This is a genomic window from Micromonospora sediminimaris, assembly GCF_016863575.1.
Classification (GTDB): Bacteria; Actinomycetota; Actinomycetes; order Mycobacteriales; family Micromonosporaceae; genus Micromonospora; species Micromonospora sediminimaris.
The window spans coordinates 1-113,807 of the sequence record NZ_BOPD01000015.1; the positions used below are offsets into that span (position 1 = coordinate 1).

Below are 113,807 nucleotides of genomic sequence, written 5' to 3' on the forward strand. Positions count from 1 at the left end.
AGCTTGGCTCCGGGCTGGAGCGCGCCGGACCGTATCGACGCGATCACGTCGGCGATGATCTGCTCGTACACAGGTTGTCTGGGCATGGCAACGGCCTCTCGTCAGCGCGTCGAGCATGCCACGCCGACCCTGCATCCTGTGCGTGCAGTGTTGACTGTGTATACAGTGTGCGCTAAGTTTGGGTCGCCAGAGGTTCTCTCGTCAGCAGCGGAGTGCTTCGTGGTGGGCGGGGTGGTCCCGTGCTGCCCCGCCCTGACCTTAAGGAGGAACAGATGCGTGAGCGTCGCGCGGTCAATGAGGTGCCGGTGGGGCGGCGGGTCGCGCAGTGGCGGGTACGGCGCAACATGACGCAGCAGCAGTTCGCCGACCGGCTCGGCAAGTCCAAGAGCTGGGTCGACAAGATCGAGCGTGGGGCACGTCGGCTGGAACGGGTGTCGAACCTCCGGGAAATCGCCGACGCCCTTCGGATCGACGTGCAGGTCCTCCTTGCCGAACGACCCGTGAGGCCGGGACAGGCTGACGCCGGTGTGGAGCGGATCCGGGCCGCGCTGGCCCGGTATCACGTGCCGGCCCCGCCCCGACCGCCCGACGTCGCGCAGTTACGGGCCGGTCTCGAACACGCGAAGCAGAGCTACCGGCATGCGCATTATCCGGCGCTGCTCACCGTGCTGCCCGGTCTGCTCGACGCCGTGCGGGCCGCCCGCATCGGCCGGCTCACCGACATGCTACTGGTGCCGGTCTATGGCCTGATCGCGTTGACCATGGTCAAGGTGGACCAGGGCGAGTTGGCGTGGTTGACCGCCGACCGGGCAATGGCCGTCGCCCTGGCCTCGGAGGATCCGCAGCTGACCGCCGTCGCCACCGTACCGCTGTGTCAGGCCCTGCGCTGCTGCGGCCGAAACGGAGCCGCCGTGCGGGCCGCCGTCGTCGCCGCCCACCGCCTCGGACCCCGACCCGGCACCCAGCCTCCGGCCAGCGTGGAGTCGCTGCGCGGGACGCTCCTGATTCAGGCCGCCCTGGCCGCCGCCGACCGGGCCGACGAACACAGCGCCCGAGGGCTGGTCGACCAAGCCGTCGAACTGGCCGACCAGGGGAGCTTCGGCGGTGAAGGATTCGGCGCCGCGGCAGTGCAGACGGCCCGTGTGCTCGTCGAGGCCGCGAGGGGAGACCTTCCAACGGCGACGGTACGCCACGAACGACTGCTGGCCAGCCCAGGCTGGCGGTGGCTGCCGCAAGAGCACCGGGCCGCGTACCTGCTCGACGTCGCGCGCGCGTACGCGGGGATCGGTGAGATGTCCCGGGCCGGGCGGGCGCTGCTGGAGGCCGAACGCGCCGCTCGCGGCGAGGTGCGTGACCGGCCGGCGGCGCGGAACCTGGTGGCGTTCGTGGCCCGGTCCACCGCCGCCCCGGCCGACCTGACCCGTCTCGCCGCCAGCCTGCACGCGACCTGAGCCGGCATGCTCGCCCGAATCCTCGCTCTCGCCATGCAGCGCCTACGCAATCTTGGAAAGTTTCCGTTCTTCGCTAACGGAAACTTTCCAAGATTGCGTCGGTCGGCTGGCGGGCGCAGCTGTGAGAGTCGGGGTCTGCGCCTGGTGCGGCACATGCGTGGCCGTGGCGGCGCGACCTCCACCGCGCAGATGCCCACCGACGCCCTGATGGCGCTGTTGCGCGGCGAGCAGTAAGGACGGGAGAAGTAACCCTTCCTTCCTTACCCGCGCAGGGAGCGGTAGAGGTCGAGGGTGTGGGCGGCGATGGCGTCCCAGGAGAAGTGTTCGACGGCGCGTCGCCGCCCGGCCCGGCCGAGCGTGGCGGCGCGTTCGGGCGCGGCCAGCAACTCGTTCAGGCGGGCCGCCAGGTCGGCCTCGAAGCGCGCCGGGTCGACGGGCGCGCCGTCGAGGCCCGCCTGCTCGATCGGGACCAGCAGGCCGGTCTCGCCGTCGGCGACCACCTCGGGGATGCCGCCGGTGGCGGTGGCCACCACCGCCGTCTCGCAGGCCATCGCCTCCAGGTTGACGATGCCCATCGGCTCGTACACCGACGGGCAGACGAAGATGGTGGCGTGGGTGAGCACCTGGATCACCTCGGACTTGGGCAGCATCTCGGCCACCCAGACCACCCCGGAGCGGCTCGCCCGTAGTTCGGCGACCAGGCCCTTCACCTCGGCGGCGATCTCCGGGGTGTCCGGTGCCCCGGCCAGCAGCACCAACTGGGTGTCCGCCGGCAGCTCGCGGGCGGCGCGCAGCAGGTGCGGCAGACCCTTCTGCCGGGTGATCCGCCCGACGTAGACCACGCTGGGCAGGGCCGGGTCGATGCCGAGGCGCGTCAGCACGTCCGTGCCCGGATCCGGGGCGTACTGCGCGGTGTCGATGCCGTTGTAGATCACGTGCACCCGGTCCGGATCCACCGACGGATACGCGGCCAGCACGTCCCGGCGCATCCCCGCGCTTACCGCCACGATCGCGTCGGCCGCCTCGTACGCCGTGCGCTCACACCACGAGGAGAGCGCGTAGCCACCGCCGAGCTGCTCGGCCTTCCACGGTCGCAGCGGCTCCAGGCTGTGCGCGGTCGCCACGTGCGGCACCCCGTACAGCAGCTTCGCGGTGTGCCCGGCCAGGTTCGCGTACCAGGTGTGGCTGTGCACCACGTCGGTGCCGGCACACCCGGCGGCCATCTCCAGATCCACGCCCATCGTGCGCAGCGCGGCGTTCGCGCCGGTCAGGGCCGCCGGCTCGGCGTACGCCCGAACTCCTGGCTCGGTACGCGGCGCGCCGAAGCAGTGCACCCGCACGTCGGTGATCCGGCGCAGCTCCCGGGCCAGATACTCGACGTGCACCCCGGCACCGCCGTAGACCTCCGGCGGGTACTCCCGGGTCAGCAGGTCCACTCGCAGCCGTGCGGAGTCCGTCATGCCCGGCACCCTAGTGCAGAATCCGGCGTCGCACCCGGCCGCGGAACTGTCCCGTACGAGTGGTGAACCGGCACCGGTATGGATAGCGTCTGTTCATGGCTGCCAAGGTGCTCGCGATCGTCCTGGCCGGCGGAGAGGGCAAGCGCCTGATGCCGCTGACCACGGACCGGGCCAAGCCGGCCGTCCCGTTCGGCGGGATGTACCGCATGGTCGACTTCGTCCTCTCCAACCTGGCCAACGCCGGCTATCTGAAGATCGTCGTGTTGACCCAGTACAAATCCCACTCCCTCGACCGACACATCACCAAGACGTGGCGGATGTCGACGCTGCTCGGCAACTACGTCACGCCGGTGCCCGCGCAGCAGCGCCGTGGCCCCTGGTGGTTCGCCGGCTCGGCCGACGCGATCTACCAGAGCTTCAACCTGATCTACGACGAGCAGCCCGACTACGTGATCGTCTTCGGCGCCGACCACATCTACCGGATGGACCCCCGGCAGATGGTGGAGGACCACATCGCCTCCGGCGCCGGGGTGACCGTCGCCGGCATCCGGCAGCCGCTGTCGACGGCCGACCAGTTCGGCGTCATCGAGGTCGGCGAGGACGGTCGACGGATCCGGGCCTTCCGGGAGAAGCCCACCGACGCCGTCGGCCTGCCCGACGCGCCCGACGAGATCTACGCCTCGATGGGCAACTACGTCTTCACCACCCGGGCGCTCATCGACGCGGTCGAACGCGACGCCGACGACAAGACCAGCAAGCACGACATGGGCGGCAGCATCATCCCGATGCTCGTCGAGCGCGGCGAGGCGAACGTCTACGACTTCCGCGACAACGAGGTGCCCGGCAGCACCGACCGGGACCGCGGCTACTGGCGCGACGTCGGAACCCTCGACTCGTTCTACGACGCCCACATGGATCTGATCAACGTCCACCCGGTGTTCAACCTCTACAACTTCGACTGGCCGATCTACACCGAGCAGCCGCCGTATCCGCCGGCCAAGTTCGTGCACCAGTGGGGGGAGCGGGTCGGCCGGGCGGTCGCCTCGATGGTCTCGCCCGGCGCGGTGATCTCCGGCTCCCTGGTGGAGAACTCGATCGTCTCGCCCAAGGTGAAGGTCCACTCCTGGGCCCACGTGGACGGCTCGGTGCTCATGGAGGGTGTCGAGATCGGCCGGCACGCGGTGGTCCGCCGGGCCATCCTCGACAAGAACGTCCAGGTGCCCGAGGGCGCCGAGATCGGCGTGGACCTGGAACGGGACCGGCAGCGCTACACGGTCTCCGACAACGGCATCGTGGTCATCGGCAAAGGACAGAAGGTAGAACCGTGAGCGCTCATCCCCGTGCCGGCCAGCCCGCCGAGCCCGCCGACCTGGTCGACGTACCACGGCTGGTGACCGCCTACTACGCCGAGCATCCCGACCCGGCCGACCCGGCGCAGCAGGTCTCCTTCGGCACCTCGGGGCACCGCGGGTCGAGCCTGCGCAACGCCTTCAACTCCGACCACATCCTCGCCGTCACCCAGGCGCTCTGCGACTACCGCCGCGAGCAGGGCGTCGACGGCCCGCTCTTCCTCGGCCGGGACACCCACGCGCTGTCCACCCCGGCGGCCGTCGACGCCCTGGAGGTGCTCGCGGCCAACGACGTCACAGTGTTGCTGGACAGCCGCGACGGCTACACCCCCACCCCGGCCGTGTCGCACGCCATCCTGACCCACAACCGAGGCCGCACCGCCGGCCTCGCCGACGGCATCGTGATCACCCCGTCGCACAACCCACCGGACGACGGCGGATTCAAGTACAACCCGACCCACGGCGGCCCGGCCGACTCCGACGTCACGAAGTGGATCCAGGACCGCGCGAACGCGATCCTCGCCGCCGGGCTCAAGGAGGTGCGCCGCATCCCGTACGCGCGGGCCCGCGCCGCCGACACCACCGACACGTACGACTTCCTCGCCGCGTACGTCGACGACCTGCCGGCGGTGCTCGACCTGGACGCGATCCGCGCCGCCGGGGTCCGCATCGGCGCCGACCCGCTCGGCGGCGCCAGCGTCGACTACTGGGGCGAGATCGCCGACCGGCACCGGCTCGACCTGACAGTGGTCAACCCGACCGTCGACCCGACCTGGCGGTTCATGACCCTCGACGGCGACGGCAAGATCCGGATGGACTGCTCGTCGCCGAACGCGATGGCCTCGCTGATCGCCAGGCGCGCCGACTACCAGGTGGCCACCGGAAACGACGCTGACGCCGACCGGCACGGCATCGTCACCCCCGACGCCGGGCTGATGAACCCCAACCACTACCTCGCCGTCGCCATCGCTCACCTGTTCCGTACCCGTGGGAACTGGGGCCCGGACGCGGCGGTCGGCAAGACCCTGGTCTCCTCATCCATGATCGACCGCGTCGCCGCCGACCTCGGCCGCCCGCTGCTGGAGGTGCCGGTCGGTTTCAAGTGGTTCGTGCCCGGACTGCTCGACGGCGCGGTAGGTTTCGGCGGCGAGGAGAGCGCCGGCGCGTCCTTCCTGCGCCGCGACGGCGGCACCTGGACCACCGACAAGGACGGCATCCTGCTCTGCCTGCTCGCCGCCGAGATCATCGGCAGCACCGGGCGGACCCCGAGCGAGCACTGGGCCGAGTTGGCCGACCGGTTCGGCGCACCCGCGTACGCCCGCATCGACGCACCCGCCACCCGGGAGCAGAAGGCCGTGCTCGGCAAGCTCTCCCCGGAGCAGGTACGCGCCACCGAACTGGCCGGCGAACCGATCACCGCCACGCTTACCACCGCCCCCGGCAACGGGGCCCCGATCGGCGGCCTGAAGGTGACCACCGAGTCGGGCTGGTTCGCCGCCCGCCCGTCCGGCACCGAGGACGTCTACAAGATCTACGCCGAGTCCTTCCAGGGCCCCGACCACCTGGCCCGTCTCCAACAGGAGGCCCAGGCCCTGGTCACCGACGTCCTCGGCAGCGCCTGAAGCCGTCGCGGAAACGCGGACGAGCGACCGGCCCTCGCCGTCCGGTCGGCCACCGCTCCCGCCGGGTCGGGCGGTGCCCAAGCCGCGGTGCCGGGTGTGGTGACCGTGGGTGACCACACCCGGCTGCCCTGTCACGAGCCGTTGGGGCCGATCGACGTGGGGCGGAAGGTGTACTCCCGACCGCAGTAGTCCGGCACGGTGCTGGGCCGGTCGAGCGACGTCCGGCAGACCTGGATCACCACGCGGTCGATGCCCACCGCCCAGGCGTCGGAGTCGAGAACGAAGTCGAACCGCAGCACTCCGTTGTCCACCCGCTGCGCTGCTCGGTCGATCGGACGTTCGCCCGCGTACGCGACGTAGCTGGCGATTGTGTAACGACGGTCGTCGCGGCAGAAGATCGGCTCGTTGGCGCTGGGCCGGTCAACGACGACTCCGGTCAGCCGCACGGCCTTGGTTGGCGCGGTGGAACGCCACTCCAGGACGCCTTCGGTGTAGCCATAGGTGCAGTTGTCTCCGGAGGGGACGGAGAAACGCTGGGAGATCGGGACGGCGGCTGCGCTGCCGGCCATGACGGTGGTGGCGAGAAGCGCGGCGGCGAGGACGGTCGCCGCCCGCAGCAGTGCGCGGATCATGTGCCTCCTTCCAGACTGATCCGGCGCGGTGGTGGGTCGGGCGGGAAGGTCGCGACAGGGGGGCCCGATTGGGACGGCCACCGACACCGGTTGCGGATTAAGTGAAGTCTATCGATGTAAGGGTGGAAAGTCAGCCGCCGCGGCGCCGGATCAACGCGGCGGTGGCATCTCGCGGCGGCCCAGCTGACGACGCAGGTTCTCGGGGAGCAGTTCGCGAAGCTGCTCGGGCAGCAGCGGCAGGTCGAGCAGGCTCAGCTTGAGCTGGCTGCGTTCCTGGTAGCGGGCCGGGTCGAGGCGGACCACCAGGCCCGCGTCGGCGCGGTAGCCGATGTCCACCGCACCGGAGGTCGAACCGTCCCGGATGACCTGGCCGTCCACCTCGATCGCGACCGGCGCGGACCCGGGCCGCAGTTCCAGCCGGACCCGTTCGTCGGGGGAGAGCACCACCGATCGCGAGATGCCGGACATCGGCGCGCTGGGGGTGACCACCACGGCACGCGTCGCGGGAGAGATCAGCGGCCCGCCAGCGGCGTAACTGTAGGCGGTCGACCCGCTGGGGGTGCTCACGACCAGCGCGTCACAGCGGTAGTAGCCGTACTGCTGCCCGTTCACCGCCAGGGTCGCGCTGACGAAACCCTGCCCGGGGTGGCGGATCAGCGCGATGTCGTTGAACGCGACCACGTCGTCGCCGCACACGTCGCAGGCCAGGCAGCTGTGCGACTCGACGGTGTACTCACCGGCCAGCAGCCGGTCCAGCGCCGCCGGCAGCTCCGGCGGCTCCACCTCCACCAGAAACCCCAACTTGCCCAGGTGTACGCCGAGCACCGGCTTGGGATCGGGTACGGCCGCCCGCAGCGCCCCCAGCATCGTGCCGTCCCCGCCGATGCTGACCAGCACGTCCGCCCCGGCGGGGAGGTGGTCCTCCGGTACCGGGCGGACGGACTCGGGCACCCGCTGCCGGTCCTGCTCGCGTACCGTCAGGGCCACCTCGTGCCGCGCGGCCCAGGCGGCGATGGTGTCCACCACCGGGGACACGTCCCGGGTGGGGTGCAGCACCAGCCCGAGCCGGATGCGGTCCATACCCACAGCTCACCACAGTCGGAGCGCCTTTCATGCCGGTACGCGGCAAGGCGCGCCGGCGGTGTCCCGACCGCCGGCGCGCCCTAGACCGCCGCTACCGGCGCGGTCGGCCCGTCAGATGGTTCAGCGACCGGGCGACCAACTCGTCGCGGGCCGCCGGCGCCAACCCCTCCAGCCCGAAGCCCAGGTAGACGGTGTCCCGGGTGACCACCGTCGAACCCTCCTCGAACGCCTGCTGGCTGCGCGACCAGTCGTTGGCCGTCGGGGCGGACCCCTCCGGCGGACCGGCCACCGTCCAGCCACCGAGGTCCGTCTCGAACGACGTCTCGGCGACGGTGGCCCCGTCCACCACGACCCGGGTGTCGTCGATGAACAGACCGAGACCCTGGGTGGCCCAGTCGCTGGCGTAGCTGATGGAGACCTCCACCTGCCCGCCCGCGTACCCGGACAGGTCGGCCACGAACTCCTTCCAGCCGTTGGAGGTGCCGGTCGCCGCGTGCCACTGGCCGGTGCTGCCGGTCGGCGAACAGTCCGCGCCCTGGTAGTGGGCGAGGAACGGGTGCAGTTGAGCCACCCAGCCGGAGGCGCAGCTGTCGCCGGTCTCCTGGGTGGTCAGGCCCCCGGCGTCCGGCAGCGTGGTCCAGTCGTCGGTGCCGACCGCACGCGCCTCGACGAACATGAAGTCCCAGTTCGTCTCGATGTCGAACGAGGTGTAGAAGCGCAGCTCAGCGCTGCTCGCCCCGGTCAGGTCCACCGTCCGGGTCAGCCGCTTGTACGACTCGTCGGACTGCCCGCTGAACAGGTACCACTCGCCGGTACGCGGATCGAACGGCGCCCCGCCCGGGCGCCCCCAACCCACCGGGGCGGAGCTGGTGAACTGCGGGAACTGTGCCGGCGGCAGGAAACTCGACGTGGTCAGGAACGAGGCGGTGTGATCCTGGTTGCCGGCCGAGCCATCGGCGTTGAGCGTTCCAGTGAAGCCGGCGAACGCCCCGTCGTCACCCCGGACCGGGTACGGCTGCCCGTCGGGTGAGGTGCCGCCGTCACTGACATAGTTGTACGCCCCCAGCCAGTACTGCTGGAAGTCGTTGAGCAGCGGCAGGCAGCTCGGATCGGCGGCGTCGGTGCACTCCGGCGGGGCGTCCGGCAGGTAGCCGTACGAACCGTTGGCCGCCTGGGCGTAGAGCGCGTACTTGCCGCTGATCAGCAGCTTGCCGCCCTCGTTGAGGTAGTCCCGGACGGACAGCTCGGTGTCCACCGCCGCCTTCGCCACCGTGCCCGGCACCTGACCCGGCTCGCGCAGGATGATGTCGTCGCCGGTCTCCCAGACCACCGCGTCGTAGTGCGACAGCACACCCAGGTGGTGCGGGGCGGCACGCCCCATCGCGTCGAAGTCGTACACGTCGCTGCTGCGCCCGGCGGCCTTCAGCGACGCGGCGACCTCGTCGGCGTACTTCGCGGTGGTGGTGTCCTGGGCGGGACTGACACCTGTGACGTCCTCCACGGCCAGCACCAGCACGTCCCCACCGATGTCGTCGTGCACCCGGTAGGTGAAGCGCTCGCTGCTGACCTTGCCCCGGCCCGGTCTGGTAGCGGTGAACCAGACCCGCACCCGGTCGCCGGGTCGGGCACCGGTGACCTTGCCGCGCAGTTCGGCGAAGTAGTCGTTGTGGGTGTCGCCGTAGCGTTCACCGCCGCGCCACTCACGGACCCGGGTGGACTTCGTCCGGCCCCCGTTGATCGACCAGTTCAGCTTGACGTTCTTCAACGAGCGCCGGGTGATCGCGGCGACCTGCTGGGTCCGGCCGTACGACACGTCGAAGGCGTCCACCAAGAAGTCCGGGGTGCTGCGGCCGACCACCGAGACCGGATCGTCCGGCTGGTGGGCCGACTTCGCCACCGACAGCGCGAACGGAATGTTCTTGGCCACCTCGGCGGCGATCAACTTCTCGTCGTCGGGGAAGATGAAGCCGCTGACGCAGTCCTCCGGCAGCCACTGGTCGTCCGGGTCCGACTCGGCCGCCGCCTGGCAGGTGGACATCTCCGGGGTGAAGCCCAGCGTGCCGTAGCGCACCGTCGCGTGGCTGTCCGTGTCGCCGTTTGTGGTGTAAAGCTCGGCGGAGATGTCCGGGTCGTAGCCGGGCACCGCGGGATTGGCGTCGTCGCCGACAAGCGTCTCGTAGATCACGTCGTCCGGGGTAGGCGTGGCGACCTGCCAGCCGACGCCGTACAGCAGCAACTGCGCGGCGGAGTGGTAGTTGACGAAGAACTCGAACCTGAGCCGCTTGAACAACGCGTCCAGCGCCTTCGTCTCCGGCTCCGAGTTCGGACCCGGCCCCCGGTAGGTGTCACTGGCCGGGTCCGGCGACGACCCCTCGTTGTCGTAGCCCCACTTGTAGCTGAAGTTACGGTTCAGGTCGACGCCGTCGGCCCCGGTAATCTCGCCGTCGCCGTTGTTGTCGCGCAGGTTCTTGCGCCACAGCCGGTTACCGGGGGTGAAGGTGTGGTCGTAGCCGTCCGGGTTGAGCACCGGGATGAACCACAGCTCGGTGGTGTCCACCAACCGGGTGATCTCCCGATCCGAGCCGTACCCGGTCAGCACGTGGTGCATCAGCCGACGGGTCATCTCCGGCGTGATCCACTCCCGGGCGTGCTGGGTACCGCCGTACAGCACCGCCGGCCGCTTGCCGTCCTTGATCTTCTTCGCGTCCCTGGTCACCTTGATCGCGAGGATCGGCTTACCCTGGGCCGACCGACCGATGCTCTGCACCTTGGTCAGCTTCGGATAACGGGCCGCCGTCGCGGTGATCTCGTCGCGGATGCCGCCCGGCTCGCTGTACGACCGGAAGGCCCGCCAGCCCGCCGCGGCCTGCTCCCGCAGCACCTGCGAGGCATCCTTGCCGCGGACCTTCTTGACCTCCAGATCGACGCCCTTGCGGGCCAGCCGGTCGGCCTGCCCCCGGCTGAGCACCGTCTCGATCTCCGTCTTGCCGGCTTGGTCGGGCGTCGCACCGTGCCCGATGTCGACACCTGCCTCCCGCAACGTGTGCAGCTGCGCGGGATCGACAGTGCCGACGTACACCTCCAGGCCGTCTCGGCCGTCGCGACCGCCCGGATCGGACGGTGGTCGTGCACTCGCCGGTGCGGTAAGCACCAGCGCACCGACCAGAGTGAACACGCCGGCGATCGCCAGCCGTGTGCGCCTCATCCTGCCCCCTAATGGTGAAAGGGTTGTCGGCGCGAGCCTTCCGGCGGAACCGCAAATATGTCAATACGCTGATCAGCTATCTGCCTTGTCTGCCGCCAGCGTGCCCGCCCTCAGCCCGCGCCGACGAACTGAGCGATCACGTCGGCTATCCGGATGCCGGCCCGCCCGTCCCAGAGTGGCGGTGTGGGCCAGCCGGCCGCGGGGCGTTGCACCTCCAGCAGTGCCTTGACCGCCTCCGCCAGATCTTCCCGATTCACCAGACGATTCGTGCCGTGCGTGATAGTCACGGGACGTTCGGTCTCGGCGCGTAGGGTCAGGCACGGCACGCCCAGGACTGTCGTCTCCTCCTGCACGCCGCCGGAATCGGTGATCACGACTTGAGCACCGCGCACCAGGCTCAGGAACTCCACGTAGCCCTGCGGCTCGATAACGCGGATCTGTGGGTGACGAAAAAGACCTGCGGTGGCCAGACGCTCGCGGCCACGAGGATGTAGCGGCAGCACGATGGGGAGTTGGTCGGCCACCGTGTGCAGGGCCTTGGAGAGTTCCGCAGCATCACCGGGATCGTCGACGTTCGCTGGCCGGTGCAAGGTCGCGACTCCGTACCGCTGGGGGAGGGCTAATTGCCGACGAATGAGCGGGACGTCGAACAGGTGCAGGTTGGCGAGCAGCGTGTCGATCATCGGGTTCCCGACGAAGTGGACCTTGCTCGGGTCCAGTCCTTCGTTGCCGAGGTGGACCAGCGCGTCCGGACTCGTGGCGAACAACAGCTGCGACAGCCGGTCTGTGACCAACCGATTGATCTCCTCCGGCATTGACCGGTTGAAGCTCCGCAGGCCCGCCTCCACGTGAGCCACCGGAATGTCGAGCTTCGTGGCAACCAGGGTGGCGGCCAGGGTGCTATTCACGTCACCGTAAACAACGATCAGGCTCGGACGCGACACCATCAAGAGCCGCTCGAGCCGCACCATGATCTCGCCAGTCTGGCTGGCGTGGCTGCCCGAGCCGACCGCGAGATTCTCGTCGGGCTCCGGCAGGCCGAGTTGGCGGAAGAAGACGTTTGACATGCGCTCGTCATAGTGCTGTCCGGTGTGTATTAGGCGCTGCCGAACGCTGCGGTCGTCGAGCGCCCGCACGACCGGCGCCGCCTTGGGGAAGTTGGGCCGGGCACCCGTGACGTGCACGACCTGAAACGGGATGTTGGTGCTCATTTAGGCCCCCGGGGACGGGATCGAGGTTAACGGCGAGGTCGACTGGGCGCGGGCGGCGTCCAGGAGGCGCTTCTGCAGCATTGAGGTTTCCGCCTCCCATACAAACTCCGACCGGCCGGTCCGGTAGCAGTGCTCTGCCATCGCCCGAACGCCGGGCAGGTCCGACGCGAGTTCGCGCAGTAGCCCGCTGAGCGCTGTGGTTTCGGCCGGAACCGACCAGCCGACCGCGAACCGCCGGATCAGTGCCTGGTTCTCCGCCAGATCTCCGGCGATGACGGGGCGGCCGGCGACCACGCCCTCGAAGAGTTTGTTGGATAGCGAGTCGTTGGCAAGGTCTACCGCCTCGTAGAGCGCGGTGGCGACGTGGGCGCGCTGGATCCGTGCGGCTACCTCGGTGGACGGGCATGGCCCGAGTAGCGACACGTAGGCTTCGGCGTCCGCGGCGCGGATCCGGTCCAGCAGACTCGCCCGATACTGCTGGCTCGCCGGGCCCGTGACCTCCAGCCGAATCGGAGCCCCGGCGGTCCGGGCGGTGACGGTGGCATCGATGAGGGCCTCGATACCACGTCCGGGGTAGAGGGTGCCGACGCAGGCGACAATCAGGTCTGGTCCCGGTGGCGGGGGTACGAAATCCGGCGCGAACGCGGCTAGCGGTACATTGCGAACGACGAGCACATCGTCGAGGCCAAGCCTGCGGAACTGTGCCGCGTGACTCTCGCAAACCGCCACCACAGTCACGGGGGCGCGTCGCGCTACGAGCCTGAGCAGGGCGGGTTCCATCCGCGAGAACCAGGTGGCGAGCGAGCCCCGGGTGCGGATACCGCCCGGACGTTCCCTTCCGTTCAGGATCACCTGACTGCCCCAACGTCGACGGTGCGCCAGGCCAATCCAAAACAACGCGATGTGCCCTACGAATACAGTCCTGGCCCGGGTGGCGAGGACCCGCTTGCGCAGGTGCCACAGGGCGGGGAGGTAGACGGTGATCAGGTTGCGGATCGAGGCGGTAAGCCTGCGTCTCTGGTCGATGCGGCCCACCGGAAGCTGCTCCACCTCGATGCCGTCGATCCGAGATAGCCCGGCATCGTCGGCCGCGCCGTTGCGGCCAACCTTGGCGAGCGTGATCGCCCGGGTGGGGCCGGGCAGGTGGGGCGCGGCCGTCACCGCGATCTTCCGCGTCCTAGTGGAATGCCGGAAAGGTGAGAGGTCGCACAAGATGAGACTTGTGTCGGTTGTCATGCGAACGCCCATTCTTCTGGGTCCGCCGCGCTGCTGTGCGCAACGGCCGTACCGGTAGGGACGGGGTCGGAGAGCCGTCGCGTAGCCAGCCGGATCGGCGACGGGAACCCTTGGCTCAACGAACCAGAGGTTCTCCGCGTTGCGAGTACCCTTGCGCAGGGCGGTCCGCCAGCCAGCAGAGGTACCGAGGCATCGACGTCACCGGCTGTCTGCTAGGGCGGGAGGCGCCTGCTCTGACTTGTGCGACGATTCCTGCCCGCGTGCGCTCGTGACGACGTGGTACGAAAGTAGCCAGGATGCGCCGTAGGCACTGGCTGCGGAGAGGCCGAATGCCCACACCGCCGCCAGTGCCGAGCCTCCGGACCGAGCGGTGATCATGACCGCCGCTGCAACCAGAAGCAGCCGGCCCACGTCCCAAGCGAGCTGAAGACCCTGCCTTCCGAAGACGATCAGGGTCTGGGACAGCGATGAACCGACGAGCTGCGCCGCTGTGAAGACGGCCAGCGCCTGTACGTACGTGCCGCTCGTGCTCCACTCGGCCCCGAACACCCGCGTAAAGGCAGGTGGTACGGCGAAGGCGATGAGCAGTGCCCCGGGAGCGGCGACCATCCCCAGTTGCCGGCTGACCTGCAGAAAAAGCGCCGCTGCCTGTCCGCCGCCTGTCCGCGCTGCCCGTGACAGCTCGGCAAGGTACACCTGCGCGACGGCTAGACCAAGCAGCCCGACAGGAATGGCGAGCACCCGCTGGGTGAAGCCAAACCATCCGGCTACCGCACTCCCGTAGTAGTAGGCGATTAGCAGGACGGGAAGTTGCAGCCCCAGCACATTGAGCAGCCCCGACGGAGCGAGTAGCAGGGGAAATCTTCGGTGCTTGAGGGCCGTCCGCCACAGGCTGCGGTGGCGTGTCTCTGGCTTCCCGTCACCGCTCCGGCGGCGCATGCCGGGGAGGAGGCTGAGCGCGCCCACGGTCTGGCCGACGCCCAGCCCCAGGGCCAGGCCTCCGACCCGCAGCCCCATCAGCCCGGCACCGATCTGTGTCAGCAAGGTTGCGCCGGCCTGGAAAAAGTTGCGCCGGCCAATTGCGGGATATCGCTGATACCGGATGGCCAACTGGTTTAGCACCTGGACGGCGGCAATCGCCGCTGCCGTCCACGGTGTCAGCCACAACCACGACGACAGTGCCGGCTGGTTGAACAGCGCCGCGATTTCGCCTCTGGCCACCATGAGCACGGCTGTGCCGGCCAGCGCCGTACCGAGGGCCGCCAGCAGACCCACCGCCACTAGGTCGTGGGCCTCTTGGTCCCGCTCCGGTAGTGGCACCGCGAGTTCGAAGCGGCCAGAGGCCACCGCACCTAGGGTCGTGGCGAGCGTGCCGAGTACGGCGAAGGCCCCGAAGTCGGCCGGGCTGTACATTCGGGCGAGTACCGGTGCGGCGAGCAGCAGGAGCAACTGTCCTCCGGCGCTTCCCGAGGCGATGCTCAATACTCCCCGGTGGCTGCTGCCCAGCCGCTGGCGGTAGCACCAGCGGAAAGCGGCCCGGTGCCGCCGAGGAGCATTGCCCAATGTCATGTCATCGGGGGTGTTCCTGTCTGACAGCATCCGCACGCCGGTCAGACCCGTCCGGAGACCTGCTGCCCGGCTGCTGCGTGACCCGGCCGATAGATGTCGGGTGCCGGTACCTCGAAGGGCCGCGACGTCGCGGCCGTCCGATCTGCACGGGTGGCTGAATGCCGCCGCCGGCCGCCCATCCGTCCGCCCCAAAACCACAGTCCGAGGTAGCTGACCAAGCCGACGTTCAGTGGCGTCTCGATTCCGCCAGCGATCCAGGTGCCGAGAACGACGGTGATCCCTGCAATTCCCACCAATTGAAGAGAATTGTACCGCCGTCTGCGCAGGGAGCGCTGGGTGAGGATTTGGAGCGAGATGCCGAACAGGGCGGCCAGGACAATCAGTCCAACCGTGTCGAAGTTGTAGTGGATTGAGCCCCAGAGCGATGGTGGAGACGTGCCGCGGGTGGACCAGTAAACGGTATAGAAGATCTCGGAGCTGAGTGTGCTTCCGCGGTGGCCGGGCAGGACACTGAGTAGTCCCTCAAGCCACTCGCCGCCATTGCGAACCGGCAGCATGGACGTGTAGTTAAAGGCGGCGATGCCGGACGCCTGGTTGTCGTGCACGAAGCGGTCGATGAGATCGGCTGTCACGGCTCGTAGCGGACTTTCGCTCTGCCCGTCACGCCGAGCCAGGACATAGGTCGCCAGCATCACGAGGGGCAGCCCCAGCACGATCGGGAGGACGGCCGCCCGTGGCAGGCTTCGCCGGTTGTGCAGGTAGGCGTAGACAATCGCGGTGGTCAGGAACACGACCAAGGCGCCACGTTGCCCGGTGCCTAGCAGCGCGGCAGCGGACAGCACAATGAGGGCCGCCGAGCCCGCCCGTGCGACGAGGCCGCCTCGGCTGAACGACCACACGGCTACCACGAGGGTCAGTGCTGGCAGGATGGCGTTTTTAAACTGATTGACGAATCCTGGGAACAGGTATTTTTCGCCGGCATACGAATCAAGGCGCAGGTTGGCTATATCCGCCGGTGTCCCGTCGAGTTGGCCCTGCAGGCCAAGAAAGAAGGCGCTGTATCCGACGGCGGTGAAGTAGGCGACCGTCACGACGACCGATACTGCGATAACTAACAGGATTGAACCAGTAGGCGCTACCAACGTGACCGAATAGTCGGAGTTCACGGCCCTGGTCCCGCTCTGGCGTGCGAAGTGCTGCATGGCCAGACTGGTCACCATGCTGGCGATGATGTATAGAGCTACAGCGGCGGCCATTAGCTGTGCGTAGAACAGTTCTGTCTCGGACTCGATGTCGACAAGCCGCACGGTGCCGTAGAGCATCAGCAGTTGGCAGACCACGAAGAGGCCGTCTGGTGTGAGTAGGCCGTACCGGCGCATCGCGACCGCGTAGTGAACCACGGCGAGTCCGAGGACCGGAAGGAAAAGGGTGATCATCTGCGTCAGCTCCGCGAGAGAGGGGCAGTCGCCATACCGGGTGGCCCGTTCGATGACAGTCGTCGTGTGGTGGCTTCTCGGCTAACGGAGACGAAGCCGTTACGGGTCCACCGCACCCGTGCCTCTGCCAGACGGTAGATCATCTCCGGCCAGGAGGGCGGGCGGTACCCGGTGACCTGCGCCAGGGCGTCGGCATTCATGGAGCGGTCGCAGACGAATGCGTCGTGCTGGACGACGTCACCGGTCCAGCCGTACGTGTCCGCAATCAGCTTGAGCAGCTCGTACTTCGATATGGGCGTCGCCGCCACGTGGTAGAGGCCGGTGAGGTCCTCTCTCGGCAGCACCACCGACCGCAGCAGCCGGGCAAACTCCACGGTGGTGATGCCACTGTAGATCGCCTTGGTGTAGCCGGACACAACGCCACGCTGGGAGAGGAACCAGTCGACCAGGGAACGGTGACCGCTCAGCTCGTGGCCGATGATCGACGTGCGCAGCGTCAGGGCCGGTGCGCGGTCGACCTCGCCGAGCAGCTTCGACCGGCCGTACAGGTCCGGCGGGTCGGGGATGTCGGTCTCCACGTAGCCGCCCCGGTCGCCGGAGAAGACGCAGTCGGTGCTGACGTGCACCAGACGTACGCCGCGTTGTACGCACTCCTCGGCCAGCTGGTGCGGGAACAGGGCGTTGACGGTGACGGTGTGTACGGCGTTCTGTACCTCGGGCCGCTGCTTGATCACGCCCACGCAGTTGACCACCACGTCGGGGGCGACCTGGTCGAGCAGGCGGCCCATCCGCCCGTGGGCGAGCACGTCGATCCCCGTGCTGACTCGTGCTGCGACCGTCGGCGGCAAGCCGGCGCTGCTCCGCGCGGTGCCGTGCACTTCGACGCCGGGGGCGTCGTGCAGTTCCCGCATCAGGGTGTGCCCGAGCATTCCGGTGGCGCCCAGGACGAGTATCCGTCGGTTCATCGTCGCACCCGCTTTCGGTCGGGCCTGCTGCCGCCCTTCGCGGCCGCCGCGGCCAGCAGCTCGGCGAGGAGCTGGGCGTTGGCCGCCTCGCTCATGAGAAGCCGGTAGTGGTCGAGACCGGCCTGCCCCATCGCCCTTAGCTGCGCGCGAGGCGTGGCGTGGGCCAGCCGGATGGTCTGGGCCAGCCTCTGCGGATCGCCCGGAGCAGTGGTGAATCCGGCACCGGCGTCGGCCACCGCCCGGGCGGCCTCGCCGGGTGCGCAGGACAGGATCGGTTGGCCGCAGGCGAGAATGGTCTGCACCTTGCTCGGCATGGTGATCCGGAACAGCGGCTCGTCGGCGAGGCAGACGAGCTGGATGTCGGCAGCGGCCATCACGGCGGCCATGCGCTCCGGTGGGACCGGGTCGACGAAATGGACCGTACGGAGGCCGAGTTGGGCAGTCGTCGTACGCAGAGCCGATTTGCTAACCCCGTCGCCGACCAGCACCAGGTGAACGTCGGTCAGGTCGCGGAGCCGGCCCATGGCCGCGACCGCGACGCCGAGGTCCTGCGCCGGTCCGTGGTTCCCGCCGTACAGCACCACGAAGTCGTCGGGCGACAGGCCCAGACTGTTGCGCAGGTGCGGGTCGGGCTCGGTCGGCTGCATGAGCTTCTCGTCGGCCCAGTTGTAGACGACGGACACCTTCTCCGTGGGCACACCTCGTGCGACGAGCGTTTCCCGTAGCCCGGGGGACGGGACGGTGACGTGTTCGGCCTGACGGTAGGCGACATCTGTGAACCGGCTCAGCGTCGTCTCCGCTACCCGGCGAGCCAGACCGCGGGTGAGGAAACCAGTGGCGAAGACCGAGTCTGGCCAGAGGTCCATCACCATCAGCACGTACGGGATTCCCCACCGCAGCCGGGCGGCCAGGGCTGCGGTCGCCGCAGTGGCCGGCGACGAGTAGACGAGCGCTACGTCGGCGGTACGCAGGAGTGACGCGCCCAACAGCGTTGAGGACGTCGCCCAGCTCAGGTAGTTCGTGGCACGGCCCGCAGCGGACCGGTCGTGGCTGGGGTGCAACGGAGTCCGCAACACCCGGAGGCCGTCCACGTGGTCTACGACTGGCCGCCGGTGTGAGTAACCCGGGTGGACGATGCCGGTCGGATAGTTGGGCACCCCGGTCAGTACGTCCACCTCGAAGCCCTGCCGGCGTAGGCAGCGGGTGAGACCCAGCGGAATGGGCACCGGTTCTGGCGGGAAGAACTGGCTGATCAACGCGACCCGGGTGACCGTCGGGTCGACCGCCTCGGTCCCGCTCACGTGTCCCGGAACTCGGTCGGCTGGCCGACCTCGTCCAACTGCGCACGGACCTCCGGCAGAGTCAGCAGCAGCGACATGATCTCGGGGACGTCGAGCCGCCGGGCGTTGTGCGAGTGGTAGTCCGCGATGTGCTCCTGGCGGGTGTCGCCCTCGTCGAAGTACAGGGCGTAGTTGAGGTCGCGGCTGTCGATCGGTACCCGCAGGAAGTCGCCGAAGTCTTCGGCCCGAGCCAGGTCTTCCCGGCTGGCCAGCGTCTCGTACAACTTCTCGCCGTGCCGGGTGCCGAGCACCTCGAACTTCGCCGGAACGCCGAACAGGTTGCACAGCGCGGTAGCGAGGTCGGCGATGGTGCAGGCGCCCGCCTTGCGGATGAAGATGTCGCCGGGCTCGCCGTGTCGGAACGCGTGCTCGACCAGCTCGACGGACTGCCCCAGCGACATCAGGAACCGGGTCATGCTCGGCTCGGTCACCGTCGGAGCCAGGCCGTTGCGGATCTGCTCGATGAACAGCGGGATGACCGAGCCCCGCGAATACATGACGTTGCCGTAGCGGACGCAGCAGACCCGCGTCCGTGCCGACGGGTTGTTCCGCGCGTGCGCCTGGGCGACCTTCTCCATCAGCGCCTTGGTCATGCCCATCGCGTTGATGGGGTAGACGGCCTTGTCCGTGCTGAGCAGCACCAGTGTCTCGATGCCGTTGCGCTCGCAGGCGTCGACGACGTTGGCGCTGCCCAGCACGTTGGTCCGGACCGCCTCCAACGGAAAGAACTCGCAGGACGGCACCTGCTTCAGGGCTGCCGCGTGGAAGACGAACTCAACACCTCGCGCCGCCTTGTGGACGCTGTCGAAATCCCGGACGTCCCCGACGTAGTAGCGCACCCGGTCGTCGCGCAGCCGGTGTCGCATGGCGTCCTGCTTGGACTCGTCGCGGCTGAGTACGCGGACCTCTGCGGCACCGGCTTGGAGCAGCCGGGAGACCATCGTCTGCCCGAAGGAGCCGGTGCCGCCGGTGATCAAGAAATGGCGGTCCGAAAGCGAGGAATCCACATTTCCTCCTGTCTTTCCCTGCGGCCCCTGGGGGAGCTGGTGATTCGCATCGAATCGGACCATACAGCTCCACAACTCTGGGTGAGTCGCGATTGAGGAATCGATCTAAGATTCAACAAAATGACGATTGCTCGCACTTCATTAACGTTACCTCCGGACCGTTTGATTCGTTAAACCACGGTCCGTTGCCGGCCCATGTTCGGAGCCGGCCGTGCGAAGGGTGGGGCGATGACGCGGGTCATGACCGTGGTGGGAACGCGACCAGAAATCATTCGGCTGTCCCGGATCACGGAGCGATTTGACCGAACGGTCGACCATGTGCTCGTTCACACCGGCCAGAACTGGGACCGGTCGCTGTCCGACGTCTTCTTCGCGGAGATGAGGATTCGGGAGCCCGACCGCTTTCTTCGGGTGGACACGTCTTCGCTCGGGCGGGTGCTCGGTGGCGTCCTCGTCGGCGTCGAGGAAGCGATCCGCGAGCTGCGGCCGGACGCGCTACTCGTGCTCGGCGACACCAACAGCGCCATCGCTGCGGTGATGGCACGGCGGATGCGGGTGCCCGTCTACCACATGGAGGCGGGAAACCGGTGCTTCGACCTCAACGTGCCGGAGGAGACCAACCGCCGTCTGGTCGATCACGTCGCCGATTTCAACCTGGTCTACAGCGAGCACGCTCGCCGCAATCTGCTCGCCGAGGGACTGCATCCTCGACGGATCCTGCACACCGGCTCGCCGATGCGGGAGGTGCTCGACCACTACCGGCCCGAGATCGAGGCGTCACCGATTCTGCACCAGTTGGAGCTGGAGCCCGGGGGGTATTTCGTGGTCAGTGCCCACCGGGAGGAGAACGTGGACGATCCCGCCCGACTGCGGCGGCTGCTCGACTGCCTGCGGGCCGTCCGTGCCGAGTGGGGCCTGACCGTGCTGGTTTCCACCCATCCACGTACCCGCAAACGGCTGGAGTCGTTGACCGACGATGGGACAGACCTTGACGGCATCGCCTTCCACGAGCCCTTCGGCTTCTTCGACTACGTACGCCTGCAGACCCAGGCCCGGTGCGTCCTCTCCGACAGCGGCACGATCAGCGAGGAGGCCGCGATCCTCGGCTTCCCTGCGGTGACCTTGCGCGACTCCATGGAGCGCCCGGAGGCGCTCGACGCCGGAGGCATCATCATGACGGGCCTGGACCGTGACGGCATCGTCGAGGCAGTCCGGGTGGCGATCGACCAGGTGGCGGTGGCCGGCGTCTCCTGTCCGGCTGACTACCAGGTCACCGATACGTCCCGACTGGTGGTGAACTTCATCCTGTCGACCGTGCGACGGCACCACGACTGGGCGGGCATCCGTCGGTGAGCGATGACAAGGGCTGGTGACCGGGATCGGTCACCAGCCCTCGTCGGTGCGGTGGCTGCTACCGGGGCAGCGGGAGGCCACCCAGGACGGTGTCGCTGACGCGACCGGCCGGTTGGCCGCTGAGGCGGGCGAGTTCGGCGATGACCTTCGCCGGGTCGTCGAACGGGTCCAGGCCGCTGACCTCCAGCGGATCGAGCGGAGGCACCGCGACGTGCGACACCAGCGGGTGCAGCGGGCGGGCGTCGGTCTCGCCGGTGCCGAGCAGGTCCTCGTGCAGCTTCTCGCCCGGACGCAGGCCGGTGTAAACGATCGGTACGTCGCTGCCGGCCTGCTCGGCCATCTGTCGGGCGAGGTCGGCGATGCGTACCGGCTCGCCCATGTCGAGCACGAGTGCCTCGCCGTCACGGCCGATCTCGGTGGCCTGGAGCACCAGGTGCACCGCCTCCTGCATGGTCATCAGGTACCGGGTCACCTCGGGGTGGGTGACGGTGAGCGGGTTGCCCGCCTCGATCTGTCGCTGGAAGGCGGTGACCACCGAGCCTCGGCTGCTCAGCACGTTTCCGAAGCGGACACTGAGGAAGGTGCCGGGGAAGCGTGAGGCGGCGTGCGCGGTCAGCCGTTCGGTGATCCGCTTGGAGTAGCCCAGGACGCTTATCGGGTCGGCGGCCTTGTCGGTGGAGATGTTGACGAACTTCGCCACGTCCTGGCAGGCGTCGAGCACCGACAGGGTGCCCCACACGTTTGTCTTGACCGCCTCGCCGGGGTGCCGTTCGAGCAGGGTGAGGTGCTTGAGCGCGGCGGCGTGGAAGATGATCTCAGGGCGGCGGTCCCGGATGATCCGCCGGATCGCCTCGTCGTCGCGCAGGTCGGCCAGGATCAGTTCGGGTCCGTCGAGCATCGCGCGGCCGTTGAGCGACATCTGAAGGGCGTGCAGCGCGGACTCGTCGCGGTCGAGCATCATCAGCTCGCCCGGGTCGGCCTTCATCACCTGGCGGCACAGTTCGGAGCCGATCGACCCACCGGCGCCGGTGACCAGGATCCGCCGGCCGGTGAGGCCGTTGGTCCGTACCGCCATCTCGGCGACCACCTGCCGGCGGCCGAGCAGGTCGCTGATCCGCACGTCGCGTACGTCGGTCACGGTGATCCGGTGGTCGACCAGGTCGCGTACCGGCGGGAGCACCTTGAACGCCGCGCCGGTGTTCAGGGTTGCCTCCCGGATCTGCCGGATGAGCGCGGCGTCGGCGTTCGCGACCGAGAAGATCACGGTGGTGGCGCCGCTGCGGCGTACCGCCTCGGCGACGTCACCGCGCCCGCCGAGCACCCGGATGCCGTCGACGCAGAGGTTGCGCTTGTCCGGGTCGTCGTCGAGGGCACCGACGGGCCGGTAGCGGCTGCGTGGGTCGGTGAGCAGCGCGCGGAGCAGGCCCTGGCCGGCGTCGCCCATCCCGAACAGCAGTACCGGGGCCGACGAGCGAACATCCGGGCGCAGGGCCAGGTCGCGCTGGTGCCGGTAGACGAAGCGGACGGCGAGCATGAACAGCAGGGCGAGCGCGCCGCCGACCAGCGGCGTGCTCGCCGGCACCGGCCGTTCCGGTGCCGGCAGTACGCCGAGCAGCACGATCGCGACCGTGGTGAGGGCGGTTCCGGCCAGCCCGCGAACCTCCTGGAGACTGCCGAGCGGGTGGCGTCCCGAGCGCACCCGGCGCGCCCCGGCCACCGCCACGTGCAGCCCGGCGGCGATCAATCCACAGCCGGCGGCGCGGGTCAGCTGGGTGGTGGTCAGGGCGAACTCGTAGCGGGTCCAGGCGGCAGCGACGAACCCACCCACCCAGGCCGTGGCGTCGGTGGCGAGGAACGCCAGGGTGCGCCACCGGATCCTGCTCCGGCGCGCCGTCGGGTCCGGGTGCCGGCTGGTCTGTGTGTCCCGCATCTGCGGCTCCTGTGCTGTCGACCACTTCCGCCCGGGGCGAGCGGAAGGAGCAATACGCTCCTGTCCTTGTTACATGCCGTATGAGTGCTTTGTTGGCTTTTCGGCGATTGATGGCGAATCGCTTCGGGCAGGCTGACCAGCCGGCTCATCGGTCCTGGTGACCGGAGCGGTCAGCGGGCCGGCACGCCCTTGACCACGACGCCGGCGGGCACGTCACGCACCACACAGGCGCCCGCGCCGACGGTGCTGTCCCGGCCGACCCGCAACCCCTGCAGCACGGCGGCGGTGGTGCCGACGAGTACGCCCTCCGCCAGCCGGCACTCCCCGGAGACCGCCGCCAGCGGATTCACCGACACGTGGTCGGCGAGTTCGCAGTCGTGCCCGACGGTGCAGTTCTGGTTGAGATGCACGTGCCGCCCGAGAGTCACGTTTGTGGTGACCCGTGCCCCGGCAAAGGCGACCAGACCCGGGCCGTGCCGCAGGTCCGGGTCGAGCGTGGCGTCGGGATGTACGAGACTGGCCGCCGGCACCCCGTACCTGTCGATCCGTTCGGCGACCGCACGCCGGATCCGTGGGTCACCGACGCCGATGACGTGATGGGTGTCGGCGGGTGCTTCGGCGAACCAGGCCATGCCCCCGAGGTACGGCACGTCGAGCTGCTGCATCTGCTTGAGGTTCACCTCGTTCGGACCGTCGTCCACGAAGCCCAGCACCTGCCAACGGGGCAGGAGGGCAGCGGCATTCACGGCGCGGGCGATGGTCAGGATCTCCCGACCGTGTCCGCCGCAGCCGACGATGACCAGGGGTACCGTCACGCCGCCGGGACTCCGGTCCGTGCCACCAGAAACTCGTCGATCGCCGAGAGCACGGCGGTCACCTGCGGTTCGGTGAGAGCGCTGCCGCTGGGCAGGGTCAACCCCTCGGCGTAAAGCCGCTCGGCGGCTCCGGTGAGCCGGCTCTCCGTGTCGGCGTACGCCGGTTGCAGGTGCATCGGTTTCCACACCGGACGGGTCTCGATGTGCCGGGCGGCCAGGTGGGCGGCCAGGTCCGCCGCGGTCCAGCCGGAACGGCGCGGGTCCACCCGGATGCTGGTCAGCCAGCAGTTCGATCCGGTGTCCTCGGCGCCGACCAGGTCGGCCCCCGGTACCGGCGCGAAGAGTTTGGCGTACCGGTCGCGTAGTCGCCGCCGACGGTCGATCATGCCGTCCAGCCGAATCAGCTGGGCTCGGCCCAACGCCGCGAGCAGGTTGCTCAACCGGTAGTTGTAACCGGTCTCCAGGTGCTCATAGTGCGGCACCGGCTCGCGTGCCTGGGTGGACAGGTGTCGCGCCCGGTCGAGCAACGTCAGGTCGTCGCCGACGAGCATGCCGCCGCCGGAGGTGGTCATGATCTTGTTTCCGTTGAAGGAGAGGGCACCAACCCGGCCGAAGGAACCGGCCGGCCGGCCGAGATGCGTGGCGCCGAGCGCCTCCGCGGCATCCTCGATCACCGGAACGCCTGCGGCGGCGCAGATCGGCAGCAGCGCGGTGTAGTCGGCGCAGCTGCCGAACATGTCGACCGGGATCACCGCGCCGATCCGCTCCCCACGCGAGCGCAGGTCATGTAGCAGTTCAGCGACGAGCGCGACGTCGATGTTGCCGGTGCGCGGATCGCAGTCGACGAAGACCGGTCGGGCCCTGGTGTAGCGGACCGCGTTGGCGGTGGCGACGAAGGTCAGCGTGGGTACCAGCACCACATCGCCCGGGCCGACGCCAAGCCCCAGCAGCGCTAGGTGCAGCGCGGCGGTGCCGGAACTGACCGCCACCGCGCTCCGGGTGCCCACCCGGGCGGCGACCTCCCGCTCGAAGGCGTCGAGATCCGGACCGACCGGCGCCACCCAGCCGGAGCGCAGCGCCGCGATCAGGTACGACTCCTCCAGCGGTCCGATGTCCGGCGAGGACAGGAGAATGGTGTCGGTCATCGTCGGCTCCCGAGGAACTCGGGCATGGTGGCGTTGCCGTCGGCCGAGATGCCGTCCCGGCGCAGCACCGTGCCGACGGTGGCGGCCAGGATCGACAGGTCGAGGCGGAGGCTGCGGCTGGTCACGTACTCCACGTCGAGCGAGAACTTGGCGTCCCAGTCGAGGCTGTTGCGCCCGCGTACCTGGGCGAGCCCGGTGATGCCCGGGCGGACCTCGTGCCGTCGCGCCTGGGTGGGGGAGTACCTGCTGAGGTACTCCGGCAGCAGCGGTCGGGGACCGACGATGCTCATGTCACCGCGTAGCACGCACCAGAGCGTCGGCAGTTCGTCCAGGCTGGTGGCCCGCAGCCAGCGGCCGAGCGGGGTGAGCCGGTCGGCGTCGGTCAGCAGCCCCCGGGCCGAATCAGGTGCCCGCATGGTGCGAAATTTGATCAACTCGAACGGTCGATCGTCCCGCCCGATGCGGCACTGCCGGAACAGCACCGGTCGGCCCAGCCGCACCGCGACGGCCGCCGCGACTGCCGCCATCAGCGGCGCGGTCAGCAGCAGCAACGCGGTCGCGACGACCACGTCGAACAGCCGTTTGACCGGGTCGTCCGGCCGCGCGGGCCGGGGCGGGCGTGTCGGCGCGGTCACCGAGGATACGGGCACCGTTCTGACCTCCGTACGTCAACCGGTCATAGCAGACAAACGGGTTGTATCAGACTGACCGCTCGTGACATCGGAAAATAGCGACAGTCGACACGGATCCCGACACGTCAACCCGCGAGGACACGCAAAGGACACGCGTCCCGGCGCGCCGCGTCAGCTCGGGTGTGTCGCGTAGCCGCTGGTCAGAGGTCTGCGTCGCCCGCGTCGAGCCGCCGTTGCAACATGATCCGCAGTGGTAGCGACTCGCCGTCCCGGGCACCCTCGCCGACGATCAGCGGGGCCGGGTCGGGCTGCGGATCCGCGCCGAGGAGCCGGGCGCGCAGCGAGCGCGGCACGGTCAGCAGGTGAAAACGGCCGTCCACGTCGACAGCCCGGCTGTGCGCCCGGTCGATGTACCAGCCGTGCAGGCCGGTCCGATAGCGGGCCCGGCCGTCATAGGAACGGGCGACAAGTCGGGTGGTGGCAAGGCCGCGCCGCCGCGCCTCGGCGACGAACGCGCCGACCAGCGCTGCCGCCTCCGCCTGCTCGGCCTCCCGGCGCCGCTGCGCGGCCGCCGCGTGCGCCAACACCGCCTGCTGTCGCGCTTCTCGCCAGTCCGGGCCGCCGTCGCTCACCACGACCCGACGGTACGCCACCCGCTACCCGCCTTTCGGCGCTCCTCTTCCCCCACCCGCTACCCCTGGCACCGTCAGCAACTTCAGGGATGCTGCGGTCTCGCGACGGGTTGAGGCAGCAATACCCGCGAAGTTGTCCGATGTGTTGAACCCGATCGGTGTGTGGGTTGACGCCCTTTGCTCTGCTTCAACCCACGCACCAGCGGTGCCTCGGAACCGTTGCGTCCGTTGAAGCAGAGCAAAGGGCGCGAGGTGGTGTATGCCTCGGCTGGTGCCAACGGCCGTGTCCGGCGGGACCGGGTATGCGTCCCGTCGGCCACGGCCGTTGACGAAGGAGGCTCTCTAGAGCAGACCGGCGCGGCGCAGCGCGTCGGCCATCGCGCCGTCGGCGGGTGCCGCCGCACCGCGTCCCTGGCGCACCTGCCTGCCCTGCGCGCCGCGGCCCTGCCCATCGCGGCCCTGGCCACCCCGACCGCCCTGGCCACCCCGACCGCCCTGGCTACCCCGACCGCCCTGGCTACCACGGTCGTGCCCGGCCGCGCCGTCCCGGCCGCCACCACGTCCGGCGCCGGGCTCGGACTCGTCGTCCAGGCGGAGGGTCAGCGAGATGCGCTTGCGCGGCACGTCGACGTCCAGCACCTTGACCTTCACCACGTCGCCGGACTTGACCACGTCGCGGGGATCCTTCACGAAGGTGCGGGACATCGCCGACACGTGCACCAGGCCGTCCTGGTGCACGCCGACGTCCACGAACGCGCCGAACGCGGCGACGTTGGTGACCACGCCTTCCAGCACCATCCCGGGCGTCAGGTCGCTGATCTTTTCGACGCCCTCGACGAAGGTGGCGGTCTTGAACTCCGGCCGTGGGTCGCGGCCCGGCTTCTCCAACTCGGCGAGGATGTCGGTGACGGTGGGCAGGCCGAACGTGTCGTCGACGAAGTCGGTGGCGCGCAGCCCCCGCAGGATGGCGCTCTTGCCGATGATCGAGCGCAGGTCCTGACCGGTCGAGGCGAGGATCCGGCGCACCACCGGGTACGCCTCGGGGTGCACGCTTGAGGAGTCCAGCGGGTCGTCGCCGCCGGGGATGCGCAGGAAGCCGGCGCACTGCTCGAACGCCTTCGGGCCGAGCCGGGCGACCTTCTTCAGCTCGGCCCGGGTGCGGAACGGGCCGTTGGCGTCCCGGTGCAGCACGATGTTCTCGGCCAGCCCGGCGCCGATGCCGGAGACCCGGGTCAGCAGCGGCGCGGAGGCGGTGTTCACGTCCACGCCGACGCCGTTGACGCAGTCCTCCACCACGGCGTCCAGCGACCGGGACAGCTTCACCTCGGACAGGTCGTGCTGGTACTGCCCGACGCCGATGGAGCGCGGGTCGATCTTCACCAGCTCGGCGAGCGGGTCCTGCAGCCGGCGGGCGATGGAGACCGCGCCACGCAACGACACGTCCAGGCCGGGCAGCTCCTGCGCGGCGTACGCGGAGGCCGAGTAGACCGACGCGCCGGCCTCGGAGACCACCACCTTTGTCAGCTTCAACTCCGGGTGCCGCTTGATCAGGTCACCGGCCAGCTTGTCGGTTTCCCGGCTGGCGGTGCCGTTGCCGATGGCGATCAGCTCGACCCCGTGCGCGGCGGCCAGCGTGGCGAGGGTGTGTAGGGAGGCGTCCCACTGCCGGCGCGGCTCGTGCGGGTAGATGGTGTCGGTGGCGACCACCTTGCCGGTGGCGTCCACCACCGCCACCTTCACCCCGGTCCGCAGGCCCGGGTCCAGCCCCATGGTGGGCCGGGCGCCGGCCGGCGCGGCCAGCAGCAGGTCGCGCAGGTTGGTGGCGAAGACCCGGACGGCCTCCTCCTCGGCCGCCTGCCAGAGCCGCATCCGCAGGTCCGCGCCGAGGTGGATGAGGATGCGGGTACGCCAGGCCCAGCGCACCGTGTCGGCCAGCCAGCGGTCGGCGGGCCGCCCCTGGTCGCTGACCCCGAACCGGCCGGCGATCGCGGCCTCGTAGCGGGTCGGCCCGGTCACCGCCGCGTCGACGTCGCCCTCGGCCTCCGGGTCCATGGTCAGGTCGAGCACGCCCTCCTTCTCGCCCCGGAACATGGCCAGGATGCGGTGCGAGGGCAGCTTCGGGTACGGCTCGGCGAAGTCGAAGTAGTCGGCGAACTTCGCCCCGGCGCTCTCCTGTCCCTCGCGTACCCGGGACACCAGCCGGCCCCGCGACCACATCTGCTCGCGCAGCGTGCCGATCAGGTCGGCGTCCTCGGCGAACCGCTCGATCAGGATGGCCCGCGCCCCGTCCAGCGCGGCGGCGGCGTCGGCAACCCCCTTGTCGGCGTCGACGTACGCCGCCGCCACCGAGCGGGGATCCTGGGTCGGGTCGCCGAGCAGCGTGTCCGCGAGGGGCTCCAGCCCGGCCTCGCGGGCGATCTGCGCCCGGGTCCGCCGCTTTGGCTTGTACGGCAGGTAGATGTCCTCCAGGCGGGACTTCGAGTCGGCCGCCATGATCTGTGCTTCCAGGGCCTCGTCGAGCTTGCCCTGGGAACGGATGGACTCCAGCACCGCCGCGCGCCGCTCGTCCAGCTCGCGCAGGTACCGCAGGCGCTCTTCCAGGGTACGCAGCTGGGTGTCGTCGAGCAGGCCGGTGGCCTCTTTCCGGTAACGCGCGATGAACGGCACGGTGGCACCACCGTCGAGCAGCTCCACGGCCGCGCGTACCTGGCGCTCGGCGACGCCGAGTTCCTCGGCGATCCGCTGATGAACAGAGAGGGTCACGTTGTCGCTCCGCCTTCGGGTGTGGGTTCCGTGGTGCATTCTGCCGGGCTACCGTGGCGATCATGGAACCACCTGCGGACCCCCGGGCGCGCCGCCTCTTCGGCGGCAGCGCGCGGACCCTCGGCGACCTGGCCACCAGCCCGTTCCGGGCCGACCGGGACCGCATCGTCGGCTCGCCGTTCTTCACCCGGCTCGGCGGCGTCACCCAGGTGGTCAGCCCGGGCGGGTCCGGGCTGCTGGTGCACAACCGGCTCACCCACAGCCTGAAGGTCGCCCAGGTGGCCCGGGCGATCGCCGAGCGGCTCACCGCCGACGACCACCAGCGTGACCTGGTGGAGAAGCTCGGCGGCTGCGACCCGGACGTGGTGGAGGCCGCCGCGCTCGCCCACGACCTCGGGCACCCGCCCTTCGGGCACCTGGGGGAGCGGGTGCTGGACCGGCTGGCCCGGCACCGGCTCGGCCTGACCGACGGGTTCGAGGGCAACGCCCAGTCGTACCGGATCGTCACCTCGACCGAGATCCGGGGCGCGGCGACCACCGGCCTGGACCTGACCGCCGCGGTGCGGGCGGCGATGTTGAAGTACCCGTGGACCCGGCTGGACCACCCCGACCCGCACCCCCGGACGATGGATCCGCCGCCGCGCGGCGCGACCCCGCCGCCCGACGACCCGGACAGCGGCTCGCTGAAGTTCGGGGCGTACCGCACGGAACTGGACGACCTGCGGCAGGCCCGGGCACCGTTCGCCGGCCGGATCGCCGACTGGCAGCAGACCGTCGAGGCGTCGGTGATGGACACCGCCGACGACATCGCGTACGCCATCCACGACGTGGAGGACTTCTACCGGGTCGGGGTGCTTCAGCAGGGTGCGGTGGCCGCCGAGCTGATGGCCTGGCAGCGCGAGGGCGGCCATCTGCGGGCGATCACCGACTCGGCGCTGGCCACCTCGGCCCGCCGGCCCGGCTCGTCGATCGAGCGGCTGCGCCGTCAACTGCACCACAAGGACGCCTGGATCGCCGACGACGAGGCGTTCGCCGCCGCCGTCGAACACGTCCGGGAGGAACTGGTCGAGGGGCTGCTCGCGCTGCCGTTCGACGGGTCGATCGAGGCGGAGCAGTACGTGGCTCGCTTCTCCGCCCGGTGGACCACCCGTTTCGTGGACGCGATCACCGTCGTCGAGCAGCCTGCCGTACGCTCCGGGCACGTGCTGCTGGCTCCGGCCCAGTGGCACGAGGTGCAGGTGCTCAAGTTCGTGCACCACCGATTCGTGCTGGCCCGTCCCGACCTGGCGTTGCACCAGCGGGGTCAGGCCCGGCTGCTCGACACCCTGGTCGACGCGCTGCGGGAGTGGCTGCTGGATCCGGAGGAGGAGTCCCGGCTGCCCCGGCGGCTGCACGACCTGGTGGAGCTGGCCGAGGCGGAGCTGCACCCGCGTACCCCGGACCGCATCGGCAAGGCACGTGGCCGGGCCATCGTGGATTTCGTCGCCCAGCTCACCGACGGTCAGGCGGTGGCGATGCTGGACGCGCTCTCCGGCCGCTCCGGCGCCCTCTGGACCGACGCCTTCGTCCTCTGAGGCGGGTCGGGCCCGTCAGGGCGGCGGCGGCTCAGGCGATGGCCTGCCACCAGCCGTCGACCGGGGGTGGGTCGTCGACCACCACCCGCTCGCCGGGGCGGGGCACGGCCAGCCGTACGTCGCGGGCCTTCGCCTCGGCCCAGAGCCGGTCCACCGGCTCGGACCAGTCGTGCAGGGCCAGGTTGAAGGTGGCCCAGTGCACCGGAATGAACAGCCCACCGCGCAGGTCCAGGTGGGCGGCGACCGCCTCCTCGGGGAACATGTGGATTCCCGGCCAGGCCCGGTCGTACGCGCCGATCTGCATAAGCGTCACGTCGAACGGCCCGTGCGCGGTGCCGATCTCGGCGTACCCGCCGAAGTAGCCGGAGTCTCCGGTGTAGTAGACGCGGCGCTGCTGGCCGGCCACCACCCAGGAACTCCACAGCGTGCCGTTGCGGCGCAGGCCCCGGCCGGAGAAGTGCTGGGCGGCGGTGCAGGTGATCTCCAACTCGGCCACCCGGTGGGTCTGCGACCAGTCCAGCTCGATGATCCGCTCCGCCGGGACGCCCCAGCGGTCGAGGTGGGCGCCGACCCCGAGCGGCACCAGGAACGGCGCCGACTGCCGGGCGGTCAGTTCCCGCACCGTGCCCATGTCGAGATGGTCGTAGTGGTCGTGCGAGATCAGGATCGCGTCGATTCGGGGCAGTTCGTCGAGGCGTACCGGGGGTTCGTGCAGTCGGCGCGGGCCGACCGCCGTCGACGGGGAGCACCTGTCGCTCCACACCGGGTCCAGCAGCACCCGCTTGCCCTCGATCTCGATCAGGGTGGAGGCGTGGCCGTACCAGACGATGTTCAGCTCGCGTTCCGGGTCGATCCCGGTCTCGGCGGCCGGTCGCAGCAGCGGCACGGGTGCGCCCGGCCGACGCTTCTGCTTGCCGAAGAGCAGTTCCCGGAACAGGTTTCGGTCGGAGACGGGCACCATCGTGCGGGTGTCCGTCCGGTTGTGGAAAACGCCGTCGCGGAACTGCGGTGACCGGGCCGCCCGTTCGGCGCGGGCGCCGGCCAGCCGGCCGCCGATCGCGGCCGGCACGTTCCGCGCGGCCCAGGCCGCTCCGGCGAGCCCGGCCAACGCGGCCAGGCCCGCCACCGACCCGGTGATCCGCCGACCGGTCGTACGTCCGCTCGGCTTGTTCGGCGCCCGCATGGTCCCCCCTCGGTTGATCCCGAGGTCCACGTTAGCCGTCACCGGCCGGGTTCAGCCGCCGTTGCTGGGGCGGTAGGTGCGCTCGCGGTGGGTGGTGCCGGTACCGTTGAAACCGGCGCTCAGGTCCATGACCCGCCGGCCCCACCGGGCCCGTGCCTGCACGGCGGGGTGGGTGGCGCCGAAGTCGTCCGCGCCGGGCTGCCCGTCGGCGAAGAGGGCGTACGTCACAAGTGGCGCACCGGCAGTGTCGAAGATCACTCCCGCTTCGTGTCGGGCGTCGACGAACCAGCCGGCCTTGGTGGCGACGCGGGCCCGTTCGGCGGAGGACATCTCACGGCGTACCCCGTCGGTGAAGGCCACCGGCGAGCGCAGCAGCCGCAGCACGCGATCGGTCGAGGCGGGGGAGAGCAGGGTGCCGGCGACAAGTGCCCGCAGCAGGTCGTGCGTCTCCCGTGGGGTGCTGGTGCCCAGGAAGAAGCGGTTCGGGTTGGCCACCGGCTGCACCTGGGTGTTCGGGAAGCCCTTGGCGACCAGGATTTGGTTGACCTCGGCGGCCGGGCAGACCAGCCCGCAGAGCCGTACCGCGGTGTCGTCGGAGACGGTCAGCAGGTTCGCCAGGACGTGGCCGACGGTGACCAGGCTGGGGTAGGCGCCGTCCAGGCTGAAGATGCCGTCCCCGCCGGTCACCACGATCGCCTCGGTCACCTCCACCTGGTGGTCGAGGGTGAGCAGACCCCGGTCGACCTTGTCCAGCACCGCGACCGCCACGGCGATCTTGTTGACGCTGTACGCCTCGATCCGCAGGTCCGCCGACTCGTCCACCGCGACCAACGGCCCGTCCGGGCCGGCCAGACTGACGTACGCCTGCCAGTTGCCGCCGGCCCGGGTGCTCTCCCGCTGGAAGACGGCGGCGATGCGGGCGGCGAGCCGTTCCCGGTCGCGCGGCCCGCCCGCCGTGCCCGCCTCCTCGGCGGGGTCAGCGGCGGCGGGCACTCCGGTGCCGAGCACGGTGCCGGCCGTCGCCACGGTGCCCAGGCCGAGCGCGGTCCTGCGGTCCATCCGGATGGTCACTCGTCTCTCCCATCGGTCCCCTGGTGTGTCCACGACACACCCTAGGCCGAAGGATCGACGTAGGTGATCCCGTCGATGGGCTCACGGGGCGAGAACGACCTTCACGCAGCCGTCCTGCTTCTTCTGGAACATCTCGTACGCCTGCGGCGCCTGCTCCAGCGGCAGCCGGTGGGTACGCAGGTCGGCCACGCCGAGCGGGTCGTCGTCGGTGAGCAGCGGGATGATCTCGTCGGTCCAGCGCCGCACGTGGCACTGACCCATCCGCACCTGGATGCCCCGGTCGAACATCTCCATCAGCGGCAACGGGTCGACCTCGCCGCCGTACACCCCGGAGATGGAGACGGTGCCCCCGCGCCGGACGCCCTTGAGCGCGGCCTTGAGCGCGACCAGCCGGTCCACCGCCACCTTGTCGATCATCGGCTGGGCGAGCTTGTCCGGCAGCAGCCCGGCGGCGGCCTGAGCCATCTTGCCCAGCGGCGCGCCGTGCGACTCCATCCCGACCGCGTCGATCACGGCGTCCGGCCCACGTCCGTCCACCAGATCGATCAACGTGCCGGGCACGTCGTCGAGTTGGGAGATGTCCAGCACCTCCACGCCGTGCCGGCGGGCCATCTCCAGCCGCTCGGGCACCACGTCGAGGCCGATCACCCGGTCCGCGCCGAGGTGGCGGCCGATGCGGGCGCAGAATTGGCCCACCGGCCCCAGGCCGAAGACCGCGAGCGTGCCGCCGCGCGGGGTGTCGGCGTACTTCACCGCCTGCCAGGCGGTCGGCAGGATGTCGGAGAGGTAGAGCCAGCGCTCGTCCGGACCATCGTCCGGCACCTTGATCGGGCCGAACTCGGCGAACGGGACGCGAAGGAACTGGGCCTGCCCGCCGGGCACCGCACCGTAGAGGGAGGTGTAGCCGAACAGCGCGGCGCCCTTGCCCTCGGCGGTGACCTGGGTGGTCTCGCACTGGGCGTAGAGCTGCCGCTGGCACATCCAGCAGGATCCGCAGGAGATGTTGAACGGCACCACCACCCGGTCGCCGGGCTTGAGCCGGGTCACCCCGGGTCCGACCTCCTCGACGATGCCCATCGGTTCGTGGCCGAGGATGTCACCCGGCTTGAGGTACGGGCCCAGGACTTCGTACAGGTGCAGGTCGGAGCCGCAGATGGCGGTGGAGGTGATCCGCACGATCGCGTCGGTAGGGTCCTCGATCCTCGGGTCGGGCACCTCCGCGACCCGTACGTCCCGCTTGCCCTGCCAGGTCAGTGCCCGCATGTCGCCCCCTCGTCGCCGCCGTCCTCGTAGCTCACCTGCTACCCGCGACAACGCCCTTCAACCGACCTACCCCCACCCGCGGGGGTTGATCATGAGGTTGGCGGCAGTTTGAAGATCAACGACTGCCGCCAACCTCATGGTCAACGGGGGAAGTCCGGTCGGGGCGGTCAGGTGCCGGGGGTGTCGGCGTGGCGGGTGGTGGCGGCCAGGTAGTCGCGGTTGAGGCGGCCGATGGTGGTCAGCGGGATGCCCTTCGGGCAGACCACCGTGCACTCGCCGGCGTTGGTGCAGCCGCCGAAGCCGGCCTCGTCGTGCGCGTCGACCATGCCGATCACCCGGGTGTAACGCTCGGGCTGGCCCTGGGGGAGCAGCGAGAGCTGGGTGACCTTGGCGGCGGTGAACAGCATGCCGGAGCCGTTCGGGCAGGCCGCCACGCAGGCGCCGCAGCCGATGCAGGCGGCGGACTCGAAGGCGGAGTCGGCGTCGGCCTTGGCCACCGGTACGGAGTGCGCCTCCGGCGCGCTGCCGGTGGGCGCGGTGACGTACCCGCCAGCAGCGATGATTTTGTCGAAGGCGTTGCGGTTGACCACCAGGTCCTTGATGACCGGGAAGGCCCGGGCCCGCCACGGCTCGATGTCGATGGTGTCGCCGTCGGAGAACTGCCGCATGTGCAGCTGGCAGGCGGTGGTGCCACGCTGCGGCCCGTGCGCGTCGCCGTTGATCATGAGGCCGCACATGCCGCAGATGCCCTCGCGGCAGTCGTGGTCGAAGGCGACCGGCTCCTCACCGGCGAGGATGAGCCGCTCGTTGAGCACGTCGAGCATCTCCAGGAACGACATGTCCGGTGAGACGTCGTCGACCTGGTACTTCACCATCCGACCCTTGTCCTGGGGGCCGGACTGGCGCCAGATGCGCAGGGTCAGGTTCACTTGTAGCTCCGCTGCGTGGGGTGGACGTATTCGAAGTTCAGGTCTTCCTTGTGCAACACCGACGGCTCACCCGTGGCGGTGAACTCCCAGGCCGCCACGTACGCGAACCGGTCGTCGTCGCGCTGGGCCTCGCCCTCGGGGGTCTGGTGCTCGGCGCGGAAGTGGCCGCCGCAGGACTCCTCCCGGTGCAGGGCGTCGATGCACATCAGCTCCGCCAGCTCGAAGAAGTCGGCCACCCGGCCGGCCTTCTCCAGCGACTGGTTCAAGCCTTCGCCGTTGCCCGGCACCCGGACCCGCTGCCAGAACTGCTCCCGCAGCGCGCGGATCTCGTCGATGGCCTTGCGCAGCCTGGCCTCGGAGCGCTCCATGCCGCAGTGCTCCCACATGATCTGGCCCAGCTCGCGGTGGAACGAGTCCACCGTCCGGTCACCGTCGATCGCGAGCAGCCGCTGGATGCGGTCCTCCACGTCCCGACGGGCCTCGACCGCCGCCGGGTGGGTCGCGTCGACCTTCTCGAACGGGCCGGCGGCGAGGTAGTTGGCGACCGTGTTGGGCAGCACGAAGTACCCGTCGGCCAGGCCCTGCATCAGCGCCGAGGCGCCGAGCCGGTTCGCGCCGTGGTCGGAGAAGTTCGCCTCACCGATGACGAACAGGCCGGGGATCGTCGACTGGAGGTCGTAGTCGACCCAGAGGCCGCCCATCGTGTAGTGCACGGCGGGGTAGATCCGCATCGGCACCTCGTACGGGTCCTCGCCGGTGATCCGCTCGTACATCTCGAAGAGGTTGCCGTACTTGGCCTCGATGGCCTTGCGGCCGAGCCGGTCGATGGCGTCGGCGAAGTCGAGGTAGACCCCGAGCTTCGTCGGACCCACGCCCCGGCCCTCGTCGCAGACGTTCTTCGCGGCGCGGGAGGCGATGTCGCGGGGCACCAGGTTGCCGAAGGAGGGGTAGATGCGCTCCAGGTAGTAGTCCCGCTCGTCCTCGGGAATCTCGCGGGGATCGCGGTCGTCGCCCTTGGCCTTCGGCACCCAGACCCGGCCGTCGTTGCGCAGCGACTCGCTCATCAGGGTCAGCTTCGACTGGTGGTCGCCGGAGACCGGGATGCAGGTCGGGTGGATCTGGGTGTAGCAGGGATTGGCGAAGTACGCGCCCTTGCGGTGCGCCCGCCAGGTGGCGGTGACGTTGCAGCCCTTGGCGTTTGTGGAGAGGTAGAAGACGTTGCCGTAGCCGCCGGAGGCGAGCACCACCGCGTCGGCGAACTCCGTGGTGATCTCGCCGGTGACCATGTCCCGGACCACGATGCCCCGGGCCTTGCCGTCGACGACGATCAGCTCCAGCATCTCGTGCCGGGCGTACATCTCCACGTTGCCCAGACCGATCTGCCGCTCCAACGCCTGGTACGCGCCGAGCAGCAGCTGCTGGCCCGTCTGGCCCCGGGCGTAGAAGGTGCGCTGCACCTGCGCGCCGCCGAACGAACGGGTGTCGAGCAGACCGCCGTACTCGCGGGCGAAGGGCACGCCCTGGGCGACGCACTGGTCGATGATGTTTACCGAGACCTCGGCCAGCCGGTGCACGTTCGACTCGCGGGAGCGGAAGTCACCGCCCTTGACCGTGTCGTAGAAGAGCCGGTGCACCGAGTCGCCGTCGTTGCGGTAGTTCTTGGCGGCGTTGATGCCGCCCTGTGCGGCGATCGAGTGCGCCCGGCGGGGGCTGTCCTGGTAGCAGTACGACTTGACCCGGTAGCCCTGCTCGGCGAGCGTGGCCGCGGCGGAGCCACCGGCCAGGCCGGTGCCGACCACGATCACGGTCATCTTGCGGCGGTTGGCCGGGTTGACCAGCTTCGCCTCGAAACGGCGACGTTCCCAGCGGGTCTCGATCGGCCCGTCGGGGGCCCTGGTGTCGGCGATCGGGTCGCCCTCGGTGAACAGATCCATGGTCAGGACACCAATCCGGTGAGTACGGCGAACGGGACCACGAGGTAGCCGGCGCAGAGCGCGACGGCGAAGACCAGCGCCACCGCCCGGGCCCGCTGCTCGCCGCGCGGGGTCTGCTGGCCCAGGCTGCGCAGTGCGCTGAACACGCCGTGCCGCAGGTGGAAGCCGAGCGCGACGATCGCCAGCGTGTAGAAGGCCGTGACGTACCAGCGTTCCGGGGCGAAGTCGGCGACCACGTTCGCGTACGGCCGGGACGGGTCGCCGACCGGGTTCAGCGTGCCGGTGGTCAGGTCGAGGATGTGGTAGACCACGAAGAGCAGGATGATCACGCCGCCCCAGCGCATGGTCCGGGCCGCGTAGCTGCCCCGGACCTTCTTACGGTGGGCGTAGCGCACCGGGCGGGCGGCGCGGGCGCGCAACGCCAGGACCGTGGCGGCCCAGATGTGCAGCAGCACCGCCGCCAGCAGGCCGACCCGTTGGATCCACAGGAACCCGGCGCTGGGCAGTAGCGGGACGCCGAGTTCACGCAGCCAGTGCGCGTAGTGGTCGAACGAGGACGCGCCCGAGAAGATCTTCAGGTTGCCCAGCATGTGGGCGATGAGGAACAGCACCAGCAGGATGCCCGTCACCGCCATGACGGCCTTGAGGCCGACATTGGAGCGGATGGGCGACCGGGTTCTCGTCGTGACTACCACTCGACCGACGCTAGGAGGACTTCGATCAGTCGTCCAATGCATCGACACCGCAGTCTTGATAGCCATAAGCTATGTAGATGCAGCTCCATCAGCTGAAGTACTTCGTCGCGGTGGCCGAAGTGCGACATTTCACCCAGGCAGCCGACCTCGTGGGCATCACCCAGCCCTCATTGAGTAAGCAAATTCACGCGCTGGAGGACACCCTCGGCGCACCCCTGTTCGAGCGGGTAAGGGGCAACATAACCCTGACCGCGGCGGGGGAGGTGCTGCTGCCGTTGGCCAAGCGGATCCTGGCCGACGTCGAGACCGCCACCCGGGAGGTGCAGGAACTGGTCGGCCTGCGGCGTGGCCGGGTACGCCTCGGCGCCACTCCCAGCCTCGCCACCTCCCTCGCCCCGCCGGTGCTCCGCCGGTTCCGCGACGCCCACCCGACCGTCGACCTGCGGATGGAGGAGGGCGGCTCGCAGGACCTCGTCCGTGACCTGCTCCGGGGCGACCTCGACCTCGCGCTGATCATCATGCCCGCCCAGGGCACCGATCCCGGCCTGCGGGCCGACCCGATCCTCACCGAGAGCCTGGTGGTCGCCTCGGTCGACCCGGTGCCCACCGCCACGCCCGGCGCCGACCTGCGCATCACCGACCTGCGCGACCAGCCGATGGTGATGTTCCGCGAGGGTTACGACCTGCGCGACGCCACCCTCCAGGCGTGCCGGGACGCCGGCTTCGAACCGACCCTTTCGGTGGACGGCGGGGAGATGGACGCGGTGCTCAGCTTCGTCGAGGCCGGGCTGGGCATCGCCGTGGTCCCCGGCATGGTGGTCGCCCGCCGGGCCGGCGTCCGCGTCACCCGGCTCGCTCCTCCGGGCGTACGCCGGACCATCGCGGTGGCTCGCCGCCGCGACGCGGTGCCCACCCACGCCGGCCGCGAACTACGCCGCATCCTGCTCGACTACGTCCACACCGCCACCGCCACCGCCCAGCTCCCGCCCGGCGTCGAACCCCTACCCTGACCCCCGCTCGCCCCGCCCTCTGCTCGCCCTGCTCGCCCTGCCCTGCTCGCCCCGCCCTCTGCTCGGCGATCTTGCACTTTCCGTCGCGACACGGCATGCCAAAGGGGGTGTATCGGCGACCAGAACTGCAAGATCGCGGGGGCGGTGTCGTCTAAGCGATCAACGCCCTTCGGCGTCGTCCATGGCGCGGTAGATGCGTTGCTCGGAGACGGGATAGGGGGTGCCGAGGGCCTGGGCGAAGATGCTCACCCGCAGCTCCTCGATCATCCAGCGGATCTGGCGCACCGCCTGCGACGAGCGTCGCGCCGGGGGCAGGGCGGCCAGTAGCTCGTCGTACTCGCGTTGCACCACCGCGACGCGGTCCTGCTGTTGTTTGTCCCGCGCGGGGTTGCCGGGCAGCCGGTCCAGCCGCCGCTCGATCGCGGTCAGGTAGCGCAGCAGGTCGGGCAGTCGGGCGTACCCGGCCTCGGTGATGAAGCCGGCGTGCACCAGGCCGGTGAGCTGGTTGCGGACGTCGGCCAGGGCGGCCACCACGGCCAGGTTCCGCGTCGCGCCGAGGCGCTGCTGCACGGCGTACGCGGTGGAGAGCACCGCCCGGACCCGGTCCATCACCGCCACCACCGTGTCCACCAGCTCGGCCCGGACCTTCTCGCGCAGCGCGGCGAAACCCGCCTCGTCCCAGGCCGGTCCGCCCGCGTCGACGATCAGCTTGTCGATCGCCGCGCCGGCCGCGTCCTCGATCAACGCCTGCACCCCGCCGTGCGGGTTGCGGGACAACGCCAGCTTCGCCTCGTTGGGCAACCGGCCCTGGAGGAACTTCGCCGGGGACGGCACGGTCAGCCGCAGCAGCCGACGGGTGCCGGCCCAGTGGGCGACCTCCTGCTCGGCGGGGGAGTCGAACACCTTCACGCCGACCGTGGCGCCCTCGTCCACAAGCGCCGGGTAGGCGGTCACCGCGTACCCGGCCCGTACCTGCTCGATGGTGCGCGGCAGCGTGCCGATCTCCCAGCCGGTCAGCCCCGATCGGGCCACCTCCGGCGCGGCGGCGGCCACCACCTGGCGTACCTCCGCCTTGAGCTGGCGTTGCAGGGCCGGCAGGTCCTTGCCCTCGGCTACCGGTTTGTCGTCGTCGCCGAGCACCCGGAAGGTGACCCGCAGGTGCGGCGGCAGCCTGCCCAGATCCCAGGCGTCCCGGGGCACGGTCACCCCGGTCATCCGCCGCAGCTGTCGGGTCAGCGCGTCCAGCAGCGGTTCCTCGCCGGGGGTGATCGCGGCCAGCGCGGCGCGGGCGTAGTCGGGGACCGGCACGAAGTTGCGCCGTACCGGCTTCGGCAGCGACCGGATCAGCGCTACGACCAGTTCCTCACGCAGCCCCGGCACCTGCCAGTCGAAGCTTTCGGCGGGCACCTGGTTGAGCAACGGCAGCGGAATGTCCACAGTCACGCCGTCGGTCGCCGTACCCGGGTCGAACGTGTACGTCAGCGGCAACGCCACCCCGTCGGCCCGCCACTCGTCGGGGTAGTCGGCCTCGTCCAGCCCGCCCCGGCCCGCGTTGACAAGCAGCTCCCGGGTGAAGGTGAGCAGCTCGGGCCGCTCCCGGCGGGTCTTCTTCCACCAGCTGTCGAAGTGCCGCCCGGAGACCACGTCGGCCGGGATGCGCTCGTCGTAGAACTGGAAGATCGTCTCGTCGTCGACCAGGATGTCGCGTCGCCGGGCGCGATTCTCCAACTCCTCGATCTCGGTCAGCAGCCGCTGGTTGTCCCGCCAGAACTGGTGGTGGGTGGACCAGTCGCCCTCGACAAGCGCGTGCCGGATGAACAGCTCCCGGCTCAACGTCGGGTCGATCCGACCAAAGTTCACCTTGCGGGAGGTGACCAGCGGGACGCCGAAGAGGGTGACCTTCTCGTACGCCATCACCGCCGCCTGCTTCTTCTCCCAGTGCGGCTCGCTGTAGCTGCGCTTGACCAGGTGCTGGGCGAGCGGCTCGACCCACTCCGGCTCGATCCGCCCGTTCACCCGCCCCCACAGCCGGGAGGTCTCCACCAGCTCGGCGGCCATCACCCAGCGAGGTGGCTTGCGGAACAACGCCGAGCCCGGGAACAGGGCGAACTTCGCCCCGCGCGCGCCCAGGTACTCGTGCTTCTGGGCGTCCTTGAGACCGACGTGCGACAGCAGGCCCGGCAGCAGCGACTGGTGCACCTTCGGTGTGTCGATCTCCTCCGGCAGGTCCGCGCCGACCTGGCGTCGCCCACCGCCGTCGGGCACGCCGTCCGCGCCGCCCCGCCGGCCCCGTCCCCGGTTCCTTTCGTCAGGGGTACGCAGCACCTGGCGCAACTGGCTGACGATGTCCTGCCACTCCCGTACCCGCAGGTAGTTGAGGTACTCGGCCCGACACATCCGCCGGAACGCGCTTGAGGAGAGCGCCCGCTGCTGCTCCCGCAGGTACCGCCAGAGGTTGAGATACGCGACGAAGTCGGACTCGGCGTCGGCGAACCGGGCGTGTGCCTGGTCGGCCTGGGCCTGCTTCTCCGCGGGCCGCTCGCGCGGATCCTGGATCGACAGCGCTGCGGCGATCACCATCACCTCGGTGGCACAGCCGTTGCGTTCGCCCTCCAGCACCATCCGGGCCAGCCGGGGGTCGACCGGCAACTGCGCCAGCCGCCGGCCGAGGGACGTGAGCCGTCGGCTCGGCTCGGTCTCGGTCGGGTCGATCGCGCCCAGCTCGTGCAGCAGGTTCACGCCGTCGGTGATGTTGCGGCGGTCCGGCGGGTCGATGAACGGGAACGCGGCGATGTCGCCCAGACCGATGGCGGTCATCTGGAGGATGACCGAGGCCAGGTTGGTCCGCAGGATCTCCGGGTCGGTGAACTCGGGCCGGGAGTCGAAGTCCTGCTCGTCGTAGAGCCGGATGCAGATGCCGTCCGAGGTGCGCCCGCAGCGACCCTTGCGCTGGTTGGCGCTGGCCTGGGAGATCGGCTCGATCGGCAGCCGCTGCACCTTCAGCCGCTGCGAGTAGCGGGAGATCCGGGCGGTGCCGGGATCCACCACGTACTTGATGCCCGGCACGGTGAGCGAGGTCTCCGCCACGTTCGTGGCCAGCACCACCCGGCGGCCGGAGTGCGGGGCGAAGACCCGGTGCTGCTCGGCGACGCTGAGTCGGGCGTACAGCGGCAGGATCTCGGTGCCGAGCAGCGACCGCTTGTTCTGCACCAGCTTGCCCAGCGCCTCGGCGGTGTCCCGGATCTCCCGCTCACCGCTGAGGAAGACCAGGATGTCGCCCGGCCCCTCGGCGGCCAGCTCCTCGACCGCGTCACCGATGGCCTGGATCTGGTCGCGGACGTTCTCCTCGTCCGCGTCCTCCTCGTCGCCGTCGGCGACCTCGACAAGCGGCCGGTAGCGCACCTCCACCGGGTAGGTCCGGCCGGAGACCTCCACCACCGGCGCCGGCTCGCCGTCGGGATGCTCGGCGGTCGTTGGTCCGGCGAAGTGCCGCGCGAACCTGTCGGTCTCGATGGTCGCCGAGGTGATGATCACCTTGAGGTCGGGACGGCGCGGCAGGAGCTGCCGGAGGTACCCGAGAATGAAGTCGATGTTGAGGCTGCGCTCGTGCGCCTCGTCGATGATCAACGTGTCGTACTGGCGCAGCATCCGGTCGGTCTGCAACTCGGCCAGCAGGATGCCGTCGGTCATCAGCTTGACCAGGCTGTTCTCGCCCACCTGATCGGTGAAGCGCACCTTGTAGCCGACCACGTCACCGAGTTCGGTCCCCAACTCCTCGGCGATCCGGTCGGCCACCGTACGCGCCGCCAGCCGCCGGGGCTGGGTGTGCCCGATCAGGCCGCTGATGCCACGCCCCAGCTCCAGGCAGATCTTCGGCAACTGGGTGGTCTTACCCGAGCCGGTCTCGCCCGCCACGATCACCACCTGGTGGTCGCGGATCGCCGCGGCGATGTCATCCTTGCGCTCGCTGACCGGCAGACTTGCCGGGTAGACGATCTTCGGCACCGCGGCTTTCCGCCGCTCCAGCCGGCCCTCCGCCGCAGCCGTCTCGGCGACGATCTCCGCCAGCACCGACTCGCGTCGCTGCGGGTCGCGTAGCTTCCGCAGCCCGTCGAGTCGACGGCGCAGCTGACGCTGGTCGCGGAACATCAGCGGGGAAAGGCGACGCTGCAACTCCCGAACGGGATCGGTCGCGGCGGGTGAGGCTGGATTCTGCATGTCGTGGCCAAGGATAGGCAGCCGGTTGCCGGTCCGCCTCCTGGTTACCCGCGCACTGCTCCGGCCGGGCTGCGCTGGCCGGGTGAGGGCTGGTCGCGATGTGGCGTCCGGGCCTGGTCGGGCGCGCGTTGGTGTGCGGCCCAAGGTTGGTCGCCGCGCCCCCTTTGCTCTGCTTCACCCGGCGCAACGGTTGCGGCCCCGAGTTGATGCGTGGGTTGAAGCACAGCAAAGAAGGCGGTGTGGTGGCGCCAGCCCGGGGGCGGTCTATCGTTGGGCGCCGAGCTGGGAGCGGAACGCGGGGACGTCGATGAAGATGCGGGACACCGACCGGGCACTGGTGCAGGCTGCCAGCGCAGTGGCAAAGCTGCGTTGCCGCAGCGCAGCCCACACTCTCGCAACGGCGGCTCGTACCGCTGACGGCCGGGTGATCTCTGCCGTGAACGTGGCGCGCGCGGCCGGCGGGGCCTGCCCCGAGGTGGTGGCTCTCGCGACCGCGGTTACCCAGGGCGTGAGTGAGCTGGAGACGATTGTCACCGTCGGCGAACGGGGCCGGACCCTGGTGACTCCCTGCGATTCGTGCCGCCGGCTGCTGGCCGACCAATTTCCGGGCCTGCGGATGATCATCGGACCGGTCGATGATCCGCGGGTCGTGCCGGTGACCGGGCGGGCAGCCGCCATCGAAGCCGGGGATCCGACTGACGAGCCGGAGGTCTGCGACCGCTAGCGCGATCCGGGACCGAGTGGCCCTCGGCGGTATCAGAGGCCCACTCGATCCCGATTGTTGACTCGCGGGTGCCTCCGGCATGCGTGACCAGTGAGTTCCGGTCAGCTCCCGGTAGAGGCACCCACCAATTCGTCGGCGCCGGAACGGTGCAGGATGTCCAGGATCAGTGTGCGGCAGCGGTCGATTTCATTGGACGCCTCGTCGAGGCGTGCCACCTCCTGCCGCAGCGTCGCTACGAGGTTCTCGCATGGGATGACGCGGGGGCTGGCATCAACGACGCAAGGCAGCAGCAGTTCAACGGTCCGCAGGGGCAGACCTACATTGAGCAAGGACCGGATCCGGCGCACCTTCTCGACATCCTCCACTGCATAGTGGCGGTACCCGTTCGCAGCGCGTGCGGACCGGAGCAAGCCTTGCTGTTCGTAGTACCGAAGCAGTCGGGCACTGACGCCGGTCCGTTCCGACAACTCGCCGATAAGCAACGCACTCCCCTCTCCCAGTGCCACTTGACCTTCACACTACTGTCAAGGCTTACGTTCGACTGATGAGAAGCTACGGCACGGGCCGTACGGCCGTCATCACGCATGGTGTCCAAAGTGTGGCTGATCATTGGGGCGAGGTGGCAGCTCGCCTGCCCGGTCGAACGCTCGTCCCGGATCGCCGGGGTCGTGGGAAGAGCGCGCCGATCGGCGACGACTACGACCTCGCCACCGAGGTGGCGGATCTCAACCAGGTGCTCGACGAGGCCGGTCCGGAACCGGTGTTGATCGGGCACAGCTACGGCGGCGCGATCGCCCTGTTGACCGCTGCCGAGCGCGACGACCTCGCCGGTCTGGTGCTGTACGAGCCGACGATACCGGTCGACGGACCGGTCACCGGTGAGGCGCTGGATGTGATCGGCGCTGCGCTCAAGGCGGGCGACCGCGACACCGCGTTCGCCACGGTGCTCACCCGGGTCGTCGGTGACGCTCCCGAGGACGCGGAGAGCTTCCGGACCGGTGACCCGACCGGCTGGGCGGCGATGTTGGAGTTGATTGACAGCACCTACGCCGAACTCGCCGCGCTGGACCGGCTGGCCTACGACCCGTCGATGCTGAAGAAGATCAAGGTGCCGACGCTGGTGATCCTCGGCGAACGGAGCGACCGCGAGGAGTTGGTGTTTGGCCGCGCCGCTCGGGCGCTGGTCGACGGCCTCGACGACGCGACCCTGGTGGTGCTGCCCGATCAGGGGCACATCGCGCACGTACTCGACCCCGAGGCTCTGGTCGAGGCGATCATGCCTGCGCTGAAGGAATTCTGAGCCGTGCGCCGACTGCTCGTGCTCGACGAGCCGGAGCAGCGCCTCGACACCGGGATCAAGCGTGCTCGCCACGCACCTGCGGTGGTACGTGAAGGCTGGCGGTCGCTGAACGCCTGAGGTTGGTGGTCAGGCGGCGGCGGACCAGATGGCGCGGAAGGCGGCTGCCTCGCCGGCGAGCCAGCTTTCGATCTCGTTGGGCCTGGCGTTGTCGGGCATCCGGTGGGTGATGCCTCGGCGCACGTCGACCAGGACCGGCTCGGCGTGCGGGAGCACGGCGTCCATGTGGCGGGCGGTCAGGTGCAGTGCCGCCAGGGTCGCCTCCTCGCTGGGCGGGGCCTCGTCGAAGTGCAGGCGCACCGCCTCGGCGCGGCCGTCGGCGTACCGGATGCCGAAGTGGGGGTTGATCTTGATCGGAAGGTCGCCGAGCATGGCCAGCGCGTCGCGGGTCTGGGCCAGGTCGACCCCGGCGGGCTCACCGAGCGAGTGCAGCCAGGCCGTCGCGCCGGGCACGAGCGACTGGTAGAGCGGGCGCCAGCGGGGCTTGACCACGTCGACCACCTGCGCCAGGTGGGTGCCGCCAGTGTGGAAGGCGATGTCGGCCTTGAGTGCCTTGACGAACTGGCCGTGCGGGTTGAACCCGGAACGGCTCGCCCGCTGCCGGCGTAGGCCGCCGACGAAGCTGGCCTTGGTCGGACCGGTGCGGTCGACGTACCGGGTGAAACCGAGGAGGGTTGCGTACGGCGTGAGGGGGGCGGAGATGGGCGCGGTCACGAGCATCCTCCCAGGTCAGGAACTCGATTAGTACATACATTCTAATCGACGACCCTGACATCGCCCAGGGCACGAAAGGGGCCGCCCGGGCATCCCGGACGGCCCCCGTAGGAAAAAATTCAGAGCTGGCCGACGTCGGTGATCCGCACGACGGCGGCACCCGCCTCGTCGGAGGCGGCCAGGTCGACCTCGGCGCTGATGCCCCAGTCGTGGTCGCCCTCCGGGTCGTCCAGGATCTGCCGCACCGTCCAGCGCTCCCGACCCTGTTCGATCATGAGCAGCGCCGGGCCGCGGGCGTCCGGGCCGGTTCCGATGCCGTCGTACGACTCGAAGTAGGGCTCCAGCGCGTCGGCCCAGGCGTCGGCGGGCCAGCCGGAGTCGGCGTCCAACTCGCCGAGCGCGTCCCAGTGCCGCAGCGCGGCCAGCTCGACCCGCCGGAACAGGGCGTTGCGCACCAGCACCCGGAACGCCCGCGGGTTGCGGGTCACCGCCGCCGGGCGGTCGTCCAGCGCGGCGGCCACCTCGGGCAGGTCGGTCGGGTTGCGCAGCCGTTCCCACTCGTCGATGAGGCTGGAGTCGACCTGGCGGACCAGCTCTCCCAGCCACTCGATCAGGTCGACAAGTTCCTCGGTCTTGGCCTCCTCGGGCACGGTCTGCCGCAGCGTCTTGTACGCGTCGGCGAGGTAGCGCAGGACCAGCCCCTCCGAGCGGGACAACCCGTAGAACTGCACGTACTCGGTGAAGGTCATCGCCCGCTCGTACATGTCCCGCACGACGGATTTGGGGGAGAGCTGGTGGTCGGCCACCCAGGGGTGCCCCCGCCGGTACATCTCGTAGGCGTTCTCCAGCAGCTCGGCGAGCGGCTTGGGCCAGGTCACCTCGTCGAGCAGTTCGAGCCGGGCCTCGTACTCGATGCCCTCGGCCTTCATCGCGGCGACCGCCTCGCCGCGAGCCTTGAACTGCTGCGCGGAGAGCACCTGGCGCGGGTCGTCGAGGATCGACTCGATCACCGACAGCACATCCAGGGCGTACGACGGGGACTCGCTGTCCAGCAACTCGATGGTGGCCAGCGCGAGCGGGGACAACGGCTGGTTGAGTGCGAAGTCGAGTTGCAGGTCGACGGTGAGCCGGACCCGGCGCCCGGTCTCGTCCGGCTCGGGCAGCTCCTCGACCACGCCGCCGGCCCGCAACGCCCGGTAGATGGCGATGGCCCGGCGGATGTGCCGGCGCTGCGCCGCCGCGTCCTCGTGGTTGTCGGTGAGCAGGTGCCGCATGGCCGTGAACGCCTCGCCGGGGCGGCCGATGACGTTGAGCAGCATCGAGTGGCTGACCTGGAAGCTGGAGGTGAGCGGCTCCGGTTCGGCTTCCACCAGGCGGTCGAAGGTGGGCTTGCCCCAGCCGATGGAGCCCTCCGGCGGCTTCTTGCGTACCACCTTGCGTCGCTTCTTCGGGTCGTCGCCGGCCTTGGCGAGAGCCTTCTCGTTCTCGATGACGTGTTCGGGCGCCTGCACCACGACCCGGCCGATGGTGTCGAAACCGGCTCGTCCGGCCCGGCCGGCGATCTGATGGAACTCGCGGGCCTTCAGCAGCCGGGTGCGTACCCCGTCGTACTTGGACAGGCCGGTGAACAGCACCGTGCGGATCGGCACGTTGATCCCGACGCCGAGGGTGTCCGTACCGCAGATGACCTTGAGCAGTCCGGCCTGGGCGAGGGTCTCCACCAGCCGGCGGTACTTGGGCAGCATCCCGGCGTGGTGCACGCCGATGCCGTGCCGGACGAGCCGGGACAGGGTCTTGCCGAACCCGGAGGTGAACCGGAACCCGCCGATCGCCGCCGCGATCATGTCCTTCTCGGCGCGGGTGCAGACGTTGACGCTCATCAGCGCCTGGGCGCGTTCCAGGGCGGCGGCCTGGGTGAAGTGCACCACGTACACCGGGGCCTGCTTGGTCTCCAGCAGCTCTTCGAGGGTCTCGTGCAGCGGTGTCATCGCGTACGAGAAGAGCAGCGGGACCGGCCGCTCGGCCGAGCGGACGACGGCGGTCGCCCGGCCGGTACGTCGGGTCAGGTCGTCAACGAACCGGGTGGTGTCGCCAAGCGTGGCCGACATCAGCACGAACTGGGCCTGCGGCAGCTCGATCAGCGGCACCTGCCAGGCCCAGCCCCGGTCCGGTTCGGCGTAGAAGTGGAACTCGTCCATGACCACCTGGCCGACGTCGGCCCGGCTGCCCTCGCGCAGCGCCAGGTTGGCCAGGATCTCCGCGGTGCAGCAGATGATCGGGGCGTCGGCGTTGACGCTGGCGTCGCCGGTGAGCATTCCGACGTTCTCGGCGCCGAACACCTCGCACAACGCGAAGAACTTCTCCGACACCAGCGCCTTGATCGGCGCGGTGTAGAAGGTTGTCCGGTCGTCGGCCAGGGCGGCGAAGTGCGCGGCGATGGCGACCAGGCTCTTGCCCGAGCCGGTCGGCGTATTCATGATCACGTTGGCGCCGGAGACGATCTCGATGACCGCCTCCTCCTGGTGGGGGTAGAGGTCCAGGCCGCGCTCGGACGCCCAACTGGCGAACGCGTCGTAGAGGGTGTCGGGGTCGGCGGTCTTCGGCAGCGCGGCGGTGAGTGTCATGGCCGGTCCATGGTGCCTGGATGAATTGCTTGTGCGCCAACCGGGGCAGCCGGCGCTCGCCCGCCGTCGGGCCTACCCGTGGCGGCGGTAGATCAGGTCGGCGACCGGGCGGCCGGCGCGCAGCGCCCGCCGCTCGAACCGGGTCACTGGCCGGTAGGCGGGCCGGGGAGCGTACCCGTCGTAGGCGTTGACCAGACCCGGGTCGGCGTCCAGCGTCGCCCGCATCGCCTCGGCGTACTCAGCCCAGTCGGTGGCGCAGTGCAGCGTGCCGCCGACCGCCAACCGGGAACGCAACCGCGCCACATGGGTCGGCTGGATCAACCGCCGCTTGTGGTGGCGGGACTTCGGCCACGGGTCCGGAAAGAAGACGTGCACCGCGTCCAGCGAACTGGGCGGCAGCAGATCGAGCAACTCCATCGCGTCGCCCTCGACGATCCGGACATTGCCCAGCTCACGAAGGTGAATCAGGTCCAGCAGGTTCGCGATTCCCGGGGTGTGCACCTCGACCGCCAGATAATCTCGATCCGGGTCGGCGGCGGCCATCTCGGCGGTCGCATCGCCCATGCCGGAACCGATCTCGACCACCAGTGGGGCCCGGCGGCCGAACAGGTCGACAGGGTCGAACGGGTCGGCGTCGGCGACGCGCAGCCCGTACCGCGGCCAGAGCTGGTCCAACGCCGTCACCTGCCGGCCGCTCATCCGGCCGCGCCGCGGGTGGTAGGTACGGATCGCCCGCGCCAGGTGCGGCGCGGCGACGGCGGGAGTCGGGTCGGTGGAGGTCACCACCAACCGAGCCTACGCGAGCACCACGCAAGACCGGATGTGATGTACGCCCGGTGGTGAGACCATCATCGGTGGAAGGCAGGACCGGGTGTCCGGCAGTGCCCGGCGACCGCACCGGCGCACCGGGAGGGGGCATCGTGTCAGCAGCCAGGCAGGCGCTGTCCGCTGCTTCGCCGCGTACCGTCGCAGCCTTCGTTCCGCTGCTCGCGCTCACCCTGGCCACTCCGCTGCTGGCGGCGCCGCCGGCCGTGGCCTCACCCGCGCGGGCCGCCGTCGCGCCGGTCGTCGCCGGGCAACCCGGCGGTGGTCAACCCGGTGCGCCTGCGGGCGCGCCGCAGCCGGGCCCGACCGTGTTCGTGGAGGTCTCGCCGAGCATGGTGGAACCGGGCCATCTGGTCGGGCTCCGGGCCAGCTGCCACGACAACTCGGTGGGTGCCATCGTCGTCTCGGACGCGTTCGGCCGGGTCGCCGTGCAGCCGCAGCGCGGGCTGCTGACCGGCACGGCGATGGTCAAGGAGCGGGTCCTCCCCGGCAACTACCGGGTCAAGCTGGAGTGCCGGGGTGGCGAGACCGCGTCCACCATGATCCAGGTCGTACGCCACATGAAGCCCAGCCGGGGCCCGGCGACCGGCTTCGGCGGTAGCGCCGGTGCCGTCACCTCCAACCTGCTGCTTCCCGGCGGGCTGGCGTTGACCGTCACCGGCATGGTCCTCTGGGTCACCGCGACCCGCCGTCGCGGTAGCCGACGGTGAGCCGCCATGACCACCGCCCGCACACCCCGCCCCACCAACTTGACAGGTACCCCGGCACGCACCGGCTCCGGACCCCTGTCCCGTGACAGCGACGGTGCGGCGGGCCCGGGTTCCACGCCGCGCCCGCACGGCTGGGCGGCGGTGCCGGGTGTCGGTTCGCGCCGCGCTCGCGCCGCGGCACCGTTCACCGATCGACGCCGTGCCCCACGGGGCGCGGCCGGGCCTCGCCGGGTAGCGCGCTCCGGGCGCAGCCCGTGGTCACTGCCGCTCGCGGTGCTGCTCGTGCTGGCCGGCGTGTTCGCCACCGGGGCCGGGCTCGGGCACACCGTCGGCGGACCGCTCGACTGGACCACCACCGGCGATGAACGCGGCTCCGGCGGAGCATCGGCGGTACCCGCCGGGCGTACCGCCGCGCGGCCGGTGAGCCTGTCCATCCCGTCGATCGACGTCTCGGCACCGGTGCAGCCGGTCGGCGACGCACCGGACGGCTCGATCGCCGTGCCGCCGCTGAGCCGGCACGAGGAAACCGGGTGGTACGACCGTGGGCCGGTGCCGGGCGACCCGGGGCCGGCGGTCATCGTCGGGCACGTGGACACCAGGAGCGGCCCGTCGGTCTTCTACGACCTGGGCAAGCTGAAGGCGGGTGACACCGTCGAGGTGGCCCGGGAGGACGATTCGGTGGCCGTGTTCACCGTCAACTCGGTGGAGCACTTTCCGAAGGACCGGTTGCCGGCCGACCGGGTCTACGGCCACGAGGGCCCGCCCGGTCTGCGGCTGATCACCTGCGGCGGCGAGTGGCTCGGCGGGGGCACCGGCTACGCCGACAACGTCATCGCCTTCGCCACCCTCACCACCACCCGTCCCTCCTGACGTACCCGCCGCCACTGCTCCGGTCCGGCGACGAGAAACGTCGTCAGGGGACCTGCTGGACGACCTCGAACTCCAGGAGGGTGGCGCCGGAGGCGACGGGTGGCCGCCGCTCGGCGCCGGGCGGGGTGGCGTGGGCGGCTCGGGCGGGGCCGGCGGCCCAGTCCTGGTACGCCTGCTCGGTCTCCCACCGGGTGTAGACGAAGTAGCGGTTCTCGCCGGACACCGGGCGCAGCAGTTCGAAACCGAGGAAACCGGGGGAGTTCTCCACCGCGCGGGCCCGGGCGGCGAACCGCTTCTCCAACTCCTCGCCGCCACCGGGCGGAACGTCGATCGCGTTGATCTTCACAACTGCCATGGCCTCACCCTAGCCGGAGCCGCCAGCCGCGGGCGCGGTGCGGGCGCGGTGCGCGGGTTGCGGGAAGTGGGGCTTTCCGGGCAGCGGGAGAGGTCGACTTGCGGCATCTCGTGCCGCTGGTCGGCATCGGGGGTGGGCGGGGGCAGCCGCGCCGGTCCGGGTCGGCGTCCGATCAGAAGGACTCGACGGTGGGAGTGAGGTCGGCGTCGACGACGATGGGGGCGTGGTCGGAGGGGCCCTTGCCCTTGCGGGCCTCCCGGTCCACGTACGCCGACCGGACGGCGCGGGCCAGCGGGGCCGAGGCGTACACCAGGTCGATGCGCATGCCCTTGTTCTGGTGGAACATGCCGGCCCGGTAGTCCCAGTAGGTGAACGGGTGCGGGCCCTTCATCGGGGTGGGCACCACATCTGAGAGACCGAGATCGCGCAGCGCCGCCAGGGCGGCCCGTTCGGGCGGGGTGACGTGGGTGGAGTTGACGAACAGCGCCGGATCCCAGACGTCGTCGTCGGTGGGGGCCACGTTGAAGTCGCCGCAGACGGCCAGCGGCGCGCGGTTCGCCAGTTCGGTGTCCAGCGCGTCCCGCAGCGCCGCCAGCCAGGCCAGCTTGTACGCGTAGTGCGGGTCGTCGGGCGTGCGGCCGTTCGGCACGTACACCGACCAGACCCGCAGCCCGCCGCAGGTGGCCGAGATCGCCCGGGCCTCCGGCTCGGGAAAGCCGGGCTCGCCGGGGAACCCGACTGTGACGTCGGCCAGACCGACCCGGGACAGGACGGCGACCCCGTTCCACCGGCCGTCGCTGTGGCTGGCCACCGTGTACCCCAACTCACCCACCTCGGTCGCCGGGAAGGCGCCGTCGGGGCACTTGGTCTCCTGGAGACAGACCACGTCCGGCGCGGTGCCGGCCAGCCAGTCGAGCAGCCGGGGCAGCCGGGCCTTCACCGAGTTCACGTTCCACGTCGCCAGGCGCATGATGCCAGCCTGCCCCATCTCCGCTGGGCCCGCTCGGCCACCGCCGGCCGACACGCGCCGAGGTCGTCGGCGTGCCGCCCGCGTCAGCCCGAAGACCCCCGGTCAACTCCCCGGGGTGTCGTTGTTCGGGCGGGTCTGCTCGGCGAGGAAACGCTCCAACTCGGCACCGAGTTCCTCGGCCGTGGGCAGGGGGCCGTTCTCCGTGGCGAGCAGGTTCTTCTCACCCCGCCCCCGGGCGTACGCGTCGTACTGCTCCTCAAGCGCCTGGACCAGGCTGGTGGCCTCGTCGCTCTGCGCGACCTGCCGGTCGATCTCCACCCGCACCACCTCGGCGGCCGAGCGCAGCCCGTCCCGGGGCAGCAGCAGCCCGGTGCTGCGGGACACCGACGCCAGCAGCACCTCGGCGGCGGCCGGGTACTCGGCCTGCGCCACGTAGTGCGGCACGTGCGCGGCGAAGCCCAGCGCGTCGCGGCCCGCCTCGCCGAGGCGGAACTCCAGCAGGTGACCGACGCTGCCGGGGACCTGCACCCGTTGCAGCCACGGTTCGTAACCGGAGATCAGGTCACGCCGGGTGGCGTGCGCGGTCACCCCGGTCGGCCGGGTGTGCGGCACCGCCATCGGGATCGCGTTGAGCCCCACGGTCAGCCGTACGTCCAGTCGGGCGGCGAGCCCGGCGACGGCGGCGGTGAACCGTTCCCACTGAAGGTCCGGCTCCGGGCCGGTGAGCAGCAGGAACGGGGTCTCGTCGTCGTCGTGGAGCAGGTGCAGCTCCAACTCCGGGTCGTCGTAGCTCTCCCAGTGGTCCTCGACGAAGGTCATCACCGGTCGGCGGGAGCGGTAGTCGAAAAGTTGATCCAGGTCGAACCGGGCGATCGGGCGGGACTCCAGCGATGTGAGCAGCTGTTCGCGGGCGAGCCGGCTCGCGTTACCTGCGTCGACGAAACCGGTGAGCGCCTGGATCAGGACCGGCTGACCGAGGTCGGGCAGATCGTCGGTGAGTTCGTAGAGCTCGTGTGGGTCGAGCACCGGTGCGGCCTCCCTGCATGTGCGTAACGGGGCCACCGGACTCGCGGTGCCCCGATCGCCAGAACGTACCTGCCATCCTCGTGCATTCCTGTCGGGCCGGTCCGCCCGGCCCGGCGTCGCCGTGCGATCGGCCGACGGTACGCCGTTGCCCCGGCGGGGTACACATGGATGGTCGCCACCGAAAGGAGAGGTGATGAGCGATCCCGTGCCCGCCGAGGGCCAACCCGTCACCCCGGCTCCGCCGCCGCCCGGCAGCCGGGTCGTCGAGGCGCCGCCGGCCACGCTGTGGGACCGGATGCGCCAGGATCCGCAGTACGCTCCGGAGCACCTCGCGCTCGAGGCGGTGCGCCGGCTCGGTCCGGAGGCCGCGCAGTGGGTGCAGCGGATCCGGGCCGCGCAGCCCGGCATCGGCGCCGAGGCCCTGGCGGAGCAGGCGGTACGCCGGTTCGTCAACCAGGCCCGGCTCTCCGGGGCCGTCTCGGGCGCGGCCGGACTGCCCGGTGCGGTGATCGACGTCGGCGTGCTGGCCTGGACCCAGGCCCGCATGGTCCTGCACGTGGCCGCCGCGTACGGTGCCGACCCGACGCATTCCGACCGCGCCACCGACCTGCTGGTGCTGCAGAAGGTGCACAAGGTCGCCGCGAGCGCCCGCGTGGCGCTGGGCGTGGCGGCTGGACGGGAACGGGCGGGCGCGCTGTTCGGCGGTGGCGGGCAGGCGCCGCTCGGCCGGGTGATGCTGCACCTCGGGGTCCGCCTCGCCCAGATGGCCGGGGTACGCGCGGCGAAACGGCTCTTCGCCAAGGTGGTCCCCGGAGCGGCGATCATCCTTGGCACCTGGGCGAACTCGTCGGCCACCAAGAAGCTGGCCGAGCGTTCCCGTGCGCTCTACCGTCAACACGGCGAGGCCCGGATCCCGCTGCCCCGTCATTCCGAGGAGAATGGCGATCAATCGGCGTAGCCGGAGGAACGCCAGGTCACCTCAGCGAGGCGGGACTGACCGGCGGCGTTGGGGTGGAAGTAGTCAAGCGCGTTCACCAGGTCCAGGTCGAAGCGGATCCGGTGTGCGGCGCCGCCGTCATAGCGGCATCGGGAGCCGTAAGCCCGGCAGGCCGCCTTCAGCTGACCGTTGTATGCACTGATCCGTTCCCGGAACGCCGCGCGGCGGCTCCGATCCGCCGGTGCGGTCGACGTCGCCTCGGCCAGCAGCGCCGGACATATGCCCCGCCGCCAGGCACGTACCGCCCGGGGTTCATCGTGGCCGACCTCCCAGAGCCGGTACAGGTTCGGAATGCTGACGACCAGGACACGGGCCTTCGGCCGCCCCTCGCGCAGCACCCGCAGCCCTCGGTCGATCTCGGCCCGGAAGTCGGCCACCGGAGTCATCGCGTCGATCGTGCCGCGACAGGCGTCGTTGGCGCCGACCAGCACGGTGACGTAGTCGGCGCGATCGCGTACCGCCGCCTCGGCCTGGCCGGCCAGCGCGGCGGCCCGGGCTCCCGCCCGGGCGCGGTTGTGGGCCTTGCCGCGCAGGTTGGGGTTCCGGTCGAGCAGCCGGCGGTAGTGGCTGTCGACCCGCAGTCCGTCCCCCGTCGACCAGGAGTTGCGCTCGCACGAGGTGAGGACCAGGCAGGACCCGAAGCCGGTGGTGATCGAGTCACCGAGGGCGGCGACGACCCGGGGGGAGCCGGGCTGGGTCGTGCCGCCCGACGGTCGCGGCGCCGCGTCCCCACCCGCCTCGCAGGCCAACGCGACGAGCGCGAGCAGGCAGACGGCGGCGGTGGTCCAGCGTCCAGGCATGACTTCCCCAGCCTCACAGCGCAGAGCGACAGCACGGTGACTCTACGCGCGTAGGCCGGGTTGATCGCGCGCTGCTGTCGGGGATGCGGCAGTGCCCTGTCGTGTCCCAGGCTCGCGTGGTATGGGGTTGACGGTCGTCTACCTGTGCCAGGGTGCCCGCTGGCCGTGCAGCCACCAGTGCAGCGCCCGGGTGATCCGGGGCAGCACCAGGTAGGTCATCAGCGGGGTCAGGGTGAGCGTCATGAGCAGCACCCGCGCCGCGGTCGGCAGCCCCGGCAGGAACTCGCCGGTCAGCAGCGTGGCGGTCAGGCTGAGCGGGAAGAACGCCAGCCAGATCGTCACCGCCTGCTTCCAACGCGGCGGCGACGGCGGCACCGTCGGTTCCGCGTCCAGCGGCTCGACGGCGGCCGCGTGCGGCGGGTCGAACCAGCCCTCGATGCCGGTCCGCCGCTCGACGTGGGTGTGCTCGACGATGCCCTGCGCCGACGTCAGCCACCAGTGTCGCTGCGGCGATTCCTCCCAACGTCGCAGGGTGTCCGGGTCGGCGAACCGGTAGAGCATGTGCCAGTCGCCCGATCCCGGGGCGCGGCGTACCCAACCCGCGCCCAGGAAGCCCGGGAACGCCTCGGCCAGCGCCGTGCCCGCCCGCATCCACGCCACCATCTCGTCGGTACGGGCGGGGTCGGCGCGTCGGGCGACGGCGACGGTCACCGGCTCGGCATGGCTAACGGTCATGGGTCCATGTTCCCCGCCGGTGCCTGGATCGGCCGGGTCACGCGGGGCCGGTGTAACGCAACGCACGGCCGGAAAGTGGGTGCGGGCGACGGTTAGCGCTGGCGGCGCGGGGTAGGTGGAGGTGATGACGAGATCACAGCCTCGGCGTGCCCGTGGCACGGTCGGTCACGCGTACAGCGCACTGAATCTGCGACTGGCGCTGGCCAGCTTCGGGCTCGTCACCATGACCGTTTTCGCGGTGTTGGCGTTCCGTGCCGACGTGGCCTGGTTGGGGATCGTCTGCGCCGTCTTCGCGGTGGTTGCCGTGGTTGACCTGATCATCATTCAACGTCGTCGCGCCGCCCGCCGCCGGGAGGAGCCCGGCGCGCGGCACTCGCTCTTCGAGTGACGGGAGAAGCACTGATGACCATCGCCACCACCAATCCGGTCAACGGCCAGGTGCTCAAGACGTACGAGGCGATGTCCGACGAGCAGATCGACGGCGCGATCGAACGGACCGACCTGGCGTACCGGCAGTTGCGCGACACCACGATCGAGCAGCGCGGGCGGTGGCTGACCGCGGCGGCCGACCTGCTGGAGGCGGAGCGGAACGAGATCGCCCGCCTGATGACCACCGAGATGGGCAAGACGTTCGCCGCCGCCAAGGCCGAGGTCACCAAGTGCGCCACCGCCTGCCGCTTCTACGCCGACCGGGCGGCCGAGTTCCTCGCCGACGAGCCGGCCGACGCCGAGGCGGTCTCGGCGACCCGGGCATTCGTCCGTTACCAGCCGATCGGCCCGGTGCTGGCGGTGATGCCATGGAATTTCCCTCTCTGGCAGGTCATGCGTTTCGCCGCGCCGGCCCTGATGGCCGGCAACACCGGCCTGCTCAAGCACGCCTCCAACGTGCCGCAGACCGCGCTGCTGCTGGAGGACCTGTTCCGGCGGGCCGGCTTCCCGGAGGGCGCGTTCACCACCCTGCTGGTCGGCTCCGACGCGGTGGACCGGATTCTGAGCGATCCCCGGGTCCGCGCCGCCACGCTGACCGGCAGTGAGGTCGCCGGCCGGTCGATCGCGCAGATCGCCGGCCGGGAGCTAAAGAAGACGGTGCTGGAGCTGGGTGGCAGCGACCCGTTCGTGGTGATGCCCTCCGCCGACGTGGAGCTGGCCGCGCAGGTTGCCACCACCGCCCGCTGCCAGAACAACGGCCAGTCCTGCATCGCGGCCAAGCGTTTCATCGTGCACACCGACGTCTACGACGCCTTTGCCGAGGCGTTCGCGCACCGCATGTCGGCGCTGCGGGTGGGCGACCCGATGAACGGCGACACCGACGTCGGCCCGCTGGCCTCCGAGCGGGGGCGCGACGAGGTCGACGCGCAGGTACGGGACGCGGTCGACAAAGGAGCCACGGTGCTCTGCGGCGGGGAGAAGCCGAGCGGGGAGGGCTGGTTCTACCCGCCGACGGTGGTGACGGATCTGAACCCGGGTATGCGGATGTGGGCGGAGGAGGTGTTCGGGCCGGTCGCCGGGTTGTACCGGGCCTCGTCGTACGACGAGGCGATCGAGTTGGCCAACGGCACCAGCTTCGGGCTCGGCTCGAACGCCTGGACCCGCGACCCGCAGGAGCAGCAGCGGTTCGCCACCGACCTGGAGGCCGGGGCCGTCTTCATCAACGGGATGACGACGTCCTACCCGGAGCTGCCCTTCGGCGGGGTGAAGAACTCCGGCTACGGCCGGGAACTCTCCGCCCAGGGCATGCACGAGTTCTGCAACGTCAAGACGGTCTGGGTGGGGGAGGGCACCGCCACTGCCGGCGCCGGCAGCCACTCCGAGTAGCTGCTGCTTACTCCTGCCCCCGGGTGGGTAGTGAAGCGCGGCATGACGGCGATCGCGTTTCACGCTTCCCACGAGCAGATCCACCCGCGCGAGCTGCTGGCGGCGGTGATCCACGCCGAGCAGGTCGGCTTCGACGCCGCCATGTGCTCCGACCACTTCGCCCCCTGGAGTGAACGCCAGGGCCACTCCGGATTCGCCTGGTCCTGGCTCGGGTCGGCGTTGCAGGCCACCGGCCTGTCATTCGGAGTGGTCAACGCGCCCGGGCAGCGCTACCACCCGGCGATCATCGCGCAGGCGATCGGCACGCTCGCCGCCATGTACCCGGGTCGGTTCTGGGCGGCTCTGGGCTCCGGGGAGGCCGCCAACGAGCACATCACCGGCGACGCGTGGCCGCGCAAGGACGTACGCAACGCGCGGCTGCGCGAGTGCGTGGACGTCATCCGCGCCCTGCTGGCCGGCGAGGAGGTCAGTCACGACGGCCTGGTCCGGGTCGACCGGGCGAAGCTGTGGAGCCGCCCGGAGCAGCCACCGGCGCTGGTCGGGGCCGCCGTCAGTGTCGCCACCGCCCGCTGGTGTGCCGAGTGGGCGGACGGCCTCATCACGGTAAACGCGCCGACCGACCACCTGCGCCGCATGATCGACGCCTACCGGGAGGCCGGAGGTCGTGGACCGGTGCACCTTCAGGTGCACCTGAGCTGGGCGCCCGCCCAGGCCGAGGCCGAGGCGATCGCCTACGACCAGTGGCGCAGCAACGTGTTCGCGCCGCCGGTCTGCTGGGACCTGACCACGCCGGAACACTTCGACGTGGTCTCGGCCGAGGTGCCGATGAGTCGACTCGCCGAGGTGGTCAACATCTCCGCCGACCTGGGCCGGCACGTGGGCTGGCTGGAGGAGTACGTGGCGCTCGGCTTCGACCAGATCGCCCTCCACCACGTAGGCCAGGATCAACGCCCCTTCCTCGACACCTTCGCCGACCAGGTCCTCCCCAAACTCCGCCCCTGACCGGCCCAGCCACAGCCCGCCACCATGCCCGACGATCAAGAAGTTCTGGTCCGGATCCGTCACGGATCCGGACCAGAACTTCTTGATCACTTCATCGGGGTGGGGGCCGGGTGGGGTGCCGGTCGCCGACGGCACCCCACCCGGGGATCAGGACACGGCGCAGGGCGCGCCGTTGACCGTGACCAGGTTGGGCGCCGGGTTCGCGCCCCCGCCGGTGGTGGCGTTGAAGCCGAACATCACCGACGCACCCGGGTTGATCCGCGAGTTGTACGACTCGCTCTTCGCGGTCACCGTGGCACCGGACTGCGTCACCTTGGCCATCCACGCCTCGCGCACCTTGGCGTCACCGGTGAAGGCGAACCGGGCGGTCCAGCCGTTCACCGCGGCGGTGCCGGTGTTGCGGATGTTCACCTGGGCGGTGAAGCCGGTGCCGCCCTGCCACGAGCCGTAGTTGGTGTACGACACCGTGCAGGTGGGCGCCGGCACCGCAGCGGAATCGCCCTGGTCCGCCAGGAACGAGGAGATCCAGGCCAGCGCCGAGTTCCAGTTGATCGCCACCTCGTTCGTGGAGTACGAGGCGATGTCGTCGACGAAGCAGAACATCGGTGCGCAGCCTTCGAGCAGCTGCTCCACGAACGGGTCCTGGAGCGCGGCGTTCGGACCACCGGCGATCGAACCGGCCGGCGGCTTCGGCATGCTCGGGTCGAGCTGGAAGCCGAAGATCCGGCTGTGCTGGTTCTCCGCCGCGTGCTCGCCCCACCCGGTCACGTACGAGATGTTCAGCGCGTTGCGGCCGAGGATGTAGTCCATCGTCTGCACCGCACCGTCGCGGTACTTCGCCGCCCCGGTCAGGTCGAACGCGGTGGCCAGCACGACCGCGTTGTTGATGATGGCGCCGTTACCGCCCCAGAAGTAGCTGTTCGGGTCACCGGGCATGGGCAGCCCGTACGCCTGCCGGCCGATCTCGGCGAGGTAACCGTCAGCGGCGTCGATGACCGACTCGCGGATTCGGGTCTGCTCGGCGGCCGGCAGCCCGTTCGGCACGGTGGCCAGGTCGAGGCGACCCAGCGCGGCCACGCTCTGCCAGCCGAAGCCCCGGGGGTCGAAGACGTCGCCGGTGTGGTGCGGCGAGGCGGTCAGATCGGTCAGGTAGGCGCTCTCGCCGGTGGTCAGGTACAGCTCGGCGGCCGCCCAGTAGAACTCGTCGGTGACGTTTGTGTCGTCGTACGGGCCACCGCCGTTGCCGGTGGCGGGGGCGTACCGGGCCGGGTTGGCCTTGGCCGCCGCGTAGGCGGTCTTCGCCGCACTGCCGCAGCGCTGCGCGAACTCCTTGTCGTACGGGGCGAACAGTCGGGCGCACTGGGCGGCCGTGGCGGCCAGGTTCAGGGTGGCGGCGGTGGACGGCGGGTGCAGCTCGCGCGGCTCCGGGTCGTCCTCGGGCTGCATCGGCAGGCCGGTCCAGTTCCGGTCGTGGATCTTGTGGTGGGCCATTCCGGCCAGTGGCTTGCCGGCCGGCACCTGCATCCGCAGCAGGAACTCCAGCTCCCAGCGGGCCTCGTCGAGGATGTCCGGCACCCCGTTGTCCCGCTCGGGCAGCCGCAGCGTCCCGTCGCCGAGGTCGGCGCCGAAGCCGGCCGTGGCGGCGTTCTTGGTCCGCTCGAAGGCGCTCAGCAGCTGGTAGGTGGCGATACCGCCGTTGACCACGTACTTGCCGTGGTCGCCCGCGTCATACCAGCCGCCGCGTACGTCGAGCCGGTAGTCGCAGGAGTCGGCGACGCAGGGTACGTCGGTGTCGCCCTGGTTCGGCGCGACGTCGAGGTGGCCGGCGGGGCGGGCGTACTCCTCGCCGACCAGGTCACCGTCGATCTCGATACCGCTGCGCTGGATGTAGAAGAACTGCAGGGCGTCCGACCGCAACTGGTCGTAGAGCGTGCCGGAGATGTCGAACGGGTGGCTGACCTCGCCGTCCACCGCCAGCGTCAGCCCCTGTCCCGGGGTGCGGTACGACGAGAAGTCCAGCGAGTGCACGTTCTGTGCCGACGCCTCGTCGACGCCGCGGGGAGTGGTGGTGCCGCTGGTCAGCACGGCGCCGGAGGCGGAACGCAGTTCCCAGGGCAGCGCCTCGGTGGCCTCGGTGACCACCGTGGCGTTCTTCGGCCCGCCGGGCAGGTAACCGACCTGGTTCACCCGCACCCGGGGACCGGTGTCCGGCACGTACGGCTCGGGCGGGTTGCCGCCGCGCAGCGAGACATTGTCCAGGCAGACGGTCTGCGCCTCGGCGCTGCCGCCGACCTGGAAGATCAGCTGGGCGCGATCGTCGTCGTTCGGAGCGACGAAGGTGCGCTCGACGCGCTGCTGGGTCGGCGTCGCGGCGGCGGTGACCGAGTAGTAGCCGGTGTAGGGCTCGCTGCCGAGTTGCAGCACGGCGGCGACCGAGCCACCAGGCGTGGCGGTGACGTCGAAGCCGAGGGTGTACTCGGCGCCGGCGATCAACGGAAGCGCGTCGTGGCCGATGCCGGCGTCCCAGGGGTTGGCCAGGCCACCGGCCACGGTGGCGCAGAGCTGGCCATCGACTACGCCGAGGGTGTTGGTGCCGTATGAGAACCAGGGCGACGAGCCGTCGCTGAAGTCACCGTTGCGGATCTGTTCGGGTGCGTCGGCAGGTGGATCTGCGAACGCGGTGCCGGCGCTAACGCCGACCAGCGCCACGGCGGTCGCCGCGGCGAGCACCGCGAGACGACGTCGGGATGGCGTCACGGGGGAGTCCTTCCGACGAGCGGGACGGAATGGGTGAGGTGGGGGCGAAAAGCTGGGAGCGCTCCCAGGTATCGGGCATGTTTCCAGGACGCGCAGGACATGTCAATCGATCGCATCCGATGAGAATTCATGTTCACCCTCAGTGAGATTCGCCGCGCCACGCCGGGCGGTCCTGATCTCCTAGAGACAACCGAGCCCTACTCCTGGCAGGCTGCGTGCCATGACCCTGAAGCTGCGTTCCGCCGGGACGAGCGACCGTGGGCTGATCCGCAGCGGAAACCAGGACGCGTTGCACTCCGGCACCTGGCTGGTCGCCGTCGCCGACGGCATGGGCGGCATGGCGGCCGGTGATCTGGCCAGCGCCATCGCCATCGGAGCGGTCGCGCCGCTCGATGTGGAGACGCCGGAGGACGTGCTGGTCGCCGCGTTGCAGAACGGCATCCAGCTGGCCACCGAACGGATCCGTCAGGCGGTCGCTGAGGATCCCCAGCGGCAGGGCATGGGCACCACGCTGACCGCGCTGCTGTTCGCGCGTACCGGCAGCTGCCTGGCGCTGGCCCACGTGGGTGACTCCCGGGCCTACCTGTTCCGCGACGGCGTACTCAAGCAGATCACCCGGGACGACACCTTCGTGCAGATGCTCGTCGACCAGGGGCTGATCACGCCGGACCAGGCCGGTAGCCATCCCCGCCGGGCGGTGGTGACCCAGGCGTTGCAGGGCGACGAGGTCTCCCCGACGTACGCGACAATGGTGCCCCGAGCCGGTGACCGCTGGCTGCTGTGCAGCGACGGACTGTCAAACGTCGTACGCGCCGACACCCTGGCCGAGGTGCTGGCCGGCCAGCCGGAGCGGGACGCCTGCGCGCGCCACCTCATCGACCTGGCGTTGCAGGCCGGTGGCCCGGACAACATCACCGTCGTCATCGCCGACGTGCTCGACGAGCCGTGAGCGCTCAGGAACGCCGCCCGGCCCGTCGGGTCGGCGTGGCCGTGGTCGGATCCTCCGGCCAGGGGTGGCGCGGATAGCGCCCGCGCAGTTCGGCGCGGACCTGGCGGTAGCCGGAGCGCCAGAACGAGGCGAGGTCGGCGGTGACCGCCACCGGTCGGCCGGCAGGGGAGAGCAGGTGCAGCAGCACCGGCACCCGACCGTCACCGACTCTGGGCGCCTCGGGCCAACCGAACGTCTCCTGAAGCCGGACCGCGAGAACCGGCGCGGCCGGATCGGCGTAGTCGACCCGGATCCGCGAACCGCTCGGCACCGTGATCCGCTCCGGTGCCAACTCGTCCAGCCGTCCGGCCAGCGGCCAGGGCAGCAGCCGGCGTAGCGCACCTGTCACGTCGACCCGAGCCAGATCGGCCCGGCGTCGGGCACCGGCAAGCTCCGGCCCGAGCCAGTGCGGTGCGCCGGCCAGCAACGCCTCGTCGGAGACGTCGGGCCAGTCGTCGCCGAGCGCGTACCGGCAGAACGCCAGCCGCTGACGCAGGGCGCTGGCCGCCGGCGTCCAGGTCAGCACGTCGAGCCCGGTCTCGCGCAGTCCGGTCAGCAGCGCGCCGGCCACCGCATCCCGGTCGGGTCGGGCCAGCGGACGGTCGACCAGCTCGATGGCACCCAGTCGAAGCACTTCCCTGGCCACCACGTCTCCACCCGACCAGCCGATCTCCCGCTCGGTCCGCAGCAGCGAGCCGGCCGCCTCACGGGCGGTCATCTCATCGAGGACGGCGGCGAGCCGGATCCGGGCGGCCGGTGCGCCGGGAGCGCGGTCGGCCACCGCGACGGCCAGCCAGTCGACGCCCACCAGCCCCGACCCGGGCGCCAACTCCGCCGCGGTGCCGCCACTCATCAGGTACGCCGAACCACCCGGCCGCCGCACCCGGGCCAACCGTTCCGGGTACGCCAACCCGACCAGCAGCCCGGCGGCAAGGTCGTCGGGCAACCACCTCGACTGGTCTGGTCGCTGTTGCCGCCCGGACGCGCCCGGTGGCAGGGCGGCGCGCAGCCGGCGTACCTCGGCACGCCAGCGCGCGGTGGCGGCCGGGTCGGTGCCGGCGCGCAACCGACGCCAGACGGCACCGAGATCATCGCCGGAACCGGCCACGGTCGATTCGGCGAGCAGCGCCACCACCTGCGCGGCACGATCGGCGCCGACCCGGTCGGCCCCGTCGAGCAGCGCCCGAGCCAGCCGGGGATGCGCTCCGACGGCGACCACGGCCCGGCCCCGCTCGGTGATCCGTCCGTTCGCATCGATCGCACCGAGGGCGGTGAGCGTCTCGGACGCCACCGTCATCGCCGCCGATGGAGGCGGGTCGGGCAGCGCCAGTCCGGTCCCGCCGGGAGCGCCCCAGGCGGCGAGTTCGAGGGCGAATCCGGTCAGATCGGCGGTGGCGATCTCCGGCTCCGGCTGCGCCGGCAACCGCTCGTGCACCCCCGCCGACCAGCAGCGGTACACCTGGCCGGGTGCCTCCCGCCCGGCCCGGCCGGCCCGCTGGGTCGCCGCCGCCCGGGACACCGGCACGGTGACCAGCGCACCCAGCCCTCGGGCCAGGTCCAGTCGGGCCACCCGGGACAGACCCGCGTCCACCACCGTGCGTACGCCCGGCACGGTCAAACTGCTCTCCGCCACCGCCGTGGCCAGCACCACCCGCCGCCGGTCTCCCGGCCGCAGCGCGGCGTCCTGCTCGGCGCCGCTCTGGCGGCCGTGCAGGCGGAGCACATCGACGCTGTCCTGCACCTCGACCAACCGACCGGCGACGGCGGCGATCTCGCCCACGCCGGGCAGGAAGACCAGCAGGTCGCCCTCCTGCTCGACGAGAGCCCGGCGTACGGTGGCCGCGACGTGGTCGAGCAGAGCCCGGTCCACCGCGCCCGCACCGGGTGGCGCCAGAGGCCGGGGCGGTGGTGCCCAGATGCGGGTCACCGGATGCAGCGCCGACGAGGCCCGAACCACCGGTGCCGGCACGGTGCCGCCGAGCAGGGCAGCGAAGCGGTCCGCCTCCGGGGTCGCCGACATGGCCAGCAGCCACAGCTCCGGCCGCAGGGTCGCCCGGGCCTCGACGCTGAAGGCGAGCGCCAGGTCCGCGTCGAGCTGGCGTTCGTGGATCTCGTCGAGCAGCACCGCATCGACGCCGGCCAACTCCGGGTCGTGATGCATCCGGCGGACCAGCAGGCCGGTGGTGACCACCTCGATCCGGGTACGCGGTCCGGCCCGTCGTTCACCCCGCACCGCATAACCGACCCGACCACCGACCGGCTCCCCGAGCAGCGCCGCCATTCGGCGGGCCGCAGCACGGGCGGCCACCCGGCGAGGCTGGGCGACGATCACCCGCCCGCCCACCGCGTCGGCCACGGCGAGCGGGGCGAGGCTGGTCTTACCGGTACCCGGCGGGGCGACCAGGACCGCGCTGCCGGCCGAGCCCAGCGCCGCCACCAGCGCCGGCAGCACCGCCCGCACCGGCAGGTCGATAGACACGTCGGAGAGCACGGCCCAGTCTCGCACCGCCCCCGCGCCCGCATGCGGGCCATCGGGACCGCATCCGTGTGGGTGCGCCGGACCGCGCCCGCCTGGTGCTGTCCGCGTCGGTGCCTTGACTTGTCGAGGGCATCTGCGTCGGTGCCCGTCGTCATGGGCATGCCCGTCACAACGCGTAGCCGCTTCCCTCAGCCCCGCACAGGGTCTTCCGCCCCTTTGCTCTGCTTCAACCCACGCAACGGTTACCTTCCGTGCGCGGTCAGCCTTTTGTGCGATTAGCCGGCGCGGACGTTATGGCAGCTCGGTCGGGGGGTGCGTGGGTTGAAGCAGAGCAAAGGGCGGAGGGTGAGAGGTGGGTGGGTGAGTGGCGCGGTTGCGGAGGGTCATCTGCGAGAACGCCGCGTCTAGATGACAGATTGTGACGGTTGGCTTCTCTGGCCGCCGCTTCGCTCAAGGGGTGGGGTGTGTGCGAGCCCGGCGGGCGGTGGCGGGGTCAGCGAGTGTGGACGCCGGCGACGAAGGCGGTCCACGCCGACGGTGGGAAGGTCAGCACGGGGCCACGACGATCCTTGCTGTCCCGAACCGCGACCCCACCGTCGATGGTGGCCACCTCGACGCAGTTGCCGTTGCCCACACTGCGCGTGCTGGTGCGCCACTCCGCCCGGGACAGGTCGAGCGCGGTCATCGCGATCCCTTCGTCGATACCGAGGGTGACCGCGGTGCAGCGGTCACGTAAAGTAACGAGAAGCTTCCTTCAGGCGGATCAGGGACGCCGCTGGATCGAGTGCCAGACTGCACAGCCTCTCGTGCACAAGGCTATACGAGCGCACCTGCGCACCCTCCTCCAGTGCCAGGCCCGTGGAGAGATTTTCCAGGTAGACAACGGCCGCGTCGGCCGCGTCGGCGAACGTGAGGATCACGTACGGCGAGTTCATGGCCGGATGTCCACCGGCCTCGAACGGAAGTACCTGGACCGTTACGTTAGGTAGTTGGGCGAGGGTTTCCAGGTGGCTCATCTGGCCCGCCATGACGGTGCGATCGCTGACAGGGCGTAGCAGTACTGCCTCGTTCAGCACCACCGACAACTCCACCGGCGCGTCGCCGCGCAGCACGTCCTGCCGGCGCAACCGAGCGGCCACCTTGCGGTCCAGATCGTCCTCGCCGGCGGTCAGCCGGTACACCTCGCGGGCGTACGCCTCGGTCTGCAACAGGCCGGGCACCGCCTCGGCCTCGTAGGTGCGCAGGGTGGCGGCCTCAGCCTCCAGTCCCACGTAGAACTCGAACCATTCCGGGAGGACGTCGCTGTAGTGCTGCCACCAGCCGCGTTGCTGTGCGCCCCGGGCGATCTCGATGAGCGCCTCGGCGTCGTTGCCGGTGACCTGGTACAGCGCGAGCGCGGCCCGGACGTCGCGTGGCTTGATGCCGATCTGGGCGTTCTCGATGCGGGACAGGTTGCTCTTGGACATGTCCAACTGTCGGGCGGCGACATCCAGGGTCATCCCGGCGCGCTCACGTAGCTGGCGTAGTTCCCGGGCGATGCGGCGGCGTCGAACGGTGGGGCTCGCGGTCACCCTCCGAGTCTGTCACGGGAAAAGGCGCAGGTCGCTTCACCACGGAGTGCAACTGGCCAAAACGGGAGTTGCGTTGCAGTTGCGCTCGGTGCATCCTTTTCCGGTTAGCGATCACTGTGGACGGCCGGCTCGGGAGGACGTGTGCTCACCGCCGACGAGTTCTTTCTGATCGCGCACAACGACACCCGGGGCAAGGCGAAGCTGCACCCGGCGGCGACCGGCCTCGGGCTGGCAGGGGGTCTCCTCGGCGAGCTGATCCTCTATGGACACATCACGGTCGTCGCCGGTCAGGTCAGCGTGATCGACCGCCGGCCGCCAGCCGACGCGTTGGCGCACACCGTGCTGGACCAGTTGATCGGCGAGGCTCAGCACCAGTCGGTGCGTACCTGGCTCAGTTTTCTCGCGCAGACGTCGGTGACCTCGGTGGGCGAGCGGCTGTCCCGGGCCGGCGTCCTGCGCCGGCAGGAGAGCCGGCGGCTGTTGCGGACCACCGTCACCTACCAGCCGATCGACCTCAACGTGGTGGCCTGGCCCGCGACCCGGCTGCGTGCGCTGCTGGAGCGTGCCGAGCCGCCAAGCGTGCCCGACGCGACGCTGCTCGGATTGGTCGCCGCCGCAGGGCTGACCCGGGAGGTGCTGTGGAGCGCCGGTCCGCGGGCCCACCACCGACTCAACCTGATCATCCCGGCACTGCCCGACCCGCTGAAGGAACTCGTGGCGCACACCGAAGCCGCCGTCGGTGCGGCGGTGCTGCGCGGCGCTCCCTGACCCGGAACACCCCTTCCCCTCAGACCGGAGCAGTTCATGTCCTCGACAGCGACAACCGAACGACCTAGCAACGTCTCCGAGGCGCTGGCCCGTGGCCGGCTCGGCGTCCCCTCAGTGATTTTCTTCGTTCTCTCCGCGGCGGCACCGCTGACCGTGGTCGCCGGCGTGGTCACCACCGGCTACGGCGTCATCGGCGTGCTCGGCATTCCGCTGGCCTTCCTGGCGGTGGCCGTGGTGCTCGCCGTGTTCTCCGTCGGCTACGTGGCGATGGCCCGTCGGATGGCCAACGCCGGGGCCTTCTACGCGTACGTGGCACGTGGGCTGGGACGCCCGGCCGGGGTGGGTACGGCCTGGGTGGCGCTGATCGCCTACAACGCCCTCCAGGTCGGGCTCTACGGGACCATCGGCGCGGCGGCGGCACCGGTGCTGGACCGGCTGTTCGGGATCACCCCGCAGTGGTGGATCGTGGCGCTGGTGGCGTGGGCGCTGGTGGCGATGCTCGGCCTGCTCCGAGTGGACATCAACGGCATGGTGCTGGCGGCGCTGCTCTGCGCCGAGATCGCCATCATCGTGGTGTTCGATCTCGGCCAGCTGGGCAACCCGGCCGGCGGCGACGTGAGCTTCGCCGCGTTCTCGCCGGAGAACTTCTTCGTGCCGGGGCTCGGCGCGGTGCTCGTACTGGCGATCCTCGGTTTCGTCGGCTTCGAGGCAGCTGTGGTCTTCAGCGAGGAGAGCAAGGACCCGAAGCGTACGGTGCCGATGGCCACCTACCTGTCCGTGGCGATCATCGCGGTGGTCTACGCGCTCTCCTCGTGGAGCATGACGGTGGCGGTCGGACCGGACCGGATCGTCGAGGAGGCGGGCACCCAGAGCGTCGAGCTGATCTTCAACCTGGCCGGTGCGCACCTGGGTGACACCGTCCTGACCATCGGGCAGGCACTCTTCCTGACCTCGGTACTGGCCGCCATGATCTCGTTCCACAACACCACCGCGCGCTACACCTTCGCGCTGGGCCGGGAGCGGGTGCTGCCCGCGGTGTTCGGCCGTACCTCACCGACCACCGGCGCACCCCGCGCCGCCTCGCTCGCGCAGAGCGCGCTCGGTCTGCTGGTGATCATCCTGTACGCGGTCAACGGCTGGGATCCGGTCCTGCAACTGTTCTTCTGGCTGGGCACCAGCGGCGGGTTCGGCGTGCTGCTGCTGATCGCTACCACCGCGGTCGCGATCATTGCGTACTTCGCCCGCGGCGAGGCGCAGGAGACGCTGTGGCGGCGGTTGGTCGCGCCGGGCATCGCCGTGATCGCGCTGATCGCGATCATCGTGCTGGCGGTGCAGAACTTCGCCAACCTGCTCGGGGTCGAGCCGGATTCGCCGCTGCGCTGGGCGATCCCGCTGGCCTACCCGGTGGCGGCGCTGCTGGGCGGACTGTGGGGCCTGTCGCTACGGCGGCGGCGTCCCGACACGTACGCCCGGATCGGCCTGGGCGCGGAGAGCGCGGCGGCCGTGGTGACCCCCGCGCCGGTGGCCGAGCCGACGCCCACGGCGGAGGTGCGGCGGTGACCCCGCCGGAGATCGGCCGGCTCGGCGAGGACGACGCCCGGTGGGTCGCCGCGCGGATCGCCGAGGCCTTCATGGTGCTGGACCAGCCTCGCTGGCTGGTGCCGGACGAGGCCAAGCGGGAGTCGGTGCTGGCCGGGAACTTCGAGATCATCGTCGACCACGCCACTCGGCACGGACTGGTGTTCGGCACCGAGGACCGGGCCGGGGTGGCGGTCTGGCTGCCGTCCGTCGGTGAACCGCTGCCGCCGCCGGAGGACTACGACACCCGGCTGGCCTCGGCGTGCGGGGAGTGGACCCCTAACTTCGTGCACCTGGACGAGCTGTTCGCCGCCAACCATCCGCACGACGATCATCACCACCTGGCACTGCTGGCCGTGCGTCCGGACCGCCAGGGCCAGGGCGTCGGCAGCGCGCTGTTGCGCCACCACCACGCCTGGCTGGACGCCAACGGCATGCCGGCATACCTGGAGGCGAGCAGCGAGACCAGCCGCGACCTGTACGCGCGGCACGGCTACCGGGTCGCCGAGCCGTTCCGGCTGCCCGACGGCACGCCGTTCTGGCCGATGTGGCGGGAGCCCGTCGCCGGCTGAGGTGCAAAGACGATGGTGGCCGGGTCCATCGGACCCGGCCACCATCGCCACCCCCTCCTAGTACGTGCCGTCGAGCTGACCCCGCAGCTTCGTCAGGGCTCGGGCCAGCAGCCGCGACACGTGCATCTGCGACACGCCGATCTGGTCCGCGATCTGCGACTGCGTCAGGTTGCCGTAGAACCGCAGCGTCAGGATCTTCTGCTCGCGCTCGTCCAGCGTGGCCAGCGCCGGGCCCAGTGCCACCCGCAGCTCGGCCAGCTCGAACTCGCTGTCCTCACCGCCGAGCATGTCGCCCAGCTCGGTCGCGCGGTCGCCGTCACCGGTCGGGGTGGACAGCGACACCGCGTTGTACGCGCGGGCGCCCTCCAGGCCCTCCAGCACCTCTTCCTCGGTGAGCTTGAGGTGAGCGGCGATGTCGGCCACGGTCGGGGAGCGGCCCAGGGACTGCAGCAGGGTGCTGTTGGCGTCGGAGATGGCCAGCCGCAGCTCCTGCAAGCGGCGAGGCACGCGGATGTCCCACGTCCGGTCGCGGAAGTGCCGCTTCAGCTCGCCGATGATGGTGGGGATCGCGTACCCGGCGAAGTCGACCCCACGGGACGGGTCGAACTTGTCGATGGCCTTGATGAGGCCGACGGCGGCGGTCTGCGCCAGGTCGTCGGTGGGCTCGCCGCGACCGCTGTAGCGGTGGGCGAGGTGGTTGGCGAGCGGCAGCCAGGCCTCGATCGCCCGGTCACGCAGCGCGGCCCGGGAGGGATGCCCGGCCGGCAGCGCCGCCATGGCGTTCAGCAGCTCGGCGGCGCTGTCGGTGAGCGCCCGCGGGTCGAGCTTCGGGGCCGGGGTTGCCGGGGTGGTCGGGGTTGCCGGGGTGGTCGCCGATTCAGTGATCGTTGACGCGGTCATGGTGGTCCTCCCTGCACCTCGTCCGCGGATATAGACGTGACGCTTTGGTTAGTTCTGTTAGTACGTTCGGGAGTCACCTTAGCCCGATCGTCTCCTGGAAATCTAGCCGAAAGGACGATGTACTTAAGTAATTTCTAGGCATGAAAGCCGCGAAAGGGTCAAGGTCAACCTGTCGGGCGCGGTCAGATCGTCGCGGAGACCCTGCATGAACGGCCGATCGGGCCAGTGGTAGATGACCGTCCGTACATCACCGCCCGTCCGGATGGGGCCGCCGGGGCGTCGAACGGACGACGGTCGCCGCAGCTGGCAAGCGGAGTGTCACCAATCCGTCGTTGTCCCGTGAACGGGACCGGGCTTAGCGTCGCGGGGTACATCCCTGATCCGGAGGTGCCGTGCTCGATCCTGCCGTTCCCCACCTCGTCGTGAACAGCCGGACGCTGTACTTCAGCTGGTTGCCGGCAGACCCGGACGCGGTGGCGGCGCTGGTCCCCGAGGGGCTGCGGCCCCACCCGGACCGCGAGGTCTTCATGAACCAGTACGTGGTGGACGACGAGAGCCAGACCTCCGGCTTCGGTCCCTACTCCCTGACCTACCTCGGCGTCACGCTCGTCGGGATGGACGCCCCGGATGGGGTGACCCCGGGCGGCTGGTGGACCCACTACGTCACCTCCAGCGAGCGGGTACGCGGGTACGCCCTGGCCCGGGGTGCCCCGGCCGTACCCGGCCGCACCAGCATCACCGAGCGGGGCGGCACGATCGTCACCGGGACGGACATCGAGGGCGTGCCGGTGATCCGGGCCCAGGTACGCGTCGGCGACACCGGCCACGCCATGCACAACGGACACCACCGCTACCTGACCGAGTTGCACGGTCAACTGGTCAGCAGCATCTATCCGGTGGTCGCCGAACCGTCCACCGCCTTCGAGATCGAGTCGGTCGAGTTCCTCGATCCGGACCACCCGGTGTACGCGTTGCGCCCGGAGAACCCGCTCACCATCGCCTGGGGCTACTACTCGCCGCGCTCCTCGTTCGCGTACCCCGGTGGGCTGACGGTGCTCGGCGAGCTGGAGCCGAGCTACCAGGTGCCGGACCGGCGGGCCCGCAGCGGTCTGCCGTCGGGGTCGTAGACCAGACGGTACGCGGGCAGCGCCCAGGCCCGGGTCCACCAGGGCAGGTGTCGGGCACGGTGCGGTCGCAGCCGGCCGGGTGGACGAGGGCCCACCTGGCCGCCGTCGTACCAGCGTTGCAACGCCTCGGCGGCGGCGGTGATCGCGGTGACCGCGTCGTCCGGGTCGATCAGGTCCGCGTCGTCGCCGCCGGCCGGATCGCGGTCCAGATGCTCGCGGAGCAGGCGTAGCCGGAGGTCCCGGGCGAAATGCCGGGCTCCGTCACCCTGACCGGCCGGATCGTGCGGGTGGCGTGCGTCCGCGGTGTCGTCCAGCACCGCGCAGGAGAGTTCGCTGTCGTGGGTCCAGGACCGCCGGTTGAAGTTGTCGCTGCCGACGCAGGCCCACACGTCGTCGACCACGCACACCTTGGCGTGCACGTAGACCGGGGTGCCGGCGTGGTTCTCCACATCGAAGACGTGCACCCGCCCCGCCGCGGTCTGCTCGCAGAGGGCCAACGCCTGCTCGCGACCGACCGTGTTCGGCGGCAGGGCCAGCCGCCCGTCCACGTCGGGATGGCGTGGCACCACGGCGACCAGATGCAACTCCGGATTGTCGCGCAGCGCTCCGGCGAAGAGTTCGGCGACCTCGGTGGACCAGAGGTACTGGTCCTCCAGGTAGATCAGCCGACGGGCGCGGCGTACCGCCTTGGTGTAGCCCCGGGCCACCGTGCGTTCGCCGTCCGGGGCGAACGCGTACCGGGGTCGGACCGCGGGGTAGGTGCGCAACACCTGGACGTGGTGCGGCCCGCAGGCCGGCGGGTCGGCCGGCTGCTCCGGCAGCGGCCCGGCGGTGAGGTCCGCGCCGCGGAGCCGGTCGCGCAGATAGGCCAGGGGGTTCTCCGAGTCCAGCGGCATCGGGTCGGTCCAGCGTTCGCGGAACGTGGTGTCCAGCGCGCCCACCACCGGCCCGCGCAGCGCGAGCTGCACGTCGTGCCAGGGCGGATGGTCACCGTAGGCGGCGGCCATCCGTACCGCCTGCGGGTCACCGTGGTGCGCGACGTCGTCGCGGCGGCTGTGGCACAGGTCGATGCCGCCGACAAAGGCGATGTCCTGCTCGGGGGCGGCCGGACGGCGCAGCACCACAAGCTTCTGATGGTGTGATCCACCTCGCCGGACCCGCTGGTCGAGCAGCACCTCGCCGCCGGCGGCCGAAATCGCCTCGCTGAGGTTGCGGTTCTCCTGGTGGCTGTAGGACAGCACGTCGAGGTGCGACCGCCAGATCAGACCCTTGACCACCACACCGCGCTGAGCGGCGCGGGCGAACAGCTGGGCGATGGTCGGCCCGTCCGGACGGAGGCGCTCGTCCGGGTCGCCCCGCCAGTCGGCGAAGAAGAGGTGGTCGCCGGCGCCCAGCCCCTCGACCTCGGTGACAAGCCGGTCGAAGTACGCGGCACCGTGAATCAGCGGCTCGGCGAGGTTTCCACTGGTCCAGACGGGTAACTCAGAGACCGGGTTGGCGCGTTCCGGTGCGGTGAGGAACCAGTCCTGTAGCGGCACGCTCCCGCCCTCAGAGAGGTCGTTCACGTCCTCACCATACGAAGCCGTGGTCGGGCTCGCACGCTGGTGGGCTGCTGGCGGTAGGCGACCGACCCGCACCCCGAGCAGCGAGGAGCCGAAGCATGTCCGGCGAGCCGACGAACTCCGCGACCGAGCACCGCGAGCAGGCGGTGGAGAGTGAGCGGGGGGCGCTGTTGACCGTACTGGTGATGGTCCTGCTCGGTGTGGCCGGTATCTTCGCCGTCTCCTGAGCCGGGCGGGCGGCCCCGGTGACCGGAGCCGCCCTACGTCCAGCGGTCGATCAGGGACGCTCGCCCTGCCCCTCGGTGTGCGGCAGCCGCTCCGCCGGGACCACTCCGAGCCGCCCGGCCTGGAAGTCCTCGAACGCCTGGATCAGCTCATCGCGGGTGTTCATCACGAACGGCCCGTAGTGCGCCACCGGCTCCCGGATGGGCTGTCCGCCCATGATGTAGAGGTCCAGGGTCTGGTTGCGGCTGTCCTGGCGGGCGTTCGCCTTGAACCGCAACGCGTCGCCCGGCCCGTGCACGGCCAGCTGTCCGGTGCGTACGCCGCGGCCGTTGGCGCCCACCGTGCCGCGCCCGCCGAGCACGTACACCAGCGCGTTGAAGTCCGGCCGCCAGGGCAGGTCCACCTGTGCCCCGGGCTCGACCGTCACGTGGGTGACGGTGATCGGGGTGTACGTGGAGCCGGGCCCCCGGTGGCCGGCGATCTCACCGGCGATCACCCGGATCAGCGCCCCGCCGTCCGGGGTGGTGAGCAGCGCGGCCTGGTTGCCCCGGATGTCCTGGTACTTCGGTGGGCTCATCTTGGCCGCACTGGGCAGGTTGACCCACAGCTGGGTGCCGTGGAACAGCCCGCCGCTGACCACCAGGTGCTCAGGTGGGGCCTCGATGTGCAGCAGGCCGCTGCCGGCGGTCATCCACTGGGTGTCGCCGTTGGTGATCGTGCCACCGCCGCCGTGGCTGTCCTGGTGGTCGAAGATCCCGTCGATGATGTAGGTGACGGTCTCGAAGCCCCGGTGCGGATGCCAGGAGGTGCCCTTCGGCTCGCCCGGTGCGTAGTCCACCTCGCCCATCTGGTCGAGCATGATGAACGGGTCCAGCTCGCTCATCGGCACCCCGGCGAACGCCTTGCGCACCGGGAACCCCTCGCCCTCGAAGCCACTGGGCGCGGTGGTGAGCCGGCGGACCGGCCGGAACTCGGTGGATTCGTCGAGCCGGGGCAGCCGGGGCAGGACGAGAACGTTGTCGACGGTGATGGCGGGCATCGGGGCTCCTTCAGTTGTCGCCGGGGGCGGTGGCGAGGGTGGCGTCACTGTCGTCGGCGCCTCGCAGCCGCCGGCCGAGCCGGCTGAAAATCCTGGTCAGGGCGGCGACCTCGGCGTCGTCGAGGTCGTCCATCAGATGGGTACGCACGGACTTCAGGTGGTGCGGTGCGGCCTCCCGCAGCGCCAGCAGCCCGGCGGCGGTAAGCACCGCCTCGCTGCCCCGCCCGTCCTGCGGGCAGGGCTGTCGGGCGACCAGGCCCCGCCGTTGCATGGAGGAAACCTGATAGGTCAGCCGGCTGGGTGAGAAGACCAGGCGATCGGCCAGCTCACCCATCCGCAGTCGTTGCCCGGGCACCTCGGAGAGCAGCACCAGCACGTGGTAGTCGGCGAAGCTGAGCCCGCTGGTGGCGCGCAGGTCGTCCTCCAGCCGGGTGAACAACCGCTGGCTGGCCTCGATGTAGGTCCGCCAGGCGGCCAGGCGATCGCGGTCCAGACTCTCGGTCACGCCGCTACGTTAGCACTTAGTCAAAATTTGAACAAGAGTTGGATGCCATGGTGGTTAGGGGCGCGGTCGGCGGTGCTCGCCGGTGGTGGTGAAGCTTTGAAGAAGTGTGGCCGACGGATCGCCGAGAGATGTCCGGTGCGCACTCGGCACGGGTGGTGTGAGACTCTGCGGCCGTGGAACTGATCGCTCCCGGCCTGCTGCTGCGTCCCTGGCGGGACGCGGACGCACCCGCCGTTCTGGATGCCTGGCGTGATCCGGCGATCGCGCAGTGGAACCCGCAGGGCGACCAGCTCGACCTCGACGCCGCGCTGCGCTGGCTACGGTGGCGGGCCGACTGGTCCGGCGGTGGCCACGTGTCGTTGGCGGCGGCCGACCCGGTCGACCCGGAGATTCTGCTCGGATCGGTGTCGCTGCACCGCATTCATGCCGGCGACGCCTCGATCGGTTACTGGACCGTCGCCGCTGCTCGCGGTCGCGGGGTCGCCACGGCGGCGGTCGTGCGGCTCAGCGGGTGGGCCTTCGCCGACCTCGGGCTGGAGCGCATCGAGCTGTGTCACGCGGTGGCCAATGTCGCGTCCTGCCGGGTCGCCGAACGGGCCGGTTTTCTGGCCGAGGGCACGCTGCGGCAGTCGCACCGCTACGGCGACGGCCGCCGCTACGACGAGCACCTGCACGCCCGCCTGTCCACCGACTGACCGGGCGGCCCCACCCACGGCGGGGCCGCCCGGGCGGCGGTTTCGGACGGGGTCAGCCCGCCGGCTGCGCCGCGCGTCCACCCAGGTTCAGCCGGCCGAGCAGCTGACGGGCCTGGTCGGCCACATCGGCCTCCACGGTGACCGCGTACTGGTTGGCCCGCAGGGAACTGGCGGAGGTGAAGTCACGCTGCCCGCCCGTCATCGCATGTGCCACGGCACCGAAGACGGCACCCCAGATCGCACCGATGACGAGGCCGGCGAGGATCACCGCCACCCAGTTCCCGACGGTGAAGATGCCGAACAGCAGGCCGATGAACAGACCGAACCAGGCCCCCGTACCGGCTCCGACCAGTGCCGCGCGGGCGGTGGTCAGCCGGCCCAGCACGGTCTCCACCAGGGCCAGGTCGGTGCCGACGATGGCGGTTCGTTCCACCGGGAACCGGTTGTCGGCGAGATGGTCCACCACCCGCTGGGCGGCCGGATAGTCCGGAAAGGCGCCGATCGTCACGGTCGGCGGCCCGGTTGGTGGTCCGTGGCCGTCGCCACTGGGTGCGGCGGGACGACCGCCGGGGCCCGACGGGAGGGTGCCGCCGCCGGTCACACCCGGCTGCCAGGCCGAGGGGTTCGACTGTGTGGTCATGGGTCTCCTCCTTCGTCAACGGGTCGCCTTCCCGTGTCGGCGGGGCGGTAACGCCCGGGTGGCCTCCGGCTCGTTGGCCTGCGCCGACGCGGGCAGCATCGGGACATGCTCCGGAAAAGGGCGGGCCCCCGGCCACCACCGGTAGGGCGGTGGCCGGGGGCCCCGGGACGGGTCAGGGGATCAGGCGCAGGCGGTGCCGTTCAGGCTGTAACCGCTCGGCGTGGACAGGCTGCTGCCGGTGTAGGTGCCCTGGAAACCGACGCTGAGCGTGCCGCCGCTGGGCAGGCTGCCGTTCCAGGCGGCGTTGCGGACCGTGATCTGGTTGCCGGACTGGCTCCAGTCACCGTTCCAGCCGTTGCTCAGCCGCACTCCGGAGGCGACGTTGAAGGTGAGGTTCCAGCCGTTCAGCGCCGCGCCGCGGTTGGTCACCCGGATCTCGGCGGTGAAGCCACCGGTCCACGTGTTCGGGGTGAACGTCACCGAGCAGCCACCGCCGGGCGGGTTGGTGGTCGGCGGCGCGGTGGTCGGCGGGGCCGTGGTGGGCGGGGCGGTGGTCGGCGGCGCGGTGGTCGGCGGGGCGGTGGTCGGCACCGGGCCGGCCGCGATAGCCAGGTCGTACGCCCGCTGCGGCACGAACTGACCCGCCGCCGCGATGCAGCCGTCCGCCTCGCCGGGCAGCTTCACCCAGAGGAACGCGTCGATGGCGGAGTCGCCGGTGTTGGTGGTGCTCGGAGTGCCGATCGCCCGCCCCGGCGGGTCGCACCACTCGGAGCCGGCCGGGCCGTTGCCGTTGCGACTGGTGTCGATGACCGCCTTCAGCCGGGAGTTGCCGGTGGCCGCGATGATCTGCTTGGCGTACGAGACCTCGTCGGCGGTACGGCGGTAGTTCGACACGTTCACCGAGATGCCGTCGGCGCTGTTGGCGATGTCGGCGGCGTTCAGCCGGGCAGCGGCCTCACCGGCGGCGAGCCAGCCGCCGTGGCCGATGTCGTAGTAGACCTTCGCCGCCGACGAACCCCGCTTGAGCGCCTTGCCGGCGTACGCCATCGAGGCCCGCACCTCGGCCTGCTGGCTCTCGTTCATGCAGCTGGTCATGATCGGGAGCACGTCGGGCTCCAGGATGATGGTGGCCGGACGCCCACCGAGACCCGCGGCGACCTGGTCCACCCACTGCCGGTAGGCGGAGTGGCTCGGGGCGCCGCCCGCGCTGTGGTTGCTGCAGTCACGGTTGGGGATGTTGTAGACCACCAGGATCGGGATCTTGCCGGCGGCGGCTGCGGCACCTACGAAGGAGTCCACCTCGCCGCGTACCGTCGAGGTGTTGGTGGTGGTGTACCAGCGGGGTTGCGGGACGCTGGCGATCCGGTCCCGGATCACGGCGGCCTTCGAGTCGTTCGGGTTGGCCGCCACCCAGCGGGCGGCGCTGGTCTGCGGGTCGACGTAGAAGGCGGATTCGGCGGCCGCGGCGGGCGCGGGGCGCAGCGCGCCCACGCCGACGCTGCCGGCCACGGTCAGTGCCGTCGCCACGACGCCGACCAGAGCGAACGTGCTTCGGGTTCTCATGGTCTGCTCCTCGTACCCATCGAAGAAAGTGCGTGGAAGCGCTCCCACATGTCCGTCAAGGTACGGGCCGATTGCAGGCTTGTGAAGAGTTTCCGGAACAATTCGGCGGACCACCGACCCGTGGCGTCGGGCCGCAGCGGCCGGCCGCCCTACGATCATGGGATGGACGGTGAGCGATCGGGCGTGGTGGTGATCGGTGCCGGGATCGCCGGCGTGGCCTGCGCCCGGGAACTGCGCGACGCGGGCGTGCCGGTCCAGATCCGGGAGCGGGGACGGGTGGCCGGCGGCCGGATGGCCAGCCGGCGTTTCGACGGCCGCCCCGCCGACCTCGGTGCGGCCTACTTCACCGTGAGTGATCCCGAGTTCGCCGAGGTGGTGCAGGGCTGGCAGGCGGCCGGGCTGGCCCGGGAGTGGACCGACACCTTCGTCGCGTACGACGGCGACGGCCGCCGTGAGGTGCCCGGGCCGATGCGCTGGGCGGCACCGCGCGGGCTGCGCTCGCTTGTGGAACACCTCGCTCGGGACCTGCCCGTGACGGTCAACCGGCTGGTGCTCGGTGTCGGGCCGGGACCGACAGTGGACGGTGAAGGGTGTGCGGCGGTGGTGCTGGCGATGCCGGGGCCACAGGCCGCGTGGCTGCTCGACCCGGGGCTCGCGGCGGCCACCGAGGCCGTGGCACGGCAGCGTTGGTCGCCGGCCCTGGCAGCGATGCTGCGGTTTCCGACGCGGCGGTGGAGCGACTTCCGGGGCGCGTTCGTCAACGACCATCCACTGCTCAACCTGGTCTGCGACGACGGCGACCGGCGCGGCGACGGCGGGGCGGTCCTGGTCGCGCACACCACCGAGGAGTTCGCGGCCGGGCACCTGGCCCAGCCGACCGCAGCCGCGCCGGAGATCGAGGCGGCCGTACGCGACCTGCTCGCCCTGCCCGACCGGGCGGAACACGTGCACGTGCACCGGTGGACGTACGCCAAGCCGACCGGCGGTGGTGGCCCGGACACCGGTTTCCACCTCGACGACGACGGCATCGGGCTGGCCGGGGACGCGTTCGGCGCACCCCGGGTGCAGACCGCCTGGCGCTCCGGCCGCGACCTCGGCCGGACCCTGGCCCGCCGGCTGGCCTGACCGGCCGGCGGCCGACGCGCCGGCCGATGGGCGCTCAGGCGGCGACAGGTGCGGAGGGTGCCGCTGAGGTCTCCGTCCGGGTGCGCCCACCGGATGCGTCAAGCAGCCGCATGACAGGTGTCGCCGCGACCCCATGCACCACCACGGAGACGATCACCACCAGGGCGACGGTGGCCCAGACGAGTTCCGCCTGCGGGAAGTCCGCCTTCGTGGTGGCGTAGGCCAGGTAGTAGAACGAGCCGATGCCCCGGATGCCGAAGGCGGCGATCACCCAGTGCTCCGCCGGCCGCCCCGGTGCGCCGCGCAGCGCCAGCCAACCGGCCAGCGGCCGGACCACGAACACCAGGGCCAGACCGACAAATGCGGCGGGCCAGGTCAGCGCGGCCAGCAGCCCGCTGATCACCGCGCCGCCCAGCAGCAGCAACATCAGCACCGTGAGCAGCCGTTCCACCTGCTCGGCGAAGTCGTGCAGCACCGCGTGGTACTTGTGGTTGCGCTCCGCCGCCCGGATCGCGCGGGCGGCCACGAAGACCGCCAGGAAGCCGTAGCCGCCGGCCACCTCGACCAGCCCGTACGCCAGGAAGGTGGCGGCCAGCGCCAGGAATCCCTCCGCGTGCCGGGCCAACCGCAGCTCGCTGGGCGCCCGGAAGAAGAGCTTGCCGAGCAGCCAACCGATCAGTAGTCCGCCGGCCAGCCCGGCGCCGACCTTGTAGAGCAGGTCCACGGTGAGCCAGCGGGCCAGCCAGTCACCGGGCGCGAGGCCGGCGCCCGCGATCGCGACCGCCGCGTAGACGAACGGGAACGCCAGGCCGTCGTTCAGCCCTGCCTCCGAGGTGAGCGCGAAACGAACCTCGTCCTCCGAGTCCGACTCGTCGGTGGGCTCGCCGACCTGGACGTCGGAGGCGAGGACCGGGTCGGTCGGCGCGAGCGACGCGGCGAGCAGCAGCGCGCTGGCCGGCACCAGGCCCGCCCACCACCACCCGAGCAGGGCGACGGCGGCGATGCACAACGGCATGGCCACGGCCAGCAGCCGCCACGTCGACGACCAGCGTCTCCAACTCAACGGTCGATCGATCTTCAGGCCGGCGCCCATCAAGGCGACGATCACGCAGATCTCGGTCAGGTGGGTGGCCAGATCCCGATGGGTCAGGGGGTCCGGCACGGGCAGGTTGGTGGGCAGCGAGTAGACAAGCATCCCGAGACCTAGGAAGGCCAGCGGCATCGACAGCGGTCGCCGCTCCACCAGCCGAGGCAGGATGCCGGCGAGCAGGGCCGCCACACCGAGCACCGCGAACGCAACGTCTACCGTCTCCACCGGACCGCCTCTCACCACGTCCGCAGCAGGCGGACAGGTGGCGCACTACGTGCCCCGGCGGAGGTTGCGGTAATCCGGGAGAATTTCCGGTACCGGTGCCAGCCGTACCCCGGATCGTCGGCCGGCTGCTCAGGCGGATGGGAGCAGGATCTCGAACCAGACCGTCGAGCCACGCACGGTGGGGTCGGTGCCCCAGGCGTCGCTCAACTCCTCGATCAGGCCCAACCCGCGTCCCCGGCTGCTCAGCGTCTCCGTGCGGGCCCGGGTCACCGTGCCCCGGGAGCCCGAGTCGGCCACCGACACGAGCAGGCGCTCCGGGCTGAGATCGACCTCCACCCGGGCCGCCGTGCCCGCGTGCAGCAACGCGTTGGTGGTCAGCTCGCTGGTGCACAGCACCGCCGCGCCGATCACCGACTCCGCGACCTCCCACTCGGTGAGCTGGGCGGTCATCCAGTGCCGTACCCGGCTCGGCGCGGTCGGCTCGGCGGGTACCTCCATCCGCGCCGACCGGCTCGGCCGCACCGCGTACTCGACGGCGAGCACCGCCACGTCGTCCTCGGTCGCGCCGGGCACGGCCGCGGAGGCCACCGCGCACAACGATCTCGGGTCGCCGCTTGGCGCCCCGGCCACCGACTCCGCCAGTCGCTCCAGGCCGTCCGACAACCCGTGCCGGCGTCGTTCCACCACGCCGTCGCTGAACAGCAGCAGCGTGTCGCCGGGCGAGAACGCGACGGTACGCGTCGCCGCCCGGTAGCCGATCCCCAACGGGGCACCGGAGGGCACGTCGACGTACTCGGCCGTCGGCTCACCCGTCGGCCCACAGCGACGCACCAGCGGCGCCGGATGACCGGCGCTGGCCAGGGTCAGTTCCTCCCGGCCGACGTCGATGACGCCGAACGCCACGGTGACGAACAACTCGTACGTGCCGGCCTCGGTGCCGAGGCTGCCTACCAGCCGATCGAGCCCGGCGAGCACCTGATCCGGGCGGGGGTCGTTGAGCGCCAGCGCGCGGAGTGCGGCGCGTACCTGGCCCATCCGGGCGGCGGCCTGCACGTCGTGGCCGGCCACGTCGCCGAGGACCACACCCAGGTCGCCGGTGGGCAGCACGAACGCGTCGTAGAAGTCCCCGCCCGCGGCGTTGCCGTCGACTCCCGGGTCGTACCGCGCGGCGATCCGCAGGCGGGGCAGGACCGGCAGGTTCTCCGGCAGCATGCTGCGTTGCAGCAGTTGGGCGGTGCCGTGCTGGGTCTCGAAGCGGCGTGCCCGCTCGGTGGCCTGCCCGATCAGCTCGGCCGAGGCTGCCAGCAGTGCCCGCTCCGCCGCCGACCACGGATGCGCCGAGCGGTAGCCGACCGTCAGCGCTCCCCGCACCACGGACGCCCGCAGCGGTACCGCCGCCAGGGCCCGGATCTTCTGGTCGTGCCGGTCCGCCGCGATCTCGTACAGCGGCTGGCCGTCGTCGATGAAGCTGGCCTGACCCGTGCGGGCACTGACCACCGCCGGCGCCGACCAGCCGGCCGGGCCGCGCCGCCACAGCGGGGGAAGGCGTTCGTCCGCCTCGTCGACCAACTCGCCACGGACCCGCCGGACCATCCGCCACCCGGCGCCGCCGCCCCCGTCGTCCACCGCGAAGGAGACCCGGTCGGCGTCGAACGAGGTGATCGCGTAGCGCAACGCGACCCGGGCCACGTCGTCCAGGGTGAGCGTGCCGGCGAGCGCCGCGGCGAAATCGCTGAGGCCCTGCAACTGGCGGGTGGCCGGGCTGGTCTCGGCCACCACGGACAGCACGCCGACGACCCGGCCGTGGCTGTCCCGCACCGGCGAACAGGCGCGGGTGTAGACGGGCTGGTCGAGGGCGACTGCGGCGTGCAGCGGGAGCGGGATCTCCCGGTCCAGGACGGCTACTCCGGTGCGGTAGGTCTGCTCGACGACGTCACCGACACCGGGGCGCTGCCAGACCTCGGCGAAGACCTCGGTGGGGGGACGGCCCATGGCGTCCGGGTGCCGGTCGCCGATCAGATCGGCGTACGCGTCGTTGTACAGCAGCAGCAACTCCGCGCCGAGGTGCAGGGCCATCGGCGCCGGAGAGGCGAGCACCACCTCGACGGTCGCCCGGACGGCGGGATCCCACGACTCGTACGGGCCGAGCGCCGTGGCACCCCATCGGGGGTGGCCGACGACGGTCGCCGTGCCCGGCACCGCCGTGCCCGGCAGCGGGCCTGATGGCGTGGGTACTCGCCCGACCGTTCCTGGCATGAACGCAGCCTAGTCCGCCCGCTCGACCCGCGTTCCCGATCATCGGTCGGGCGCGCCGGCCTGGGACATCAGAGCAGGTCAGAGCCGTTCCGGTGCGGTCTGTCCAGAAAAAGGGGGCGACCGTAGCGGCGTGCTGGCCGGGGGAAGGGGTAAGCGCGCCGGGCAATCCATGCGACAGGAGGGACATCATGCCGGAAACCCTCGCGGCCAGGCAGGTCGACATCGGTGACGCCGTGGCCGACATGTGGAGGTCGGTGCTGCTGTTCGTGCCCCGGGCCATCGCGTTCATCGCGATTCTCGTGGTCGGATGGCTCATCGCCAGAGCCGTGCTCAAGATCGTGGACGCGGCCCTGGAACGGGTGGGGTTCGACCGGGCGGTCGAACGGGGCGGTATCAAGCGTGCGCTGGAGCGGACGCGGTACGACGCCAGTGACATCCTGGCGAGGCTCGCGTACTACGCGGTGCTGCTGTTCACCCTTCAGTTCGCCTTCGGCGTCTGGGGGCCGAACGCGATCAGCGACCTGATCGCGGGCGTGGTGGCGTGGCTGCCCCGGGCGTTCGTCGCGATCGTCATCGTGGTGGTGGCCGCCGCGATCGCCAACGCGGTCCGGGACATCGTCACCGGGGCGCTCGGCGGGCTGTCGTACGGCCGCTTCCTGGCGGACGTGACGGCGATCTTCATCATCGCCCTGGGTGTCATCGCGGCGCTCAACCAGGTGGGCATCGCCACCACCGTCACCCAGCCCGTGCTGATCGCGGTGCTCGCCACGGTGGCCGGCATCCTGATCATCGGCGTCGGTGGTGGTCTGGTGCGACCGATGCAGAACCGCTGGGAAGGCTGGCTCACCCGAGCGGCCGAGGAGTCACGGGCGATCCGGGAGCAGCGGCAGGGTGCCGAGGCCGGTCGTGGTGACATGCAGCGGCAGATGGCCGACCGGACTGGCGCCGGCCAGCCGGCGGCCCGGGGATCGGAGTCCTCGATGGCCGGGGGACGGGGTACCTACCAGTCCGGCAACGCCGGCGACGAGACCCAGCAGTTCCGTCCGTGACGGTGGCTCGGTCGCACTGCCGGTCGCGCTGAGCCGGGTGTCCGCCGCACGGCGGGCGCCCGGCTCACCTCACAGCGGTGGCGGCTGCGGGGCCGGCGTGTCCAGCGCGGCCGTCAGCGCACAGACCGCGAGCAGGCGCAGCATCACCCAGTCCGCCTCCGCCCAGTCGACCGGGGCATCGGCCGGATGCCAGCCGTACTCCTCGGCGGCGACCCGCACACCGTCGGCGTAACCGGCGAGGGCCGCTGCGGTCAACGGTCGTCGGTCCCCGCGCAGGCTGTCACGCACCGCGGCGGCGTGCTGGTCGACGGCGGCGAGCAGCCCGGGCAGGGCTGAGGCGGCGGCGAGCCCGTCCAGCCCCACGGCGTTGGCGAGCGTGACCAGGCTGGACCGGGCCCAGTCGACGGCGGTGGGGGAGACGACCCGGTTCGACGGCACGCGCATGGGGAACGAATGTAGCCAACCCGCAGCGCCGCGACCTCGGCCGCTCGGACGGTCCCGGTGTCCACGGCGGTGGCCGGCAGGTGCCCGAGGGGATCGAGTCGGGCGCGGCGGACGGTGGGGAAGCGGACCCCGCGGCACGACCGGCACCAGGAGGTACGGATGGACACCACCGACGGTCCCGACGAGCAACACCGGCGTCCGGCCGGAGTGAGCGACGACACGGTGGCTGCCCTCGGCAAGCTCAGCGAGGCGCTGGAGTGCGTGGAACGCGCCCGGGGGCATCTCTACTCGCTGCACCAGCTCGTCGGGCACGCCGATCTGATGCTCGACGACGCGGTACGGATGTTCCGCGATGCCGGGCACCCCGGCATCGCCGACCGGATCGCCGACGAACTGGTGGGCCGCAACGTCATCGCCGGTAGGTGGACGTTCCAGATCGTCGAGGACTTCGACGACGGCTACCACGCGGTGTTCCGCGACCTGGACCGGTCGGCCCGCGACCAACTGGTCGGTGGCCGACGGCACCTCTACGAGGCGGAGATGAAGGAGCGCCGCCGCACGCCCGGGCGTCCGGGCCACGAGGCGCGCCCGGCCGGCGAACCATGAACCTCGGCCCGGCCGAGGCGCCCCCGCCCGGCCGGTGACGTCGGGGAGCCCTACTCGGAGGAAGGCGCGTCCGCCGGACGGCGCCGCGCGGCATCGTCGGCGATGATCACGGTCGCCACCATCAGCGCGACGCAGAGGCTGAACAGCCACGAGCTGTCGTCGACCAGCCTGGCGGAGACGGGTGCCTGCACTGCGGCGAGGAGAAAGCCGAGCCATGCCAGGCGGCGCTGACGCGTGGAGAGGAAGCCGGAGCCCTGATGCATTCCGAAAGTCTTGCGCGCGACGCGGCCATTGCCGTCAGCCGAACGGCCGATTCTGCCTGAGCTGTCCGAATTCTCCGGCCGTTCGGCCGAGGCGTCTCCGCTGCCGGTCGCGACGCTCCGGGTACGTCGCGGATCGTCGCCGCGGATCCGGAACGTACCCGGATTCGGTGTCAGAGGGTGTCCGGGCCGGTACGCCCGGTGGTGGAGGGGCGGTAGGCGCGGTCCGGGTCGGTGGGCTCACGGCCCGTGCCGGGCGCCTCGCCGCCCCGGTCGGCCGCCTCGGGGCCGTGCCCGAAGGCGGCTTCCTCCCCGGCGTCGTTGCCGGTCACGTCGTCGGCCTGCCCGTCGAGCGTGGACCGGGCGACGGCCCGGTCCAGTTCCTCCAGCGGCAGTCGTTCCTCGTCGCGCCATGCCCTGTCGTCGGTCATGCCATCGCGGTACCCCCGCCCCGTCGTCGCAAACGGCGCGTCCGACGCGGCGTGGTCGTCCGGCAGCCAGGGAAGCATCCGGTGCACACGTCGACGGCCGCCGGAGGTACCCGGCGGCCGTCGAAGGTCTAATGGCGGAATCAGGGCTGCGGACGTTCGACCTGCCCACGCCACGCACCGGTCTCCTGACCGCGCCGCTCGATGAACGTCTTGAACCGTTGCAGGTCACCCTTTGCCCGGCGGTCGACCACGCCGAGCTTGTCGCCGGCCTGTTCGATGACACCGTGCGGATCGAACTCCAACTGGAGGCTGACCCGGCTGCTGTTCTCGTCCAGCCGGTGGAAGGTGACCACCCCGGCATGCTGGGTGCCGCCGGTCGACCGCCACGCCACCCGCTCGTCGGGCAGCTGCTCGGTGATTTCAGCGTCGAACTCCCGCTTCACTCCGGCGATCTCGACGGTCCAGTGGGTCATCGTGTCGGAGAGCTGGCGGATCTCCTGCACGCCCTCCATGAACTGCGGAAACTCCTCGAACTGGGTCCACTGGTCGTACGCCGTCCGAACCGGGACGGCCACATCGACATGCTCCGTTACGCCACTCATCAGCATCCTTCCCTGCACTTGGTGAGGCTTGCGGACCGGTCGGTCCACCTACCAGCGCGTCGTCTCGTTGGTGTGGCCGAGCGCCGCCCACACCTCGGACACCGTCTGGTACCGGGTGCTCTCGGGCAGGCGCTCCAACGCGGCCAGTACGTCGTCGGGGGCCTCGTTCGCCCGTGCGTTGGCGAGCAGTGCGGCCCGGTCCCCGGGCAGCGCGGTCATCGTGATGAACCGCCCCAACCGGCTGCGGGCCTCGACGTCCTCGGAGGTCATGCCCTGGGGAGCGCCGCTGCGCAGGTCGCCGGCCGGTGCCGTGGTCGGCTCCGGCTGGTCCTCTCCCGCGGGCTCCGGGACGCGGAACTCGTCGACCCGCGAGCCGCCGGTCCCCGGCCCCTGCACGAGGCCGCTGACCTCCTGGCTCATCTGCTCGTCGACCCTCGGTGAGTGCTTGCTGCTGCCGCGATCCATGTCTTCTGCGCTACCCGAGGGGACGGGTGGTAAACCGGTAAGCGGTCACGCACCGGCCGGCGACCGTGGTGGCAACGCCGACTCCTCCGCGTCCTCCCGGCCCGACTGGAGCCGCCGTCCCCGCTGGAGTTCGGCGTTGATCTGTACGCCGAGCATCAGCGCGGAATTGGACAGGTAGAGCCAGACCAGGAACGCGATCACCGCCCCGAGGCTGCCGTACGTCGTGTCGTACGAGTTGAAGTTCGCCACGTACAACCCGAAGCCGAAGGAGCCGAGCGCCCAGGTGCTCAGGGCCACCGTTCCGCCCAGGGTGAGCCAGCGGAAACGTGGCTGACGCACGTTCGGCGCGACCCAGAACAGCAGGGACATCAACAGCATCGCGATCAACGCGAGCGCCGGCCACTTGGCCACCGCCCACGCGGTGCGGGCCGCGCCGCCGGCCCCCACCAGGTCACCGATCGCGTCGGCGACCGGGCCGCTGACGATCAGACCGGCGGCCACGATGGCGAGCAGCACCAGCGACAGGGCAGCCAGTCCGATCTGCAACGGGCGCAACTTCCACACCGGCCGCCCCTCGACGACGCCGTAGATGGCGTTCGAGGCCCGGGTGAACGAGGCGATGAAGTTCGAGGCCGACCAGAGCGCACCGAGCAGACCGAAGCTGAGCAACACCCCGGCGGAGCTGTTCTGGTCCACCACCTCGCGGACCACGCCGACGAAGCTCTCGTTCGCCACCACCGAGCCGGCGCCCACGTCGCGGGCCAGGTCGAGCACGGTGTCGACGGTGCGCTCCCCGTCGGAGACCAGACCGACCAGGGCCACCACCACGACGGTGGAGGGGAACAGCGCCAGCACCCCGTAGTAGGTGAGCGCGGCGGCCCAGTCCGTGCAGTTGTCCCGTAGGTAGTTGCGTCCGGCCCGGACCAGCACGCCACGCCAGGTCTGCCAGCGGAGCTGGCGGATCCCCGGTAGCCGTGGCACCGGCGGATCGGTCGACGGGGCGTCGGGGTTCGTCGTCGTCATGACCGCTCCCTGGGCACTGTGGGCACCGTGGCTGGTCCGGCCGGTACCCGGCCCGCTCCGGCGGCAAACGCCGCCGACGTTTGCCGCGACGTCGCCGGGGTACGCCAATCCGAATCGCTCGCACACGGAGGAGGTTCGAGATGCCCGGGCGCGAGGTACTGCCCAGCACGCTGCGGCGCTCCCCGGAGAAGGCCCAGCGTACCTGGGAGAAGACACACGATTCCGCGGTCGAGACCTACGGCGAGGGCGAGCGGGCGCACCGCACCGCGTTCGCCGCCGTCAAGCACGAGTTCGAGAAGGTCGGCGACCACTGGGAGCCGAAGGGCCGCAAGGGCCCCAGCGACCAGCAGGCCGCCGGCGGTGGCCCGACCCGGCGGGCGCCGACCGCCGGTGGGGTGGACGCGAACGCCTCCAAGGAACACCTCATGGGGGTGGCTCGCGAACTGGACGTGCCGGGACGGTCGAGCATGACCAAGCCGGAACTGGTCAAGGCCATTCAGAAGGCCAACGATCGCCAGACCCGCAAGGCCCGCGGCGGCTGAACCGACGTTCGCCGACCCGCGACGGCCGCGGCGGGCTGAGCCCGCCGTTCGTCGGCAGGGCCCGGCCGGCGTACGCGTCGGACCGGGCCCTGCGGCACGCCCGTCCGGTGCGCCGGTTCACCAGTGGCCGCCGCCGGGGGCCTGGATGTGTACCGCCTTGGTGGCGGTGAACTCGTCGAGCAGTTCCGGCCCGTAGCCGAAGCCCTGACCGCTGCCCCGGCGCGGGTGCGCGGCACCGGCCGGCGCGCCGCCGAAGACCGCGTTCACCTTCACGGTGCCCACCGGAAGCTCCCGCCAGGCCCGCTGGGCGTGGCTCATCGACCCGGTCAGCACGGTCGCCGCCAGCCCGTACGGTGAGTCGGCCGCGCACCGCAGCGCCTCGGAGAACGAGTCGACCACCACCACGGCGGCGACCGGGCCGAACGTCTCCTCCCGGATCAACGCCAGGTCGTGCCGGCAGCGGTCGACCACGGTGGCCGGATAGAAGGCGCCCGGCCCCTCCGGCAGGGTGCCGCCGATACGCAGCCGGGCGCCGTCGGCCACCGCCGCGATCACCTGCCCGTGGACCTGATCGCGATGGCGGCGGTCGACCAGTGGACCGAGCTGGGTGTCCGGATCCCGCCCCGGTCCGACGCGCAGTGCGGCGGCCCGCTCGACCAGCGCGGCCACGAAGTCCTCGGCCACGTCGCGGTGGGCGTAGATCCGTTCCACCGCGACGCAGATCTGGCCCGCGTTGGCGAAGGCGCCCAGGGCGGCCTCCCCGGCGGCCCAGTTCGGGTCGACGTCGGCGTCGACGATCAGTGGGTCGCTGCCCCCGTTCTCCAGCAGCACCTTGGCACCGGTGCTGGCCGCGGCTTCGGCGATCGCCCGGCCGGTGGCGCTGGACCCCACGTGGGCCACCATGTCCACCTCGGCGGCGGCCAACGCCGCGCCGGTCGTCGGACCCCCGCTGAGCAGCGACAGCACCCCCGCCGGCAGGGCGGTGTCGAAGGCGCGGGCCAGCAGCCACCCGGTCGCCGGGGTGCGCTCGCTGGGCTTGTGCAGCACCACGTTTCCGGTGACCAGAGCCGCGCCGAGCAGCCCGCACGACACGGCGACCGGGTCGTTCCACGGCGTGATGGCAGCCACCACGCCACGCGGCTGCGGCGTCATGAAATCGATCGCGGCGGGATCGCCGTGCAGGGTACGGCCGCCCCGGGCGGGCGCGAGTTCCGCGTACTGCCGCAGGGTGGCGATGCCCGCGTCGACGCCGCCCCGGGCGTCGGCGAGCGGCTTGCCCATCTCCGCGGTGGTCGCCTGCGCCAGCTCGTCGGCGACGTCGGCGACCGCGTCGGCGATCCGGTGCAGTGCCGCGGCCCGCTCCGACGGGGCCGTCGCCGCCCACTCGGACGCCACTCCGCGCGCCGCCGCCACCGCTTTGTCGACCTCGTCGGTCGTGGCGACCGGGGCGCTGGTCACCGGCCGGCCGTCGGCCGGATCGTGCACCGTCAACTCGCCGGCCTCCCCGCCGGCACCCCAGACCCCACCGATGAGCTGCGTGACCGTGTACATGGCGCGCTGCATGCCCGGGCCCGGCCCCGGCAAACGTTTCGCCGCAACGACTCGGGGTAGCGTCCTCGGATGATGTCGTCGGGTTCCCTCGGTGCCGAGCGGGCCGACGCTGTCGTCGTCGGTGCCGGACACAACGGCCTGGTCGCCGCCAACCTGTTGGCTGACGCGGGTTGGGACGTGCTGGTGCTGGAGGCCACCGGGGTGCCCGGTGGAGCGGTCCGCTCCGCCGAGGTGACCGCGCCCGGCTACCTGAGCGACCTGTTCAGCTCTTTCTACCCGCTCGGTTACGCCTCGCCGGTGCTGCGCGGGCTCGACCTGACCCGGTACGGGCTCGCCTGGCGGCACGCCCCCGACGTGCTGGCCCACCTGTTTCCCGACGACCGGGCCGCCGTGCTCAACCGCGACCCCGGCGTCACGGCGGCGTCACTGGAGACCTTCGCTCCCGGTGACGGCGAGCGTTGGCTGAGCGCGTACGAGCAGTGGCAGCAGGTCGCCGACCCGATGATCGAGCTGATCACCACTCCGTTCCCGCCGGTACGCGGCGGCCTCGACCTGCTGCGCCGGCTGCGGATCAGCGGCTCGCTGCGGCTGGCCCGGCGCCTGGTGCTGCCGGCGAGCCGGCTCGGTGCGGAACTCTTCAGCGGTGCCGGCGGGCCGGCATTGCTGGCCGGTTGCGCCCTGCACACCGACCTGTCCACCGAGGAGGCCGGCTCCGGCGTCTACGGCTGGCTGCTCGCCATGCTCGGCCAGCAGGTCGGCTGGCCGGTCCCGGAAGGCGGCGCGCAGAAGATCACCGACGCGCTTGTGGCCCGGTTGACCGAGCGAGGTGGCCGGATTCTCTACGGTGCCCGGGTGGACCGGATCCTGGTCGCCCGGGGTCGGGCGATGGGCGTACGCACCGTCGGCGGCACCAACTGGCGGGCCCGTCGAGCGGTGCTCGCCGACGTGCCCGCGCCCGCGCTGTACCTGGATCTGGTCGGCCCCGCCGTGCTGCCCCCGCGGCTGGTGGCCGACCTGGAACACTTCCGCTGGGACGGGTCCACGCTGAAGGTGGACTGGGCGCTGTCCGCCTCGATGCCCTGGACGAACCGCCGCCTGTCCACCGTCGGCACCGTGCACCTGGGTGCGGATCTCAACGGGCTGACCGGCTATGCCGCGACGCTGGCCCGGGGCGAGCTGCCACCGGATCCGTTCCTGCTGGTGGGGCAGATGTCGGTGGCGGATCCGAGTCACTCGCCGCCGGGCACCGAGTCGCTCTGGTCGTACACCCACCTGCCGTTCCGTCGGCACTGGCGGGCCGACGACATCGTCGCGCACGTCGAGCGGATGGAGACGGTGCTGGAAGCCGCCGCCCCCGGCTTCCGCAGCCTGGTGGTGGGCCGGCACGTGGCCGGCCCGGCCAAGCTGGAGGAGGCCAACCCGAGCATGGTCGGCGGCGCGCTGGGCGGCGGCACCGCCGCCCCGTACCAGCAACTGTTCCTGCGGCCGGTACCCGGACTCGGCCGCGCCGACACTCCGGTGGACCGGCTATTCCTGGCCAGTTCGTCGGCACACCCCGGCGGCGGGGTGCACGGCGCGCCCGGCGCGAACGCCGCCCGGGCCGCCCTGGCTCGCGACCGGGCGCTCACCGGTGGGTGGTACCAACGGGCGATCGCCACCGCGCACCGGGCCGTCTACGCGTGACCGCCGAACCGACAGGTCAGGGCTCGATGTTGCGGTGCCGGGTACGGAGCTTGAACGGCATCAGCGCGCTTTCGATCTTGGTGGCGGTGGTCATCTTCGAGGCGCCGTCGCGTCGCTCCTCGAACCGGATCGGCACCTCCAGGATGGTGTGCCCCAGCTTGGTGGCCAGGTAGTGCATCTCGACCTGGAAGCTGTAGCCGTTGGACTGCACCCGCTCCAGCCCGATGTCGCGCAGCGCGTCGGCCCGCCAGATCTTGAAACCGGCGGTGAGGTCGCGGATCCGCACCCGCAGCAGCGTGTGCACGTACAGGTTCGCCCAGCCACTGAGTGCCCGCCGGTACAGCGGCCAGTTCTCGTCCAGCTCGCCGCCGGGCACGTAACGTGACCCGATGACCACACCGGCCTGAGTGGACAGCAGTGCGCCGAGCATCCCCGGCAACGCCTCCGGCGGGTGGGACAGGTCGGCGTCCATCTGGGCCACGTACTCGGCGCCGCCGTCGAGGGCCCGGCCGATCCCGTCCACGTACGCCCGGCCCAGACCCTCCTTGCCCGGCCGGTGCACGACCTGCACGCGTTCCGGATGCTCTATGGCGAGCTTGTCCGCGACCTCACCGGTGCCGTCGGGGGAGTTGTCGTCGGCGACCAGCACCTTCAGGCCGGGCAGTGGCAGCGTGAGGAGACGCTCGACCAGCACCGGCAGGTTGCCGGCCTCGTTGTAGGTCGGGACCACGACGGTCAGGCGCACGTCCCGCCACGGCGAGGGCAACTGGACGGGTTCGATCATGGGGGACATCCTCGGTCTGCGGACAGGGTCACCCGTGAGCGTAGCCACTTGTCCCTTCCGGGGTGAAATGGCTCCCCGACGCCGTGCCCCGCGATCAGTCCGGTTCCTTCTGCCGGCGGGCGATGTCGGAGAGCCGGTCCAGGGCTCTCCACCACCGCCACCGCCCCCCGGTATCCCGCCCGTGGCCTCGGCTAACGAGGCGGCCGGGTTAGCTTCTCGGGGACCGCGGGTAAGGCCAACCGCGGGCGGCCGTGCGGGTGCCGCCGGTGCGCGGTGTCCTCGGCCGCGTCGCGGGTGACGTTTACTCATCGGGGCGCAGGGAACCCGCCGCCCGTGCGAAAGGACCATGGGGAGCCGGATCAGCGCAGGTCAGCAGGGTTGCTGGCCGAAACCGGCCGGACCGTGTCCCGCCCGGTCCTGTTCGACGCGGTCCTGCTGGACCGCGACGGCACCCTGGTCGAGGACGTGCCGTACAACTCGGATCCGGACAAGGTGCGCCCGATGCCGGGCGCCCGCGCGGCGTTGGACCGGCTGCGGGCGGCCGGACTGAAGCTCGCCGTGGTGACGAACCAGTCCGGGTTGGCTCGGGGGCTGTTCACCGAGGGCGAGTTGCACCGGGTGCACCGCCGGATCGAGGCCCTGCTCGGCCCGTTCGACTCCTGGCACGTGTGTCCCCATGACGACGGGGACGGCTGCGCGTGTCGCAAGCCGAGACCGGGCCTGGTGCACGCCGCGGCCCGAGCGTTGGGCACCGTACCTGCCCGCTGCGCCCTGATCGGTGACATCGGCCGCGACGTGACGGCGGCCCTGGCCGCCGGTGCGGCCGGCATCCTGGTCCCGACGCCGGTGACCCGCACCGAGGAAGTGGCGGCGGCCCCGTGGGTGGCCGCCGACCTGGCCACGGCCGTTACCGAGATCCTTCGACGCCAGGCGGCACTGAGCCCGGCGGAGCCGACGTCGGGCCCGCAGCACCGGTCCGGTGCCACAGGTGTCCGGCGAGCCGGCGCGGGACGCCCCGGTGGCGGTCGCACCGTGCTGGTGGTGCGGTCGGACTCGGCGGGGGACGTGCTGGTGACCGGACCGGGCATCCGGGCGGTCGCCGCCGGAGCCGAGCGGGTGGTGCTGCTCTGCGGGCCCCGGGGGCGGGCCGCCGCCGACCTGCTGCCCGGCGTCGACGAGGTGATCGAGCACCGGTTGCCCTGGATCGACCCGGCTCCCGCGCCGGTGGATCCGCAGGAGATGGCCACCCTGGTCAGCCGGATGGCGGCGGTCGCCGCCGACGAGGCGGTCATCTTCACCTCGTTCCATCAGTCGCCGTTGCCCTTGGCGCTGCTGTTGCGGATGGCCGGGGTCGCCCGGATCGCGGCGATCAGCGACGACTACCCGGGCAGCCTGCTGGACGTGCGGCATCGGGTGCCGGTCGGCGTGCCGGAGGCCGAGCGGGCCCTCTCCCTGGCCGCCGCCGCCGGTTACCTGCTCGGCGAGGGCGACGAACCGCACCTGCGACTGCGACCGGTCCCACCGCGACCAGAGGCCGGCGAACCGGGTTACGTGGTGCTGCATCCCGGGTCGGCGGCGCCGGCCCGGGGCTGCCCGCCCGAGTTGGCCGAACGGATCGCCGACGCGCTGAGCGCCGCCGGGTACCGGGTGGTGGTCACCGGCGGTCCACCCGAGCGGGACCTCACCGCGCGGGTTGCCGGACGGCACGGTCGGGACCTCGGTGGCCGCACCGGCCTGGCCGAGTTGGCCGGGATCGTGGCCGGGGCCGGCGCGGTGGTGGTCGGCAACACCGGACCGGCGCACCTGGCGGCCGCGTACGGCGTGCCGGTGGTCAGCCTCTTCGCCCCCACCGTCCCCTTCGGACAGTGGGGGCCGTGGCGGGTGCCGACGGTACGCCTCGGTGACGCCACCGCCGCCTGCCGCGACACCCGGGCCGCACGGTGTCCGGTACCCGGGCATCCCTGCCTCAGCGACATCGAACCGGGTGCCGTGCTCGACGCGCTGCGCCTGCTCGGTGTGGCGCCGGACCGGGTGTCCGCCGGACCGGCCGGGCCCCGGGCGGCGCCCGAGGTAGCCACCGTCGGCGGTGGGGGCGGCCGATGAACATCCTGCTCTGGCACGTGCACGGTTCCTGGACCACCTCGTTCGTGCACGGCAAGCACCGCTACCTGATCCCGGCCACCCCGGACCGGGGACCGTACGGGCTGGGCCGCGCCCGGACGTACACCTGGCCGGAGAGCGCCGCCGAGGTGAGCCCGGAGCAACTGCGCACCGCGGACGTCGACGTGGTGATCCTGCAACGCCCCGAGGAGATCGACCTGGCCGAGCAGTGGCTCGGTCGCCGGCCCGGCCGGGACCTGCCGGCCGTCTACGTGGAGCACAACACTCCGAAGGACGGCCAGGTCCCCAACAGCCGCCACCCGATGGCCGACCGGGACGACCTGCTCGTCGCCCACGTGACCGCGTTCAACGAGCTGTTCTGGGACACCGGCACCACCCGCACCACGGTCGTCGACCACGGCATCGTGGCGCCGACGGCGGCCTGGACCGGCGAACTGGACCGGCTGGCCGTCGTGATCAATGAGCCGGTACGCCGCTGGCGGGTGACCGGCACCGACCTGCTGCCCCGGTTCGCCGAGATCGCCCCGCTGGACGTCTTCGGCATGAAGGTCGCCGGGCTGGCCGAGCACCTCGGTCTGCCGGCCGACCGGTTGACCAGCCACGACGACGTGCCGCAGCACCGGATGCACGCCGAGTTGGCGCGCCGCCGGGCGTACCTGCACCTGTGCCGGTGGACGTCGCTGGGGCTGAGCCTGATCGAGGCGATGACGATGGGCATGCCGGTGGTGGCGCTGGCCACCACCGAGGCGGCGATGGCGGTGCCAACGGGTGCCAACGCCCTCTCCACCCGGGTCGACACCCTGCTGTCGGCCGCCGGCCGCTTCGTCGCCGAACCACAGCGGGCGCGCGAGGCCGGCGCCGAGGCCCGTGCCGCCGCTCGTGAACGTTACGGCCTCGACCGTTTCCTCACCGACTGGGACCGGCTGCTGGAGGAGGAAGTATGCGGATAGCGATGATCTCGGAGCACGCCAGCCCGCTCGCCATCCTGGGCGGCGAGGACGCCGGTGGCCAGAACACGCACGTCGCGGAACTCTCCGCCGCGCTCGCCGCCGCCGGGCACGACGTGCGGGTCTACACCCGCCGCGACGCGGTGGACCTACCGGTGACCGTACGCAGTCCGGACGGCTACGACGTGGTGCACGTGCCGGCCGGACCGGCCGAGCCGGTGGCGAAGGACGCCCTGCTGCCGCACATGCGCCCGTTCGGCGCCTGGCTGATCGACAGGTGGCGGGGCGGGGACTGGGCCCCCGAGGTGATCCACGCGCACTTCTGGATGAGTGGGCTCGCCGCGCTGGAGGCCGGCCGGCAGACCGGGGTGCCGGTGGTGCAGACGTACCACGCGCTCGGCACGGTGAAGCGTCGCTACCAGGGGGTGCAGGACACCAGCCCGGCCCGGCGGATCGGCTACGAGCGCCAACTGGGCCGTTCGGTCGACCGGGTGATCGCGCAGTGCCGCGACGAGGTCGGTGAGCTGGTCCGGATGGGGGTGCCCCGGTCGGCGATGACCGTCGTCCCGTCCGGTGTCAACCTCGCCACCTTCGCCCCGCTGGGGCCGGCCGCCGAGCGAGAGCCCGGGCGGGCCCGGATCCTCACCGTGGGTCGGTTGGTGGAACGCAAGGGCTTCCAGACGGTGGTACGGGCGATGGCGCACGTGCCCGAGGCCGAGTGCGTGGTGGTTGGTGGGCCACCCGCCGGCCTGCTGGAGACCGACCCGTACGCCCGGCGGCTGCGGGCCCTCGCCGGCAGTTGCGGCGTCGCCGACCGGGTCCGGCTGGTGGGTGCGGTGCCCCGGGAGGAGATGGGCCGCTGGTACCGATCGGCGGACATCCTGGTCGCCGCGCCCTGGTACGAGCCGTTCGGGCTGACCCCGCTGGAGGCGATGGCGTGCGGCGTGCCGGTGGTGGCCACCGCCGTCGGCGGCCTGCGGGACACGGTGGTCGACGGCGTCACCGGCGATCTGGTGCCGGCGCGGGATCCGCGGGCGCTGGGAGAGACGCTGCGGGCGCTGCTCGACGACCGGATCCGCCGGTTCGCGTACGCGGGCGCGGCCCGGGCCCGAGCCCGCCGGCACTACTCGTGGGCGGTCACCGCACAGCGCCTCGCCGAGGTCTACGACGAGGTGGCAGCGGTGCATCGACCGACCCGGGTGGTGGCCTGATGAGTCTGCTCGACGCGCACCTGGCCCACCTGACCGCGGCGCTGCCGCCGTTCCGGCGCTGCGAGCCGCTGCTCGACAGGTGGGGCGCGACGCTGGCCCGGCGGCTCACCGACGGCGGTCGGCTGCTCGTCGCCGGCAACGGTGGCAGCGCCGCCGAGGCGCAACACCTGACCGCCGAGCTGGTCGGCAAGCTCCGCGACGACCGTCAGCCGCTGTCCGCCATCGCGCTGCACGCCGAGACGTCGGCGTTGACCGCGATCGGCAACGACTACGGCTACGAGGAGGTGTTCGCCCGTCAGGTCCGCGCACACGGCCGACCTGACGACGTGCTGCTGTTGCTGTCCACCAGCGGCGGCAGCGGCAACCTGCTCGCCGCTGCCCGGGCCGGTCGGGAGGCGGGGCTGCGCTGCTGGGCGTTCACCGGGCCGGCGCCGAACCCGCTCGCCGAGGCGTGTCACGAGGTGCTCGCCGTGGACTCGCCGGACACCCAGGTGGTCCAGGAACTGCATCTGGTCTCCAGCCACCTGCTCTGCGAGTACGTCGAGCAGGCGATGGCGGATCAGCTGGCACCGACGGCGCCAGCGGCCGGCGCGGTGCGGGCCGGTGTCGAGGTGGTGCTGGACGGCGGCGCCGTCCGGCCGGTGCAGGCGTGAGGAGGCAAGCGTGACGGGACCCGTGGTGGTGGTCGGCGACACCCTGCTCGACCGGGACGTCGAGGGTGTGGTCAACCGGCTCTGTCCGGACTCGCCGGTGCCCGTGCTCGACGAGATCGCGCACGTGGACCGGCCCGGCGGCGCCGGGCTCTCCGCCGTCTTCGCCGCCGCACAGGGTGCCGAGGTCGTGCTGGTGACCGCGTTGGCCGACGACGCCGGTGGGGCCCGGCTGAGCGTGCTGCTCGCCGCCGCCGGGGTGCAGGTGTATCCGCTGCGACTGGCCGGCGCGACCCCGGAGAAGATCCGGTTGCGGTCCGGGGGCCGGGTGCTGCTGCGCCATGACCGGGGCGGCGGGGTGGGGGAGCTGGGCGAGCCGGGCGAGGCGGTGCTGCGCATTCTGGACCGGGCATCGGTGGTGCTGGTCAGCGACTACGGCCGCGCAGTGGCACGGCAGCCGGCGCTGCGCGCGGCCCTGGCCTCGATCCGCGCCCCGCTGGTGTGGGATCCGCACCCCCGCGGGCCCGCCGCGGTACCCGGGGCGAACCTGGTCACCCCGAACGAGGCGGAGGTGCGGGAGCTGATGGAGGCGCCGGTCGGCGCCACCCGGCTGGCCACCGCCGCCGAGGGTGCGCAGCGGCTGCGGCAGCGGTGGCGGGCGGGGGCGGTCGCGGTGACCCTCGGTGCCGACGGCGCGCTGCTCAGCCACGCCGGGTCGACCCCGCTGATGGTGCCCGCCCCGGTCGCCGCCGAGGGGGACACCTGCGGCGCGGGCGACCGGTTCGCCGTCGCCGCCTGTCTCGCCCTGGCCCGTGGCGCGCTGGTCTCCGAGGCGGTGCAGGAGGCGGTGGCGGAGGCATCGGCGTACGTGGCGGACGGTGGGGTGGCCACGGCGTTGCCGGCGCCGGTGCGGCGCGCCCCGCAGGCGGTGCACGCCGCGGTGGCCGGCGACCGGGTCGGGGTGGCCGCCTCCGCCGCCGCGGTCGCCCGGGTCCGCGCCGCCGGAGGCACGGTCGTCGCCACCGGTGGCTGTTTCGACCTGCTGCACGCCGGCCACGTGGCGACGTTGCAGGCCGCCCGGCAGCTCGGCGACTGCCTGATCGTGTGCCTCAACTCCGATGCCAGCGTCGCCGGGCTCAAGGGGCCGGACCGGCCGGTGATGCGCCAGGACGACCGAAGTCGCCTGCTGGCCGCGCTGAGCTGCGTCGACGCGGTAATGATCTTCGACGAGCCGACACCGGAAGCGGCGCTGTCCTGGCTGCGCCCGGACATCTGGGTCAAGGGCGGGGACTACGCCACCGGCGGCGGAGACGGCGACGGCCTGCCGGAGGCGGAGATCCTGCGCCGGTGGGGCGGTCACACGGTGGTGGTGCCCTACCTGGACGGGCGCTCCACCACCGAGATGATCGCCGCGACGGTCACCCGGACGGAGGTCGTCCGGTGAGCGTGAGGAGTGAGCCGGTGTTGCGAGCCCCGCAGTCGCGAACGAGGTTTGTCCGGTGAGCGCGCCGGCCACCGGGCGGACGGTGCTGGTCACCGGCGGCTCCAGCGGACTGGGCGCGGCCGTGGTGGCGGCGGTGGCTGCCTCCGGTGGTCGGCCGCTGGTGCTGGACCGGCAGGCGCCGGCCGACGGGGTGCCCTGGGCGGAGTGCGACCTGGCCGACACCCGCCGCGCCGAGGCGGCCACCCGCGAGTTGGCCGAACGCGTGGGCGGGCTGGACGCGGTGGTCACCGCCGCCGGCATCGACGTACCCGGTCGGCTCGCCGACGTGCCCGGCGAGACCTGGGACCGGATCGTCGCCGTCGACCTGCTGGCGACCGCCGCGGTGATCCGGGCCGCGCTGCCGTTCCTTACCGAGTCCCGGGGCACCGTCGTGACGGTGGCCTCCACCCTCGGCATCAAGGCGGTAAGCGACGCGACGGCGTACTGCGCGGCGAAGTTCGGGGTGGTCGGCTTCACCCGGGCGCTCGCCGCCGAACTGGCCGGCACGGTCGGTGTCACGCTGCTCATCCCGGGTGGGATGCGGACGGCCTTCTTCGACGAGCGCGACCCGCAGTACCGGCCGGGAGTGGACGCGATCCTCAACGATCCGGCCGACACCGCCGCCGCGATCATGTTCGCCCTGTCCCAGCCGGCCGGCTGCGCGATCCGCGAGATGGTGGTCTGCGCCGACCAGGAGACGTCGTACCCGTGATCCTGGCGCTGCGCGCACTCGGCGTCGGTGATCTCGCCACGGCGGTCCCGGCGTTGCGGGCGTTGCGGGCGGCCTACCCGGACCAGCAGTTGGTGCTCGCCGCGCCGGCCTGGCTGGGGCCGCTTGTCGAGCTGGTCGGCGGGGTGGACCGGCTGCTGCCCACCGACGGCCTGGACCGGCTGGACCAGCCCGCCGGGCGGGTGGAGGTGGCGGTCAACCTGCACGGCCGGGGCCCACGGTCGCACCGGCTGCTGGCCGCCGTCCGACCTGACCGGATGTTCGCCTTCGCCAACGCCGAGGCGTCGCACGCCGACGGGCCGGAGTGGGACGACGACGAGCACGAGGTGTCGCGCTGGTGCCGGCTGCTGTGGGGGTACGGGATTCCGGCCGACCCGGCCGACCTGGACCTGCGCCGCCCGCCGTCGAGCGGAGCGACCGGCGGGGTCACGGTGCTGCACCCCGGTTCGAAGGAGCCGGCCAAGCGTTGGCCGGCCGGCCGGTACGCGACCCTGGCCCGGGAGCTGACCGGACGGGGGCACCGGGTGGTGTTGACCGGCAGCGCCGCGGAGCGGGCCGTGGTGGCTGACATCGCGTACCGGGCCGGGTTGCCTGCCGCTGCGGTGCTGGCCGGCCGCACGGACCTGGCCCAACTCGCCGCTCTGGTCGCCGGGGCGCGCCTGGTGGTCAGCGGGGACACCGGGGTGGCGCACCTGGCCACCGGCTACCGCACCCCGTCGGTGGTGCTGTTCGGCCCGGTTTCGCCGACCCGTTGGGGGCCACCGCCGGAGCGCCGACGGCACCTGGCGCTCTGGGCCGGCGCGCGGGCATGGCCGGCGTGGGACGGGGTAGGTGACCATCCCACGATGGTCGCCCTCGGTGTGGACGAGGTGCTGGCCGCCGTCGACGAGGTGGAGCGGGCGGTGCGGGTGGACCGTGCGGTTGCGGCGTAGCGATCCGGGTCGGCCGGGGTACCGGCGACGCCGACGGGGCAGCGGCTGGTCGTTCCTGGACCCGCGCGGCGAGCCGGTACGCGATCCCGACGAGTTGACCCGGCTGCGTGCCCTGGTCATTCCACCGGCCTGGCGGGACGTGTGGATCTCGCCGTACCCGAACGGGCACATCCAGGCCATCGGTATCGACGCGGCCGGACGTAGGCAGTACCTCTACCACCCGCTGTGGCGACAGCGGCAGGACGAGGCGAAGTTCGACCACGTGTTGGAGGTGGCCGGCCGGCTGCCGCTGCTGCGCGAGCGGGTCGGCCACGATCTGGCGGTACGGGGGCTGCGCCGCGAGCGGGTGCTGGCGACGGTGACCCGGCTGCTCGACATGGGCACTTTCCGGGTCGGCAGCGACCAGTACGCGGCGGGCGAAGATCCGACGTTCGGGGTGGCGACCCTGCGCCCCGAACACGCCCGGCTGCGCCGGGGTTGTGTGCTGTTCGAGTTCCCGGCCAAGGGGGGCATCGAGCAGGTACGGCTGATCTCCGACCCGCAGTTGTGCCGGGTGCTCACCGATCTGCGCCGGCGCAGACGGGCGGCCGACCGGCTGTTCGGTTACTGGGACGGCCGGCAGTGGCGGGACGTACGGGCCGACGAGGTCAACGACTACCTCCGCGAGGCCAGCGGCGGCGAGATGACCGCGAAGGATTTCCGCACCTGGCACGCGACGGTACGGGCGGCGACGGAGCTGGCCGCGGTGACCTCCGCCCGGTCGGTCACCGCTCGACGTCGGGCGGTGGCGGCGGTGATGCGACAGGTGGCGGAGCTGCTCGGCAACACTCCGACGGTGGCCCGCGCCTCGTACGTGGACCCGAGGGTGGTGGATCTGTTCCACGACGGTGTGGTCGCTCCGGTGACCGAGGGGACCTCGCCGGAGCAGGCCGAGCGGGCGGTGCTGACCCTGCTGGCGCGGTGCTGACCGCCGTCATTGCGACGAGGCGGCAGCGCGGGCATCGATCATCGCCGCCACCCCGTCGAGGATCCGGTCCAGTCCGAACCGCCATTCGAGGTCGACGTCGTCGTCGTACTCTTCGCCCTCGCCCAGCAGCTCGTGGATCGCCGGGTACGGGCCGGGCGCGGTGAGCACGGCGAGGTGCTGCCAGTAGCGCAGGCCCACCTGCTCCGGCGTCTGCCCGGTCCGGGCGGCGGCCTCGACGATGTCGGCGGTGAGCGTGGCCCAGCTGCGGGCGTACCCGCTGACCAGCATGATCGTGGAGATCCGCTCACTGGCGCGTAGCCCGGTGCCGCGCAGTGCGACGAGCCCGTACTCCAACCAGCGCACCTGGTTGGGGTTGATCGGTGGACCGCTGATCGGCACGTGCCGCATCCAGGGCTGGCGGCGCAGTGCGGCGACGTTGCCCTCACCCCATCGGGCCAGGGCCGGCCGCCAGCCTTCATCAGCGCCACGGGGGTGCGGCGGCGGGCCGAACGCGGTGTCCACCATGAGGTCGAGCAGATCGTGTTTGGTCGGCACGTACCGGTACAGCGACATCGTCGCCACGCCGAGTTCGCTTGCCACCCGGCTCATCGACACCGCCGTCAGCCCTTCGGCCTGGGCGATCTGGATCCCGGCGGCAACCACCTGGTCGAGGCTGAGGCTGCGTTTCGGACCACGGCTCGGGCGGTCGCGCAGCCCCCAGGCGAGCGCGACGTTCTCGGGCAGCTCAACGTCTCCGTTCACTCCACCTCCAGGCCGGCGTTGACCGCCAGCATATCTTTTGCGTATGGTCCACGCAGATAAGCGTATGCCATACGCAGATTAGGGAGGGTGATCATGGCGAATGGACCGCCGGCGGTCGAGCTGGTCGATCTGCGCAAGTCCTTCGGGGACCACGTCGTGCTCGACGGGCTGACCCTGCGGGTGCCCACCGGCGGAGTGCACGCCCTGCTGGGGCAGAACGGGGCCGGCAAGACCACCACGGTGCGGATCCTGGCGACGCTGACCCGGCCGGATTCGGGTACCGCCCGGGTGGCCGGCCACGACGTGGTGCGTCAGCGGCGCCGGGTGCGCCGGGCGATCAGCCTCGCCGGCCAGCACGCGGCACTCGACGACGGGCAGACCGGCGTGGAGAACCTGACCATGCTGGCCCGGCTCGCCGGGCTGCGGGCACCGGCGGCCCGCGCCCGCGCCGCGGCGCTGCTGGACCGCTTCGACCTGGCCGACGCCGCCGGGCGGCGGGTGGTGACCTACTCCGGCGGGATGCGGCGCCGCCTCGACCTGGCGGCCAGTCTGGTCGGCGCCCCGTCGGTGATCTTCCTGGACGAGCCCACCACCGGCCTCGACCCGCGTAGCCGGCAGGGGCTGTGGGAGGTGATCGGCGAGCTGGCCGGTGCCGGGGTGACGGTGTTGCTCACCACGCAGTACCTGGAGGAGGCCGACCGGCTCGCTGACCGGATCATGGTGCTGCACGACGGTGGGCTCGTCGCCGAGGGGACGGCGCTCGACCTCAAACGCCGGTTCGGTGCCCAACGCTTGGAGCTGACCTGGCGTGACGCCGCCGGCCTTGCCGCCGCGGCGCGGCGGTTGGGTGACCGGGTGACCCACCGCGATCCGGCCCGGCTGGCGTTGTCCGTGGCCACCGACGGCACCGCACCCCAGGTACGTGGCCTGCTCGACGAGGTCGATCCGGACCGGCACGGGGTGGTCCGGTTCACCGTCCGGGAGGCGACCCTCGATGACGTCTTCTTCACGCTCACCGGCCGTCCGGCGAGCCCCGAGCGGGAGGTGGCCCGTGTCTGAGCTGACCGTCCGGCCGATGCACGCCGCCGTGATGATCGGCCGCTGCGTCCGGCTGTCCCGGCGCAACATCGACGCGCTGCTCACCTCGCTGCTGCTGCCGGTGATCCTGATGCTGCTCTTCGTCTACCTCTTCGGCGGGGCGATCGAGACCGGTTCGGCGTACGTGACCTATGTGGTGCCCGGGGTGCTGCTGCTCTGTGCCGGCTTCGGGGCGGCCGGCACGGCGGTCAGTGTCACCACCGACCTGACCAACGGCATGATCGAGCGGCTCCGCACGATGGACGTGGGCGCCACCTCCATCCTCGCCGGGCACGTGGTGGCGAGCGTGGCCCGCAACGCGGTCTCCACGGTGCTGGTGCTGGGGGTGGCTGTGGCCATCGGGTTCCGGCCGGCCGTCGCGCCGCTGCGCTGGCTGGCCGCCGCCGGGGTGCTGCTGCTGTTCCTGCTGGCGGTGTCGTGGCTCTCGGCGGCGTTCGGCCTGTTGGCCCGGACCCCGGAGGCGGCCAACGGCTACACCTTCCTGGTGATGTTCCTGCCCTATCCGAGCAGCGCCTTCGTACCGGTCGAGACCATGCCCAGTTGGCTGCGTGGCTTCGCCGAGCACCAACCGGTCACCCCGGTCATCGAGTCGCTGCGCGGCCTCCTGCTGGACACCCCGGTCGGTACGGCACCGACCCAGGCGGCGGCCTGGTGCCTCGGCCTGCTAGCCCTCGCCATGCTCCTCTCCGCCCTACTGTTCCCCCGCCGGGTGGCCTGACCCGCACTGCCGGCGGTCGCGGGATGCGGCATCTCGGGGTTACCCGAACCGGGGAAGGCCCGAGATGCCGCATCCCGTTGAGCTGCCCCGGGTTCAGTCGTTGAGGACCTGGGCCAGGCGGTCGCGGAAGCGGCGCTCGGAGGGGCTGACCTCGGTGCCGCCGAGGCCGAGCACGCCGCCGGTGCTGGCCGCGCCGACGACCTGCTCGGCGATCTCCACCAGCCAGTGCCGGTACGCGCCCGCCTCGCCCTCGTCCACCTTGGCCGCCAGCAGCGCCGACGCCTCCTTGGCCCGGCCCAGCACGTCCTCGGCGTAGCCGCGCGGGTCCGGTGGCTCGATGACCGGCAGTTCCTCGCCGGCCTCCGGGTCGCCGACCCGGGTGACGATCTCGCCGGCCACGGCGGCCACCAGCGGACTGGCCGACTCCCGCCCGCCGGAGATGGTCTCCAGACCGGCGGCCCCCTCGGCCATCGTCGCCTTGGTGCCGTCGGACTCGGCGGCGCTCGCCGCGGTGAGCACCGACTGTGGCAGGCCGACCAGCAGCCCCCACTCCTCGTCGGAGAAACCGAAACCGGTGTACGCCGGCTCTTCGATCACGACCCGCCCCTCCCGCTCGTCGTTCACGTCTCGTCAGCCGTACCGCCGGTGGCGGCCGGTCTGGTCTTTCCGCCCGACCCGGCCGGGCCCGACAGCCCCGGCCACCGGCAGCGGCCGGATCAGGTTAGTCCAGGGTGAGCAGACCCTGTTCGGACACCACGCTCACCGACAACGTCTTGTACCCGACCTCGTCGAACAGGACCGTCATCCGATCCTCCTCGTAGCTGAGCACCAGGCCGGAGCCCCACTCGGCGTGCCGCACCTGGCTGTGTACCGGGAACGGGCCGACCGAGCCGTCGTCGGGCACGCTGGTGCCGGCGTGGCAGTTGTCGCAGTGCCCGCAGATCTCGGTCATCTGCTCGCCGAAGTAGGCAAGCAACGTCTGTCCCCGGCAGGCGCTGGTCTCGGCGAAGGCGCGCATCATGTCGGTACGCGACCGGGTCAGGCTCTGCTGCCGTTCCGCCTCGGCCACCGCGGCCGCCGCCGCGTCGACCGGAGTGGGGGCGTAACGGGGTGCGCCGACGCGCTGTCCCGCCGCCTGCTGGGCGGCACCGACCTGTTCGAGCAGGGCGAGGTACTGCCCGAGCTTGCGCGGGCCGAGCCCGGTCACCTCGCGCAGCTCCTTGCGGGTGGTCGGCTCCTTGCGCAGCAACGCGGCCAGATCGCGCAGCTCGGTGGCGTCCGGCAGGCCACCGCTGAAGAAACGTTGCAGCCCGACGTCCTCGGCCTGCCAGAGCAACAGGACCCGGGCCGGCTCGCCGTCGCGACCGGCCCGGCCGATCTCCTGGAAGTAGCTGTCCGGCGAGTCGGGAAGTGCCATGTGCACCACCCAGGCGATGTTGGGCTTGTCGATGCCCATGCCGAACGCCGAGGTAGCCACCATGATCGGCACCTGGTCGGCGAGGAACGCCTCGTGCAGCCGGGCACGGGCGTTGGCCGGCATCCCGCCGTGGTAGTACTGCGCGGGATAGCCCGCGTCGGTCAGCCGGGCGGACAGTTCCTCGGCGGCGCGACGGGTGGGCACGTAGATGATGCCGGGCCGCTTGTCGTCGCGCAGCAGGGCGATCAGCCGCCGCCACCGGTAGTCCTCGGTAGGGCAGTGCGCCACCTCGAAGAAGAGGTTGGGCCGGTCCAGCCCCGACACCACGATCTCGGGCTTGCGCAGCCGCAGCCGGTCGACGATGTCGTCGCGTACCGGTGGGGAGGCGGTGGCGGTAAGCGCGACCACCGGTGGCCGGCCGATGCCGTCGATGAGCTGCCCGAGGGCGAGGTAGTCCGGGCGGAAGTCGTGGCCCCAGGCGGAGATGCAGTGCGCCTCGTCGATCGCCACCAGCGCCGGCTTGAGGTTCCGTACCTCGGCCAGCCGGTCGGGGTTGGCCAACTGCTCCGGAGTGATGAAGAGAAACTCGGCCCGCCCGTCGCGGATCTCGGCGATCGCCTCGGCCTGCTGGGCCGCGGTCTCGTCCGAGCTGATCCGGACCGCTCGCAGTTCCGGTCGCTGCCGCTCGTTGAGCGCGGCGATCTGGTCCTGCTGGAGTGCCAGCAGTGGTGAGATCACCACGGTCGGGCCGGGGATCAGGCTGGCCGGGATCTGGTAGATCGCCGACTTGCCGGCGCCGGTGGGTAGCACCACCAGGGCGTCGCGGCGGCGCATCACGGCCCGCATCGCGGCCAACTGGTTGGGCCGCAGAGCGGTCCAACCGAACAGGCTGCGCGCGGCGCGGCGCAACGACATCGAGTGCGTGGTCAGCTTCATCGAAGGCCGCAGGTACCCGGGAGCCTCCGCGCCGAAACCCGAGTTGATCAGCGCACCCGGGGAAGTACCTCGCGCTGGTACAGGTCGAGCAGCCCCGGCCAGTTCGGCCCGGTGTTGGCGACGTAGACCTCGTCGAAACCCGCCTTCGCGTACGCGTCGATCTTCGCCAGGTGGGCGTCGGCGTCGTTGCCGCAGACGAACGCCGCACGCATCGCCTCCGGATCCACAAGCGTGGCGGCCTGCTCGAAGTGCCGGGGCGAGGGCAGGACCTGGAGCAGCTCACCGGGGATCGCCTCGGTCGGCCAGCGCTCGTACGCCAGTCGCATGCCCTCCTCGACAGTCGACGCGTACGCGGCCTTGAAACCGGCCTGGCAGGGCTTGTCGCCCCCGCCGTTGTCCCGGAACCGGCGCACCAGGTCGGCGTCGGGCATGGTGTTGACGAACCCGTCGCCGATCCGCGCGGCCAGGTCCACCGCCTTCGGACCGAACGCGGAGACGTAGATCGGCGGGGGAGTCTCGGGCAGCGTGTAGATCCGGGCGTGCTCCACCCGGTAGTGCCGGCCGTGATGGTTGACGAAGCCGCCGCGCCACAGCTTGCGCATCACCTCGACCGCCTCCTCCAGCATCTCCAGCCGGACGCCGGCCTGCGGCCACGGGCCGCCGAGGATGTGCTCGTTGAGTGCCTCCCCGGAGCCCACCCCGAGGACGAACCGGCCAGAGTGCAGCACCGCGCTGGTCGCCGCGGCCTGGGCGAGCACCGCCGGGTGGATGCGTACGGTCGGGCAGGTGACGGCGGTGGTGACCGGCAGCCGGCAGACCTGGCTCAGCGCGCCGAGCATCGACCAGACGAAGGGGCTCTGCCCCTGGGCGTCGATCCAGGGGTGGTAGTGATCGGAAATCCACAGCGCCTCGAAGCCGGCCCGCTCGGCGGCCCGGGCCTGGTCGAGCAGTTCGGCCGGCGCGTACTCCTCGGTGGACAGGAAGTATCCGATCTTCATTTTCGCCCCTTCGGCCCCGCTGATGCCTGTGGGGCAGGCGGTACCCCGGCCGCCGCCGGTCACACCTGACGGGCGGTCAGCGGCGGAACATCGCGCGGATGGCGAGGAGCAGCAGCAGGCCGCCGACCACCAGGCCGAGCAGGCGTACGCCGGGGACGTCGGCCGGGCTCGTCGCGTCGGCCAGTAGCACGGGGTCCATACCCGCACTGTCGCGGTGCAGCGCTCCCAAGGCAACTGTAAGGTTTATTGACTATTGAGTGGCGCGGTGTGACCATGTCTGCACCGCCGGCCGGCGGGAGTCCACGGCGGAACACGCGGGGGTACAGCGCCGAATGAGCGAGCGGCAGCGAGCGAATCATCAATGCAGGGCGGTGGTGCCTCATGGCGGCACGCAGCGAAGCGGAGTGCCGTCATGAGCGAGCGGCAGCGCAACGCAAACCTGGCGGCCCTGGCGGCCGCGGTCCTGCAACCCGGTTTCGTGGGCACCGTCCCACCTGCCTGGATCTGCCGCTGGCTCGGCGACGGGCTCGGCTCGGTGGTGCTGTTCAGCCGTAACGTCGTCGATCCCGGGCAGGTCGCCGAGCTGACCGCGGCGCTGCGCGCGGAACGGCCGGACGTGATCGTCGCCATCGACGAGGAAGCGGGTGACGTGACCCGGATCGAGTCCGGCCGGGGCAGCTCCCGCCCGGGCAACCTGGCGCTCGGCGCGGTGGACGACCCGGCGCTGACCGAGCAGGTGGCCCGCGACCTCGGCGTGGAACTCGCCGCCGCCGGGATCACCCTGAACTACGCGCCGGACGTCGACGTCAACTCCAACCCGGACAACCCGGTGATCGGTGTCCGCTCGTTCGGCGCGGATCCGTCGCTTGTCGCCCGGCACACCACCGCCTGGGTACGCGGCCTGCAGTCCGGTGGCGTCGCCGCCTGCGCGAAGCACTTTCCCGGCCACGGTGACACCCGCGTCGACTCCCATCACGACCTGCCTCGCATCGACGCCGACCGGGCCCGGCTGCACGCGGTGGAACTGGCCCCGTTCCGGGCTGCCGTGGCGGCGGGCGTCCAGGCCGTGATGACCGGGCACCTGCTGGTGCCCGCGCTGGATCCCAACCTGCCGGCGACGCTTAGCGACCGCATCCTGGGTGGCCTGCTGCGCGAGGAGATGGGCTTCGACGGAGTCGTGGTGACCGACGCGGTGGAGATGGGCGCGGTGGCCGACCGCTACGGTTTCGCCGGTGCGGCGGTGCGTGCCCTGGCCGCCGGGGCGGACGCGATCTGTGTGGGCGGCGAGCACGCCGACGAGGAGACGGCCCGGCACCTGCGCGACGCGATCGTCGACGCGGTGGTCGCCGGTGAGCTGCCCGAGGAGCGGCTGGCCGAGGCGGCCAAGCGGGTTGGCCAACTCGCTGCCTGGACGGTGGCGGCGTGTGCCGCCCGTTCCGCGACGCCGGTCGCCACGGCCGGCTCGGCGGTCGGGCTGGCGGCGGCCCGGCTGGCCGTCCGGATCACCAGGTGCGGGGCCACGGCCACCTCGTTGCCGCTGACCGGCCCGTCGCACGTGGTCGAGTTCCAGCCGCCGCACAACATCGCGATCGGGTCGGAGACCCCCTGGGGGGTGGCGGCGCCGCTGGCCGACCTCGTGCCGGGCACCACGAGTGTCCGGTACGTCGAGAACTCGGTGCCGGCCGACCTGGCTGCCGCCGCCACCGGCCGGCCGCTGGTGCTGGTGGTGCGCGACCTGCACCGGCACGCCTGGATGCGGGACGCGGTCGACCGGGCGCTGGCCGTCCGCCCCGACGCGGTGGTCGTCGAACTCGGGGTGCCCGCGCTGGTCACCGGCGCGGTGCACGTCGCCACCCACGGCGCCACCCGGGCCGCCGGTCGGGCCGCGGCCGAGCTGCTCGCCGGCGGCGCCGTCAGTCCGGGCTGGTGACCAGGTCGGCGTACTCCGGGTGGCGTTCGATGAAGGCGGCCATGAACGGGCACCGTGGCACCACCCGCTGCCGCTGCGCGCGGACCTGGTCCAGGGTGCCCCGCATCAACGCCGAACCGACGCCCATGTTCTGGAAGGCCGAGTCGACCTCGGTGTGCGTGAAGATCAGCACCTGTTCGCGGGGCAGGTAGGCGGTGAAGCCGGCGAGCGCGTCGTCGACCAGGATCTCGTAGCGGTGTTTGGCGGGATTGTCCTCGACCAGCATGCTCACCCCTGCATTGTCCATCGCCGGTCGGACCGGCTGGTCGGTTCGCCGGGGTCTCGTACGCTTGACGGCGTGACGAACCGATCCCCCGCCGGCAAGCCCCCGCTCACCCCCCGCCGTGGCACCCCCACCCGACTCGCCGGCCTGCTGGCCGGTCTCGCGCTCGGCGCGGCCCTGCTGGCCGGGTGCAGCTCCGAGGGCGCCAGCACCGACTGCGGGCTGGACGCCTGCACGGTTACCTTCGACCGGGGCGTGGACGCCCGGGCCAACATCCTCGGCGTCGAGGCCCGTCTGGTCGAGGCACAGGACGACGTGGTCACCATCGAGGTGGGCGGCGAGCAGCTCTCCCTGACGGTCGGCCAGCAGGCGGCCGACGTCGGTGGTCTCGCGGTCACCCTGGACAGCGTCACCGACAGCGAGGTGAAGGTCCGCATCGCCCGTAACGGCGGCTGATGGCGTCCGGGCGGCGGCCAGCACGTTTGGAAATCTTCGCGTTCGGAGATTGAGGCGCCATGCCTCTTACCCGGAACGCCGAAGCCACCGCCGCCCGTACGGCCGACAGCCGGTGGCTGGAACTCCTCGCCCGGGCCGGTTTCATCGGCTACGGGATCGTGCACCTGCTGTTCGGCTGGCTGGCGCTGCAGATCGCGTTCGGCAATTCGTCCGACGACGGCGACCAGTCCGGCGCGCTGCGTACCCTCGCCGCGCAACCCATGGGTCAGTTCCTGGTCATCGCCATCGCCGTGGGCATGCTCGCCATGGCGATCTGGCAGGCCCTGGAGGCGGCCGTCGGGCACCACACCGAGCGGGGTAACGACCGGCTCAAGGAGCGGATCATCTCCGCCGCCCGCACCGTCATCTACCTCTGGCTGGCCTGGACCGCCTGGCGGGTCTTCTCCAACGCCAACTCCGACAGCGCCTCCCAGCAGGAGGACCTGACCGCCCGGATGATGGAGTCCACCGGCGGTCGGTGGTTGGTCGGCCTCGCCGGCCTCGTCCTCGCGGGCATTGGTGTCGGCATGACGATCTACGGCCTCAAGAAGAAGTTCATGAAGCGGTTGAAGACCGGCGAGATGAACGCCAAGACCCGGCAGCTCGCCCGTCGGCTCGGCATGGCCGGCTACGCCTCCCGGGGTGTCGCCTTCGCCGTCACCGGCCTGCTGGTCATACTGGCCGCAGTGAACTACGACCCGGAGAAGGCCCGCGGTCTGGACGCCGCGCTTCGGACCCTGCGTGACCAGTCGTTCGGCACCATCCTGCTCATCCTCATCGCGCTGGGTATCGCCGCCTTCGGCGTCTACTGCTTCCTCCAGTCCCGCTACCGCAAGGTATGACCTTCTCCTCCCCGGCCACCCCCGCGGTGGCCGGGGCCGGCAATCCAGGGCACCATTGCCCCTTGCCGGATCTTGATTGCCCGCACGCCGGACACCACCACCGGGGATCGTCGTCGGGCCGGAAGGAGAAGCAACACGTGCACAGCTACCTCGTGACGGTCGTCGCCGCGCTCGCCGCGGCGGCGATCGCTCTTGCCGTGGTCGAGGTGGTGCACCGCCTCACCCGTCGCTGGGGCCGCAAGTCACTGCTGCTGACCGAGTTGACCCAGCACGCGCACCGCTCGTTCCAGGTCGCCGCCACGGTGCTCGCCGTGCAGTTCGCCGTCCGGTTCAGCACCGGGTACGCGATCGGCACCGGCTGGCGTCAGGCACTGCTGCACCTGCTGGTGCTCGCCGTCATCGCCACCGCGGCCTGGCTGGTCGCCTCGCTGCTGGTGGTGGTGGAGGACACCGCGCTCGCCCGGTTCCGGGTGGACGTGCCGGACAACCGGCACGCCCGGCGGGTACGCACGCAGGTGGTGATGCTGCGTCGGGTGACCATCGTGGTGATCGTCGTCATCACCCTCGGCGTGATGCTGATGACCTTCCCCGCCGTGCGGGGGATCGGTGCCGGTGTGTTGACCAGCGCCGGTGTGGTCGGTGTCGTCGCCGCCCTGGCCGCGCAGAGCCTGCTGGGCAACGTCTTCGCCGGCCTGCAACTCGCCTTCAGCGACGCGGTACGCCTCGACGACGTGGTGGTGATCGAGGGGGAGTGGGGTCGGATCGAGGAGTTGACCCTCAGCTACGTGGTGGTGCAGATCTGGGACGACCGGCGGTTGATCCTGCCCACCTCCTACTTCACCAGCAAGCCGTTCCAGAACTGGACCCGTACCGAGGCGAAGGTCCTGGGCACCGCCGAGTTCGAGGTCGACTGGTCGATCCCGGTGCAGGCCATGCGCGAGGAGCTACGCCGGCTGGTCGAGAGCACCGAACTGTGGGACGGCCGGGTCTGTGTCCTCCAGGTCACCGACGCGACCGGCGGGACGATCAAGGTTCGCGCGCTGGTGAGTGCCGCCAACGCGGGCGCGCTGTGGGACCTGCGCTGCCTCGTGCGGGAGCAGCTGGTGGCGTGGGTACGCGATCACCGTCCCACCGCGATGCCCCGACTGCGTACGGAGGTCGGCGACGGCGCGAGCGACCTGGCGTGGCAGTGGATCCAGCCGCGCCACGCGACGCGGCGACAGGCCGAGGCCGAGATGCCCGACGACGCCCGGCTCTTCGGTGGCAGCGACGACGGCCACGCCCGCAACGAGGCCTTCGTCGGCCCGGACGAGCCCGCCGAACCTCGGGAGCCCGCCGAACCTCGCCGCTGACCACCTCGTTATCCACTCGGATGTGGAGGTTTGGCGCGGCGTTCGGCGGGGACGTGCTGCCCGACGCTTCTGCCCCCTTTTTCGGGAACAGGATTGACGAGCGGCGACTCCGGGCATACAGCGCGGTGATGACGAGAGGGGGACAGCATGGCTGACGTGGCGAATGCCCGTAAGTCCCACAACGGGCGCATGTCCCACAACGGGACGGAGCCGTCCACCGCCGAACTGGTCCAGCGGGCGACCGAGCAGGTCTCGCGCCTGGTTCGGGACGAACTCGCACTGGCCCGCGCCGAGCTGACCGAGAAGGGTAAGCAGGCCGGCATCGGTGCCGGGCTGTTCGCAGGCGGTGGCGCCCTCGCCTTCTTCGGTCTGGGGGCACTGGTGACCGCCGCGATCCTCCTGCTGGCCCTGGTGCTGCCGGCGTGGGCAGCCGCCCTGATCGTGGCGGTGGCCCTGTTCCTGGTCGCCGGAGTGCTCGCGCTGATCGGCAAGCGCCGGGTCAGTCGCGCGGTCCCGCCGGTGCCCGAGGCGACCGTGCGCAGCCTGCGAGCCGACGTCGACGTGGTCAGCGCTGCGGTGAAGGACAGGGGACGGGCATGACAGGCAACGGTACGGGTGACACGGAGGCGCTGCGGGAGGAGATCCGGCGCACCCGCGTCGAGTTGGGCGAGACGATGGAGGCGCTGGCCGCCAAGGCCGACGTCAAGAAGCGACTGAAGTCCTCGGCGGACCAGGCACGCGAGCGGGTACGTGAGCAGGCTGCGGTGACCGTCGCCCGGGTACGCGCCCAGGCCGGTCTCCACCAGCAGGGACCGGGTCGGCAGGGGCCCGCTCCGTTCATCGCGCTCGCGGCCGGTGCGGTCGCCACCGCCGTGGTGTTGATGATCATTAGAGGGAGGCGTGCGTGAGCAAGGGAATCGGCAGGGCCGCCTACAAGCCGGTGGGCGTGCTGATGGGCTTCGCCGCCGGTGCGATCGCGGGCGCGGTCTTCCGCCAGGTGTGGAAGATGACCGCCGGTGACGGTGAGGCGCCCAACCCGACCGACGAGGACCGCCGCTGGGGGGAGATCCTGGCGGCGGCTGCCTTGCAGGGAGCCATTTTCTCGGTCGTCCGGGCGGCCGTCGACCGAGGTGGTGCGGTCGGCGTCCGCCGGATCACCGGTAGCTGGCCGGACTGAACGTCCATGCCAAGGCCCTCTCACCAGTTGCCGGTGAGGGGGCCTTTCGCCTTATCCCACCGCCTCCGCCCACGACGGATCTCACGCATCCCTCAGGTCACATGTCGGAGAATTTCGTCGGTTAGGCTGTGCAGAGTTTTTGCGTACGTGGTTAAGCTGTTCCACGCTGTTGAGAGATGGCGTGGGTTGAGAGAAGTCTCCTTCATTGGGGGCCGCCTCAGGCACCGCTGCTCAAAAACGGCCAACCGGCCGCACGGTGTGCTCGGCCGCCAGTTTTAGAAGGAGATACACATGGCGCAGGGAACCGTGAAGTGGTTCAACGCTGACAAGGGCTTCGGCTTCATCACCGTCGACGGCGGGGGTGCTGACGTGTTCGTCCACTTCTCGGCCATCCAGACCAGCGGCTACCGCACGCTGGAGGAGAACCAGCGGGTGGAGTTCGAAATCGCCCAGGGCCAGAAGGGTCCGCAGGCCGAGCAGGTCCGCCCCCTCTGAGGCACCGGTCGGCGACCGCCGGCCAGTGGCGAGGCAGTCCCGAATCAGTGCGAAGCCCCGCGTCCCGGATGGACGCGGGGCTTTCCGCATGATTGGTGCGTTGGCCTCAACGGCGGTTGCGGGCGCGTACGCCGAGCCAGAGCAGGGCCAGACCGACAAGGATCAGCAACGGACCGAGTACCGCCCAGATCCGCTGGCCGGTCATCACGCTGCCCTCGACGTAACCGAGGCCCTGCACCGTCCACACCGCACCCACGACCACGGCCAGCAGACCGAGTGTGAGTCGGAGCCAACCGTTCATCGCGGTCTCCCTCTGCTGTGGCCCGCCACCTGGCTGCGCGCCGCCGGGCGCACCGGTGGGGCCGCCGGACGGGCCGCCGCCGGGCGCACCGGTGGGGCCGCCGCCGGGCGCGCCGCTCACCATCGGTGGTGCACCTGGGGTCGGATCAGGTCGTCGTAGACCGCCGCCACCTCGGCAAGTTCCTCAGAGGACAGTGCTGGCTGGCCGGCCACGGCGGCGTTGCCGCGGGCCTGAGTGGCGTCGCGGGCGCCCGGAATGACCACGGTGACGCCCGGTTGGTCGAGCACCCAGCGCAGCGCGAACTGGGCCATCGTGCGGTCCTCGCCGACCAGCGGGGCGATCCGTCGCACGGCGGCCAGGCCGGTGGTGAAGTCCACCCCGGAGAACGTCTCGCCGACGTCGAACGCCTCGCCGTGCCGGTTGTAGTTGCGGTGGTCGTCGGCGGCGAAGGTGGTGTGCTCGTCGTACCGGCCGGAGAGCAGGCCACTGGCCAGCGGGACGCGGGCGATGATGCCGACCCCGGCGGCCGAGGCGGCCGGCAGCACGCGTTCGAGCGGCTTGTGCCGCAGCGCGTTGAGGATGATCTGCACGCTGGCCACCCCGGGCCGGGCGATCGCGGTGAGCGCCTCGTCGCAGGTCTC

At 71.3% G+C, this 113,807-nt stretch carries 105 protein-coding genes (1 of these 105 running past the window's edge); 44 read left to right on the top strand and 61 right to left on the bottom strand.

The genetic code is table 11. The annotated features are described in order from the left end of the window. Positions 1-272 precede the first annotated feature (272 nt). Entirely contained in the window at positions 273-1,451 is a 1,179-nt protein-coding gene (locus tag Vse01_RS13050) for a helix-turn-helix domain-containing protein (RefSeq protein WP_093404766.1), read from the top strand. A 260-nt stretch (positions 1,452-1,711) separates the two neighbouring features. On the opposite strand, the gene glgA is transcribed toward Vse01_RS13050, so the two are convergent. Continuing rightward, complete coding sequence (glgA, locus tag Vse01_RS13055; protein ID WP_093404764.1) at positions 1,712-2,911, bottom strand: glycogen synthase; 1,200 nt, start codon at positions 2,909-2,911, stop codon at positions 1,712-1,714. A gap of 95 nt (positions 2,912-3,006) precedes the next feature. Here glgA and glgC point away from each other — a divergent pair, with 95 nt between their 5' ends. Continuing rightward, positions 3,007-4,239 carry a glucose-1-phosphate adenylyltransferase gene (gene glgC / locus Vse01_RS13060; protein WP_093404761.1) on the top strand — a complete coding sequence of 411 codons (1,233 nt, stop codon included), beginning with the start codon at positions 3,007-3,009 and terminating at the stop codon, positions 4,237-4,239. After that, entirely contained in the window at positions 4,236-5,882 is a 1,647-nt protein-coding gene (gene pgm / locus Vse01_RS13065; RefSeq protein ID WP_093404759.1) for a phosphoglucomutase (alpha-D-glucose-1,6-bisphosphate-dependent), read from the top strand. The genes glgC and pgm overlap by 4 nt, the downstream gene beginning before the upstream one ends. 131 nt (positions 5,883-6,013) lie before the next feature. Here pgm and Vse01_RS13070 read toward each other — a convergent pair whose 3' ends face one another. From Vse01_RS13070 to Vse01_RS13115, 10 genes are all read right to left on the bottom strand, one after another. Continuing rightward, on the bottom strand, positions 6,014-6,514 hold the full coding sequence (locus tag Vse01_RS13070; protein ID WP_093404756.1) for a hypothetical protein: 501 nt from the start codon (positions 6,512-6,514) through the stop codon (positions 6,014-6,016). A gap of 150 nt (positions 6,515-6,664) precedes the next feature. After that, a complete protein-coding gene (locus Vse01_RS13075; protein WP_093404754.1) occupies positions 6,665-7,594 on the bottom strand; it encodes an NAD(+)/NADH kinase in 930 nt (309 codons plus the stop codon). A 94-nt stretch (positions 7,595-7,688) separates the two neighbouring features. Next, positions 7,689-10,802 carry a M14 family metallopeptidase gene (locus tag Vse01_RS13080; protein ID WP_093404751.1) on the bottom strand — a complete coding sequence of 1,038 codons (3,114 nt, stop codon included), beginning with the start codon at positions 10,800-10,802 and terminating at the stop codon, positions 7,689-7,691. A gap of 110 nt (positions 10,803-10,912) precedes the next feature. Next, positions 10,913-12,013, bottom strand: coding sequence for a non-hydrolyzing UDP-N-acetylglucosamine 2-epimerase (gene wecB, locus Vse01_RS13085; protein WP_093404749.1), 1,101 nt, complete (start codon positions 12,011-12,013; stop codon positions 10,913-10,915). Continuing rightward, entirely contained in the window at positions 12,014-13,249 is a 1,236-nt protein-coding gene (locus Vse01_RS13090) for a glycosyltransferase (RefSeq protein ID WP_204019246.1), read from the bottom strand. It abuts the gene before it with no gap. Between the two features lie 198 nt (positions 13,250-13,447). After that, positions 13,448-14,848 (bottom strand): lipopolysaccharide biosynthesis protein, encoded by a 1,401-nt coding sequence (locus Vse01_RS13095; RefSeq protein ID WP_093404744.1) that lies wholly within the window; start codon positions 14,846-14,848, stop codon positions 13,448-13,450. 11 nt (positions 14,849-14,859) lie between these two features. After that, positions 14,860-16,254, bottom strand: coding sequence for an O-antigen polymerase (locus Vse01_RS13100; RefSeq protein WP_093404741.1), 1,395 nt, complete (start codon positions 16,252-16,254; stop codon positions 14,860-14,862). Between the two features lie 5 nt (positions 16,255-16,259). Then, positions 16,260-17,219 (bottom strand): dTDP-4-dehydrorhamnose reductase family protein, encoded by a 960-nt coding sequence (locus tag Vse01_RS13105; RefSeq protein ID WP_093404739.1) that lies wholly within the window; start codon positions 17,217-17,219, stop codon positions 16,260-16,262. After that, the gene (locus tag Vse01_RS13110; RefSeq protein WP_093404736.1) at positions 17,216-18,520 is read right to left on the bottom strand and encodes a glycosyltransferase family 4 protein; all 1,305 of its coding nucleotides are present in this window, start codon (positions 18,518-18,520) and stop codon (positions 17,216-17,218) included. Before Vse01_RS13110 ends, Vse01_RS13105 begins: the two co-directional genes overlap by 4 nt. Then, positions 18,517-19,566: a polysaccharide biosynthesis protein gene (locus Vse01_RS13115; protein WP_275415494.1), complete on the bottom strand. Its 1,050-nt coding sequence runs from the start codon at positions 19,564-19,566 to the stop codon at positions 18,517-18,519. Before Vse01_RS13115 ends, Vse01_RS13110 begins: the two co-directional genes overlap by 4 nt. Before the next feature lie 240 nt (positions 19,567-19,806). Here Vse01_RS13115 and wecB (Vse01_RS13120) point away from each other — a divergent pair, with 240 nt between their 5' ends. After that, the gene (gene wecB / locus Vse01_RS13120) at positions 19,807-20,919 is read left to right on the top strand and encodes a non-hydrolyzing UDP-N-acetylglucosamine 2-epimerase (RefSeq protein WP_239104280.1); all 1,113 of its coding nucleotides are present in this window, start codon (positions 19,807-19,809) and stop codon (positions 20,917-20,919) included. Positions 20,920-20,977: 58 nt separating this feature from the next. On the opposite strand, the gene Vse01_RS13125 is transcribed toward wecB (Vse01_RS13120), so the two are convergent. From Vse01_RS13125 to Vse01_RS13150, 6 genes are all read right to left on the bottom strand, one after another. Further along, entirely contained in the window at positions 20,978-22,849 is a 1,872-nt protein-coding gene (locus tag Vse01_RS13125) for a polysaccharide biosynthesis protein (RefSeq protein ID WP_093404731.1), read from the bottom strand. 170 nt (positions 22,850-23,019) lie between these two features. Next, the gene (locus Vse01_RS13130) at positions 23,020-23,664 is read right to left on the bottom strand and encodes an acetyltransferase (protein WP_093404727.1); all 645 of its coding nucleotides are present in this window, start codon (positions 23,662-23,664) and stop codon (positions 23,020-23,022) included. Beyond that, a complete protein-coding gene (locus Vse01_RS13135; protein WP_093404724.1) occupies positions 23,661-24,809 on the bottom strand; it encodes an aminotransferase class I/II-fold pyridoxal phosphate-dependent enzyme in 1,149 nt (382 codons plus the stop codon). The genes Vse01_RS13130 and Vse01_RS13135 overlap by 4 nt, the downstream gene beginning before the upstream one ends. Then, entirely contained in the window at positions 24,806-25,459 is a 654-nt protein-coding gene (locus Vse01_RS13140) for a sugar transferase (RefSeq protein WP_275415495.1), read from the bottom strand. The genes Vse01_RS13135 and Vse01_RS13140 overlap by 4 nt, the downstream gene beginning before the upstream one ends. A 182-nt stretch (positions 25,460-25,641) precedes the next feature. After that, entirely contained in the window at positions 25,642-26,076 is a 435-nt protein-coding gene (locus Vse01_RS13145; RefSeq protein WP_093404887.1) for a hypothetical protein, read from the bottom strand. 339 nt (positions 26,077-26,415) lie between these two features. Next, positions 26,416-28,836: a Tex family protein gene (locus Vse01_RS13150; protein ID WP_093404718.1), complete on the bottom strand. Its 2,421-nt coding sequence runs from the start codon at positions 28,834-28,836 to the stop codon at positions 26,416-26,418. A gap of 62 nt (positions 28,837-28,898) precedes the next feature. Here Vse01_RS13150 and Vse01_RS13155 point away from each other — a divergent pair, with 62 nt between their 5' ends. Then, positions 28,899-30,410 carry a deoxyguanosinetriphosphate triphosphohydrolase family protein gene (locus Vse01_RS13155; RefSeq protein WP_093404716.1) on the top strand — a complete coding sequence of 504 codons (1,512 nt, stop codon included), beginning with the start codon at positions 28,899-28,901 and terminating at the stop codon, positions 30,408-30,410. A gap of 31 nt (positions 30,411-30,441) precedes the next feature. Here the strand turns inward: Vse01_RS13155 and Vse01_RS13160 are convergent, their stop codons facing one another. The 6 genes from Vse01_RS13160 to Vse01_RS13185 form a co-directional block, all read right to left on the bottom strand. Beyond that, complete coding sequence (locus tag Vse01_RS13160; protein ID WP_093404884.1) at positions 30,442-31,593, bottom strand: MBL fold metallo-hydrolase; 1,152 nt, start codon at positions 31,591-31,593, stop codon at positions 30,442-30,444. Between the two features lie 51 nt (positions 31,594-31,644). Beyond that, on the bottom strand, positions 31,645-32,664 hold the full coding sequence (locus tag Vse01_RS13165; RefSeq protein ID WP_232511248.1) for a serine hydrolase: 1,020 nt from the start codon (positions 32,662-32,664) through the stop codon (positions 31,645-31,647). A gap of 81 nt (positions 32,665-32,745) precedes the next feature. Beyond that, on the bottom strand, positions 32,746-33,927 hold the full coding sequence (locus Vse01_RS13170) for a zinc-dependent alcohol dehydrogenase (RefSeq protein ID WP_093404713.1): 1,182 nt from the start codon (positions 33,925-33,927) through the stop codon (positions 32,746-32,748). A gap of 167 nt (positions 33,928-34,094) precedes the next feature. Next, positions 34,095-34,856 (bottom strand): succinate dehydrogenase/fumarate reductase iron-sulfur subunit, encoded by a 762-nt coding sequence (locus tag Vse01_RS13175; RefSeq protein WP_093404711.1) that lies wholly within the window; start codon positions 34,854-34,856, stop codon positions 34,095-34,097. Beyond that, entirely contained in the window at positions 34,853-36,790 is a 1,938-nt protein-coding gene (locus Vse01_RS13180; protein ID WP_093404708.1) for a fumarate reductase/succinate dehydrogenase flavoprotein subunit, read from the bottom strand. Before Vse01_RS13180 ends, Vse01_RS13175 begins: the two co-directional genes overlap by 4 nt. A 2-nt stretch (positions 36,791-36,792) precedes the next feature. Further along, positions 36,793-37,485 (bottom strand): succinate dehydrogenase cytochrome b subunit, encoded by a 693-nt coding sequence (locus Vse01_RS13185; protein ID WP_275415496.1) that lies wholly within the window; start codon positions 37,483-37,485, stop codon positions 36,793-36,795. A 77-nt stretch (positions 37,486-37,562) separates the two neighbouring features. Between Vse01_RS13185 and Vse01_RS13190 the strand changes: the two genes are divergently transcribed. Then, a complete protein-coding gene (locus tag Vse01_RS13190) occupies positions 37,563-38,495 on the top strand; it encodes a LysR family transcriptional regulator (RefSeq protein ID WP_093404706.1) in 933 nt (310 codons plus the stop codon). Positions 38,496-38,654: 159 nt separating this feature from the next. Here the strand turns inward: Vse01_RS13190 and hrpA are convergent, their stop codons facing one another. Continuing rightward, positions 38,655-42,713 (bottom strand): ATP-dependent RNA helicase HrpA, encoded by a 4,059-nt coding sequence (hrpA, locus tag Vse01_RS13195; RefSeq protein WP_093404703.1) that lies wholly within the window; start codon positions 42,711-42,713, stop codon positions 38,655-38,657. A 307-nt stretch (positions 42,714-43,020) separates the two neighbouring features. On the opposite strand from hrpA, the gene Vse01_RS13200 reads away from it, so the two are divergent. Continuing rightward, positions 43,021-43,437, top strand: coding sequence for a cytidine/deoxycytidylate deaminase family protein (locus Vse01_RS13200; protein WP_093404701.1), 417 nt, complete (start codon positions 43,021-43,023; stop codon positions 43,435-43,437). A gap of 101 nt (positions 43,438-43,538) precedes the next feature. Here Vse01_RS13200 and Vse01_RS13205 read toward each other — a convergent pair whose 3' ends face one another. Further along, the gene (locus tag Vse01_RS13205; protein ID WP_232511247.1) at positions 43,539-43,943 is read right to left on the bottom strand and encodes a MerR family transcriptional regulator; all 405 of its coding nucleotides are present in this window, start codon (positions 43,941-43,943) and stop codon (positions 43,539-43,541) included. Between the two features lie 38 nt (positions 43,944-43,981). Here Vse01_RS13205 and Vse01_RS13210 point away from each other — a divergent pair, with 38 nt between their 5' ends. Further along, positions 43,982-44,737, top strand: a complete 756-nt coding sequence (locus Vse01_RS13210; protein ID WP_093404698.1) for an alpha/beta fold hydrolase — start codon at positions 43,982-43,984, stop codon at positions 44,735-44,737. 126 nt (positions 44,738-44,863) lie between these two features. Here the strand turns inward: Vse01_RS13210 and Vse01_RS13215 are convergent, their stop codons facing one another. The 3 genes from Vse01_RS13215 to trmB all read right to left on the bottom strand — a co-directional run bounded on the left by Vse01_RS13215 (position 44,864) and on the right by trmB (position 48,831). Further along, entirely contained in the window at positions 44,864-45,508 is a 645-nt protein-coding gene (locus tag Vse01_RS13215) for a hypothetical protein (RefSeq protein ID WP_093404874.1), read from the bottom strand. Between the two features lie 119 nt (positions 45,509-45,627). Then, positions 45,628-48,132 (bottom strand): DEAD/DEAH box helicase, encoded by a 2,505-nt coding sequence (locus Vse01_RS13220; protein WP_093404696.1) that lies wholly within the window; start codon positions 48,130-48,132, stop codon positions 45,628-45,630. Positions 48,133-48,204: 72 nt separating this feature from the next. Further along, positions 48,205-48,831 (bottom strand): tRNA (guanosine(46)-N7)-methyltransferase TrmB, encoded by a 627-nt coding sequence (gene trmB, locus Vse01_RS13225; RefSeq protein ID WP_232511259.1) that lies wholly within the window; start codon positions 48,829-48,831, stop codon positions 48,205-48,207. A gap of 218 nt (positions 48,832-49,049) precedes the next feature. Here trmB and Vse01_RS13230 point away from each other — a divergent pair, with 218 nt between their 5' ends. Together Vse01_RS13230 and Vse01_RS13235 are read left to right on the top strand one after the other, a co-directional pair. After that, a complete protein-coding gene (locus Vse01_RS13230; protein WP_373870672.1) occupies positions 49,050-49,667 on the top strand; it encodes a hypothetical protein in 618 nt (205 codons plus the stop codon). A 141-nt stretch (positions 49,668-49,808) separates the two neighbouring features. Then, positions 49,809-50,537: a class F sortase gene (locus Vse01_RS13235; RefSeq protein ID WP_373870673.1), complete on the top strand. Its 729-nt coding sequence runs from the start codon at positions 49,809-49,811 to the stop codon at positions 50,535-50,537. Positions 50,538-50,580: 43 nt separating this feature from the next. On the opposite strand, the gene Vse01_RS13240 is transcribed toward Vse01_RS13235, so the two are convergent. The 3 genes from Vse01_RS13240 to Vse01_RS13250 form a co-directional block, all read right to left on the bottom strand. Continuing rightward, positions 50,581-50,892, bottom strand: coding sequence for an antibiotic biosynthesis monooxygenase family protein (locus tag Vse01_RS13240; RefSeq protein WP_093404688.1), 312 nt, complete (start codon positions 50,890-50,892; stop codon positions 50,581-50,583). 172 nt (positions 50,893-51,064) lie between these two features. Continuing rightward, positions 51,065-51,862, bottom strand: coding sequence for an exodeoxyribonuclease III (locus Vse01_RS13245; protein WP_093404869.1), 798 nt, complete (start codon positions 51,860-51,862; stop codon positions 51,065-51,067). A 102-nt stretch (positions 51,863-51,964) separates the two neighbouring features. Beyond that, entirely contained in the window at positions 51,965-52,888 is a 924-nt protein-coding gene (locus Vse01_RS13250; protein ID WP_093404686.1) for a proteasome assembly chaperone family protein, read from the bottom strand. A 193-nt stretch (positions 52,889-53,081) separates the two neighbouring features. Here Vse01_RS13250 and Vse01_RS13255 point away from each other — a divergent pair, with 193 nt between their 5' ends. Continuing rightward, positions 53,082-53,846, top strand: coding sequence for an EcsC family protein (locus Vse01_RS13255; RefSeq protein WP_093404683.1), 765 nt, complete (start codon positions 53,082-53,084; stop codon positions 53,844-53,846). Here Vse01_RS13255 and Vse01_RS13260 read toward each other — a convergent pair. After that, positions 53,834-54,685 (bottom strand): GDSL-type esterase/lipase family protein, encoded by an 852-nt coding sequence (locus Vse01_RS13260; protein ID WP_093404681.1) that lies wholly within the window; start codon positions 54,683-54,685, stop codon positions 53,834-53,836. The genes Vse01_RS13255 and Vse01_RS13260 overlap by 13 nt on opposite strands. 138 nt (positions 54,686-54,823) lie before the next feature. After that, positions 54,824-55,420 carry an antibiotic biosynthesis monooxygenase gene (locus Vse01_RS13265; protein ID WP_093404678.1) on the bottom strand — a complete coding sequence of 199 codons (597 nt, stop codon included), beginning with the start codon at positions 55,418-55,420 and terminating at the stop codon, positions 54,824-54,826. Positions 55,421-55,544: 124 nt separating this feature from the next. Here Vse01_RS13265 and Vse01_RS13270 point away from each other — a divergent pair, with 124 nt between their 5' ends. From Vse01_RS13270 to Vse01_RS13280, 3 genes are read left to right on the top strand one after another with little or no spacing between them, the layout of a single operon-like run. After that, the gene (locus tag Vse01_RS13270) at positions 55,545-55,808 is read left to right on the top strand and encodes a DUF6343 family protein (protein ID WP_093404866.1); all 264 of its coding nucleotides are present in this window, start codon (positions 55,545-55,547) and stop codon (positions 55,806-55,808) included. Between the two features lie 14 nt (positions 55,809-55,822). Next, positions 55,823-57,235: an NADP-dependent succinic semialdehyde dehydrogenase gene (locus tag Vse01_RS13275; RefSeq protein ID WP_093404676.1), complete on the top strand. Its 1,413-nt coding sequence runs from the start codon at positions 55,823-55,825 to the stop codon at positions 57,233-57,235. 42 nt (positions 57,236-57,277) lie between these two features. Further along, the gene (locus tag Vse01_RS13280) at positions 57,278-58,237 is read left to right on the top strand and encodes a TIGR03885 family FMN-dependent LLM class oxidoreductase (protein ID WP_093404864.1); all 960 of its coding nucleotides are present in this window, start codon (positions 57,278-57,280) and stop codon (positions 58,235-58,237) included. Positions 58,238-58,384: 147 nt separating this feature from the next. On the opposite strand, the gene Vse01_RS13285 is transcribed toward Vse01_RS13280, so the two are convergent. Then, entirely contained in the window at positions 58,385-60,994 is a 2,610-nt protein-coding gene (locus Vse01_RS13285; protein WP_093404673.1) for a glycoside hydrolase family 9 protein, read from the bottom strand. 220 nt (positions 60,995-61,214) lie between these two features. On the opposite strand from Vse01_RS13285, the gene Vse01_RS13290 reads away from it, so the two are divergent. After that, complete coding sequence (locus Vse01_RS13290; RefSeq protein ID WP_093404671.1) at positions 61,215-61,943, top strand: PP2C family protein-serine/threonine phosphatase; 729 nt, start codon at positions 61,215-61,217, stop codon at positions 61,941-61,943. 4 nt (positions 61,944-61,947) lie between these two features. Here the strand turns inward: Vse01_RS13290 and hrpB are convergent, their stop codons facing one another. From hrpB to Vse01_RS13305, 3 genes are all read right to left on the bottom strand, one after another. Continuing rightward, complete coding sequence (gene hrpB, locus Vse01_RS13295; protein ID WP_093404859.1) at positions 61,948-64,473, bottom strand: ATP-dependent helicase HrpB; 2,526 nt, start codon at positions 64,471-64,473, stop codon at positions 61,948-61,950. 481 nt (positions 64,474-64,954) lie between these two features. Continuing rightward, positions 64,955-65,146: a DUF397 domain-containing protein gene (locus Vse01_RS13300; RefSeq protein WP_093404668.1), complete on the bottom strand. Its 192-nt coding sequence runs from the start codon at positions 65,144-65,146 to the stop codon at positions 64,955-64,957. 43 nt (positions 65,147-65,189) lie between these two features. After that, positions 65,190-66,032 (bottom strand): helix-turn-helix domain-containing protein, encoded by an 843-nt coding sequence (locus Vse01_RS13305; protein ID WP_093404665.1) that lies wholly within the window; start codon positions 66,030-66,032, stop codon positions 65,190-65,192. Positions 66,033-66,173: 141 nt separating this feature from the next. On the opposite strand from Vse01_RS13305, the gene Vse01_RS13310 reads away from it, so the two are divergent. From Vse01_RS13310 to Vse01_RS13320, 3 genes are read left to right on the top strand one after another with little or no spacing between them, the layout of a single operon-like run. Further along, positions 66,174-66,800 (top strand): GOLPH3/VPS74 family protein, encoded by a 627-nt coding sequence (locus tag Vse01_RS13310; RefSeq protein WP_093404662.1) that lies wholly within the window; start codon positions 66,174-66,176, stop codon positions 66,798-66,800. A 36-nt stretch (positions 66,801-66,836) separates the two neighbouring features. Further along, positions 66,837-68,360 (top strand): APC family permease, encoded by a 1,524-nt coding sequence (locus Vse01_RS13315; protein WP_093404660.1) that lies wholly within the window; start codon positions 66,837-66,839, stop codon positions 68,358-68,360. Next, on the top strand, positions 68,357-68,950 hold the full coding sequence (locus Vse01_RS13320) for a GNAT family N-acetyltransferase (RefSeq protein WP_232511245.1): 594 nt from the start codon (positions 68,357-68,359) through the stop codon (positions 68,948-68,950). Before Vse01_RS13315 ends, Vse01_RS13320 begins: the two co-directional genes overlap by 4 nt. Before the next feature lie 57 nt (positions 68,951-69,007). Here the strand turns inward: Vse01_RS13320 and Vse01_RS13325 are convergent, their stop codons facing one another. After that, the gene (locus Vse01_RS13325) at positions 69,008-69,850 is read right to left on the bottom strand and encodes a SigB/SigF/SigG family RNA polymerase sigma factor (protein ID WP_093404657.1); all 843 of its coding nucleotides are present in this window, start codon (positions 69,848-69,850) and stop codon (positions 69,008-69,010) included. A gap of 392 nt (positions 69,851-70,242) precedes the next feature. Here Vse01_RS13325 and Vse01_RS13330 point away from each other — a divergent pair, with 392 nt between their 5' ends. Then, positions 70,243-70,977, top strand: coding sequence for an acetoacetate decarboxylase family protein (locus tag Vse01_RS13330; protein ID WP_093404655.1), 735 nt, complete (start codon positions 70,243-70,245; stop codon positions 70,975-70,977). Here Vse01_RS13330 and Vse01_RS13335 read toward each other — a convergent pair. Then, positions 70,926-72,515, bottom strand: a complete 1,590-nt coding sequence (locus Vse01_RS13335) for a phospholipase D family protein (RefSeq protein WP_093404652.1) — start codon at positions 72,513-72,515, stop codon at positions 70,926-70,928. The two genes, Vse01_RS13330 and Vse01_RS13335, sit on opposite strands and share 52 nt — an antisense overlap. A 122-nt stretch (positions 72,516-72,637) precedes the next feature. On the opposite strand from Vse01_RS13335, the gene Vse01_RS29610 reads away from it, so the two are divergent. Continuing rightward, positions 72,638-72,766: a hypothetical protein gene (locus Vse01_RS29610; protein ID WP_275415497.1), complete on the top strand. Its 129-nt coding sequence runs from the start codon at positions 72,638-72,640 to the stop codon at positions 72,764-72,766. 50 nt (positions 72,767-72,816) lie between these two features. On the opposite strand, the gene Vse01_RS13340 is transcribed toward Vse01_RS29610, so the two are convergent. Together Vse01_RS13340 and Vse01_RS13345 are read right to left on the bottom strand one after the other, a co-directional pair. Next, positions 72,817-73,803, bottom strand: coding sequence for a pirin family protein (locus Vse01_RS13340; RefSeq protein WP_093404650.1), 987 nt, complete (start codon positions 73,801-73,803; stop codon positions 72,817-72,819). 10 nt (positions 73,804-73,813) lie between these two features. Next, a complete protein-coding gene (locus Vse01_RS13345) occupies positions 73,814-74,308 on the bottom strand; it encodes a MarR family winged helix-turn-helix transcriptional regulator (RefSeq protein ID WP_093404647.1) in 495 nt (164 codons plus the stop codon). A gap of 173 nt (positions 74,309-74,481) precedes the next feature. On the opposite strand from Vse01_RS13345, the gene Vse01_RS13350 reads away from it, so the two are divergent. Then, a complete protein-coding gene (locus tag Vse01_RS13350) occupies positions 74,482-75,003 on the top strand; it encodes a GNAT family N-acetyltransferase (protein ID WP_093404645.1) in 522 nt (173 codons plus the stop codon). A 52-nt stretch (positions 75,004-75,055) separates the two neighbouring features. Here the strand turns inward: Vse01_RS13350 and Vse01_RS13355 are convergent, their stop codons facing one another. Both Vse01_RS13355 and Vse01_RS13360 read right to left on the bottom strand, forming a co-directional pair. Next, positions 75,056-75,643, bottom strand: coding sequence for a general stress protein (locus tag Vse01_RS13355; protein WP_093404642.1), 588 nt, complete (start codon positions 75,641-75,643; stop codon positions 75,056-75,058). Between the two features lie 180 nt (positions 75,644-75,823). After that, positions 75,824-77,206 (bottom strand): glycoside hydrolase family 6 protein, encoded by a 1,383-nt coding sequence (locus Vse01_RS13360; protein ID WP_093404640.1) that lies wholly within the window; start codon positions 77,204-77,206, stop codon positions 75,824-75,826. Between the two features lie 162 nt (positions 77,207-77,368). Here Vse01_RS13360 and Vse01_RS13365 point away from each other — a divergent pair, with 162 nt between their 5' ends. Then, positions 77,369-78,331, top strand: coding sequence for an NAD(P)/FAD-dependent oxidoreductase (locus Vse01_RS13365; protein WP_093404637.1), 963 nt, complete (start codon positions 77,369-77,371; stop codon positions 78,329-78,331). Positions 78,332-78,365: 34 nt separating this feature from the next. Here Vse01_RS13365 and Vse01_RS13370 read toward each other — a convergent pair whose 3' ends face one another. Together Vse01_RS13370 and Vse01_RS13375 are read right to left on the bottom strand one after the other, a co-directional pair. Beyond that, complete coding sequence (locus Vse01_RS13370; RefSeq protein ID WP_093404634.1) at positions 78,366-79,646, bottom strand: cation:proton antiporter; 1,281 nt, start codon at positions 79,644-79,646, stop codon at positions 78,366-78,368. Positions 79,647-79,775: 129 nt separating this feature from the next. Next, positions 79,776-81,902 carry an ATP-binding SpoIIE family protein phosphatase gene (locus Vse01_RS13375; RefSeq protein ID WP_093404632.1) on the bottom strand — a complete coding sequence of 709 codons (2,127 nt, stop codon included), beginning with the start codon at positions 81,900-81,902 and terminating at the stop codon, positions 79,776-79,778. 188 nt (positions 81,903-82,090) lie between these two features. On the opposite strand from Vse01_RS13375, the gene Vse01_RS13380 reads away from it, so the two are divergent. Continuing rightward, the gene (locus tag Vse01_RS13380; protein ID WP_093404629.1) at positions 82,091-82,951 is read left to right on the top strand and encodes a mechanosensitive ion channel family protein; all 861 of its coding nucleotides are present in this window, start codon (positions 82,091-82,093) and stop codon (positions 82,949-82,951) included. Positions 82,952-83,020: 69 nt separating this feature from the next. On the opposite strand, the gene Vse01_RS13385 is transcribed toward Vse01_RS13380, so the two are convergent. Then, complete coding sequence (locus tag Vse01_RS13385; RefSeq protein ID WP_093404627.1) at positions 83,021-83,395, bottom strand: DUF6401 family natural product biosynthesis protein; 375 nt, start codon at positions 83,393-83,395, stop codon at positions 83,021-83,023. 159 nt (positions 83,396-83,554) lie between these two features. Here Vse01_RS13385 and Vse01_RS13390 point away from each other — a divergent pair, with 159 nt between their 5' ends. Beyond that, entirely contained in the window at positions 83,555-84,001 is a 447-nt protein-coding gene (locus Vse01_RS13390) for a hypothetical protein (protein ID WP_093404852.1), read from the top strand. Positions 84,002-84,051: 50 nt separating this feature from the next. Here the strand turns inward: Vse01_RS13390 and Vse01_RS13395 are convergent, their stop codons facing one another. The 5 genes from Vse01_RS13395 to Vse01_RS13415 all read right to left on the bottom strand — a co-directional run bounded on the left by Vse01_RS13395 (position 84,052) and on the right by Vse01_RS13415 (position 86,782). Beyond that, positions 84,052-84,264 carry a hypothetical protein gene (locus Vse01_RS13395; protein ID WP_093404625.1) on the bottom strand — a complete coding sequence of 71 codons (213 nt, stop codon included), beginning with the start codon at positions 84,262-84,264 and terminating at the stop codon, positions 84,052-84,054. A gap of 170 nt (positions 84,265-84,434) precedes the next feature. Then, entirely contained in the window at positions 84,435-84,692 is a 258-nt protein-coding gene (locus tag Vse01_RS13400; protein ID WP_093404850.1) for a hypothetical protein, read from the bottom strand. A gap of 140 nt (positions 84,693-84,832) precedes the next feature. Then, entirely contained in the window at positions 84,833-85,294 is a 462-nt protein-coding gene (locus Vse01_RS13405) for an SRPBCC family protein (RefSeq protein WP_093404847.1), read from the bottom strand. 48 nt (positions 85,295-85,342) lie between these two features. Next, complete coding sequence (locus Vse01_RS13410; protein ID WP_093404622.1) at positions 85,343-85,759, bottom strand: DUF2795 domain-containing protein; 417 nt, start codon at positions 85,757-85,759, stop codon at positions 85,343-85,345. Between the two features lie 45 nt (positions 85,760-85,804). Beyond that, positions 85,805-86,782, bottom strand: a complete 978-nt coding sequence (locus tag Vse01_RS13415; RefSeq protein WP_093404620.1) for a YihY/virulence factor BrkB family protein — start codon at positions 86,780-86,782, stop codon at positions 85,805-85,807. 140 nt (positions 86,783-86,922) lie between these two features. On the opposite strand from Vse01_RS13415, the gene Vse01_RS13420 reads away from it, so the two are divergent. Then, on the top strand, positions 86,923-87,324 hold the full coding sequence (locus tag Vse01_RS13420; protein ID WP_093404617.1) for a ChaB family protein: 402 nt from the start codon (positions 86,923-86,925) through the stop codon (positions 87,322-87,324). A 117-nt stretch (positions 87,325-87,441) separates the two neighbouring features. On the opposite strand, the gene Vse01_RS13425 is transcribed toward Vse01_RS13420, so the two are convergent. Then, positions 87,442-88,875, bottom strand: coding sequence for an aldehyde dehydrogenase family protein (locus Vse01_RS13425; protein WP_093404845.1), 1,434 nt, complete (start codon positions 88,873-88,875; stop codon positions 87,442-87,444). A gap of 69 nt (positions 88,876-88,944) precedes the next feature. Here Vse01_RS13425 and Vse01_RS13430 point away from each other — a divergent pair, with 69 nt between their 5' ends. After that, the gene (locus Vse01_RS13430) at positions 88,945-90,558 is read left to right on the top strand and encodes a phytoene desaturase family protein (RefSeq protein ID WP_093404614.1); all 1,614 of its coding nucleotides are present in this window, start codon (positions 88,945-88,947) and stop codon (positions 90,556-90,558) included. Positions 90,559-90,574: 16 nt separating this feature from the next. Here Vse01_RS13430 and Vse01_RS13435 read toward each other — a convergent pair whose 3' ends face one another. Then, on the bottom strand, positions 90,575-91,342 hold the full coding sequence (locus Vse01_RS13435) for a polyprenol monophosphomannose synthase (RefSeq protein WP_093404612.1): 768 nt from the start codon (positions 91,340-91,342) through the stop codon (positions 90,575-90,577). Positions 91,343-91,744: 402 nt separating this feature from the next. Here Vse01_RS13435 and Vse01_RS13440 point away from each other — a divergent pair, with 402 nt between their 5' ends. The 8 genes from Vse01_RS13440 to Vse01_RS13475 are packed head-to-tail and all read left to right on the top strand — an operon-like array spanning position 91,745 to position 100,383. Then, positions 91,745-93,445: an HAD-IIIA family hydrolase gene (locus Vse01_RS13440; protein WP_239104276.1), complete on the top strand. Its 1,701-nt coding sequence runs from the start codon at positions 91,745-91,747 to the stop codon at positions 93,443-93,445. Further along, positions 93,442-94,413 carry a glycosyltransferase gene (locus Vse01_RS13445; protein ID WP_093404607.1) on the top strand — a complete coding sequence of 324 codons (972 nt, stop codon included), beginning with the start codon at positions 93,442-93,444 and terminating at the stop codon, positions 94,411-94,413. The genes Vse01_RS13440 and Vse01_RS13445 overlap by 4 nt, the downstream gene beginning before the upstream one ends. Continuing rightward, positions 94,404-95,621, top strand: a complete 1,218-nt coding sequence (locus Vse01_RS13450) for a glycosyltransferase (RefSeq protein ID WP_093404604.1) — start codon at positions 94,404-94,406, stop codon at positions 95,619-95,621. Before Vse01_RS13445 ends, Vse01_RS13450 begins: the two co-directional genes overlap by 10 nt. Then, on the top strand, positions 95,621-96,274 hold the full coding sequence (locus tag Vse01_RS13455) for a D-sedoheptulose-7-phosphate isomerase (RefSeq protein ID WP_093404602.1): 654 nt from the start codon (positions 95,621-95,623) through the stop codon (positions 96,272-96,274). Before Vse01_RS13450 ends, Vse01_RS13455 begins: the two co-directional genes overlap by 1 nt. 10 nt (positions 96,275-96,284) lie before the next feature. Continuing rightward, on the top strand, positions 96,285-97,715 hold the full coding sequence (locus tag Vse01_RS13460) for a PfkB family carbohydrate kinase (RefSeq protein ID WP_093404599.1): 1,431 nt from the start codon (positions 96,285-96,287) through the stop codon (positions 97,713-97,715). 55 nt (positions 97,716-97,770) lie between these two features. After that, complete coding sequence (locus Vse01_RS13465) at positions 97,771-98,466, top strand: SDR family oxidoreductase (protein WP_093404596.1); 696 nt, start codon at positions 97,771-97,773, stop codon at positions 98,464-98,466. Then, a complete protein-coding gene (locus tag Vse01_RS13470; RefSeq protein WP_093404594.1) occupies positions 98,463-99,416 on the top strand; it encodes a glycosyltransferase family 9 protein in 954 nt (317 codons plus the stop codon). Before Vse01_RS13465 ends, Vse01_RS13470 begins: the two co-directional genes overlap by 4 nt. Continuing rightward, positions 99,400-100,383 (top strand): DNA topoisomerase IB, encoded by a 984-nt coding sequence (locus Vse01_RS13475; RefSeq protein ID WP_093404591.1) that lies wholly within the window; start codon positions 99,400-99,402, stop codon positions 100,381-100,383. Before Vse01_RS13470 ends, Vse01_RS13475 begins: the two co-directional genes overlap by 17 nt. Before the next feature lie 6 nt (positions 100,384-100,389). On the opposite strand, the gene Vse01_RS13480 is transcribed toward Vse01_RS13475, so the two are convergent. Next, positions 100,390-101,145, bottom strand: coding sequence for a TetR/AcrR family transcriptional regulator (locus Vse01_RS13480; protein WP_093404588.1), 756 nt, complete (start codon positions 101,143-101,145; stop codon positions 100,390-100,392). Positions 101,146-101,238: 93 nt separating this feature from the next. Here Vse01_RS13480 and Vse01_RS13485 point away from each other — a divergent pair, with 93 nt between their 5' ends. Next, a complete protein-coding gene (locus Vse01_RS13485) occupies positions 101,239-102,204 on the top strand; it encodes an ATP-binding cassette domain-containing protein (protein ID WP_093404842.1) in 966 nt (321 codons plus the stop codon). Continuing rightward, positions 102,197-102,961, top strand: a complete 765-nt coding sequence (locus tag Vse01_RS13490) for an ABC transporter permease (RefSeq protein WP_232511244.1) — start codon at positions 102,197-102,199, stop codon at positions 102,959-102,961. Before Vse01_RS13485 ends, Vse01_RS13490 begins: the two co-directional genes overlap by 8 nt. 93 nt (positions 102,962-103,054) lie before the next feature. Here Vse01_RS13490 and Vse01_RS13495 read toward each other — a convergent pair whose 3' ends face one another. From Vse01_RS13495 to Vse01_RS29615, 4 genes are all read right to left on the bottom strand, one after another. After that, the gene (locus Vse01_RS13495) at positions 103,055-103,558 is read right to left on the bottom strand and encodes a hypothetical protein (protein WP_093404837.1); all 504 of its coding nucleotides are present in this window, start codon (positions 103,556-103,558) and stop codon (positions 103,055-103,057) included. Between the two features lie 124 nt (positions 103,559-103,682). Continuing rightward, entirely contained in the window at positions 103,683-105,314 is a 1,632-nt protein-coding gene (locus Vse01_RS13500; RefSeq protein WP_093404586.1) for a RecQ family ATP-dependent DNA helicase, read from the bottom strand. Positions 105,315-105,361: 47 nt separating this feature from the next. Beyond that, entirely contained in the window at positions 105,362-106,312 is a 951-nt protein-coding gene (locus Vse01_RS13505) for a TIGR03557 family F420-dependent LLM class oxidoreductase (RefSeq protein ID WP_093404583.1), read from the bottom strand. Positions 106,313-106,388: 76 nt separating this feature from the next. Beyond that, positions 106,389-106,511: a hypothetical protein gene (locus Vse01_RS29615; protein ID WP_275415498.1), complete on the bottom strand. Its 123-nt coding sequence runs from the start codon at positions 106,509-106,511 to the stop codon at positions 106,389-106,391. A gap of 213 nt (positions 106,512-106,724) precedes the next feature. On the opposite strand from Vse01_RS29615, the gene Vse01_RS13510 reads away from it, so the two are divergent. Beyond that, the gene (locus Vse01_RS13510) at positions 106,725-108,242 is read left to right on the top strand and encodes a glycoside hydrolase family 3 protein (RefSeq protein WP_093404580.1); all 1,518 of its coding nucleotides are present in this window, start codon (positions 106,725-106,727) and stop codon (positions 108,240-108,242) included. Here Vse01_RS13510 and Vse01_RS13515 read toward each other — a convergent pair. After that, positions 108,226-108,507: a GNAT family N-acetyltransferase gene (locus Vse01_RS13515; RefSeq protein ID WP_232511256.1), complete on the bottom strand. Its 282-nt coding sequence runs from the start codon at positions 108,505-108,507 to the stop codon at positions 108,226-108,228. The genes Vse01_RS13510 and Vse01_RS13515 overlap by 17 nt on opposite strands. 72 nt (positions 108,508-108,579) lie before the next feature. Between Vse01_RS13515 and Vse01_RS13520 the strand changes: the two genes are divergently transcribed. The 7 genes from Vse01_RS13520 to Vse01_RS13550 all read left to right on the top strand — a co-directional run bounded on the left by Vse01_RS13520 (position 108,580) and on the right by Vse01_RS13550 (position 112,865). Then, entirely contained in the window at positions 108,580-108,960 is a 381-nt protein-coding gene (locus tag Vse01_RS13520) for a hypothetical protein (RefSeq protein WP_093404575.1), read from the top strand. A gap of 59 nt (positions 108,961-109,019) precedes the next feature. After that, positions 109,020-109,841: a DUF1206 domain-containing protein gene (locus Vse01_RS13525; RefSeq protein WP_093404573.1), complete on the top strand. Its 822-nt coding sequence runs from the start codon at positions 109,020-109,022 to the stop codon at positions 109,839-109,841. Between the two features lie 137 nt (positions 109,842-109,978). Then, positions 109,979-111,193 (top strand): mechanosensitive ion channel family protein, encoded by a 1,215-nt coding sequence (locus Vse01_RS13530; protein WP_093404570.1) that lies wholly within the window; start codon positions 109,979-109,981, stop codon positions 111,191-111,193. Between the two features lie 147 nt (positions 111,194-111,340). Beyond that, on the top strand, positions 111,341-111,793 hold the full coding sequence (locus Vse01_RS13535; RefSeq protein WP_093404568.1) for a phage holin family protein: 453 nt from the start codon (positions 111,341-111,343) through the stop codon (positions 111,791-111,793). Continuing rightward, positions 111,790-112,101 (top strand): DUF3618 domain-containing protein, encoded by a 312-nt coding sequence (locus Vse01_RS13540; protein WP_093404565.1) that lies wholly within the window; start codon positions 111,790-111,792, stop codon positions 112,099-112,101. Before Vse01_RS13535 ends, Vse01_RS13540 begins: the two co-directional genes overlap by 4 nt. Next, entirely contained in the window at positions 112,098-112,370 is a 273-nt protein-coding gene (locus Vse01_RS13545; RefSeq protein ID WP_093404563.1) for a DUF4235 domain-containing protein, read from the top strand. Before Vse01_RS13540 ends, Vse01_RS13545 begins: the two co-directional genes overlap by 4 nt. Positions 112,371-112,661: 291 nt before the next feature. Continuing rightward, positions 112,662-112,865 carry a cold-shock protein gene (locus Vse01_RS13550; RefSeq protein ID WP_011905669.1) on the top strand — a complete coding sequence of 68 codons (204 nt, stop codon included), beginning with the start codon at positions 112,662-112,664 and terminating at the stop codon, positions 112,863-112,865. A gap of 106 nt (positions 112,866-112,971) precedes the next feature. Here the strand turns inward: Vse01_RS13550 and Vse01_RS13555 are convergent, their stop codons facing one another. Beyond that, entirely contained in the window at positions 112,972-113,166 is a 195-nt protein-coding gene (locus Vse01_RS13555) for a hypothetical protein (RefSeq protein WP_093404560.1), read from the bottom strand. Positions 113,167-113,282: 116 nt separating this feature from the next. Next, positions 113,283-113,807, bottom strand: partial view of an aldo/keto reductase gene (locus Vse01_RS13560; protein WP_093404558.1) — the 3' portion only. The gene runs 459 nt beyond the window's last position; the window shows 525 of its 984 coding nt (coding positions 460-984); its start codon lies beyond the right edge, outside the window; its stop codon occupies positions 113,283-113,285.

Coding starts and splice junctions, on each gene's coding strand:
- Vse01_RS13380 (WP_093404629.1), top strand. CDS start 82,091: ATGCCGGAAACCCTCGCGGCCAGGCAGGTCGACATCGGTGACGCCGTG.
- Vse01_RS13420 (WP_093404617.1), top strand. CDS start 86,923: ATGCCCGGGCGCGAGGTACTGCCCAGCACGCTGCGGCGCTCCCCGGAG.
- Vse01_RS13325 (WP_093404657.1), bottom strand. CDS start 69,850: ATGACCGCGTCAACGATCACTGAATCGGCGACCACCCCGGCAACCCCG.
- Vse01_RS13190 (WP_093404706.1), top strand. CDS start 37,563: ATGCAGCTCCATCAGCTGAAGTACTTCGTCGCGGTGGCCGAAGTGCGA.
- Vse01_RS13435 (WP_093404612.1), bottom strand. CDS start 91,342: ATGATCGAACCCGTCCAGTTGCCCTCGCCGTGGCGGGACGTGCGCCTG.
- Vse01_RS13260 (WP_093404681.1), bottom strand. CDS start 54,685: ATGCCTGGACGCTGGACCACCGCCGCCGTCTGCCTGCTCGCGCTCGTC.
- Vse01_RS13255 (WP_093404683.1), top strand. CDS start 53,082: ATGAGCGATCCCGTGCCCGCCGAGGGCCAACCCGTCACCCCGGCTCCG.
- wecB (WP_093404749.1), bottom strand. CDS start 12,013: ATGAGCACCAACATCCCGTTTCAGGTCGTGCACGTCACGGGTGCCCGG.
- Vse01_RS13390 (WP_093404852.1), top strand. CDS start 83,555: ATGGACACCACCGACGGTCCCGACGAGCAACACCGGCGTCCGGCCGGA.
- Vse01_RS13240 (WP_093404688.1), bottom strand. CDS start 50,892: ATGGCAGTTGTGAAGATCAACGCGATCGACGTTCCGCCCGGTGGCGGC.
- trmB (WP_232511259.1), bottom strand. CDS start 48,831: ATGAGCGGCCGGCAGGTGACGGCGTTGGACCAGCTCTGGCCGCGGTAC.
- Vse01_RS13415 (WP_093404620.1), bottom strand. CDS start 86,782: ATGACGACGACGAACCCCGACGCCCCGTCGACCGATCCGCCGGTGCCA.
- Vse01_RS13400 (WP_093404850.1), bottom strand. CDS start 84,692: ATGACCGACGACAGGGCATGGCGCGACGAGGAACGACTGCCGCTGGAG.
- Vse01_RS13270 (WP_093404866.1), top strand. CDS start 55,545: ATGACGAGATCACAGCCTCGGCGTGCCCGTGGCACGGTCGGTCACGCG.
- hrpA (WP_093404703.1), bottom strand. CDS start 42,713: ATGCAGAATCCAGCCTCACCCGCCGCGACCGATCCCGTTCGGGAGTTG.
- Vse01_RS13210 (WP_093404698.1), top strand. CDS start 43,982: ATGAGAAGCTACGGCACGGGCCGTACGGCCGTCATCACGCATGGTGTC.
- Vse01_RS13410 (WP_093404622.1), bottom strand. CDS start 85,759: ATGGATCGCGGCAGCAGCAAGCACTCACCGAGGGTCGACGAGCAGATG.
- Vse01_RS13340 (WP_093404650.1), bottom strand. CDS start 73,803: ATGCCCGCCATCACCGTCGACAACGTTCTCGTCCTGCCCCGGCTGCCC.
- Vse01_RS13100 (WP_093404741.1), bottom strand. CDS start 16,254: ATGATCACCCTTTTCCTTCCGGTCCTCGGACTCGCCGTGGTTCACTAC.
- Vse01_RS13280 (WP_093404864.1), top strand. CDS start 57,278: ATGACGGCGATCGCGTTTCACGCTTCCCACGAGCAGATCCACCCGCGC.
- Vse01_RS13550 (WP_011905669.1), top strand. CDS start 112,662: ATGGCGCAGGGAACCGTGAAGTGGTTCAACGCTGACAAGGGCTTCGGC.
- Vse01_RS13160 (WP_093404884.1), bottom strand. CDS start 31,593: ATGCGGGCGCCGAACAAGCCGAGCGGACGTACGACCGGTCGGCGGATC.
- Vse01_RS13300 (WP_093404668.1), bottom strand. CDS start 65,146: ATGACCGCGCTCGACCTGTCCCGGGCGGAGTGGCGCACCAGCACGCGC.
- Vse01_RS13290 (WP_093404671.1), top strand. CDS start 61,215: ATGACCCTGAAGCTGCGTTCCGCCGGGACGAGCGACCGTGGGCTGATC.
- Vse01_RS13505 (WP_093404583.1), bottom strand. CDS start 106,312: ATGAAGATCGGATACTTCCTGTCCACCGAGGAGTACGCGCCGGCCGAA.
- Vse01_RS13535 (WP_093404568.1), top strand. CDS start 111,341: ATGGCTGACGTGGCGAATGCCCGTAAGTCCCACAACGGGCGCATGTCC.
- Vse01_RS13355 (WP_093404642.1), bottom strand. CDS start 75,643: ATGACCACACAGTCGAACCCCTCGGCCTGGCAGCCGGGTGTGACCGGC.
- Vse01_RS13095 (WP_093404744.1), bottom strand. CDS start 14,848: ATGCTGTCAGACAGGAACACCCCCGATGACATGACATTGGGCAATGCT.
- Vse01_RS13360 (WP_093404640.1), bottom strand. CDS start 77,206: ATGAGAACCCGAAGCACGTTCGCTCTGGTCGGCGTCGTGGCGACGGCA.
- Vse01_RS13080 (WP_093404751.1), bottom strand. CDS start 10,802: ATGAGGCGCACACGGCTGGCGATCGCCGGCGTGTTCACTCTGGTCGGT.
- Vse01_RS13220 (WP_093404696.1), bottom strand. CDS start 48,132: ATGACACTCACCGCCGCGCTGCCGAAGACCGCCGACCCCGACACCCTC.
- Vse01_RS13515 (WP_232511256.1), bottom strand. CDS start 108,507: ATGCTGGTCGAGGACAATCCCGCCAAACACCGCTACGAGATCCTGGTC.
- Vse01_RS13430 (WP_093404614.1), top strand. CDS start 88,945: ATGATGTCGTCGGGTTCCCTCGGTGCCGAGCGGGCCGACGCTGTCGTC.
- Vse01_RS13365 (WP_093404637.1), top strand. CDS start 77,369: ATGGACGGTGAGCGATCGGGCGTGGTGGTGATCGGTGCCGGGATCGCC.
- Vse01_RS13200 (WP_093404701.1), top strand. CDS start 43,021: ATGAAGATGCGGGACACCGACCGGGCACTGGTGCAGGCTGCCAGCGCA.
- Vse01_RS13405 (WP_093404847.1), bottom strand. CDS start 85,294: ATGAGTGGCGTAACGGAGCATGTCGATGTGGCCGTCCCGGTTCGGACG.
- Vse01_RS13450 (WP_093404604.1), top strand. CDS start 94,404: ATGCGGATAGCGATGATCTCGGAGCACGCCAGCCCGCTCGCCATCCTG.
- Vse01_RS13155 (WP_093404716.1), top strand. CDS start 28,899: ATGGAACCACCTGCGGACCCCCGGGCGCGCCGCCTCTTCGGCGGCAGC.
- Vse01_RS13105 (WP_093404739.1), bottom strand. CDS start 17,219: ATGAACCGACGGATACTCGTCCTGGGCGCCACCGGAATGCTCGGGCAC.
- Vse01_RS13265 (WP_093404678.1), bottom strand. CDS start 55,420: ATGACCGTTAGCCATGCCGAGCCGGTGACCGTCGCCGTCGCCCGACGC.
- Vse01_RS13050 (WP_093404766.1), top strand. CDS start 273: ATGCGTGAGCGTCGCGCGGTCAATGAGGTGCCGGTGGGGCGGCGGGTC.
- Vse01_RS13485 (WP_093404842.1), top strand. CDS start 101,239: ATGGCGAATGGACCGCCGGCGGTCGAGCTGGTCGATCTGCGCAAGTCC.
- Vse01_RS13445 (WP_093404607.1), top strand. CDS start 93,442: ATGAACATCCTGCTCTGGCACGTGCACGGTTCCTGGACCACCTCGTTC.
- glgA (WP_093404764.1), bottom strand. CDS start 2,911: ATGACGGACTCCGCACGGCTGCGAGTGGACCTGCTGACCCGGGAGTAC.
- Vse01_RS13245 (WP_093404869.1), bottom strand. CDS start 51,862: ATGCGCCTGGCGACGTGGAACGTGAACTCGGTGAAGGCCCGGCTGCCC.
- Vse01_RS13385 (WP_093404627.1), bottom strand. CDS start 83,395: ATGCGCGTGCCGTCGAACCGGGTCGTCTCCCCCACCGCCGTCGACTGG.
- Vse01_RS29615 (WP_275415498.1), bottom strand. CDS start 106,511: ATGGACCCCGTGCTACTGGCCGACGCGACGAGCCCGGCCGACGTCCCC.
- Vse01_RS13455 (WP_093404602.1), top strand. CDS start 95,621: ATGAGTCTGCTCGACGCGCACCTGGCCCACCTGACCGCGGCGCTGCCG.
- glgC (WP_093404761.1), top strand. CDS start 3,007: ATGGCTGCCAAGGTGCTCGCGATCGTCCTGGCCGGCGGAGAGGGCAAG.
- Vse01_RS13395 (WP_093404625.1), bottom strand. CDS start 84,264: ATGCATCAGGGCTCCGGCTTCCTCTCCACGCGTCAGCGCCGCCTGGCA.
- Vse01_RS13075 (WP_093404754.1), bottom strand. CDS start 7,594: ATGGACCGCATCCGGCTCGGGCTGGTGCTGCACCCCACCCGGGACGTG.
- Vse01_RS13555 (WP_093404560.1), bottom strand. CDS start 113,166: ATGAACGGTTGGCTCCGACTCACACTCGGTCTGCTGGCCGTGGTCGTG.
- Vse01_RS13275 (WP_093404676.1), top strand. CDS start 55,823: ATGACCATCGCCACCACCAATCCGGTCAACGGCCAGGTGCTCAAGACG.
- Vse01_RS13510 (WP_093404580.1), top strand. CDS start 106,725: ATGAGCGAGCGGCAGCGCAACGCAAACCTGGCGGCCCTGGCGGCCGCG.
- Vse01_RS13525 (WP_093404573.1), top strand. CDS start 109,020: ATGCCTCTTACCCGGAACGCCGAAGCCACCGCCGCCCGTACGGCCGAC.
- Vse01_RS13540 (WP_093404565.1), top strand. CDS start 111,790: ATGACAGGCAACGGTACGGGTGACACGGAGGCGCTGCGGGAGGAGATC.
- Vse01_RS13180 (WP_093404708.1), bottom strand. CDS start 36,790: ATGGATCTGTTCACCGAGGGCGACCCGATCGCCGACACCAGGGCCCCC.
- Vse01_RS13170 (WP_093404713.1), bottom strand. CDS start 33,927: ATGCGGGCACTGACCTGGCAGGGCAAGCGGGACGTACGGGTCGCGGAG.
- wecB (WP_239104280.1), top strand. CDS start 19,807: ATGACCGTGGTGGGAACGCGACCAGAAATCATTCGGCTGTCCCGGATC.
- Vse01_RS29610 (WP_275415497.1), top strand. CDS start 72,638: ATGTCCGGCGAGCCGACGAACTCCGCGACCGAGCACCGCGAGCAGGCG.
- Vse01_RS13375 (WP_093404632.1), bottom strand. CDS start 81,902: ATGCCAGGAACGGTCGGGCGAGTACCCACGCCATCAGGCCCGCTGCCG.
- Vse01_RS13500 (WP_093404586.1), bottom strand. CDS start 105,314: ATGAAGCTGACCACGCACTCGATGTCGTTGCGCCGCGCCGCGCGCAGC.
- Vse01_RS13125 (WP_093404731.1), bottom strand. CDS start 22,849: ATGCGGGACACACAGACCAGCCGGCACCCGGACCCGACGGCGCGCCGG.
- Vse01_RS13135 (WP_093404724.1), bottom strand. CDS start 24,809: ATGACCGACACCATTCTCCTGTCCTCGCCGGACATCGGACCGCTGGAG.
- Vse01_RS13315 (WP_093404660.1), top strand. CDS start 66,837: ATGTCCTCGACAGCGACAACCGAACGACCTAGCAACGTCTCCGAGGCG.
- Vse01_RS13070 (WP_093404756.1), bottom strand. CDS start 6,514: ATGATCCGCGCACTGCTGCGGGCGGCGACCGTCCTCGCCGCCGCGCTT.
- Vse01_RS13425 (WP_093404845.1), bottom strand. CDS start 88,875: ATGTACACGGTCACGCAGCTCATCGGTGGGGTCTGGGGTGCCGGCGGG.
- Vse01_RS13090 (WP_204019246.1), bottom strand. CDS start 13,249: ATGACAACCGACACAAGTCTCATCTTGTGCGACCTCTCACCTTTCCGG.